We start from the raw sequence: 112,932 nt of genomic DNA, 5'->3' as shown, positions 1-112,932 counted from the left end.
CGTCCGGGCCTCGTCCTGAAGTCGAAGATGGATCAGCAAATTGTCAAACGGTACATGAACCGCGCGGGCAGTCAGGAAGAGATCGACAATATGGAGCCCGAAAATCTCGGGCCGGAGCTGTGCCGCCTCATTGCGCGTGTTCGTCCTGAATTGGACGCGTATCTTGTCACCGAACGGTCAGTGGAAGACATTGCAGGCCTTGATCTGGGGATTTGCCGCCGTGTCTTTTACAATCAGGAAGACTTTGTCGAACTGCACCTGAACATCCTGCGGGGCGTGCAGTCGCGGTACAAAACACCGTTCTTTACCGCGCTGACAGAATACTCGAAACAGCCAACCGGTGTTTTCCATGCGATGCCTATTTCGCGCGGTAAATCGATCACGCGCAGCCACTGGATACAGGACATGGGCGCGTTTTACGGCCCCAACATTTTTATGGCGGAAACGTCCGCAACTTCTGGCGGTCTGGACAGTTTGTTGGAACCACACGGGCCGATCAAACGGGCGCAAGAACTCGCTGCTCGTGCGTTTGGGGCCAAGCAGACCTTCTTTGCGACGAACGGGACATCCACCTGCAACAAGATCGTAGTGCAAGCGCTGGTGCGCCCGGGCGATATCGTTCTGGTCGACCGCGATTGTCACAAGTCACACCACTACGGGATGGTTCTGGCAGGTGCGCAGGTCTGCTATCTCGACAGTTACCCACTCAATGAATACTCGATGTACGGCGCCGTTCCGCTCAAGGAAATCAAACACCAGCTGCTGAAGTTGAAGACGGAGGGCAAGCTTGACCGCGTGCGGATGTTGTTGCTGACCAACTGCACGTTTGACGGGCTGGTGTATAATGTCGAGCGGGTCATGGAAGAGTGTTTGGCGATCAAGCCGGACCTTGTCTTTCTGTGGGATGAGGCGTGGTTCGGTTTCGCCAGATTTAACCCAACCTACCGCCAGCGCACCGGAATGGCGTCGGCAGATTCGTTGCGTAAAAAGTTCAGGACCGAAGCGCACCGCCGCGTCTATGAGGCGCAGCAGGCCTTGCTGGAAAACGCCGACGAACAGACCTTGCTCAATACGCGTCTGATTCCGCCGCCGACCGCCAGAGTTCGGGTATACGCATGCCAGTCAACGCACAAGACGCTGACATCCCTGCGGCAAGGGTCAATGATCCACGTGAACGATCAGGATTTCAAAGGCGAGGTAGAGCAGGCGTTTCACGAGGCTTACATGACCCACACGTCAACCTCGCCAAACTATCAGATCATAGCCAGTCTTGACGTGGGCCGCCGACAGGTGGAGCTCGAAGGTTATGAGTTCGTGCAGCGGCAGATCGAAGCCGCGCTTTCGATGCGCCGTGCGATCATGACCCACCCTTTGCTCAAGAAATACTTCAAAGTGCTGACGGCGGGCGACATGATCCCCGACGATCACAGACAGTCGGGGATCACAAGTTATTACGATGCCGAACAGGGTTGGACAGACATGTGGGACAGTTGGGAACAAGATGACTTTGTTCTTGACGCTACGCGCGTGACGCTCGCTGTGGGCGGTACCGGCTGGGACGGTGACACGTTCAAGACCGATATCCTCATGGACAAATACGGCATCCAGATCAACAAGACCTCGCGCAATACTGTCTTGTTCATGACCAATATCGGAACGACCCGTTCAAGTGTCGCATATCTTATCGAAGTGCTTGTTGAGATTGCAAAATCACTGGATGAGCGATTGGACGATGCAAGCCGAATGGAGCGTCTCGCCTTTGACAAACGGGTCAAGGCACTGATGGAAGAACTGCCGCCCTTGCCGGACTTCAGCCGCTTTCATGATGCATTTCGCCAATGCGAAGTCACAGGCGAAGGCGACATTCGTTCTGCCTTCTTCCTCGCTTACGACGAAGAGAAATGTAACTATCACGACATCAACGGTTCGCTTGGCGCTGCACTGGACGCCGGAGAAGAAATCGTTTCGGCCAGCTTTATCATCCCGTATCCTCCCGGATTCCCCATTCTTGTGCCGGGTCAGGTGATCAGCCGGGAAATTCTTGCCTTTATGCTGGCGCTCGATGTCAGCGAAATACACGGCTACAGGCCCGATCTTGGATTGCGGGTCTTTACCAATGAAGCCTTGCAAGAACTGGTGGATGCCAAGCCGGTGACTAAAAAAATCGCGCATGTCGCGGAATAAGACAATCAGAGAGGACAGACTAAAATGGCCACAACGGTTCTGAAGAATATCTCGGAAATCCGCCGGTACTTTCACCGCAATGAGGATCCGGTCTATTTCGTCTCGGCAACAAACTTTAACCTTCTCGGCATCGACGAGTGGGTCAAGAATTTCAAGTATATCTGCTATATCGACTGTTATGACGGGCGTCATCCGAACGTCTTTTGTCCGTCCGAGCAACCGCACGCTGAATTCCAGTCGATAGAAGACATCAACAATTACCTGCTGCAGCACAAAGAGGTGATTGATTACATCAAAAGACGCGGTGGCAAGCCAAAGTTTGTCTTCCTGATGTTTGATGAAGAGACCGAGCGTCTGGCCAAAGAACTCGGCGGGACGGTCTGGTTTCCCAAGGCAAAGCTGCGCACCAACATGGACAACAAAATCGAAACGGTTCGCATCGGAAATAAAGCGGGCGTGCCATCGGTGCCAAATGTTCTGGCCGAGGTAATGGACTACGACGATCTCAAAAAAACCTGCGAAAAAGCAGGGATTGGAAATGATCTTGTCCTGCAATCAGCTTTTGGCGATTCCGGTCACACAACGTTTTTTATCAAGTCCGAAGAGGATTTCCGCCGTCATGAACACGAGATCGTAGGGGAGGGCGAGATCAAGATCATGAAACGGATCGATTGCCGAGGTTCTGCAATCGAAGCCTGTGCCACATCTGAGGGCACGATTGTCGGCCCGCTGATGACTGAACTGGTTGGCTTTAAGGAGCTTACACCTTACCGCGGCGGCTGGTGCGGTAACGAGATCCTCTCGACAGCGTTCCCTCCGAAAGTTCGCGAGCGTGCACGCGATCTGACGTTCAAGTTCGGTGAACAGCTGCGCAAGGAAGGTTACAGAGGATATTTCGAACTCGACTTTTTGATCGACAAAAAGACCGGTGATTTGTGGTTGGGCGAGCTTAACCCGCGGATCACGGGGGCGTCTTCAATGACCAACCACGCCGCTTTCGCTCACGCGGATGCGCCTTTGTTCCTGTTCCACCTGCTGGAGTTCTCAAGAAAGAAGTTCAATCTTGATGTGGATGAGCTGAATGCGCGGTGGGCGGATAGCGCTAATATCGATAGCTGGTCTCAGATGGTCATCAAACATACCGAAGACAGTGTCGACATTTGTACCGCGGCACCAGAAACGGGCATCTACCGGATGCTTGAAGACGGGCGCGTTGTCTATGACCGTTTCGACTATCACCGCCGCGCGGTGGAAAGTGAAAACGAAGCATTCTTTTTGCGCATTCTTGGCCCCGGCGACTACCGCTATGAAGGGGCCGATATCGGTATTCTGGTTACTCGCGGGCGTTCAATGACCAAAGGGTTTGAACTCAACGACCGGGCCAAACGGTGGATTCACGGTATCAAACAGGCCGTTGCAGCCAAACCTTTGCCGACCGCAGAGGCCGGTCCGGCGTTGGCGGATCCTGCCTTCAAGATACTCTGACCGGGAAAGGACCGCGCAGACATGCAGTGGCGCGCGCTAAAAGAGGACACGCCCGGCCCGAAATGGGCCGGGCTGTTCAAAGAATACTGGCCTGATTACAAGCGTTGGTGGCTTAAAGAGGGTGAAAACGCCCGCCCGACCTATGGCGAGAGCAGGCGGGCCCTGCAAGAACACATGCCGGAGATGATGCCGCTTTACGAAGAGTTGTGTGATCTGGCCGGCGGCGGCGATCTGGCCGCGCGGTTTTTGTCTTTTTACTGCCCGCCGCCTTATCTCGCAGGATGCAGTCAGGCAATCTGGACCGGAGCAGAGCCGGTGCTGGTGCGCAATTACGATTACAACCCTTATGCCTTTGACAGCCTTGTGTTGCGCACATCTTGGCAGGGGCGCGACGTGGTCGGCACCTCTGATGGCCTTTGGGGCATGGTTGACGGTATGAATGACGCGGGCCTCGCGATTTCACTTACCTTCGGCGGTCGGCGCATCGTCGGAGAGGGGTTCGGCGTGCCTTTGATCCTTCGATACGTGCTGCAAACCTGCGAGACGCTAGAGGATGCGCGCAAGGTGCTTGCACGCGTCCCCACGCATATGAGCTACAATGTAACCGTGCTGGACAGCGAAAGACGGTATTTGACAGCGATGATGGCCCCGGATCGTTCAACGCTGATCACCCACGCGGCGGTGGCGACCAATCACCAGGAAAATGTTGAGTGGGTCAGCCACGCGCGCTTCACCGCCACAGTAGAGCGCGAGCGGTATTTGCTGCACCGTTTGACACTGCATCGTGATCCCGAAGAAAAGTTTATCGGTGCCTTTCTGAAACCGCCGCTCTATTCGACCGCGTTTCAAGCAGGGTTCGGCACGCTTTATACGGCCGTTTACAGACCCCGGTTGCAGCAGATGGAGCTGCGCTGGCCTGGTACTGTCTGGCCCTTGGGCTTGGCCGATTTTCAGGAAGGCGGCAGACGCGTTCAAATACCCGATCCGTCGCTGGCAAGCCGTGCATAAATCAGGGGCAACGGCGATCACTTTCGCGGAAGAGTTGCGTTATGGGTCTTGCCAAACGTGCCTCTGTGCCAAAGACTGAGTGCATAAAAAATAATCTACCGGGGAGATACCGATGAAATTTATGACAACTGCCGCCATGGCAGCGATCCTGCTATCGTCGACAACACTTGCCTCTGCAGACACCCTGCGTTGGGCACGCGCCGGTGACGCTCTCACCCTTGATCCACACGCGCAAAACGAAGGACCGACTTCGACGCTGGCGCATCAGATCATGGAGACGCTGGTCATGCGTGACCATTCCGGCGCGCTGGTCCCTTCACTTGCCACGGAATGGAACCCGTCAGAGAGTGATCCGAACGTCTGGACCTTTAAGCTGCGGGAAGGTGTAACCTATCACGATGGCTCCGCATTTGACTCGTCTGATGTAAAGTTCAGCCTCGAACGGGCGATGACGCCGGATTCCGACTACAAAGAGCTGCTTGCTTCTGTAGTCGAAGTGCGGGCTCCTGATGCGTATACCATCGAGATCGTAACCAACGGTCCAAACCCGATCATGCCCAATAACCTGACGAACATGTTCATCATGGACAAAGAGTGGGCAGAAGCGAACAACGCCGTGAAGGTGCAGGACTACGAAGGGGGCGAAGATACTTTCGCTGCCAAAAACGCGAATGGCACCGGCCCCTATAAGCTCGTAAGCCGCGAACCCGATGTAAAGACTGTTCTGACCCTGAACGAGAACTACTGGGGTAAAAGTGAGTTTCCCCTCGACGTAACCGAAATCGTCTACACACCGATCCAGAATGCGGCGACCCGTGTTGCTGCTTTGCTGTCGGGCGAGGTCGATTTCATTCAGGACGTGCCGGTGCAAGACCTTGAACGGGTCGCGGCGACAGACGGGCTGGATGTACGGACAGCACCGCAGAACCGCGTTATCTTCTTCGGGATGAACTCGGGCGACGCGGACCTCAAGAACGACAATGTCGATGGCAAGAACCCGCTGGCTGACGTACGCGTACGCGAGGCCATGAACCTCGCAATCAACCGTGATGCGATCAAACAGGTCGTCATGCGTGGCCAGTCTGCGCCAGCAGGCATGATCGCGCCACCTTTCGTAAACGGTTGGGATGCCGAGATGGATGCATCCTCCAGCACTGATCTGGACCGGGCAAAAGAACTGATGGCAGAAGCGGGATATGGTGACGGGTTCTCAATCCAACTGGATTGTCCGAACGACCGCTATATCAACGACGAGGCGATCTGTCAGGCGTCTGTCGGTATGTTGGCGCAGATCGGAATTACCGTGAACCTCGATGCCAAGCCAAAGGCCCAGCACTTCCCCCTGATCAACACGCTTGAGACAGATTTCTACATGCTCGGCTGGGGTGTACCTACATACGATTCAGAGTACATTTTTAACTTCCTCGTGCATGGGCGCGACGAAAAGTACGGTTCATGGAACGGAACGCGCTACAACAACGATGCACTGAACGAAAAAATTCAGAGCCTTGCTTCAAACACGGACCTTGAAGCGCGCGACGCTGACATCAAGGCAATTTGGGAAGTTGTGCAGGAAGAAAAACTCTACATCCCGCTGCACCACCAGGTTTTGAACTGGGGCCTGAAATCAAATGTAGATACAGTGGTAGAAGCGGAAGACTCTCCTAAAATCAAATACTTCCAGCTTAACTAAGCAATAGCCGCGCAGCGTGAAAATGCTGCGCGGTTCCTTCAGGCCGCGGGCATAAGACCGGCATCGCCGGTCTTCTCAGAATAGTATGCGTTCCGACAGGAACGCGCCGCTGGATCATTCCCAGCGTCACCGAGAAAAGGTCACACCATGCAAACACTGTTCAAAGTCATTGCCGTTTCGATGGTCATGACATCCGCCGCTCATGCAGAAGAATTTACCTGGGGGTCAACCACAGACCCCCAGACGATGGACCCGCATGCGGTCAACTCGGCTCCTGTTCTTGGCTTTCTGAACAACGTTTACGAGGGGCTCGTCAGGCGTGGCAAGGACATGGCGATTGAACCTGCACTGGCTACATCGTGGGAACCGATCGGTGACGGCGAAGGCTGGCGGTTCACGCTGCGCCAAGGCGTGTCGTTTCATGATGGCAGCAGTTTCGACGCCGAGGATGTGTTGTTTTCCTACCAGCGCGCCTCAGGTGAGGCGGCCGACACACGCAGCTGGTTTGCCCCTGTGAGTAATGTAAAAGTAGTCGACGATTTTACCGTCGACATTCTGACTTCGGCACCCAATCCGATCTTTCCCGACAGTATCGCGAACTGGATGATCATGGACAGTGGTTGGGCCGCGACAAACGACGCAATGTCACCCGACAAGGACAACGGCAACCACGCAACTCTCAACGCGAACGGCACCGGTGCCTTCAGGGTTACGACCCGAGAGCCCGGCTTGCGGACCGTGCTGGAACCTTTCGAAGGCTGGTGGGACACCCCGGAGCACAATGTTACGCGGGCTGAATTCACACCTATCCAGAACCCGGCCACGGCTGTCGCAGCGTTGCTTTCTGGGGACATCGATTTTATCAATCCGGTCCCCATTCAGGACACGGCGCGGCTTTTGGCCAACCCCGAAATTCAGGTTATCCAGGGCATTGAGGCACGCGTGATCATGCTCGGTTTCCCGCATGAGGCCGAAACCCTGAAGTATTCGGCTGAAACGACCGACGCGAACCCCTTTGCCGATGTGCGCGTGCGTCAGGCAGTAGGTCATGCAGTAAATGTCCCGGCTATCCTTCAGACCATCATGCGTGGCAATGCAGAAGGGGCCAGCCAGCTGGTCAGCCCTGCCATGCGCGGCTACAGTCAGGCGTTGGCCGCACGGCCCGCGTTTGACCCGGACAAGGCCAAGGCCCTGCTGGCCGAGGCGGGATATCCGGATGGGTTTTCTTTTGGTCTCAAGTGCCCAAACGACCGCTATCTGAATGACGAAGCTGTCTGTCAGGCCATAACGGGCATGCTGGCGCAGGTTGGTCTGCGCGCCACGCTGGATGCCATGCCCGTTCAGAACTACTGGCCGGAACTGCGCGCCGATAACTACGACATGTACCTTCTGGGCTGGTCTCCCGGCACCTTTGATGCCGAACATCCGATCCGCTTTCTGGCGTCCACACCCGACGAAGAGAAAAAACTCGGCTCATGGAACTTCGGGGCCTTCAGCAATGACCGTATCGACACATTGCTGCCGATGATCCAGTCAGAGATTGACGACACCAAGCGTCAGGCGATGCTGGATGAGAGCGCCAAGATCCTGCAGGACGAGGCGGCCTATGTGCCGCTCTACGTGCAGCCCTTGGTATGGGGTACCAAATCCAACATCTCGATGACGCAGCGGCCGGATAATTTCTTCATCCTGCGTTGGGTTACCGTGAACGAATGATTGCGTGACCTGATGCTTGCTTTTGTAGTTCAACGGGTCCTTCAGTCCGCGCTGGTCCTGCTCGTGGTGGGGCTGGTCGCGTTTTCCATGTTTCGCTTTGTCGGTGATCCGGTGGACAACATGCTTGGGCAGGAACGGACCCAGGCGGACATAGAGCGTCTGCGGACAGAACTGGGTCTCGACCAGCCGTTTCCGGTACAGTACTACAAATTTTTGCAAGGCGCGGCGCAGGGAAACTTTGGCGTGAGTTACCGGCAAGGTCGTCCGGTGTCCGACATCTTGCTGGAACGGGCTCCGGCCACGCTGGAACTCGCGGCGGTCTCAGGGTTTCTGGCGATTTCCATCGGGATTGCTTTGGGCGTGTTCACCGCGATCCGGCGTGACGGATTTGCAGCCAATGCCATCATGTCCGTCTCGTTAATCGGCGTTTCCCTTCCGACATTTCTGATCGGTATCCTGTTGATTTACCTCTTTTCCGTTGAGCTTGGGTGGTTACCGAGTTTCGGACGCGGAGAAACCACGATGATCGGCGGTTGGTCTACCGGCTTTTTGACAAAAAGCGGTCTGCTCGCTCTGATCCTGCCGTCGATCACCTTGGGCCTTTACCAGATGACCTTGATCATGCGGCTGGTGCGGTCCGAAATGCTTGAGGTGCTGCGACAGGACTACATCCGCTTTGCGCGCGCCCGCGGGTTGCGCGAGCGCGCCGTTAACTTTCGACATGCTTTGAAAAACACGCTGGTGCCCGTCATCACCGTGACCGGCTTGCAGCTGGGATCCATCATCGCTTTTGCCATTATCACCGAAACAGTATTCCAGTGGCCCGGTGTCGGGCTGCTTTTTATCAACGCTATACAGTTCGTCGATATCCCCGTTATGGCAGCATACCTGATGCTGATCTCGGTGATGTTTGTCGCGATCAACCTGATTGTTGATTTGCTCTATTTCGCTATTGATCCGCGCTTGCGCGTCGACCGGACAGAGGCGCACTGATGTCGGAATCGTCCCTGCCGCAACCCAAAGAAAAGTCTCGCCTGCGTCTGGCACTGGAAAGCGATTTCGTTTTCCAGTTCAAGAAATCGCCGGTCGCCGTTGTTTCTGCGATGGTCGTCTTGCTGATGGTGCTCTGTGCCATTTTCGCCCCGCTCATCGCCCCTTATAATCCCTTCGACCCGGCATCGTTGAACCTGATGAACGGTTTTTCCAAACCGATGGAGCCGAATGCCTTTACCGGTGACACTTTCTGGCTTGGTACGGATGATCAGGGCAGGGACGTGTTCTCGACCATTCTGTACGGGATGCGAATTTCGCTTTTTGTCGGCGTCGCCGCTGTCCTGTTTGCCATGATACTCGGTATCACCTTAGGGCTCGTCGCCGGCTACGTTGGAGGATGGACGGAAACTGTCATCATGCGGGTGGCGGATGTACAGCTGACCTTTCCTGCAATCCTTGTGGCGATGCTGATCTTTGGCATTGCGAAAGGGATCACGCCTGTAGAATACCGCGATCAGATGGCAATTTGGGTACTCATTATCGCAATTGGCCTGTCGGATTGGGTTCAGTTTGCCCGCGTGGTCCGCGGCGCGACACTGGTCGAGAAGAACAAGGAATACGTTCAGGCCGCACGGTTGATCGGGCGTGGACCCGGCGCAATTATGCTGCGCCACATCCTTCCCAACGTGCTGAGCCCCGTTCTCGTGATCGCCACCATTTCACTCGCGCTGGCCATTATCGCAGAGGCAACTCTGTCTTTCCTCGGTGTCGGAGCACCGCCAACCCAACCATCACTTGGCACGCTTATTCGCATCGGACAGGGCTTTCTGTTCTCCGGAGAATGGTGGATCCTGCTTTTTCCTGCCGTTACGCTTTTGACGCTTGCCTTGTCTGTGAACCTGCTGGGCGACTGGCTGCGCGACGCTTTGAACCCGAGGTTGCGCTGATGAGCAGCACAGCGGTCATCAACGTCAGTAATGCTCCTCACTATACTTGGGGCGGCACATGCGATGGATGGCGTTTACTTGATGAAGCCGGTCTTTCAGTCACCGAAGAGCGAATGCCCGCCGGTGGCCAGGAAGACAGACACTTTCATGCCGAGGCAACCCAACTGTTCTATGTGCTAAAAGGAAGGTTGAATATCGAAGTGGATGGACGCGTCTCGATCCTCAATTCCGGAGATGCTTTATCAGTATTTCCCAAGTCAAAACATGAAGTGCGTAACGACAGCGCCACCGACGTACAGTTCTTGGTTATTTCGGCACCCGCAACGCACAACGATAAACACCATTCATGACGAACGTGCTTTCTATAAATAATCTGACGGTCGAAATTCCTACGCGCTACGGGATTCTGCGGCCTGTAGATGGGGTGTCTTACGAAATTGGTGAGGGTGAAATTCTCGGCGTCGTCGGCGAGTCCGGTGCCGGAAAATCCATGGCAGGAAATGCGGTGATCGGCTTGCTCAGCCCTCCGGCGCATATCGCGTCTGGCGAAATCCTCCTCAATGGCACGCGCGTTGACAATGTAACTGGCGAAGCCATGCGGCGACTGCGCGGCAAGGAAATCGGCATGGTCTTTCAGGATCCGCTGACCTCGCTCAATCCCCTTTTGCGTATCGGCGATCAGCTGACAGAAACAATGCTGGCGCATCTGGACATCTCTCGCAGCGAAGCAGAACGCCGGGCTGTGGCCGCGCTGGAAGAAGTTGGTATTCCGGGGGCTGCCGAACGCGTGAGCAGCTATCCGCACGAGTTTTCCGGCGGTATGCGCCAACGGGTCGTGATTGCGTTGGCGCTGTGTGCCGAACCGTCACTGATTATTGCAGATGAACCGACCACAGCCCTCGATGTGTCCGTGCAGGCCCAGATCATCGCCCTGCTGAAAAAGTTGTGCCGGGAACGGGGCACTGCGGTGATGCTGATCACCCACGACATGGGTGTCATTGCCGAGGCTGCCGACCGCGTTGCGGTAATGTATGCCGGCAAACTGGCAGAGATTGGTCCGGTGCGGGAGGTTCTGACCGCACCCCAGCACCCCTATACCAACGGGCTAATGGGCTCGACCCCTCTGGCGTCACGCGGACAGGCACGACTGCATCAGATCCCCGGTGCCATGCCGCGACTGGACGCGTTGCCACAGGGGTGCGCTTTTCATCCTCGCTGTCCCAAAGCGCAACAGACCTGCAAGGCAAACCCCGGCCCGAGCATCGACGAAACCGGTGGCCGCGCGGCATGCTACTTTCCTCTGACCGAAGAGGCAGTAACCGCATGAGCCTTGTCGCAATCCGTAATCTGACGCGCATTTTCGACGTGTCCAAGCCTTGGTTGAACCGCGTTTTGGAAAGGCGCGAAAAAGCCTTTCTGACGGCGGTTTCAGATGTGAGCTTCGATATTGAGGCCCGCAGCGTTTATGCCTTGGTGGGTGAAAGCGGCTCTGGCAAAAGCACCATCGGCAAAATGCTCGTCGGCCTGTTGAACCCATCCAAGGGGTCGGTCGAAATTCGTGGCGTGGACCTCGCGCGCGAGAGTGACGCGGCCAAGGTGGATGCAGTGCGCCGTGACATCCAGATGATCTTTCAGGATCCGTTTGCGTCTCTCAACCCGCGATGGCGCGTGCGCGATATTATCGTAGAGCCCGTGGCAGCCCGTGGCGGTGACACCTCGGGTATGGCGGAACGTCTGCTTGAAGCGGTCGGACTGTCGGCACAGGATGCCGGCAAATTTCCACATGAATTTTCCGGAGGGCAGCGGCAGCGGATTTGCATCGCGAGGGCTCTGTCGTCCGAGCCGAAGCTGATCGTCTGCGACGAGCCCACGTCTGCGCTCGACGTGTCCGTTCAGGCGCAGGTTCTCAACCTGATGAGTGACCTGAAGGATGAGTTTGGGCTGACTTATTTGTTCATCAGTCACGATCTGACCGTCGTGCAACACATGGCAGACCGGATTGGCGTGCTCTATCTCGGTCGTCTGGTTGAAGAAGCCGATCCTGACGCACTATTCGACGACCCAAAACATCCCTATACGCAGATGCTGCTGGCCGCAGCACCCCAACTTGGCAATTTTGGTCGGGACGTGCCGCCGCCAACCGGCGAAATACCTGATCCGATCAACCCCCCTTCGGGCTGCGCCTATCATCCAAGATGCCCTTTCGCAGAACCCATTTGCAGCGCGGAACGCCCGCAGATGCGCGAGATCAGAGGTGCCCGCGTCGCCTGCCACATGGCCAAATGAGCGGGCCGCTTACATCGTTGAAAGTCGTTGAATTCACCGGGCTTGGGCCGGCACCACTTGCTGGCCAGTTACTGGCCGATCTTGGCGCCGACGTCACGGTGATTGACCGGGCGACTGCAGCGCCAGATCCTACAGATATCAACAGACGCGGCAAAAAAAGCATCGTCTTGAATTTAAAAACGCCTTTGGGACGCGCCGCGGCACAGAAAATTGTCGCCGCATCAGACGTTCTGATCGAAGGGTTCCGCCCCGGCGTGATGGAGCGGCTAGGGCTGGGGCCTGACGACTGCCCCGAACATCTGATTTACGGACGCATGACAGGCTGGGGCCAAACGGGCCCCAAGGCACAGACCGCCGGTCATGATATCAACTATCTCGCCATGACAGGTGCATTGCACGCTATCGGCCCTGCGGATCGTCCACCTGTTGTCCCGCTCAACCTTGTCGCGGACTTCGGCGGCGGCACGATGTTCCTATTGCTGGGACTCCTTTCTGCGGTGATCGAAAGAGGGGTTTCAGGCAAGGGACAAATCGTGGATGCGGCCATGGTTGATGGTGTTCCTGCCATGATGGGCCTCATTCACAGCATGATCGCGCAGGGCAACTGGCAGCGGAACCGGTCGGCAAACTGGCTTGACGGGGCTTCGCATTTTTACCGCTGTTATGAATGCGCAGACGGGAAATACATTGCGGTAGGCGCACTTGAACCACAATTCTTTGCCGAGCTTGTCGCGGTATCCGGCGTCGAAGGTATCGAACTTGACGCCCAATTTGACACCGCCCGCTGGCCCGAGCAGCAGACGATTTTTGCCAAACACTTCAAACAGCGCAGCCGCGATGACTGGGCCGCACTTTTTGAAGGAACCGATGCCTGTGTCGCGCCGGTGCTCGAGTTCGGCGAAACCGCACAGCATCCATTCAACGCGGTCAGAGAAGCCTATCATGACGTCGACGGTGTGGTGCAGGCACGCGCAGCACCTAGGTTTAGCCGCAGCCTGCCTCCGATGCCGGATCCACCCCGCGCGCCGGGCGCGGATACCGTTGAGGTATTGAAATCGCTTGGGTTTGACGACGATCAACTGGCAGCGATGCGGGCATCAGGAGCCATCACGTGACCGTGTTGATCGCAGGTGCGGGGATTGCAGGGTTAACGCTTGGCCTAACCCTGCACCAGATCGGCGTACCATTTCGCATTTTTGAAGCGGTCGATACGATCAGACCTCTGGGTGTGGGCATCAATTTACAACCCAATGCGGTCCGCGAGCTTTACGATCTTGATCTTAAGGACGCATTGGAATCGACAGGCGTCGCAACCCGCAGCCTTGGTTTTTACAGCAAGACAGGGCGGGAAATCTGGAAGGAGCCTCGGGGCCTTCATGCTGGCTACAACTGGCCGCAATATTCGATCCATCGGGGCAAATTGCAGATGCTGCTTCACGATGCCCTCATTCAACGCGCGGGTGAAAACTGTATTGTCACGGGCAATCGCGTGAAACAGGCCTCCGAAACCGGCGAGCTATACGTCGAACATATTGGCGGAACGAAAAAGGAAAAGGGTGCCATTGTGATCGGTGCCGACGGGATCCATTCGGCTATAAGGTCGCAACTTGTGCCGCAAGAGGGTGCGCCGCTTTGGGCAGGCGCTATTCTGTGGCGGGGCGTGACGCGGATGCCGCCGTTTTTATCGGGCAAGGATATGATCCTCGCAGGTCACGACACCTTACGCATTGTGGCTTATCCTATCTCCAAAGCCGACCCGGAAACTGGGCTTGTGGATGTCAACTGGATCGCAGAGCGGCGTGTAGATCCGGCACAAGGGTGGCGGCGCGAAGACTGGAACCGCCCCGCAGATCTGGCCGATTTCGCGCCCGCGTTTCGTAACTGGCGGTTTGACTGGCTTGATGTGCCAGATATGATTGGCGCCGCTGAACGGGTATACGAGTACCCGATGGTCGATCGCGAGCCGCTCGAACGATGGACCCGCGGACACATATCGCTGATGGGCGATGCTGCACATCCAACCTATCCTGTCGGGTCAAACGGCGCCTCTCAGGCTATTGTGGATGCCCGCATCCTCGGGGCCGTAATTGCCGAACACGGGCCAACACCGTTGGCGCTGGAAGCCTACGAAGCACAGGTTCGCCCACGCACTACTCAGGTGACACTGGCGAACCGTGGGTCGGGGCCGGACGCGATTTTGCAGCAGGTGGAAGATCTGTGCGCCGGCGAGTTCGACAAGATTGATGAAGTGCTGCCACATGACGTGCTGGCAGCACATGCTGAAAAGTACAAGGCACTAGCCGGTTTCGGGATAGAGGCCTTGAATGCCCAGCCCGCGCTGGTTCATCCCAACCACTGGAAGAGAGGATAAGACGATGCGGGTTGCTGTTGTAACAGGCGCTTCTGGCGGACTTGGTCAGGCCATTTCATCAAAGCTTTTGGCTGATGGCGTCTTTGTGGTCGGCCTCGATATCAATTCCAACGGCTTTGATCGTTTTGCCTGCGACAGGTTCGAGGGCATGATCTGTGATCTGACAGACGCGCAGGCGATTGCGACGACCTTCAACACGATCAGAGCCAAACACGGTGGTCTGGATATATTGGTAAACAATGCGGGCACCTGCCTGATGTCAGAGTTCCCTGACATCCCTGCAGACGAGTTTCGCAACCAGATGGAAATCAACTTCGGCAGCGCCTTTCACTGCTCGCAAGAGGCCGTCAAACTGATGGACGGCCGCGACGGGGTACGAAAGATTGTGAATATCTCGTCAAATGGGGCATATAACTTCGACGTGTTCGATCCACCTCATTACCGCGCTTCCAAAGCGGCAATGGACACTCTGACCAAAGATCTGGCCCGGCGCTACGCGCGGGCAAAGATTTGCGTCAACTCCATTGCACCTGCCATGACAGAGACACCCTTGTTTGGTGTGGTCAGCGAAGAGGTGCTTGCCGCCGCGATCGCTCAGATGCCGCACGGCAAAGCCATGCAGCCAGCCCAGATCGCCGAGTGGGTCGGATTTCTTACATCCGATGCAGGAGATGTGTGCAGCGGAAATGTCATCATATTGAATCAGGGCAGAGACGTGCGCTGATCAGGTGTACCACTCGGGCGCTTTCTTCAGCTCGGGCCACTGTTCGGGGCTATGTCCGAAGATAATCATAGCGCGATCCCTACCGGCGCGTTCCATGAGCCGCGTGGCATTTTGCGCCGCCAGCGCGACATCCCATCCGCCTGAAAAACCGGTGTCGAATTCGGCGGCACGGCTTATGGCGTCAGATGTCAAAAGAACCGGACCCGTTTGAGGCAATTGCAGCGCAAAGGCAAGCTGCCCGGGTGCGTGACCTGGCACGAGCAAAACCTCAAAGCCGGGGCCGATGAAAGTATCCTCGGAAACGAGCTGATACTCCGCCTCTGGCCACTCCATCGCCTGTTTGCCTGACCAGTATAGCGGACGGGGAAGGGCCCGTTCAGCCTCGGCCATCAGAATGGGTACACCGGGAAAGCCATCCATAAAGCCGACATGATCAATATGTGTATGGCTTTGAATCATTAAAGTGATGTCTGCAGGGCCAAACCCCAGAAGCTCAAGTTGAGCGGGCGCCAGATTTTCGGCCGTTAGTGACAGCACTTGCCCAAAAGTTCCGAGCGCGTCCTGCTGTGTAGCCGCCTCGGCATCTTCGGCGTATTTGGCCGGAAACCCGGTATCAATCAGAACGACTTCGCCCGCCGTTGTTTCGACGACGTACCCGCAAATCCCGATTACTCTGCCGTTCTCGTGGACCTTAAAAAGACCGTAGTCCAGCACAGCAAGACGTTTCGGTGTGCCTGTCAGAAGGGGTTGCATATTGGCGGATGCACCTTTCTTGTTTCACAAAGACTACACCGGACGCGCCCTATGAAAGTCAAGATACACAGACTGTTCGAATATCTGCTTGAGACAACACAGGCGGAACCCGAAGCCGTGGTCGGTTTTTCACTATCAGAATCTCCACGGCTCGGGGCATTTCTGGATGATCTCGATCCAGATCTCAGGCTTGATTGGAACAACAAGGATTTTCGCGGTTTACCGGACTTGCGCGCACATGTTCTGGCACAGGCCGGTCTGCAGGGTACCTGCAAACTTGATGATGTCCTTATTACCGCCGGCGCCGCCGAAGCGAATTATCTAGCCATAATGCAGCTGTTACAGCCCGGAGACGAGATCGTTGTCGAGCGCCCGGGTTGGCCGCAGGCCGAAGTTTTGGCCGAAGCGATAGGAGCCCGCATTGTGCCTGTGCGTCGCCGCGAAGAACAAAACTGGCTGTTGTCGCTGGACGATCTGGCCGCCGCCGTCGGGTCCGAAACAAAAATGATTTTCTTGAGCAACCCCAACAACCCGACGGGTCAGGTAATGGATGCCGCGACACTGCAGGAAGTCGTCCGGATTGCTGACCGTGTCGGCGCGTGGCTTGTCGTAGACGAAGTCTACGCAGGTTTGGAGTGGCATGTCACCCGTGCTCCATCTGTTGCGGGGCTGTACTCTCGCGGTATCACCACTGGCTCTGTCTCCAAGGCGTTGGGGTTGCAAGGATTACGGACCGGCTGGTTCATCTGTCAGGACAAAAGTGCCGTCATGGATGCTGTTATCCTGCGCGAAAACAGCTCGGAGATTATGAATATCATGGGCGAGGTAATTGCAGAAATTGCGATGCGACCTGACAGGCTGGACCCTGCGATGCGACGGGCACGTACGGACGGCAAAGCCAACCTGAAACGGCTAATCGCATGGGTGGATGCCACACAAGGAATGAGTTGGGTGCCGCCGGCTGCTGGCCTCATCGGTTTGGGGCGGCTGCCGGACGGCATCGATAGCGACGCTTTTGCGCAGCACCTGCTCGCGCCGCCGTACAAGACGTTTGTACTGCCGGGCAGTGCTTATCACCAGCCGTCTCACATTCGCCTCGGCGTCGGCGGTGGGGCGGAGGTCAATCTGGAAAAAGGGTTGAGCCGCGTGGCATCGGCCCTTCAGAATTGGGCGGGTTAGCGTAACCCTTGCCGCGCAATAAACAGCGACAAATCACGAATTAACAGCCCGCGCGCAGCGGCAATAGCCGTTGCCCCGGCGTCCAAGTCATAGGGAACCGAAAGATCGAAAAGACCCGAACGTTCCCGTCCCCCATCCGGTACGGCGACGAAATACTGGCCTTGCGCGCGATACCGTCCGTCAGCCCCGGCAAGCAGGGTTTCAAACCGAATGTCCAACCGCGCATCAGGAAATGATTCAAACGGCCACGGAGCAGACGCAACACGTGCATTGCTGAGCTGCGAAAGGTGGCGAGATATTTCAAGCGCAACTGCCCGGTCTGGCGTATCCGCCCACAAGACCTCGCCATCGCTGACCAGACGACCGTCTGTGTCCTGAACCGTTATTTCATCCGAGGCGGCGTAGGCGGGCAGCGATACCTCGCGAATTTCAACCGCGCTAAAGCCAATACGCTGCGTTTCCGCAACCGATGGTGGCGCCACGGCAAATCGGTCCGGCGCCGCAGTGCAGGCCGCAACTACGCTCAGGAACAGCAACGGGATCAGTCTGCGTGTCATCAACGACCTCGTATCAACGCGCTCGGGTTGCGCTCCAACAAGCGCGCCAGCGAAGTTATCGCAGCCGCCGCGCGGGAGATGTCCTGTAACGCCGCCTGCGCGTCGCGGCTGATGACATCTCCACGGTTGTAGCCCTCTATCGTTTCACTTGCACGATCAAAAACTTCTGTGATGCGTTCGACCAGTTCCGGTAAATCGCGGCTGGACAGGGCAACAGCATCTGCCGCTTCACGTGTTGATGCCAAAGTCGCATTCACATTCGTTACGGCGCCACCTTCACGCAGTTCTTCCAAGGCCAGTGCAAGCTCGTCCAGAGCGCGTGACAAGCTTGACGGCAAGTCCCGAGTTTCAGGGGCGCTGATCAGATCTTCGGCGGCGCTCAGAACGTCTGTCGCCTGCGCGGTCAGATCACGCAAAGGCAGCGCCGCTGCTTCTGCGGCAACAGCTGTCAGCCTTTCCAACAGTTGCGGCACCCCCTCGACGCTCTCTCCCAAAGTTGCCGCAGCCTGCGTTGTCGCCTCAAGAGCCGCCGTCAAACGGCTGACGGCCTGCGCCTCTTCGACCTGACCCAAAATCGCCTCAAGCCGTTCGAGTGCTGCATTGAGGGTGACAGGTATGTCCTGAACCGCGCCCGATGTCACAACACCGCGAATGTCAGCCAGAAGCGCGCGAACCTCTTGCGGTGTTTCTCGCAATTCTTCGCTCCCAACAAAGGTGCGCGCGCCTTCCAGAAAGCCGATTGCACTTTGCAACAATTCTTCGATTGGCAGACTGTTGATGCGGGTAAAGACACCTTCCACAGTTGCGGCCGCATCCGAAATATCGCTTTGCGTACTGGGCATGGTCGGAATGCTGCCATCGGCAACAACAATCTCGGCCCTTTCGGGGTTTTCAATCTCAACAAGCTCAACTTTGAGACCACCGGTCAGCAGATTTCCGGATGCGAGCCGCGCGCGCAAACCGCTATCGACACGGTCGCGCAAAAAAGTGAGAGCAGCCTCTGCTGAGACTTCATCGGGAAGCCCAAGCCGAGCAGGCTGAATCCCCAGCACAACGCTCAACCGGACGCGGTTATCGCCAAAAATGTCTCTGTCCACGATACCCGAGAGGTTTGTTACCGTCCCGATCCGCAATCCGCTCAGTTCAACGGGCGCACCCAACGCAAGGCCGGAAATGTTCTCGTCAAAAATGACCCTCAATTCCAAAAGGGCGACCTCGGAAGCGTTAAAGACACTGTTTCGTGCCGCCGCTTCTTCGGGAAATACCTCGAACACGGTTCCGTCAGACACACGCGTGCCACCGGATACAAAGGTATCAAATGTGATACCGCCACCTACCAACGACGCCAGCGAGGAGAAATTGATCTCGGCCCCCGTCGTTCCTATTGAGACACTAAAACCGGAAGTGTCCCAGAACCGGGTTGACGGTGTTACCAGACGCCCGTGTGGTTCATAGATAATCGCTTCGGCGATCGCATAATTACCCTCTAACGAAATGCTCGCGGGGCCTACCAGGCCCACCTCGATACCGCGGTACAAAATCGGCGTGTTATCGGTCATCACACCACCTGGCACAGTTCTCAGAGCGATCTGCAAACCTTCTTTGCCCGAACGGAACAATGGCGCTGCGGGCAGACCCTGAAACAGTGATTGCGGCGGGCCTATCTCTTCGTCCCAAGTTCCTTCGATGAAGACACCACTGAGAACCGTGTCCAATCCGCTGACGCCACGCGCCGTCAGTTCGGGTTGAACGATCCAGAAAGACGCACCAGCGTCGACATAGTCGGCAACTTCTTTTTCCAGCCTGACGTCCGCAAGAACGCTGCCAAGACCTTCGCTGAAGTGGACTTTCTCAACCATGCCCACCTTTACATCGCGAAACCTCAACTCGGTCTCGCGGGCGGCAATCCCGGAGCCTTCTGCAAATTCGATCGTGATAAGTGGGCCTTTTTCACTATAGCTTTTCCACGCAACGCTGAGCGCCACGAGCAAAGCGACAAGCGGAATCAACCAGACAAAAGACAGGCGGCTCTGAAAGACACCTTTGCTATCTTCCAGCGCAACCGATTTTGGCGCGTCAGTCATTGGCGCTCTTCCTTGTTCTGCTCAATGGCGTCCCAGATCATGCGGCTGTCAAAAGCTTGTGCCGACAGCATCGTGAAGAATACTGACAACGCAAAGAAAAGACTGGCCAGCCCCGGATAAATTGCCACCAGAACATTCAGTTGCACCAGTGAAGACAGAATCGCAACGACAAAGATGTCGATCATCGACCAGCGCCCGATATACTCCACGACTTCAAACAAGAGCTGACGTTGATGGGGGGCGACGGTAGACGGGCGCACAACCGACACCGTCAGGAACGCAATTGCAAGGAATTTCCCAATCGGAATGGCGACCGATGCAAACAGAATGATCAACGCAACGCCGAGATTGCCATATTCCATCAACTCTACCGCACCGCCGATAATGGTATCCTGCTGGACAAAAAACAGCGTCCTGGTCTGCAACATCGGATAAAGATTGGCAGGGATGTAGCACGCAAGCCCGACCAGCCAGAACGCCCATACCCTTTGCAGGCTTTTCAGGTCACGCGACTGCAACCGGTGCCCGCACCGTCCGCAATGGGCAGCTTCGTGTGGCCAGACTTCTGTGCAGCGCGTGCACATGACCAAGCCCATATCACGTGCGGTTATGGTCTGCGGGCGGGCGTCAGTGCGTTCCATACGGACCATCTGCAGATAAAGCTTTCCTGTACAACAACCAAAACCACCAGCGCCGAAAACATCCAAAAAGCGGGACCAAAGGAAACCGTGGCCAGATCGCTTATCTTTACCAGCGCAACCGCGCAACCTATGGCAAAGATTTCCGCCATGGACCAAGGGCGCAAGGCCTCAGAAAGGCGAAATGCAACAGCCGCGTTCGGGGCAGGGGGCTTGTCACGTACAAGTGGCACCAGAACATAGAGCGACAGGATCATGCGCAACAGCGGGATGAAAAAAATCAGGGCAAAGGTTGCCAGCGCCAGGGCGATAAGCGGCCCGTCAGTAAAGGCCAAAGCCGCATCCAGTATCGAGACCGAATTGGTTGCACCGCCTGCGTTAATCGTCAGAAAAGGGAAAACACTGGCTGCAACGATCAGAACCAGTGTCGCCAATGACATCGCAATGATCTGAAGGCCGGCCTTTCGGCGCGGTGTGATCAGCACAGCTTTGCAGCGGCCACAGACTGCGCGTTGACCGTGCGAAGGTCTGCGCAGCGCATAAGCGGCATCGCATTTTGGACACACGATCAGGTCTTTGCGGGGAATCATGAGGTCACCCATTTCATGACTACCTGTCTAACTGTTTTACCCACGACAGAACATGGGTCGAATACCTCTGTTCGACAGAAAATATGCTTGCGGCAGATAGGCGCTATGACAGGTTTTCCGGTCGGCTAAGCTTGTTTGACACGCAGGAATACGAGACACTGCAAACCGAGCGCGCGCAAGGACAGCAAGGACACCATCAATGAGCGGCAGCAGGCCCCAGACCCCACGGGTCGGATTTTTTGTTACCTGTATCGTCGATGCAATGCGGCCAAATATTGGCTTTGCCAGCCTCAAACTGCTTGAAGAAGCCGGTTGCGCGGTGGAGGTTCCTGCCGCGCAGACCTGTTGCGGGCAGCCCGCCTTTAATAGTGGCGATGACGAGACCACTCGCAAACTGGCAAAGCAACTTATTCGCGCGTTTGAAACGTTTGACTATATCGTTGTGCCGTCCGGATCCTGCGCCAGTATGATCCGCAGCCACTATGGCGAACTGTTTGCCGATAACCCCGAATGGCGCGAACGGCAGGCCGCTGTTTCTGCAAAGACATGGGAAATACTGAGCTTTTTGTCTGATGTCATGGGCTTTGAGCCGGCGGACGCAAGCTATGAAGGAACAGCGACCTATCATGACAGTTGCTCTGGCCTGAGAGACCTCGGCGTGCACGACCAACCCCGAAAATTACTCAACGCAGTCTCGGGCCTCGACTTGCTGCCGTTGGAGGGTAACGACGAATGCTGCGGATTTGGCGGAACCTTTTGCGTGAAATACCCCGAACTGTCGACCGCGATCGTTCAGGACAAAACCGACAAGATCAGAAAAACCGGCGCAGACACACTTTTGGGTGGCGATATGGGCTGCCTGATGAACATGGCCGGCAAACTGGGCCGTGATGGGACGGAGATGAAAGTTTTTCACACTGTCGAAGTGCTCGCAGGTATGGCGGACGGGCCCGGCATTTGTCCTCCCAGGTTGAAGCCATGAAACAGACCTCGCATCAGTTCAATCAAAACGTGACGCGGGCACTGGCCGAGCCCACGTTGAAAGTCGCACTCGACCGCACAACCACGCTGTTGCGCAGCCGTCGCGCAAAGGTCATTGACGCCTTTCCGCAATACGCGGCCGCGCGCGAAACGGCCCAGCGTATCAAGGATCATACGCTTGATAATCTCGGCCACTACCTTCGAGAATTCGAGAAAAATGCCATCGCGAATGGCGCCAATGTACACTGGGCAGAAACGCCCGAGGATGCCCGCCGGATCGTGTCGGAGATTTGCACCGACGCAGGCGCAAAGACAGCCACCCGAGTTAAATCGATGTTGGGTGAAGAGATCGGCATTGGCGAGGCGCTTGATCACGCCGGAGTGGAGCGGATCGAAACCGATCTGGCCGAACATATTATCCAGCTTGCGGGTGATCCGCCGTCGCACATCGTCATGCCCGCAATGCACAAGACCCACGAGCAGGTCGCCGATCTTTTTGCCGAAAAGCACGCATCACCGTCGGAAACCAGAGATGTGCCGTCTTTGGTGGAAAGCGCACGCCGCGAATTACGGCCCAAGTTCATCGCTGCAGACATCGCTATATCCGGCGCCAACTTTCTCATCGCTGACACCGGATCGTTTGTGACCGTCACTAACGAAGGCAACGCAGAGCTGACAACCACGCCGCCAAAAACGCATATCGTGACGGTAGGGGTGGAAAAAATGGTGCCCAGCTTGAAGCATGCCGCCGTGTTTCTGAGGCTTTTGTCGCGCGCGGCAATCGGCACAGAGATCACGCAATACACTACCTTTTTCAACGGGCCCAAACGTGATGGCGACAGGGACGGCCCCGAAAACCTGCATATTGTTCTGGTCGATAACCACCGATCAGAGATGCTGGCTGACTTTCTGCGCCCGATGTTGCGCTGTATCCGTTGCGGCGCTTGCATGAACCATTGCCCTGTCTACGCGGCAGTGGGCGGCCATGCTTATGGTGCGGTCTACCCTGGTCCGATGGGTTCTGTTCTGACCCCGGCCATGACCGGGTTGAAACAGACAAAGGACCTGCCAAACGCCTGCACGTTGAATGGACGCTGCAAGGAAGTGTGCCCGGTGAATATCCCGCTTCCCGACATGCTTCGCGCTTTACGGGCGCGCCAGCACGACGCCGGTTTGACCAGTCCAATGGCCAAGTGGGCGCTAAAGATCTGGGCCATGTTGGCCACGCGCCCCGCGCTGTACCGCATTGTCACAGGCGCGTCCAACATTGGGTTGAGAGTGTTGGCCCGCGGTCGGGGCAGATTGACTTGGGTGCCTTTGGCGCAGGGTTGGACAAATACGCGCGACTTGCCAGCACCAGAAAACGGAACCTTCATGCAGCAATATCGCAAAGGACGTCGTTGATGTCGCGCGACACTATTCTAAAGAAAATAGATGCAGCAAATACCGGACGTGGTGCATCGGATGTAGACGCCGAAGCCGCTGCCCTGATCGCCGAGCCGGGCGCATACCGCATTGCTTTTGATGACACGTCAGACCTTGACCAATTCGTACGAAAAGCAACCTCTGAGACTGTAACCGCAACCGTCGAGATGTTGGATACTCTGACGGATTTGCCGCAGGCCGTGGCGCGGTACCTGACGGAAAAAAAATTGCCAGACCGCATAGCTTTGCAACCGCGGCAGTCGCTGACCGAGCTTGATTGGGGCGCCATTTCACTGTCCCATAGCGCCGATGAAAACGAAGCGGTGGCGGTCACCTTTGCCGACGCCGGAATTGCCGAAACCGGATCTTTGGTGTTTCAAACGGCACCGGATGCGCCGGTTCTGCTCAATTTCCTGCCGCTCCACCACCTTGCGGTCCTGCGTACATCCACCATAGAGCGCCACATGGAGCAGGCCTTTGACCGGTTTGGCACGGATCGCGTTTCACAACAACGCAGCCTGAACATCATCACTGGCACAAGCGGCACCGCAGATATCGAAGCGAAAAACGTGCGCGGCGCCCACGGCCCACGGTTCATGCATATTTTCTGCGTCTGCGACTAAAACGGTACAGGATCAGCGCTTTTCTATCTTTTCGACCGGACCGCCTTTTTCAGCCCAAGTGGAAAAGCCCTCCTTGAGGTGCGCCGCGTCAAATCCCATGTCTTGCAAGGTCGCAACGGTCAGGGCCGACCGCCACCCCGATGCGCAGTGAAAGACGTATTTTTTGTCCGGCTGCGAAAAGACTTCTTTGTGATAGGGGCTTTCCGGATCAACCCAGAATTCGATCATCCCGCGCGGCGCATGGACCGAACCGGGGATCGCTCCGGTGCGCTGGCGCTCTCGAATGTCGCGGATATCCACAATGACGACGTCGGGGTCGTTTACCATCGCGATCAGATCGGCGGTCTCCACCTCTTCGATGGCTGCCCGCGCTTCTTTGACCATTTGCGATGCTGTTTTCTTGAGTTTTCTCATTTAGCGATCCTGACCTTATGCAAGGTTTCCGAGTTTCTTTTGCGCCAAACGCGGTACAGTCTTTGCCACAGCATCACACCTGACCCAAGCTGCGCAAGTGAAGAGACCGCATGTCCAAACCAACACGCCGATACTTCAGCTTTTTAAACCGCGATGCCTGCCCATTGCAAAGTGGTTAGGTGGTTGACCCTGCAAGTACAGCCAGCAGGGTCACCGAGTGGCTAAAGCATTGATGCGGGCCTTGTCCGTTTCAAGATCTGGCGTCCGCCAAACGGGGTGTCATTTGTGAAATATATCTTCCGTTCGGCATTCCTGCTGGCGGTTTTTTGTCCTAGCCTGAAGTTACGCGAATTCCTGCACTGTGCAATCGCGGTGCACTGCCAATCATAGGACAATAGACATGACAGAATCCCCCATCGCACTTGTTTCAGGCGGGGCACAGGGCATCGGGCTGGCCTGTGGCGAAGCTCTTGCCGCGGACGGCTACAAGGTGATCCTTGCAGATATCAAGGACACCGTGATCGAGGCCGCCAACGGTATTGGCGGTGTCGGCTATCTGTGTGATTTCAGCGACGCGGCGGCCATTTCCTCACTCTTTGACAAGATCGAGGCAGAACACGGGCCAGTATCCGCGCTCGTCAGCAATGCGGGCGTGGCGGCTCCGGGTGATTTCCTGAACTATGATCTGGAAACATTTGATAATGTTCTGGCACTCAACCTGCGCGGCGTGTTCGTCGCAACGCAGCGTGCTGCCCGCACCATGGTGGCAGAGGGAATCGAAGGCGCAATCGTCAATATGTCGTCGATCAACGCGCAGTTGGCGATCCCTGCGATCCCGGCGTATTGCGCCTCCAAGGGAGGCGTGATGCAGCTGACCAAAGTGGCGGCGCTGGCGCTGGCGCAAAGCAAAATCCGCGTCAACGCAGTTGGCCCGGGTTCGATTGACACCGAAATGATGGCGGGCGTGAATGCAAACCCCGACGCCTTCAAGGTTGCTATGTCCCGTACGCCGTTGGGACGGCCCGGCTCGGCCCGCGAGATTGGCGATGTGGTCGCGTTCTTATGCTCGCCAAAGGCCAGCTATGTCACCGGAGAGACGATCTATGTCGACGGCGGGCGCCTTGGGCTGAACTATGTAATGTCTTGATGCCTGTGAAGTGGAGCAACCCATGATCGAACGCATTCACACCTCTGACCGGATGAGCAAAATCGTAAAACATAATGGCGTTGCCTACCTGTGCGGGCAGGTTGGTGCAGGCGACAGCGTGGCCGAACAAACACGGGACTGCCTGTCGCGTGTGGATACACTGCTGAAAGAGGCCGGATCAGATCGCGAGAACATCTTGCAAGCGATTGTATGGCTAGCTGACATGGCGGATTTTGCTGAGATGAATGCCATTTGGGATGATTGGGTGCCCAAGGGTCACGCACCTGCCCGTGCTTGCGGTGAGGCAAAGCTTGCCCGTGACGTACTAAAGGTCGAGATCATCGTCACCGCCGCCGTCAAGTAGCAGGATCAGGCGCGCGCGCGCGCGCGTTTCGGGTCGTAAAAAGGCAAATCGCACACGGTCGCTGAAAGACGTTTCATGTGACCGTCCATCTGGCCCACTTCAAGGGCTGTGCCGGATTCCGCATATTCGACGGACAGGCGGGCCATCGCGATGCTGCACCCGAACATTGGCGAGCGGGCCGCAGACGTAATAACCCCGATCGGCCGTTCTGCCGCGAATACATGCGCGCCCTGTGCAGGCACATCGTTGGTTTCAAATTTCAGCCCCTTCAAGACGCGGCGCGGGTGTTTGGCGTTGCGCTCCAGCGCTGCTTTGCCTGAAAAGTCGCAGGATTTTTCGCTGATGGCGAAGCTCAAGCCGGATTCGTGCGCGTCTCCCCCCGAGGCGAATTCCGCGCGGGAGGCCAACCCTGCCTCTATCCGGATGATCTCCAACGCGTCCGAGCCCATGGGCGCAATCCCGAATTCTGCGCCCGCCGCCATGATCGCGTCCCACAGGGCAGGGGCGTCAGAACTGGCGCAAAACAGCTCGTACCCCAATTCGCCGGTATATCCAGAGCGCGCCAGCATGAAGGGAATACCGTCGCGGTCACGCAGCCGCGCAATGGTTACGCCAAACCACCGGAGCTCATCCAGCGACGGATGCGTCGGCTGCGAAAAGACTATTTCGCGTAGCACATCGCGCGATCGCGGGCCCTGAAGCGCGACACTTGGCATCGCGCCGCCCATGGCATGAATGCGTACCTGCATGTTTTCCCGCTTGGCAACGGTTTCCAGAACGCGCGCGCTTTCCTCTGATCCGCAGCACCAGCGGAACAGATCGGCACTTAGACGGAATAAGGTACCGTCATCCACAACATTACCGATTTCATCACAGATCAGGGCATAGGTGCCGCGCCAAACCGCGACCCGAGACACGTCCTTCGTTAGAACAAGCTGTAAGAGGCGCTCGGCATCCGGACCGATGACATCAAATTTACGCAGCGACGACATGTCCTGCAGCGTGACCTTTTCGCGGCAGGCCCAGTATTCTCCGACTGTACCAACAGAAGGAAAGCTAACGGGCGCCCACAAATCCCGCGCAGGCGCGAAATTTTGGGTCAGTTTCGATGTCGCTGGGTGAAAAGGGCTTTCCTGGCTGATCGACATCGGGGCATTTTCCTTCTCTCGAAAAGCGACGGCACGCTGGATCGGCGCGTCAGGGCGGTAGATGCGTACATGAATGTCAGTGGGGTTCCAGCCGTTGATCGGATCGATATCATCAGGGCATGCGGTACTGACGCAAACCAGTTCCTCCAACGCCTGCAAAGCCACATAATCACCCGGACGCGAATGACTTTCCTCTGTCAGGATCCTGTGCGATGTCGGGTCCAACCACGTGTTCCAGAAAAAGTTAACGGCAGGCCATGCCAGTCGTCTTGCGACCCCGAACGGCGCGTAGGCGTTTGAGATGTTATCGCTGCAATTCAGGTGCCCCGGAAACCCGCGATCTTCGTATCCGCGCGCTGTGCACGCCATGCCAAACATGTCATGCCGCCCACAAGTGTCTTGCACGGTGCGCAAAATAGGCCGCAGTTCAGGATCATAGAACTTGTCCAAAAGCCCCGGATCGGGGTAGGCCCCGTGCACCATGGTGCGGGTTGCGGTACCATCGATGCCGATTTCGCGTCCTTTTTCCAGCGCGTCCTTGCGCAACGCCATGAAATCAGAACACTGCTGGCCTTCGACATCGATGATCTGCACGATCTCTCCTGGCTGCAGTTCATAAGCCAGCGCCGTTCCACGCCGCACAGTGAACTCGTCTCGCACGTGTCCAATCGCCGGCGGCAGCGGAGCTTGCCGGCCAGCACCAGCCGCTTTTAATGCGACCCCGACCGTACCAATACCTGCCGCCGCAACAAGCTCTTCTGCAGGTTGCGGATGGATGATCCAAACCGTGCCGGTCGCACGCGCCTTTAACGCCACCAGATCCTGCAATAAGACAGTTGCCACGGCAAAATCTGCGTCGGTAGGGGCCCCATTTCCTGCAACCCAACCGGTGAATGCTGCGCAGTTGAAAGACTGCAGATCAACTTGTAACCCGACCGGCAGACCCAAGAGGCCCGGGTCACAACGGCCGTTCGGATGAAAGGCCAAAATGCTTACGGATTGTTCGGCGCAAGAAGGCAAAAGCGACAAGATATCATCGACTTTCACGTCAATTTTCACCGCGTCACGTGGCGCAAGCGTCCAATGAAAAGCATCAGATTTCACAGGAAAACCGGGAAAGGCGCGACCTTTGCCAGCAAAGCCGATGTTATTGAAACGCAAGTATTCCGTCTGATGCGACACCCGAGTCATCCTGACCTGTCTGTAACTAGTTTCACGGCAAAAGACCGATCCGTGTCAAGAGACGTTGTGCAACCTGCGCAAGTATGTTTGTCTTTGTTCAATGGCTGTGCGGCGGGAAAAGAAAAGGGTTAATCTTCGAGACGTTGCGCGGGCGGCGGATGTCTCCGTTGCGACCGTATCGCGGGTTCTCAATGCACCACAGGTCGTACAGCAGGGAACACGCGATCGCGTGCTGCAGGCAATCGACACACTCGGATTTCACCCAAGTGCCGCCGCAAGAGCAATTAACAGCGGGCGCACACGGATACTCGGCGCGCTCATTCCAACGCTCGATAATGCGATCTTTGCCTCCACCATCGAAGCGATAGAGAAACGGCTGGGCGACTTTGGCTATTCGCTTGTTGTCGCGACAACAAGCGGCGACCCCGGGCAAGAACTGCGCCGCGCGCGCGAGTTGCTGGATATCGGCGTCGAAGGTTTTTTTCTGTCCGGCATCACACACGACGATGCTCTTGTCGCGCTGCTGGAAAATCGCGACGTCCCCATTATCGCAATATCTCACTTTGATCGGTGCTATCGCTACCCCACGGTCGGATACGATAACCGGCAAGCCGCGCAAAAAGCATTGGAGCATCTGGTCGCTCAAGGACACCGCTCAATCGCGGTTTTACATGGATCACCGGACTTTGATGACCGCACACGTGCCCGGTTGGATGGTACACGAACCGATGCACCAGACGTCAGGCTTCACTATACTCAGGCGACTGAACTGTCTGCGTCAGGCGGCACGGATGCAGCAATCGAAGTATTGGATAGCGGCAGACCGATCGACGCGTTTTTGTGCCTTTCGGACATCCTTGCCATCGGTGTTCTATTCGAGCTTCAGCGCCGCGACATCAAAGTACCACATCAGGTGGCCGTGATGGGTATCCATGATCTGCCCATCGCCGCCTCGGTTGCGCCGCGGCTTTCTACCGTCCGCTTGCCTGCGCGTCAGATGGGATCACATGCTGCCGAAGCACTGGCGTTCTGGCTGGATGAAGACATCCGACCCGAACCCAAATGCTTTGAAACAACGCTCATTCAGCGCGAAACCACCTGATCACCCCTGCACGATTTTACATAATTAGTCTTATCGACCGCAGGTTTCGAGCACTCAGGTCGCGGCCAAAGCGCCGAAAATCTTTTCTGCGTGTTCGCGCAAATAAATTTTCAACCAAGGCGTAAATCGATCCGGGGTTTCAGCGACATCCCGCATCAACTGCTCAAAGCGCATCCACTCTACCGCCATCACCTCTTCCGGATTTGGCGTTATCGACAGGCTGGCGTCAGCCTGCGCCACATAGACATCCACCACTTCATGCTCAATCAGCCCGCCGCCTACGTCGGCGCGATATTCGAGGTGGTGCCGGTGCACCGGGACAAGACCCGTAACACCCAACTCTTCGTCGAGCCGCCGCACGGCACAAACCTCAGGCGGCTCGTCCCATTCAGGATGGGTGCAGCATGTGTTCGTCCAAAGACCGGGTGTGTGGTATTTGCACAGCGCGCGCTGCTGCATCAAAACGGCATCGCCATTCAGCACAAAAACCGAAACAGCCTTGTGTCGCAGACCCTTTACGTGGGCCTCCAGTTTTTCAACTGGAGTAAGTGTGCCGTTCACCCAGGTCGGGATCATGATCGTCATACGCGCGTCGGTGCCACAAGCCGGGTCAGATGTGCAAGGTTTTTCAAGCCGATTTTGAGATGTGCCATCGGCCGCGCGCGCACGAGCTTTTTGTTCATGTAAGCCTCGAATGTCAGCCGCTGCACGTCGATGTCGTGGCACAAAGATACGAAACGCTCGCGGCGTTCGTCACTCCGGTAGTAGGCATTCTGCATCGAACCCAGCACACGAAACACCATCTTGTGCTCTTTCATGAACAGCTGTCGTGCAAGCCTGAGATCTTTGGCCCGACCGGACGCCAGCGTTGCAGCGCAGGCCGTGGCGGCAACCCGCCCGCCAACCATGGCATAGTAGATGCCCTCACCCGACGACGGGGCCACGACACCGGCGGCATCACCTGCCAGCAAAACGTCCCGTCCGTTGTCCCAGCGATCCAGCGGGCGTAACGGAATCGGCGCACCTTCGCGGCGCAAGGTCTCGCAATCGGACAATCCTGAAGCCTCGCGCAGCGAGGCCGTTGCCTCTTTGAGGTTCACCGAAGAAATCTCGGTGCCCATGCCGACACTCGCACTGTTGCCATGCGGAAAAACCCAGCCGTAAAAATCTGGTGAAATCGCGCCATCATAGATCACGTCACAACGTTCAGGATCATAATGAGCAGACTTCGGCGGCGCCTTGATGATCTCGTGGTATGCAAAGACCAGCGGCACCTTGTCTGCATTCTTGACCTCGGCGAGACCCACCCGCGACTTTGCGCCATCCGCGCCGATGACCAATTTACACGGCAGTTCCCGCTCTTGTTGTGTTGCCTTGTCGCGATAGACGACGACGGGTCCTGCGGAATTGCGGTCGATCCGCACAAATGTGCCGGTATAATAGTCAGCGCCCGCGTCGGCGGCCCGCTGCCGCAAAAAAGGGTCGAAATCCTTGCGGTCCACCATTCCGACAAAGCCATTCTCGATCGGGATATCCACTTGCCTTCCTGTGGGCGAGATCATCCGCGCGGTGCGCACTTCGGCCAGCAGCTGGTCTTTGGATATGTCAAAATCCTGCATCAACCGCGGCGGTATGGCACCGCCGCAGGGCTTGATGCGCCCTTCCCTGTCCAGCAAGGCAACCTTGTGGCCTGAATTGACCAGATCATGAGCGGCAGTTGCACCACACGGCCCACCTCCGACAACGACGACATCATACATGCGTTATTCTCCTGGCATCATCGCGGTTGGGCGTACAGCCGCCGCATTTTGTGACGTGAGCCGCAGCGCCAAGAGCGCCGCGATTAGAAAAACCAGCCCTTCAAAGGCAAATACTGTTCCGTAGGCAATCTCGTCCCGCGGCGTCAGGGCGCGCATAATGTCGACCATCGCCGTCCCGATAAAGGAACCCAGACCAAAGGCGATTGCCTGTGCCGCGCCAAACAGGCCCATGCGAAGCCCTTCACTGCCGCCACCGCCTTCGCGGGCCAAGCCCATCATCGCGCCGATGGCTGCCACGGCAAAGGCACCATTGGCCAGACCAAGGACAAAGATGTTGCCCGCAAGCGGCCACGTGGCGGCATGCTGTCCGCCATAGGCAAGCCCGACAAGAGCCAGACCAGACAGGATACACCCGCCGACAACCCAAACCCGAAGCGGCACCGTGATCCACCGCGCGAGCACTGTGCCTCCCAGCAAGACTGCAAGCATGCCGACGAGCGCACCCGCATGGTGCATACCGCCAAGCTGTGTGCTCTCCCCAACCGTCAAACCAAAGACATGGCCGGCAAAGGGCTCAAGGATCAGGTCTTGCAAGTTGTAGGCCAGCATCGACGCAAAGACGAAAATTGTGAAAGCACGCACCCGCTTGTCCGTCCAAAGCTCCCAGATCACGTCGCGGAACGCCGCCTTTTCCTGTGCTTTGGGCATGGTGCTGTCACGCTCCTGCCCCCACACGCCGATCACACTTAGCGTCAGCGCGACGCAGCACACGCCAAAGGTCACTGCGACCAAGCGGGCATGCGAATACGGATCAAGCAAAATACCAGCCGTTATCCCTGTCACTGCGAGGCCGAAAATCATCATGATCCAGACAAGGCTGCCTGCCGGGGCCTGCCGCGCCGGACTGACCCGGATCGCCAAAAGCGCCAGAAGGTTGGTACCGGCCGCACCGATGCCAAGGCCGATGAGAATAAATGAGGGGACTGCAGCGGCAATGCCCGCCCAAGCCACCTGCTCCATCACGCCAACAGATAGGGCCGCACCGATGGCCCCGGCTGCGAGCAGCGCGACACCGCCGATGATCCATGGGGTTCTGCGCCCGCCCCTGTCAGCACCATGACCAAAGCGTGGTCGCAGAAACTGAGTCCCGTAATAGAGTGATACCAACAGACCCGGTAAAATCGCGGGCATCGCCAGTTCGACGACCATGACGCGGTTCATCGTGGCCGTTGTCAGTACAACAACCGACCCAAGAGCCAATTGCACCAGACCCAGCCGTGCAATTCCCAGCCACCCCAGCATCAGCCGACCCCCCGCAAGGCAAACGCGGCAACCATCATGCCGCTGATGTAAAGAAGAACACCTGTGCCGTTGTACCAAGGCGCTTTGGCCTTGGGGTCTTTGAACATCACTGTCATTGCCCAGAACTGTACAAGCAGAACACAGCCGACAGCCGCCGCATGCCAAGGTTTATCCCAGACAAACAGCAATCCCACGACCAGAACCTGTGGAACAGCCATGACAGCGCAGGCAACTTTGGCGGCACGCTCTGGGCCCAAAACCACAGGAAGCGAATTGACCCCTGTTGCCCGATCACCCTCCAACGCTTTGAAATCATTCAGCGTCATGATGCCATGCGCCCCAATCCCGTACAGTACAGCGACGATGACGACGGGCCACGCCGGGGCGCCGGCGCTCAATACAGCGGCGCCCGTGAACCACGGCAGCGTCTCGTAACTTAGACCGACAAGCCCCGGGCCCCACCAGCCAGAACGCTTGAGGCGCACAGGCTCAGCAGAATAGGCCCAAGCCGCAAGCACCCCAATCACAGTTGCGGCAAAACCCCACGGCCCCAGTTGATACCCGACGAAAAGTGACAGCACGGACATGGCCAGCGCAATCCACAGGCCCCACCGCCCGGGTATCCGCCCTGACGGGATTGGCCTGTCCGGTTCGTTGATGGCGTCGACATGACGATCACACCAGTCATTCGCTGCCTGACTCATTCCGCAAACTATTGGTCCGGCCAAAACAACGCCCAGTATCACAAGCCCCCACTGTCCCGTTGGGGCAACTCCGGAGGAGACGACACCACACAGATATGCCCACATCGGCGGGAACCACGTGATCGGCTTGATCAAACGCAGAGCGGCAGCTGGTTCTGGAAATCGGCGCGACTGTATGACTTCGCTGACAGACATGTGTCAACTATGGCTTACACTTTGAGTCGGTGCAAGTGGCCTGCTGCCTGCGTTCAGGGTTTTTTGTTGATCAAGCCGTATTTGCGCAGCTTGACATAAAGGCTTTGCCGCGAAAGCCCCAGCATATCCGCCGCCGCGACACGGTTGTTACCGGTCAATTCCACCGCGGTTTCAATGCACATCTTTTCAACCACGTCAGTGGTTTCAGCAACGATGTCCTTAAGCGATGCGGACCCGACCAAATCCATGACATTGCGCGCCGGCTCGCCCGACACCTGCGCAATGCCCGGTGTCGCCGGTGGTGTGCGCGATGCTTCAACCCGGGAAATGTCGCGCAGGATGCAGCCGATGACCGGCACATCAGAATCTGACAGTTGCGTGGCCGAAATTTCAACAGACAGGCGGGTTCCCAGATCGTTGATGATTTTGGTCCCGTAAATTCGCATCTGACCTGACCGCTGCGATTGGTCTGTAAGTACCGACAGATCAATCTGCCCGCGGCCCAGAAAATCGCCAAGACTACGCCCTACCACGTCTGATAGATGCGTCGCCCCTACCAGATCCATAAAGCTTTCGTTGACCGACAGAATATCACCTTTCGGAGACATGAAGAGCATCGCATCACTGCCGGAACGGAACAACGCAAGCGCCGTGGCCGCCGCTGCATCGGCAATAACCGGTGCATCTTTCGGTGTGCTCAGACGGCACATCAATACGCGCTGCCCCCCAGCACGGAAAACAACGGGATGAGCGATGATATCCAACTTGGTGCGTGCTGCCTTCAGGCCAACTTGCGCGCCCTCTTCGGACAGCGTGGCGTTCATCAGGCTTTCGGTCAACTCGACGACGGAGCGGTCCTTGAAGTGTTGAGAAAAACTGCTGCCGCGCAACGCGTCCGCAGTGAGCCCCAAAAGTGCGGCGGCACCATCATTGGCATCTTCGACCCGGCCGGACTGCACAGACAAAAACACCACCGGCTCGGTGATGTTAGAAAGCAGCACGCGGTAGCGCGCATCATGTTCGCGCCGCGCCTCATACCCCTGCTCCAACGCGATTTGCGCCTGAACAAGCTGCTGCTGGGTCTCTGCGATCGGTCGCAAATCGCGCCCGAGCAATAGCGCCGCATTTTCCTGACCAAAGCGGTGAAACGTGTACCGCACTGGATATTGCCAAACGGCATTGTCGCAGTGGTTCAACTCCAGCTGCTTTTTGGGCACGGTGCCCAACAGGTAGTCTTCATGCGCTTTTTCAAATTTAGGCACCGATTCACGGGTCAGAAAATCACAGATGTGACGCCCTTCCCAATGCTCTAAATTGCCAAAGCTCTCGCTATGCGTATTCAGAACAACGGAAAGGATGATGCCCTTTTCCGACACGACCAATGCAATGTCCGAGGCCGCAGCAATAATACTACTTAAAAACTCCGGCTCAATGAGCGGAACAGAGCCACTGCTCCAAAAGGTATTCTCACTGGTGGTCATGGAGTTTTCTTCAATCTCGACCGGGTTGTGCAATACGCGACAGCCTCTGCCACGTTGCTGGTCACGATATCGACGCCCTTTAGTTCTTTTGTTGCACCTGTTTCGCTCTCAAACGCCCCGCCGACTGCAACCACAGGTCCATCGGTCCGCGCGCCGTTAATACATTGCACCGTTCCGGCAACTGATTCAAGCAGTTCGGCACGCGCACAGGTAATCATGACCAGATCCGGCGCGTCTTGAATTATCCGTGTTTTGAGCGACCCGAGGTCTTCGTCAAAGGACATTGCAACATCACAGCCCAGCCGTCGTGCCTGAGCAGCGGCAACGCTTGCACCCAGAAAGTGCTGCTCTCCCTGCGGAACGACCATGAGAATGTGCATCGCGTCGCTCCGCAAATGCCCGTCAGGAGAACAAAGCCTCGAGGCACAATCCAGAACCGCCTGCAGTCGCATCGTACCGACAGTGACTTCGGCGAAATTGATTTCGTCGTTTACCCAGCGTTCGCCGAGCGTACGCGCTGCCGCAGGAACATAAAGATCGATCAGCGCGTCCGGAGATAACCGGTAGCCGCGCAGTTCATCGCAGGCAGCAGAAGCGTCAAAGCGCGAAGGAGACAGCACCGAACGGACAAGGAAATCGAGCACGAACTGTCTCAGGCCTTCGACAGATACCGTCTGACGATGACGCAAAACCGATATGACCGTCGAGGCAAGCGCACCAACCTTTTCAGGCCGGTCCCGCTGAATGCCACGCGGTGTTGGTTGATCATCCGTCGACATGGCTTTCCTCACACGACTCTCGAGCAGTGCGTACGATCGGTGGATCGCACAAGAGTCGGCTTTGATGTAAAGTCTCGCGTCAACCCAGAAATGTCAAATAAAATTGACATATGAGTCAGGCAAATTCGGTAAGCCCGCATAGCAAAACCACTAAATTAACTGTTTTTCAAAGAAATAGTCCCATTTCCGTGCGATTGTAGCTTCCGCAGCTGTCAACTCTAGTGCGACTGCAGTGTAAGTTTCAGTTGACACTTTTCCGCGCTGAACGCTATTTTCAGAGGACAGGGCGAGAAAGGTTCACTCCATCATGCACGCACCAGATGCGCGACATCAGGCCCCCCAAGGCCTCTATACCGCACAGGAACGTGCACGCCGTGACGCCACGCCTTGGACCACTGTTCAGGGCATTCTTGCACCACTGCAATTCATCGTATTTCTCATCTCACTTGTTCTGGTTTTAAGGTACCTTTGGACCGCCGAGGGATACCTGATCGCCACGTGGTCGATCGTAATAAAAACCATGGTGTTGTATGTCATCATGGTCACCGGAGCGATCTGGGAAAAAATCGTTTTCGGTCAATACCTTTTCGCACCTGCGTTCTTTTGGGAAGACGTATTTTCCTTCGCCGTTATTGCGCTGCATACCGCCTATCTCTGGGCGCTTTTCACGTCGTCGCTGACCCCGGTTTCGCTGATGCTGCTCGCCCTCGCCGCATACGCCGCATACGTGGTCAACGCCGTTCAATTCGTACTCAAACTGCGCGCTGCCCGACTGCAGGTCGCAAAGCCCGTCGAGGTGACCGCATGAATGATCTTCCACGGCTCCCTGCAGGCGGCGGATGTCGCGATGAGCCGATTCTAAAACAGCGTGGCCAACGAGAGGTTTTTTGCGGACTGACAGGCATCATCTGGTTGCACCGCAAGATACAGGACGCGTTTTTTCTTGTTGTCGGGTCGCGGACCTGTGCGCACTTGCTGCAATCCGCCGCCGGAGTCATGATCTTTGCCGAACCGCGATTTGGCACCGCCATTCTCGAAGAGACCGATCTTGCCGGCCTCGCCGATGCGCAGGAAGAGCTGGATAAGGTTGTCGACCAGCTTCTCGCCCGACGTCAGGATATCAAGCAACTGTTTCTGGTCGGCTCCTGCCCCTCTGAAGTCATCAAGCTGGACCTAGCACGTGCTGCCGAACGGCTAAGTGAACGTTACGCCCCTTCTGTTCGGGTGCTGAATTTTTCCGGTTCCGGCATCGAAACGACCTTTACACAAGGCGAAGACGCCTGCCTTGCGTCGATGGTGCCGGTTTTGCCGGAAACGGATGAACGCCAGTTGCTGCTGGTCGGTGCTCTGCCCGATGTCGTCGAGGAGCAGGCACTTTCCCTGCTGGCACAGATGGGCGTATCGCCGGTCAAGGTCTTGCCGGCCCCGCGCGCCGACAGTGAGCTGGGCATCGGGCCCGGTACTGTTTTTGCACTGACACAACCGTTTCTGGGCGACACCCACGCCGCGCTCGAACGCCGCGGAGCACGCCACTTGCCCGCCCCCTTCCCGTTTGGCGAGGAAGGCACAACGGCATGGCTGCGCACCATCGCGCAAGAATTCGGTGTCAGTGAAGAGGTTTTCGAGCGTGTCACGGCGGCGCCTCGCGCCAGGGCGCGCAAAGCCGTTGCCAAAGCGAGCGGCGTCTTACGGGACAAATCGATCTTTTTCTTCCCCGACAGCCAGTTGGAGATACCGCTGGCGCGCTTTCTGACCCGCGAATGCGGCATGCAGGCCATTGAGGTGGGTGCTCCCTTTATTCACAAGGGGATCGTCGGGCCGGATCTCGATCTGCTCAGCACAGGCCCCACATTGTCCGAAGGACAGGATGTGGACCTGCAACTCGACAGATGCCGCGCGGCACGGCCAGACCTCACAGTCTGCGGTCTGGGGCTCGCCAATCCGTTAGAATCCGAAGGGCTCGCAACCAAGTGGGCCATCGAGCTTGTGTTCACGCCAGTGCATTTCTACGAGCAAGCCGGTGATCTCGCCGGGTTGTTTTCGCGCCCCGTGCGCCGCGCGGATTTGCTCAAATTGGGCGCGGCAGAATGAAGCTGACGGTCTGGACATACGAAGGCCCGCCCCACGTTGGCGCGATGCGTGTCGTCACCGGGATGAAAGACACCCACTACGTGCTGCATGCGCCTCAGGGCGACACCTATGCCGATTTGCTGTTCACGATGATCGAGCGGCGCGACCACCGCCCGCCTGTGACCTATACAACTTTTCAGGCACGCGACCTCGGGTCGGACACCGCTGATGTGTTCAAATCCACACTGACGGATGCCTTTGAGCGTTTTGCGCCAAAAGCGCTGATTGTCGGGGCGTCGTGCACGGCGGAACTCATTCAGGATGATCCGGGCGGGATGGCCGAAACGATGGGCTTGCCCGTGCCTGTCATCCCGCTGGAGTTGCCCAGCTACCAGCGCAAAGAGAACTTTGGCGCGGACGAGACGTTTTTCCAGATTGTCCGCACCCTCGCCAAGCCGACGGCGCGGACTGCACAGATCAGTTGTAATCTGATCGGACCAACCGCCCTGGGATTTCGGCACCGCGACGATATTACCGAGATTACGGCGCTTTTGTCTGACATGGGCGTAAGTGTAAACGCGGTTGCGCCGATGACCTCCGGACCCGATGACATCGCCCGCCTTGGGGCCGCGCATTTTAATGTGTTGATGTATCCGGAAACAGGCGAAAGTGCTGCACGCTGGATGGCCCGCGAACTGGACCAGCCCTTCACAAAGACTGTGCCTATCGGCGTTGGCGCCACGCGTGATTTTGTCGAGGAGATCGCCGAAATCACCGGATTGCCCGCCTATCTTGATGACAGCCGTCTGCGTTTGCCGTGGTATTCGCGGTCGGTCGACAGCACGTACCTGACCGACAAGCGCGTGTTTATCTTTGGCGACGGCACGCATGTGATGGCCGCGGCGCGCATCGCGCGTGACGAGATGGGTTTCGACGTGGTGGGCATGGGCTGCTACAACCGCGAGATGGCGCGCGGGGTGCGTGCGCTGGCCCGCGAATTCGGTCTCGAAGCACTGATCACCGATGACTACCTCGAAGTAGAGCGGGCCATAGAGGCGGTGCAGCCGGAGATGATCCTCGGCACACAGATGGAGCGTCATATTGGCAAGCGGCTGCACATTCCTTGCGCCGTAATCTCTGCACCCGTGCATGTTCAGGACTTTCCCGCGCGGTACAGCCCGCAAATGGGCATCGAAGGCGCGAACGTGATCTTTGACACCTGGGTGCATCCGCTGGTTATGGGGCTGGAAGAGCATCTGCTTCACATGTTCCGGGAAGATTTCGAGTTTCACGATGCGGCGGGCCCGTCGCATCACGGCGGTCACGCGCCTCTTGCCGCCGCTCAGGGGGGCCAGCCCCCCGCGCCTGCGGCGCCCCCCCCGGAGTTTTCCGGCAAAGTGAAAGAGCACGCATCTCTGGATGTCATCTGGCAGGCGGACGCGGAAGCGGAGTTAAAGAAGATCCCTTTCTTTGTGCGTGGCAAGGCGCGGCGGAATACCGAAAGTTTTGCCACCGAACGCGGTGTGGCGGAAATCAGTATCGACACGCTCTACGAGGCGAAGGCGCATTATGCGAGATGATGGCGCCATAACGGGGCGTTTGCCCGGCTACCGCGTCGTGATCCTGACGCTGGACCGCCATGCCGCGGGGCCTGCGCAGCGTGCGATGGAACGGCTTGCCACGGATTATCCCGGTCTGAGCCTGTCGATCCATGCCGCAGCCGAGTGGGGAGAGACCCCAGGTGCCTTTGAGGCCGCGCGTGAAGCGGTCGACAGCGGCGACATCGTTATCGCCAACCTGCTGTTTCTCGAAGAACACATCAGCCGGATCCTGCCCGCGCTTGAAGCGCGCCGCGATCACTGCGATGCCATGATCGGTATGATTGCCGATGCCTCGGTCGTGCGCCTGACGCGCATGGGCGTGCTTGACATGAAGGCACCGCAATCCGGGGCCATGAAGCTGATGAAGAAACTGCGCGGCTCGACGAAGCCGTCGAGTTCCAACGGCGCGGACAAGATGGCACTGTTGCGCCGGTTGCCCAAGATCTTGCGGTTCATTCCCGGCAAGAGTCAGGACCTGCGGGCCTGGTTTTTGACGATGCAGTACTGGCTGGGCGGCTCTGACGACAATGTCGAGGCGATGCTGAGGTTTCTGCTGAACCGCTACGCCACAGGGACCGGCTGGGCACAGGCGCCTGAGGCAGCAGCACCCGTGGAATATCCCGATGCGGGGCTGTACCATCCGGATCTGCCGGGCCGGATCACCACGCAAGCCGCGGATTTGCCCACACCCGCCGCATCGACGTTGACAGTCGGTCTTTTGATGATGCGGTCTTATGTCCTGTCGTCTGACACTGCACATTACGACGCTGTCATCCGTGCTTTTGAGGCGCGCGGCATCGCGGTGCGCGCCGCTTTTGCCGGTGGTCTCGACGGGCGCCCGGCAATCGACGCCTACTTTCGCGACACGCACGGCAGCCGGATTGACGCTTTGGTCTCGCTGACCGGGTTCAGCCTTGTGGGGGGACCGGCCTATAACGACAATGATGCCGCAATCAAAGTGTTGGGCGACCTCGACGTTCCCTACATCGCAGCACATCCTTTGGAGTTTCAAACACTTGCGCAGTGGTCGAGTTCTGCGCAGGGACTTGGCCCGATCGAAACCACAATGCTGATCGCCCTGCCCGAACTGGATGGGGCCACCAACCCCACGGTCTTTGCCGGCCGCCATGGCGACGCCGGATGCGAGGGATGTCGCCACAAGTGCGAAGCCACCGGCACCGCCAAGGCGATGGCACCTTGTCACGAGCGTGTAGACAGCCTTGTGGAAAAAACGATCCGCCTTGCCGCATTGCGCCGCAAAGCCAATGCGGACAAGCAGCTCGCCATTGTACTCTTTGGCTTTCCACCCAACGCCGGTGCCGTCGGCACCGCCGCATATCTCAGCGTTTTTGAGAGCCTTTTCAATACGTTAAACAAACTAAAGGCGGAAGGCTACGAGGTCGACGTTCCGGAGACGGTGGACGATCTACGCAGCGCTGTGCTTAACGGGAATGCCGCGCAATACGGGCAGGAGGCCAATGTCGCCGCTCATGTCAGCGCGGATGCGATTGTGAAGGGCACCCCGCCTCTTGCCGCCATCGAGGCGGTCTGGGGCCCTGCACCGGGCCGGGTGCAGTCAGACGGGCGCGGTGTTTTCGTGCTCGGCGCTCATTTCGGGCAGGTCTTTGTGGGCGTGCAGCCCGCCTTCGGCTACGAGGGCGATCCGATGCGGCTGCTTTTTGAGAAAGGCTTTGCCCCGACGCACGCGTTTGCGACTTTTTACCTGTGGCTGAAAAATACCCTCAAGGCCGATGCAATCCTGCATTTCGGCATGCATGGCGCATTGGAGTTCATGCCGGGCAAGCAGGCAGGGCTGGGGGCTACGGACTGGCCCGACCGGCTGATCGGCGAGATGCCCAACGTCTACCTTTACGCCGCAAACAACCCGTCTGAAGCAACGCTTGCAAAGCGCCGCTCGAGTGCCGTTACGATCACCCACCTCACCCCGCCGCTGGCGACCTCCGGGCTTTACAAAGGTCTCATGGAGCTAAAGGACAGTCTGACCCGCTGGCGCGGGATGGCCCCGGACGATGGCGAGCGTGCGGCTCTTGAAACGCTGATTGCGGATCAGGCAGAGACCGTAGACCTTGGCGGTGAGGCGCCTGATGCGCTCTGGCTCAAGCTGCTGGAAACCGAAGACGCGTTGATCCCCGAGGGCTTGCATGTCGTCGGCGCTCCGATGAGCGAAGAGGCACGTGACGCGTATCTTGACCTTATGACCCATGCCGATGACGAGACGCGGGCGCGGGTCGCCGACCTTTTGCAGCAGGAAACCGAGCTTGAGGCGATCACCCGCGCACTGTCGGCACGGTTCATCGCACCCGTACCCGGTGGCGATCTGATACGATCGGCCGATATTCTGCCCACGGGGCGCAATATTCACGCCTTCGATCCGTTCCGCATGCCCACCGCCTTTGCCTGCCAGGACGGGGCAAAGCAGGCGCAGCTTTTGCTGGAAACCCATGCCACCCTGCCGCGGACCGTGGCGCTGGTGCTTTGGGGCAGCGACAACATCAAATCTGATGGCGGGCCGATTGCGCAGGCGCTGGCGCTGATGGGGTGTGTGCCCCGTTTCGACAGTTTCGGGCGGCTCGCGGGGGCCGATCTGGTACCGCTGGAGGCACTGGGGCGTCCACGCATCGATGTCATCATGACACTGTCGGGCATTTTCCGCGATCTGTTGCCCCTGCAGACCCGCATGCTGGCAGAAGCGGCGCAGAAATGCGCTTTGGCTGACGAGCCGCTGGAAATGAACTTTATCCGCGCCCACGCGCTGGCCTATGCAAAGAAAACGGGGTGCAGCATGGCAGAAGCCGCGCTGCGCGTTTTCTCAAATGCCGAGGGCGCCTATGGCTCGAACGTCGGGCAACTGGTGGACAGTTCCGCCTTTGGCGACGAGGACGATCTGGCAGACGCCTATCAGGCGCGCAAGAGTTTTGCCTATGGGACCGATGGCAAGGCAGCGGCCAATGCCGATCTGCTTCAAGCGACACTGGCAGAAGTGGACGTCGCCTATCAGAACCTTGAATCGGTCGAGCTGGGTGTCACCACCGTCGATCACTACTTTGACACGCTTGGCGGTATTGCGCGGGCGGTCAAACGGGCCAAAGGCTCGGAGGCTGCGGTGTACATCGGCGATCAGACACGGGGGGCTGCACGGGTGCGCTCCCTGCGCGATCAGGTTGCGCTCGAAACACGCGCGCGCAGTCTCAATCCGAAGTTTTTCGAAGGCCTGCTCAAACACGGCGCCGAGGGCGTCCGGCAGATTGAGGCTCAGGTGACGAACACCTTGGGCTGGTCGGCCACAACAGGGCAGGTGGAGCCTTGGGTGTACCAGCGCATTTCAGAGACCTTCATGCTGGACCCTGACATGCGGTCCCGGCTCGCTGAACTGAACCCGACGGCATCAAGCCGGATGGCCAACCGGCTTTTGGAGGCGCACGACAGAAACTACTGGTCGCCCGATGCCGACACGCTGGCCGCTTTGCAGGATGCGGCGGACGCACTGGAAGACAAGCTCGAAGGGATTGCAGCGCAATGACGATGTGGATGCGCACAACCCAACCCGGCCGGGGCCCTGCCCCGTATCTCGGGATACCTAAAGGTCAAAGTAACGGGGGAGCGCGCCCTCTGGAAAGGAACGCAACATGAGTCCATTGGACAGAAACCCGCCGCAATTGCGCGGCCTCGACGGCGAAGGTTCGGTGCAAGTGCATCAGGATGACAACGCCAAGATCGAGGGGGCCAAGGTCTTTTCGGTGTACGGCAAGGGCGGTATTGGCAAGTCCACCACCTCGTCAAATCTGTCGGCGGCCTTTTCGATGCTGGGCAAGCGGGTCTTGCAGATCGGGTGCGACCCCAAGCATGACAGCACCTTCACCCTCACGGGAACCCTTGTGCCGACCGTGATCGACATTCTCAAGGAGGTCGACTTTCACCCCGAAGAATTGCGCGCTGAGGATTTTGTTTTCGACGGCTTTAACGGTGTGAAATGTGTCGAAGCAGGTGGACCGCCGGCAGGCACCGGCTGCGGCGGATACGTGGTCGGACAGACTGTGAAACTGCTCAAACAGCACCACTTGCTGGATGATACAGACGTCGTGATCTTTGACGTTTTGGGAGATGTGGTGTGCGGCGGTTTCGCGGCACCGCTGCAGCACGCAGACCGGGCGCTGATCGTGACCGCGAATGATTTCGACAGTATCTACGCCATGAACCGCATCATTGCGGCAGTTCAGGCCAAATCAAACAACTACAAAGTGCGGCTGGCCGGGTGCGTGGCCAACCGGTCGCGTGAAACGGACGAGGTCGACCGCTATTGCAAGACAGTCGGTTTCAACCGGATCGCCCATATGCCCGATCTGGATGCGATCCGGCGGTCGCGACTGAAAAAGAAGACACTGTTCGAGATGCCGGACGATGAGGAAATCGTGCAGGTCCGCAAGGAGTACATCCGGCTGGCCGAGACCCTGTGGAACGGCACCGAGCCGCTGGCCCCTGCCCCGCTGCCCGATCGCGAAATATTCGAACTATTGGGTTTTGATTGATGCGCGATGACGTGACCTTTGACGGCGTGACACCTCCTGCCGCGGCTCCCAGCCGTGCCAGCTATGATGTCACGCGCGCACGGGTCGAGACCTATTTTGACAAAACCGCCACGCGGACGTGGGAACGGCTGACATCGGAGGCCCCGGTAAGCCGTATCCGGCAGACTGTGCGAGAGGGCCGCGACAAGATGCGTGCGCTGATGCTAAGTCGCCTTCCGGCTGATCTGAGCGGCGCGCGGGTGCTCGACGCAGGCTGCGGTGCGGGCCAGATGACGGTCGAGCTTGCGCGCCGTGGCGCTCAGGTGGTGGCGACCGATATCTCGCCTTCTTTGGTCGATATTGCCGAGTTGCGCCTGCCCGAAGAGTACCGCGCGCAGGTCAGATTTGCCGCCGGAGACATGCTGCGCCCGTCCCTTGGGAATTTCGACCATGTGGTCGCCATGGACAGCCTGATCTACTACGACGCCGATGACATCGGGCGCGCGTTGGCCGGTCTGGAAAAGCGGACCGCGCGGACAATCGTGTTTACCGTGGCGCCACGGACGCGGATGCTGATGGCCATGTGGTACACGGGAAAGCTCTTTCCGCGCAGCGACCGCAGCCCAGTCATGATCCCGCACGATTTCGAAAAGCTGGCCCGCGCCGCGCGTCAGCAAGGGGTCAGCAGTCTTGTGCGTCCGATAGACCGGGTCAGCAGCGGCTTTTACATCAGCCAAGCTCTGGAGGTGCGGTAATGGGCGCCGAGGGGCTTCGTCAACTTTCTCTCAAGGCCATGCCCTTTGCCGATGCGGCAAGCGACCAGTTGCCTATGGGGCAGCTTCTGCGCCTTTCGCTGTTTCAGGTCTCTGTCGGGATGGCATCGGTGCTGCTTTTGGGCACGCTGAACCGCGTGATGATCGTAGAGCTATCCGTCCCGGCCATGATCGTTGCGGTCATGATCGCCCTGCCCGTGCTGATCGCGCCGTTTCGGGCACTATTGGGGTTTCGGTCAGACACCCACCGCTCGGCCATCGGGTGGAAACGTATCCCCTACCTGTGGTTCGGCTCTTTGTGGCAGTTCGGCGGGCTGGCCATCATGCCCTTTGCCCTGTTGGTTCTGGGTGGCGATGTCGTGCATGATATTCCGTTCGCGGGCGAGGTTCTGGCCGCCTTGGCCTTCCTGATGACCGGGCTTGGTCTGCACATGACGCAGACTGCCGGGCTTGCCCTTGCCTCTGACCGCGCCACGGACGAAACCCGACCACGCGTTGTGGCGCTTTTGTACGTCATGTTCTTGGTGGGCATGGGCGTTTCAGCCGTCATCATGGGCGTGTTACTGACCGATTTTACCGCGTTGAAATTGATCCGCGTTGTACAGGGCGCAGCCGTTGTGGGTGTCGCCCTGACGCTATTTGCCCTTTGGAAACAAGAACATGTACGCCCTATGAGCCGCGAGGAACGTGCCCAACCACGTCCGAGGTTCGCCGACGCCTGGACGGATTTCATGAACGGCGGGCAGGCCGGGCGGCTGTTGGCATGTGTGTTTGTGGGCACCATGGCGTTCAACATGCAGGATGTCTTGCTCGAGCCTTACGGCGGCGAGATCCTCGGCCTGTCGGTATCCGCCACCACGCTGCTGACGGCACTGTGGGCGGCTGGCGCTCTGACAGGGTTTGCGCTGGCAGGCAAACGACTGGCCTCCGGATCAAATCCCTACCGTCTGGCCGGCGCAGGGCTGGTCGCGGGCATCTGGGCCTTTTCCGTGGTGATCTTTTCCGCGCCGATGAATTCACCCGTACTGTTTTACGCCGGTGCGACACTGATCGGCTTTGGCGGCGGGCTGTTTGCCGTGGCCACACTGACCGCAGCCATGACCATGCCGGCCACCGGCACCGCCGGCAGGGGCCTTGCGCTCGGTGCTTGGGGTGCAGCCCAGGCAACTGCCGCAGGTATTTCCATCGCCATTGGCGGCGGCCTGCGAGACTGGATCGGCCATGCCGCGACCACCGGACAGCTGGGCGAGGCGCTCGCCTCTCCCGCGACCGGATATTCTTTTGTCTATCACACCGAGATTGGCCTGTTGTTTGTCACTCTCGTCATTCTGGGACCGCTCGTGCGCCAAAGCGGTTTCTTAACCCCGCCGGAAACCGGAACCCAGCCGCTGGGGCTGGCCGATTTCCCAACATGACCCCGTTTCAGGAGGAAAATACATGACTGGAACATTCTTTGGCGAATTCGACCTGGCGAGCTTGTCGCTGTGGTTGTTTTATATCTTTTTCGCCGCGCTGATCATCTGGATCCAGCGCGAAAACATGCGCGAGGGCTACCCGCTGGAAGATGACAAGGGCAACCCGTCGTCAAACCCATCAATGTGGCCCCTGCCCGAGGACAAGACATTCAAACTGCCCCACGGACGCGGCGAAGTCACCGTGCCCTCCGGTCAGACACCGGAACGCGCAGATATCGCGCTGAAACGCGTGGGTCCGGGCAACGGGTACCCGCTGGAGCCGACAGGCGATCCGATGCTTGACGGTGTCGGCCCCGCCTCTTGGGCGCCACGTCGCGATGTGCCCGAGCTGGACGGCCACGGCCACCCCAAGATCGTGCCGATGTCGGGTGCCGAAGGGTTCCACGTGGCCGCAGGACGCGATCCGCGCAACCTGCCCGTAGTAGCCGCTGACGGCGAGGTTGTCGGCAAGATCGTCGATATGTGGATCGACGAGCCCGAACAGCTTGTGCGGTTTCTTGAACTGGAACTGGACAGCAAATGGGGGTCGGGCACGCGCCTGATGCCGATGACATTTGCCAACATCAAATCGGACCGGGTGAACGTGCATGCGCTTTACGGCAAGCATTTTGCAACCATCCCGACAATCGCAAGCCCGCGGCAGGTTACTCTGCTCGAAGAAGACAAGATCGCGGGCTACTACGGCGGCGGCAAGCTTTACGCTGGCAACCGCCAGGAACCAAAGCTCTGAACCGCGATGCTTGTGCGCGGGGATAAGCCATCTGTCCGGGCCACAGGCCCGGATGCTGCCGGGGCCGCTTTGGCCGCCTCGGCGGACCAGAACCGCGCACGGATCACGACTGACAGGGAACAACAAGGAGATACTCGCCATGTCTCACCATGATGCAACCGTCGCCCACGGGCATGACGATTTTGAAATAGAACCCGTCGAAGGGCTCCCCGAGGAGCCGCCCAAGGGCGAACGCATTCTCTGGCAGGGGCGTCCCGACTGGTGGCGTCTGGCCGTGGAGGCGCTGTGCCTGAAATGGGTCGCGGGATATTTCGTGCTACTGGCCCTCTGGCGCTTTGTCTCTGTTGTCGACCTGATGCCGCTGGGCCGCGCAGTCGGTGCGTCTGTGCCCTTCGTGATCCTGGGGCTGGTGACCTGCGGTTTGCTGATGCTGACCGCCTACGTGCAGGCGCGCGCCACCATGTACACGGTGACCGACGCCCGCGTGGCCATGCGGATTGGCGCGGCACTCACCCTGACGCTCAACCTGCCCTACAAGCAGGTCGCCAATGCCATGCTGGATATGCGGCGCGGCGGCACCGGTACGATCGCCCTCGAGACGATGGGAGACACCCGGCTGGGCTATCTGATCTGCTGGCCGCACGTACGCCCGTGGCACATCAAACGCCCGCAACCTGCGCTGCGCTGTATCCCGGATGCAGAAAAAGTCGCAGGCCTGCTCTCCGAAGCGGCCGAGGCACGCCTCTCCATGCCGACTGTCGCGCGGCGTATGCCCGCGTCCAACCCCGTCGCAGCGGAGTAGTATCATGGCTACACAAACCCAGCCCCGTATCCACGCCAAACCCGAAGAACTGGTCCCGCGCATTCTCGTGCGCGCGATGTTCGGGCTTGTGGCCCTGATCCTGCTGATCGTGACAATTGCCACGCTGACCGGACGCCCGCCAGAAGCGACACCGCCCGACACACCCGTCATCGCGGAGCGCGCGATCTTTTTGTCCGGCGACGCCTCTGGCGCCGCCCGGGTGCTGGACGCCACAGGAACCGTGATTGCCGATTTTCCAGCTGACAAGGGCGGCTTTGTTGCCGGTGTCGAGCGTGTGATCGCGCGGACGCGTGCGCAGGCAAACGCCGACCCCAATGCCCCGGTTTTACTGCAACTGCGTCAGGGCAACCGCCTGTCGCTTTTCGACCCCGCCACCGGATGGTCTGCCGAGCTTATGGGCTTTGGCGCCACCAACACCCGCACCTTCGCCAGGTTGCTGGACCAACCCAAACCCTGAAAGGAAGCCACCTCATGGGACTACTGACAAAGGACATCGAACGGGCCCCGTGCACCGTCGAGATCAGCCATAAATTCGAAAGCCTGCACGCGCATGTGCGGTTTAACAACGGTGCGGTCATCCACCCCGGAGACGAAGTGAAAGTACACGGCCCTGAAATCATGGCCCCTTTCGGCGAGATCGTTACCGAAGACCGCGAAGCCACGATCATCCGCGCCAGCAAGCTGGAACGCCTCTGGACCCGGCTCACGGGCGATCTGGAAGTGATGGAATTGTGCGAGTTTTCCTTTTCTGACGAGGTGACGCTATGAACGTGCAAAACACCCCCGACAAGTATGAAGGCAAGCACACAGCCGACGCGACCACGGTCGAGGAAGGCCTTGCCATTCAGGAAGAACAGGCGAAGTACGATGACGATTTCGCAACAGAAACCGCGATGGCCAATACCCTGCTCACGCCGCGCTTTTATACCACGGATTTCGACGAGCTTGACGCCATCGACGTCTCGGGCGTGCGCGAGGATTGGGACAAGCTGATCGCCCAGATGGAAGCCGACCCCAACAAGGGCCACTTCAAGAAGAACGAAGACTGGGATCACGTGGACTGGGAGGGTATGGACCCGAAACTGAAAAAGGAATTCATCGATTTCCTGATCAGCTCCTGCACCGCCGAATTCTCTGGCTGCGTACTCTACAAAGAGATGAAGCGGCGCGGCAACAACAAGGACATAACGCAGCTGTTCCAGCTTATGGCACGGGACGAGGCGCGGCACGCAGGCTTCATCAATGACGCGCTGCGCGAGGCCGGCCTGCGTGTGAACCTCGGCTTCCTCACCCAGAAAAAGAAATACACGTACTTCCGGCCCAAATTCATCTACTACGCGACCTACTTGTCGGAAAAAATCGGCTACGCGCGCTACATCACGATCTTCCGCCATCTGGAGGCACACCCGGAGCACCGGTTCCACCCGATCTTCAAGTGGTTCTGCGAGTGGTGCAATGACGAGTTCAGCCACGGCGAGGCGTTCGCGTTGCTGATGAAGACCGATCCAAAGCTGACATCCGGCATCAACGTCTACTGGATCAAGTTCTTTCTCACAGCGGTCTATGCCACCATGTACGTGCGCGACCACCAGCGCCCCGCGTTTCACGAGGCTCTGGGCGTCGATCCGGACTGGTATGCCCACGAGGTCTTTACAAAAACCAGCAAGCTCAGCGAGCAGATCTTCCCGATCACGCTCGACATCGAGCATCCGCGCTGGCAGCCACAACTGGAAAAGCTGCAAAAGGCGAATGCCGATCTGGCGCAGGCCACCGCACAGGGCCGCGTGTTTGCCAAACTGGGCGCACAGGCGCGGGCCGCCGCCGCGTTTCTCGCGCTGATCACGATTCCGGCCAAGTCCAATAAAGTGCCGGAAAACGTCCGTCTGGAACCGGTGTATTGATCTGGCACGTGGCACATAAGCCATCCGGGTCTGACCCGCGCGGCCGCTCAGGCCATCGAGGCCCTGCGCGCCCGTGCCGGACGATCGCCTACGATCGTCCAGCTGGCCCGGGCACCGCCGGAGTACGGAGGTGATGAGCGCATGGTCTGCAGGTCTGATTGCTTTGTTCGTCTGGTGGTTCTCCACCGGCGCGATCCTGTGGCTGGTCAAAACCGCAGACCGCAAAAGCCCCGCTGCTGGCCTGCGCATCACCCTGTGGGCCCTGCCGCTGCTGGCACTGGGGGCCGTTGGCTTCTGGCTCACCCTGTCCGATACCAGCGCCACCGGGGCCCTGCTTGCCTTCCTGTCAGCGCTGTGCATCTGGGGCTGGATCGAGCTTGCCTTTCTCACCGGGGTTATCACCGGCCCCAACACCTACCCCCTGCCCGCCGATACCCCCGAATGGGGGCGGTTTATCCGCGCCTGGGGCACCCTCGCCTATCACGAGATGCTCCTTGTGGCCGCGCTGATTATCATGGTGCTCGTCGGCCACGACGCGCCCAACATCTTTGGCGTCTGGACGTTCGTCGTGCTGTTCTTCGCGCGCCTGTCCGCCAAGCTGAACCTTTTCTGGGGCGTGCCACGAATAAATGTCGATTTCCTGCCACGCGCCCTGACCCACCTTGCCACCTATTTCCGCATCCGCCCGCTGAACTGGCTGTTTCCGGTATCGGTCTCGGCCCTCAGCTTTGCCACCGCCTGCTGGCTGGAGCGGATCTATGCGGCACAAACTCAAGGACAGGTCGTCGGATTTGCGCTGCTTACAGCCATTACCGCACTGGCCCTGTTGGAGCACTGGGTCATGGTGCTGCCGATCCCGGACGAAAAACTCTGGCGCTGGATGCTTCCAGCACCCACGCAACCCGAACACAAAACAACTCCGTTAAACCACCAAGGGGGACATCATGGACTTTGATGCACTGTTCCAGTCACAGCTGAACAATTTGAAAGAAGACGGCAACTACCGCATCTTCGCCGAACTCGAACGCAAGGTGGGCGCCTTTCCCCGCGCCCGATGCCACGATGCCGAGGCCCCCGATCAGGTAACCGTCTGGTGCTCGAACGACTACCTCGGCATGGGCCAGAACGCGAAAGTTATCGAGTCCATGAAAGACGCCATCGATGCCTGCGGCGCCGGTGCAGGCGGCACGCGCAACATCTCGGGCACCAACCACGCCCACAAGTTGCTGGAAGCCGAACTGGCCGACCTGCACGCCAAGGAAGACGCGCTGCTCTTTACGTCCGGCTATGTCTCGAACTGGGCTGCCCTCTCGACCCTCGGTGCGCGTATCCCAGACGCGGTCATCCTGTCAGACGAGCTCAACCACGCCTCGATGATCGAGGGCATCCGGCACTCGCGCGCGGCAAAGGTGCTGTGGAAACACAACGACCCCGAAGACCTTGACCGCAAGCTCTCGGCCTTGCCAGCCAATGCGCCCAAGATTGTCGCCTTTGAAAGCGTCTACTCCATGGACGGCGATATCTGCCCGATGCAGGAGATCGTCGAAGTGGCCGAAAAGCATGGCGCGATGACCTACCTAGACGAAGTCCACGCAGTAGGTCTTTACGGCCCGCGCGGCGGCGGCATTTCCGAGCGTGAAGGCCTCGCCGACCGTATCACCCTGATCGAAGGCACCCTCGGCAAGGCCTACGGTGTTGTAGGCGGCTATATCACGGGCTCTGCGGCGCTGTGCGACTTCATCCGCTCCTTTGCCTCAGGCTTCATCTTTACGACCGCCCTGCCCCCCGCGGTGGCCACGGCCGCACGCACGTCGATCCGTCACCTCAAAGAAAGTGATACCGAGCGCAAACTGCAACGCCAACGCGTCGCCTACCTGCGTAAACGGCTTGATCAGGAAGGCATCCCGCATCTGGACAATCCCAGCCACATCATCCCGGTGATGATCAAGGATCCGGTCAAATGCCGCATGATCGCGGATTACCTCATGCAGCAGTACGGCATCTACGTGCAGCCCATCAATTACCCCACAGTGCCCAAGGGAACAGAGCGGCTGCGCTTCACCCCCGGCCCTCTGCACTCGATCGACGACATTGAACACCTCGTTCTGGCGCTCAAAGAGCTGTGGAAGCAGTGCGCGATTTCGCACGCGGTGGCCTGAGCAGATTAAATCCACAACCTTTGGATCAGCATGCAGACATTTTCCTGCACGCTGATCCGAAACGCCCCGCGTTCCAACTTCCCTGAAGTCGGGGCAGTGTTTCCTCTGAGGATACCGGTCATAAAATTTTCTGGTAAAAACGCTTATTTTTCGGTATTATGTTGAATGTGGCTGCCTGTTTTCCGGAGCCGCATGGGGGTCAGGAACAATTCACAGCATCATGTATTTGAATGCGCCAAGGCCTCTGATGATTGTATCGGGAGGCTCCTGCCTTTTTGAAAACGGAATTTGATTAAGTGTTTGTGAGCAGCGACATTTAGAAACCCGCGCGAGCGAGCACAGAAATGGAAAGGTATTGTTGTGCGTAAGGTATTATCCGGCACAGTGCTTCTCATGCTCACTTGCGCCGCGGCGAACGCCTCGACAATCGGCGGATTCGACGGCACCCTGTCTTCCAATTATGTCGCCATCATTTTGGATGACGCGGAGGCCGGGCAACGTGATTTCGGATCCGGCAGCGGCAGCAGTGGCGAGGGAACGGTCGAACAGTCCTCTTGGGGACGCGTCCACAGGGAACAGTCCGACTCCGATTCAAACGTTTCACCATCGGCGACGGATAAAGCCGATCCGCTCGTCCCCGCGCAGGAACTGCCGCAAACCGACGATCCTTCCATTTCGACCTTCGGTGGCAACATTGCCGTACTGGACGACAACGTCGACGTGAATTTCAACGACGTCGACGTATATGCGCCAGATGGCGGCGGGATCGATTGTGTCCATGAATGCTTTGATGCTTCGGGCACGAACGACTCGAGCCTGTTCAACCCAGACACGCCTGACGGGACTGACGCTTACGGGCAGGAATTTGAGACCGGGGACGGCGGCACCGACCAGTCTGCGCTCGATACTGGCATCGGAATTTCGCAAGGAGGGATCGCCGTCGGCAACGGTGTCAACGAAAATACTGATTTATCCGCGCTGCAAACCGAAGTTGATGCAAATTTCGACTATCTGAAACAGCTTCGGTCCGATCCTTTGAGTTGGACACACGAGTGGGACATCAGCGGCGGCGAATACGCAAACTACAACGCCGACGATCTCGGCTATGATCTTGTCCTATCCGACCTGCTGGGTAACGATTTGCAGGGCGTCAACGGCACCGGCAACGTATTTACCAGCCTTAACATCGTGTACATTGACACCAACGGATCGGATCTGAAATTCAACAACACCAACTTCATTCTCGACGGAATGCAGGACCAAGATTTTATATTCCTGTTGAACGAAGGCGCCAACTTCCTTGTGACCAACTCAAAACTACTGACGGGTCCGCACATGGACCTGTTCAGCACACTCTGGTTTGTTGGCGGTAATGAAAAGCGGACGATCGATTTCAGCCAGTCGGAATCGAATAAGATGTCGTTCTGGAACCACTCGCCAGAGGGTACGATCCAAGCCAACAATTATCGGGCTTGCGGCCAGTGGGTTGCGTCAAACATTCAGGATTGGAACGATTTTAGTGTTGATCGGTGCGCCTTTGGCGAGGAAACACCGAAGGTTCCGGTCCCCGCAACGCTTCCGCTTTTGCTAGGCGGGATCGGATTGTTTGGCTTTGCTGTGCGGCGACGCCGTACCTGATTGGGAAACATAAAGGTCCCCGCTTCCCGAATGGACGCTCAAACACCCCATTTAAAGCAGTGGTTCGTTTCTCCACTGACAAACGCAGCATTAGCTGTTGAAGGTAACGCCATGCAATCCCGGTCGTCACAAGGTGGCTTGTTGTAAACAGCCACGATTGCTAGTTTGTGCCCAAACGAAAATGACATGATCGAGCGGTCAGCATGATGGAACGGATAAAAGGCACAGCTCAGCGCTTTTTTGCGTGCCTTTTGTGCGCGGCGCTTTTGATCTGGTGTGTTACACCCTCTTTCACCCATGCGCCGAAAGTCTTTGAGACCATTCAGGATCATCTGGAAATGGTCGCGGATCACGGACATTCACATGGCTTGGAGGAGGACCTTTACTGGGCCATGCACGGCCATAGCCATGATGTGGCGGATCACGATCACAGCCTCGCCTTTCTGCTGAGCGGATATAAGGCATTGGACGATCCGCTAGCAGAGGATAGCTGGCGCATCACACTATCGACACACGGTCCCTCCCGACAATTTCGCATCGATAGACCTCCGCGCGTTTGATCTTCTTTGCGCAATGCACGCGCATTTCTGATCAAACCAAAAACAAGCGGAGATTTACGATGAAATCCCTTTTCAAGGGCGAAATAGGCGTTCCAATACGTCTCGCGCTTTTTGTTCTGTCGATTGGTGTGCTGGTCCCCGGCACTGCCTTCGCCCATGACGTAACACCGGGTGACGCAGGGTACATCCAGGAAATCTGGGGGGTGCATATCATCCCCTTCATCTACCTCGGCGCAAAGCACATGATCACAGGATACGACCACATCCTGTTCCTGCTGGGTGTCGTGTTTTTTCTCTACCACATGAAAGACGTGGCAATTTACGTGAGCCTCTTCGCGCTCGGCCACTCGGTAACGATGCTTCTGGGCGTATGGTTCGGCTGGGGCATCAACGCCTATATCATCGACGCGATCATCGGCCTGTCGGTGGTCTACAAGGCGCTGGACAATCTCGGCGCCTTCCAGAGGTGGCTGGGCTTTCAGCCCAACACCAAGTGGGCAACCCTGATATTCGGCCTGTTCCACGGCACCGGGCTTGCCACCAAAATCCTCGAATACGAAATTGCAGAAGACGGCCTCTTGGCCAATCTTCTCGCGTTCAATGTGGGCGTCGAAGTTGGCCAGCTTCTGGCGCTCTTCGTCATCCTTATCATCATGGGATACTGGCGTCGCCGCCCGAATTTCGTGCACCAAGCCACCTATGCCAACTGGATCATGGTCGCCCTCGGTATCATGCTGACCTATGTTCAGGTTACCGGGTACTTGGCCAGCACGTAAAGGAACAAGAACATGTACAATGCACCAAAACCAAAGCCCGAAGACCTGCCAACCAAGGCCCAGTTGCGCCGCTCATCCATTATTGCTGGCATCGGGGCCGTTGCCATCGGTGTGATGGTCTACATGCCCGCAGAACTGGGTAAAGACCCCACAGGGATCGGCACCATCCTTGGCCTGACCGAAATGGGTGAAATCAAACAACAGCTGAAGGCAGAAGCCGAAGCTGACGCACTTCTGCACAGCGACGAACAATCCTCATTGATGAATGACCTCCTTGGGCTTTTTGTCTCCACGGCCCATGCTCAGGAAGCATGGCGGGACACGATCACCTTCACCCTCGCGCCCGGCGAGTTTACCGAGATCAAGGCCACAATGGCGGAAGGTGCTACGCTCTTTTACGCATGGAATTCTGAAGGGGGCCGTATCAACTTCGACCTGCATGCCCACGCAGGGGGCGAAAACGTCACCTACGAGAAGGGCCGCGGCAAAACCGAAGGCGAAGGCAGCTTCGAGACGCCCTTTGCCGGAGACCACGGCTGGTTCTGGCGCAACCGTGACGACGAGGCGGTTACAGTAACCCTTCAACTTCGCGGCGATTACAGCGCCATTGTTCGAAGCGAGTAATCACAAGAACACGGCCACCAGCACACCTTCGTGCCCTTCACCTGCCGCGAGCGGCAACAAAGCCCTGCAGACCTGCCAATGCGCGCCGCATCGCAGGTCTGCGGGGTCAACGGAACGTGCATAACTTCAACAGCTTGCAGGGGCCGCGTCACACGGAAACCAGCCCTGTGACATTACTGGATGATTTTAACGTCCTCGCTGCTTCGTGACTGTTGACTCTGGGCACGATGCTCTACGTTATGGGCCGAGCAATATAGGAGATTACGATGACCCGTACATTCGCTACGCTGATCGCCATGGGCTTTGCCGCAGCCCCCGCTTTTGCAGATGGCCACCTGATCGGTGACCCCGCAGAGGGCGAGAAAGCCTTCAACAAGTGCAAGTCATGCCACATGATCGTCTCTGACGCCGGTGACGAGATCCAGAAGGGTGGCAAGGTTGGTCCGAACCTTTATGGCATCGTTGGCCGTCAGGCCGGCATCCAGGACGGGTTCAAATACGGTGATGACCTCGTCGCCGCAGGCGAAGCTGGCCTCATCTGGGATCAAGAGCAACTGGCCACTTACGTCGCTGACCCGCGCGCTTTCCTGCGCGAATACCTCGACGACAGCAAAGCCAAATCCAAAATGGCCTACAAGCTGCGCAAAGGTGGCGAAGACGTTGCTGCCTACCTTGCAACCGTCAGCCCCGAAGCCGGCGACAGCTAAACTTCAAAGCGTACAGAATTGCGCCGCGGTCCTTCACGGGCCGCGGCGTTTTTTTTGCGCGTTAAAAACCGGCCCGACGGCTAGGTTTTTCGCTTCCGAAAGGTCGCATTGAACGCGATGGTCACGCGGTCTTCTTCGGCCTCGTTCGGATGCACCCAATGCATCAGGTAGGACGGAAATACGATCAGTTCACCGGCGTTCGGCCGCAGGGAAAACTTGTTGCGAAAGGTGGAGGCCTCCAACAGCTTCCAGTGTGGAAGATCGCTGCGCGGGTCGAGAAATTCGATCTTGCCGCCCGATCCGTCAGAGACGTCCGGCTGCGAGACGTAGTAAACACCCGACCAATGCGCACCGGGATGGGTGTGCGGCGCGTTGTACCCCCCCAGCGGATTGGCATTCATCCACGCAAAGAGTTTCAGGTGAAACCGCTCCGGATCGAATGCGCTGTTCACCTTCTTTGTGACCTGCTCCACCGCGTCCTGCGCCGCGTCCCGCACCTGCCGAAACGCCGGGGCGCGGTCGTCAAAAAGATTGCCCTGCGAATGCCACCCGCCCCGGTTTGACTTGGTGGCACTGGCGCCACCTTGCCGCAAACGCTCCCCCTCCATCAGCAGCGCGGCATTCAAGACCGCACTGTCCGGCACCGCAAAGCGGATCAGCGGCGTGGAAAAGAGTTTCTGATACTTTGTTTGCTCAATCATATGTGTCCTCTCGCGGTCTTGCCTGATCCTCTGCAGGCTCGGTCAGCGGCGCGCCAAACGGAATGCTCCTTTGGATCGTTTTGCCCCATTTCATCCAAAGTTATATTCCTAAACCCATGCTCGGGCTGTCACCATGCAGGCAGTTTCCATTCATAAAAGGGTACCCCCATGCAGTTTAAGACCGTCGCGCTCACCACGACGTTTTCGCTTATGGCGACAACGGCGCTGGCGCAGAACACAAAGCAGGATATCATCGACATGCTGGGCAAAGAAGGCTTCGAGAGGATCGAGATTAGCCGCACGCTCTTTGGCAACCTTCGCTTTGAAGCCGAAGGACCCGGCATCGAACGCGAAATTGTCCTTGGCAAGGATGGCACCGTCGTACGCGACCGAACTGAGTATGACGACGAGGACGACGACGATGAGGATGACGAGGACGACCTCGACGAAGCCGATGAAGAGGACGACGCGGACGAGTCTGATGAAGACGACTCAGACGAAGATGACAGCGACGAGGGTGACGAAAGCGATGAAAGTGACTCCGATGAATCCGACAGCGATGGAGAGAGCGACAGCGACGGGGAAAGCGATAGCGATGGAGAAAGCGACAGTGACAGCGATGGAGAAAGCGACAGCGGCGATAGCGATAGCGAAGGCGATGACTAATCGTTTCGGCCCGTCGGGGCGCTCGTCGTGACGTATCGCCCCCGCGACCCCGGCTTTCTGGCCGGGGCCATTCTCTACGGCCTCTCAGCCCTGACCTTTCTGACCGAACTGGCGGGCGAGATAACCGGCTACTACCTGTTCAGCGCCAGCTGGATCGTGCACGAGATCATCGCCCTTGTGACACTCTTCGGCTTTGTTGTGGGGGGTTTACTGATCTGGCGCAGCTACCGTCACGTCCGCAAACGGCACGACGACGACAAGCGCCTTTTGCGCTCGGCACAGGGCGAATTTTTTGAAATGCTGTCCTTGCAATTCGACGCATGGCACCTCAGCGACGCAGAACGCGAGGTTGCCCTGCTGACCGTCAAAGGGATGAGCGTCTCGGAAATTGCCGAGATCAGGCAAACCACACCCGGCACGGTAAAATCGCAAAATAACGCGATTTATCGCAAGGCCGGCGTCAACAGCAGAACGCAACTGCTGGGTTCAGTCATCGACGGCCTGTTGGTCGACCCGTCGGACATTACGCCGCCCCCTGCTCTTAAAATCAGCGGATCCATGTAACGTCGTCACTCTGGATCACTTCCTTGATATCCTCCGGCACCGACAACCCCGCGTCGACTTCGGCATCCAGCGCGTGCTCCAGCGCCGCCACCTCGGCAATCCGCGCGCTTACGGCCGCGACCTGCGCGAAAGGCACCACAACCACCCCGTCCGCATCTGCCACGATCATGTCACCGGTTTCGACCCGCTGGCCCGCGATGTTGACGGGCAGGCCAACCTTGCCCGGACCGGTGCCAAAAGGCGAGTTCGGGTTCAGCCCCGTGCACCACGACGGCAGGCCCACCGCCATGATCCCTGACAGGTCACGCATCGGGCCGTCGGTGACAAAGCCTGCCGCGCCGCAGTTCTTCATCATGCCGCTCACCCGGTCGCCTGCCGCTGCACACCCCTGAAAACCGGCAAAGGCATTGACCACCACATCCCCTTTGCGGATGAACTCAAGCGCCGCGAGCAGTGCCAGTATATCGCTGGGCCGGTTGTCGACGGTCAGCGCCGGTCCAGCCACATGCGGCGCAGCCCCCTGCCCTGCCCCGACCCACGACACTTCGGGTGCAAGCGCGCCGGTTCCATACATCGCATCCACGACAAACCCTGTCGGCACCCCCTGAAACGCGGCGATTTGGGCGTCAGTGGGCCGACGGTCCGGGCGCTTTATTGTCAGCTTTTTTGGTTCTTCGATCATTTCGCATCCCTTTCACGTCGTTCGGGCCGATCCTAGGCAGGTCGCGCGCAACCGGCAATCACTTGTGCTTATACCGTGCACAGCAATGCAGACCGCATGTGGATCACAGCCGCCAGCCAACTGACAAGCACCATCGCAATGGGCAGTTTGGCACCACCCACGCGCGCAAGCCGCGCACGGGCAAAAAGCGCAACACCGGACAAAGCAACAGCCTCCAGCGCGAACAGGCCTGCATTGACAAACATCCCCAAGCTGCCCGACAGGCAGGCAAAACGCCCGATGCGGTTCTGCTCGGTCAGTCCCAGCGTTACAAGGGCCAGACCCAGTTGCACCAAGACGAGTATCGTCATCGCACTGACCAGCGCCGGAACCGGACGCAGATCGCGGGCGATGTTCAGCACCCAGAACGCAAGCCAGGCCGCCGCAATGGCGAAAAGGAACGCCGGCGCCGTGGCGATGGCGAACATCACGGCGCAACAATCCGGATTTCTGCCACCTGCGCGTCGATCTCCTGCACCGCCGACAGCACCCGCCGCGCCAGATGCGACTGGACATAAGCGGCATGAAACCGCGACGGTGCGCGCAGCGTCAGGCAACTTCCTGCGCGGGCCTCGCGATGCAACGCCGCGATCCACGAAGCATAGCTGCCCGCATCTTCTGCGTGCAAAAGGGCCTGCGCCAGCACCCATTCGCTGCCACTGCTCAGATCGGGCGCCGGAACCGCATCGCCGCGCACTGGCAGGGCAACCACCTTGGGCGCGTCTTCGGTCCCCATGCGCAACTCAAAGTCAGAGCCCACCGCAGGCCAGTACGGTTGCGTATGTTTTAAGATCTCTGACACATTCAGGCTGTATTCGGTCACGCGCCCGCGTGCCCCTTGTCGGGTAACCACCAGCCACGCGCGCGCGCGCAGCAGCGCCATCTCGCGTTTCACGGTACGTTCGTCAACCGACCAGAGCCGCGCAATCTCGCGCTGGCCCACGGCGAGTTCGTCGCGCGCCCAGTTATATCTTGCCGTGATCAGGGTCATCAGTCTCAGCACGCGGCGCTGATCGTGTTTGTCTTGCGCCAGCGCATAAGCGCCCAGTGCGGTCAAAAGATCATACTTGCGCGCAGCGGCTGCCCGACCCACCAGTTTCGTGGAGTGCATATCCTGCCCTAATTTTATGATGCACGTGACCCAACAGGGCCAATGCCGCCTCGGTTGGGCTGGTTTTCCAGCCTCTCGTCCGGCCTGCGCCGTGAACTCAGCGCTTTTTCGGCCTGTGGGGTGATTTGCGTCCAATTCGACGATTCTGTCAAGTCCGGGCTGTGCGGCGGCGTCAAAACCAGACTCATTCCGCCCCAATCCTGATTTGAAAAACAGGTATATCTGGTATTGGGGGACGTACAGTGTGTCCCCTAATAAGCGGCTTTTGTCCCCCAATCGGCAGCAGGCGCACGCAAAGTGTCCCCCAATATCTGGTGGTGTGCCATAGGTCTGTCCCCGCGGGGACACGGGCCGCTGGCAGAATCACCGCTGTGCGTCATTCCCTTGGGTTTCAACGTGGTTCCTGTCTTGGCTGGACGTCTCATTCGAATGATATTCTCTTTTGCGTTTTTTGCAAAATCAGCGTAAATCTTGAAAAAGGCAGAATTTGCGTCCCCGCGGGGACAGAAAAGCAACAGGCCTCGGACAAGTGGCCAGAAAGAGAGCAGTGTATGAACGATCTTAGCCCGGATCGGCCCGACCGGTTCACTCACAAGGACCTCGCGCAGTTGCAGGCGCAATCGCTCAAGATGCAGGGGTTCATCCGTCAGCAGACCTACAGTCCGCAGAATGAAAAGACGCTGCGCCGGTTCTCCAGCTGGGAAGTGGCCGAGCTGATCTTCAAAGTGAACCAGTCGACGATGCGCGGGCGTCTCGCGGCTGATCCTACCCTGCCCCAAGGCCAGGTCGAGGAAGATGGCCGCCAGCGCTGGTACTCGCTGGACGAGATCAACGAGTTGCGCCGCCGCCTGAAGGTCAACCGCCGGTCGCTGATGCCTTATCGCCCTGCGGGGAAACGCGCGATGCGCGCCGCGATCGCCAATTTCAAAGGGGGTGCCGGGAAATCCACCGTCGCGCTGCATTTTGCCCATGCCGCAGCACTTGACGGATACCGCGTGCTCTGTGTCGATTTCGACCCGCAGGCGACGCTCAGCCATTCCATGGGGCTGTCGGACGTGGCCGAAGAATATACCGTCTGGGGCATCATGGCGCGTGACCTCGCAGCCGAAACGGAGCGGATGAACACCGCCGCGCAAGGTGCCGAAAGCGGTACCACCCTGCCCCAGCGCCGCTTGCCCGCGTCGATCACCGATATGGGGCTTGCCGATCTGCGCGCGGCCGATTTCATCAAGCCGACCAACTGGCCCACCATCGACATCGTCCCGTCCTGCGCAAACGCGGCCTTTGTCGAGTTCGCTTCGGCACAGTACCGCCATATGAACCCCGAGTGGTCATTCTTTGCCGCCGTGTCGCGGTTTCTCGACCAGTTACCGGCGGATGCCTACGATCTGGTGCTGTTCGACTGCCCGCCCGCCATCGGCTACCAGTCGATGAACGCGGTCTTTGCCGCCGACATGCTGTATATCCCCTCCGGCCCCGGATACTGGGAATACGACAGCACGACCTCGTTTATCGGGCAGTTGTCCGAGGCGCTGGAAGATCTCAGCCGTTTTTCCGGGCTTGTCCCCGCGGGGACAATGAACCTGCCAAAGTCGTTTCTCGACCTGCGGTTCCTGCTCACCCGCTTTGAACCCAACAACGATCTGCACCGTGCGATGCAATCAGCCTTCGTCAAGGTCTGGGGTGATAGGGTCGCCGAACACCCCATTGAGATGACGCGCGCGGTAGAGCAATCAGGCCGGTTCCTGTCGTCCATCTACGAGATCGACTACCGCGACATGACCCGCGAGACATGGCGGCGCGCGCGCGCGAGTTTCGATCAGGCCTATGAAGAATTCCGCACCCATCTGGGCGCGGCCTGGGACAAGCTGGAGGCTGAGGCATGAGCAAGCGTCGCGTATTCGATATCGATTTTGATGACACGTCTGTCCCCGCGGGGACAGATCCGGCCCCTGCCCCAGAAACCCGCCGCGGCCCCATGGCGGCAGCCATCGCCGAGAACGCGGACGCCTTGGGAGAACGGCAGCAGGCCGAAGCCGCGATCCGTGCGGAAAACGACCGGCTTGCCCACGAGTATGTCGCGCTGAAAAAGAATGGCCAGATCGTCGACCGTGTCGCGCTGGACAGGGTGCGTGCGGGCAAGCTGATCCGCGACCGTGCGGCAGAACGCGACCCGGATCTGGATGAGCTAAAGGCGTCGATCCGCGCTGTGGGTCTCAGCAACCCAATCCATGTGGAAGAGGTCGAAGACGGCTACGAACTTATTCAGGGGTTCCGCCGTCTGAGCGCTTACCGCGAACTGCTGGCTGAAACGGGTGATCCGATTTATGCCCGCATCCCCGCCACGTTGCAGGCCCGCGGCGCGCAGCTGGAGCAGCTTTACCGTCGCATGGTGGATGAAAACCTCGTGCGCCGCGACATTTCCTTTGCCGAGATGGCACAGCTTGCGATGTCCTATGCCGACCAGATCGGCACGACGATCGGCCACGGCGGTGATCCGGTGGATGTGCTCTATGCGTCGGCGGGCCGTCAAAAGCGCAGCTACATCCGGCATTTTTCCTACCTGCTCAAGGCGCTGGGGCCGGTGCTGAAGCACCCCGAGGCGATCCCGCGCGCCACCGGCCTCAGTCTGGTCAAACTTATGGACACGCAGCCCCGGTTTGCCGGGCAGTTGCGCGCGCTTCTCGAAGGGCATCCCGACCGGGATGCAGCGACAGAGTTGCAGCTGTTGCGGCGGGCAATCAGCACCGGTGCCACGACGCCAAAGCCGGCGAAACCCGCGCCCGCCAGAACCTCGGCGCGCACGACGATCAAGCTGAACCGCCCCGAGGGGACAGCGCGTTGCACCGCCTCGAACGGCAAGTTCGAGGTGCAGATGGCGCAGGACTTTGGCGCAGTCGATCCGCGGCGGCTGGAAGTGGCCGCGCGGGCGTTTCTCGATGCGCTGAAAGACTGATTATTCGGACAGGAATTCCAGAATGCGCCCGACCACCACGTCGGGCGCTTCTTCGTGCGCGAGGTGGCCCAGTCCGGGCAAGTGGATCACGCGCGCATCCGGCATCTTTGCCGCGGCCTTGTCGGCTACTTTGGGCGGCACCGTGCCGTCGTTGTCCCCGACGATAAAAAGTGTCCCCGCGGGGACAGATGCCAGATCGGCCAACAGCTTTTCCAGATCCCAGTGGGCCATCATCAGCAAGGTCGCGTCAGCATGGTTCCGGTCGCTGACCAGTCGCTGGTAGAGGGTGATGCCGTCATAGTCTAATTCAGAGCCTGTACTATTGATCAGAGCCTGAACCCGATCCCTGCTTTTTGACACTCTGGAGAACACCTGAGCCGTGAACGGCACAGCCGCCAGCAGCTTGGCCAAGGCCGGGAAAAGCACGCCGGCAATGCCTTCGAAGTGGTCGAGCGCGGGGTTGATACCCACCACTTTGGGCACCTGTCCCCGCGGGGACAAAAGCCGTTGCGACAGCCGCAACGCCAGAGCGCCCCCGGCGGAATGGCCGATGATTGCGTTTGGCTTCCAGCCTTGGTGGGCGCAAAGCTTTTCCACATCTTCTGTCATGGCCTGAAGCCCGCAGCGGTGCCGTGCGCCCAGTTGGGTAAAACCCTGTCCGGGCAGGTCGATGGCGACGACGTGAAACCGTGCTGCCAGCAGCGGGATCACACCGCGAAAGGAATGGGTGCTGCCCCCGGCGCCGTGCAGCAACAGCACAGTGTCGCCCGAGCCGGTTTCCTGCACGTGCCAGCGGTGCGGCGGGCACAGGATCTGCCGGGACAACTCGGCGTTCGGCCAGTCTGCAGGGGGTGGCCAGCGCATCGGCTAGGCGCTGAGAGCCGCAGAGACGGCCCCTGAGAGCCTTTGCGCGTCTGCGCGGGGCATGGCGAGGTACGGCGCGTCAAGGCGCGCTGCAAGCGCTCTGAGCGGCTCTTGTGGGCGATTGGACATATCGATGACAAGCGCTGCGATGCCGTCGGCCCGCAGGACATCTGCCATTGCGTCGGCGTCGCGTCCGGCATCGGCGCGGTTCGGCTGGCCGTCGAGGGCTATATTGGCCCGCCCGTCGGTCAGCAGGACCACCGTGGGGGTCAGCCCCTTGGCGCGGCTTTGCAGCGCGAGCAGGGCCGCATCCCGCAGCCCTGCGGCCAGAGGCGTGCCACCGCCGCCCGGCAGGGACGCCAGCCGCCGCTTGGTCTGGACAAGGCTGCGCGTGGGCGGCAGCAGCACCTCGGCGCCGGTGCCGCGAAATGCGATCAGCGCAACATGGTCGCGGGCGGCGTAGGCTTCGCCCAGCAGCATCTCAACGGCCCCCTTGGCCTCGTTCAGGCGTGCCATCGCCGCAGAGCCGGAGGCGTCCACCGCGAAGATCAGCAACCGGTCGGATTGTTCCTGATACCGCTTGAGCCGGATGTCCGAGGGTCTGATCAAAAGGCCTGTCCCCACGGGTGTCCCCGCGGGGACAGATTTTCTTCGAATGGGCTGCCACGGGGCAGCCGCGCGCAGCGTCGCCACCAGATCGAGACGCGCGGTGCCGTCGAGCTTGCCGGGGCGCGAGGGCAGGGGGCGGCCGCGCCGGTTGCCTTTGCGCTTTTGTCCCGCGCCATTGCCGCCTGTCCCCCGGTTTGTCCCCGCGGGGACAAGGCCGCTGAGCAGGTTGTCGGGCAGGAGCGCCCGCACCGCCTCGACGATCATATCGCCTTCGGGCAATTCCTGTGTGCCGGCGTCTTGCGCGTTGTCCTCCGGTGCGTCCTCCGGCGGGGCAGGGGGCTCTTCCGCCTCTTCTGGCGGGGCTTCGGGCAGGTGTGTTGCGCGGTGCGGATAAACCAGCCCGGCGGCCATTTGCAGATCTTCAGGTGTCAGGCCGGTGCGGCCTGCGAGTGCCGCGTGTGTTCGCGCCGCCGCCAGCGCCAACAGCGGCGCGCGCAGGCTGTCGATGCCAAACGCCGCGGCAAGCGAAACAAGCGTGTCGATGTCCCGCGCCGCGACGGCGACTGTCCGGAGGTCTGTCCCCGCGGGGACAGGGGCGATTTCAGGCCAGTCTGCGGGCATCCGCCCCTCGGGGGCGATGTGAAAGGCGAGACGTTCGGCAAGCGGGGCGGGCACCGCCTCGTCCGGCTCCGCGCCTTCGTCCAGCGCGATGACCGCATGACCCGCCTGGGTATCAAGCTGTTGTGACAGCTTGGCGGCAAGCTCTGGCCCGCAGCGTTCCGCCATGGTAAGAAGGATCGTGCATTTGCTATGAAAAAATGATTTATTTTCAATGACTTGACCGCTCTCCAATGTGGCAGCGAGATCAAGGCCGCCGAAGAGTTGATCGTCGGATATTGTCGGGTGCACCTTGCGGGGGGCCAGCGGAGAGAGAGCTGCAACCGCGCGGTCGCGTGCCGGGCCGGCGCGCATACGGATCACCGCGCCGCCAAGAGCGTCGGGGGCGCAGAGCAGCAGCCGGAGCGCGCTTGCGGCGCGGTCCCAGCCGCTGGGATCGGCGCTCACCCCAGAACCTCGGTGCAGATTCGTGCCACGCGGGCGCCAGAACCTGCTTCGTCCAGCGGATCGCGGCGCAGCCGGTGCGACAGGGCAGAGGGTGCTATGGCGCGCAGGTGGTCCCGCGTCACGGAACGCGCGCCATCATATGCGGCCAGTGCGCGGGCGGTGCGCAACAGGGTCAACTCGCCGCGCAGCCCGTCCGAACCAAGTGCGATGCAGAGTGCTGCGCAATCTTCCAGAACGCTGTCGGGCGTCTTTATCTTGGGCAGCCGCTTGCGGGCCTTCAGAATCTGGTCGCGAATCTGCGCATCATCGGCCTGATGGCGGGCCATGAAGGCGTCGAAATCGGACTCGAACGCGTCGCGGCGTTTGATCACTTCTACCCGTTCGGCCACATCCTGCGGCGAGCGCACCTCGACCGACAGGCCGAATCGGTCGAGCAGTTGGGGGCGCAGCTCGCCTTCCTCCGGATTTCCGGAACCGACCAGTACAAAACGGGCAGGGTGCCGGATCGACAGTCCTTCACGCTCGACCACGTTTTCGCCGGATTGGGCCACGTCGAGCAACAGATCGACAATGTGGTCTTCGAGCAGGTTAACCTCGTCGATATAAAGATAGCCGCGGTTGGCACGGGCCAGCAAACCCGGTTCGAACGCCTTTTCACCGCGGGTCAGCGCGCGTTCGATGTCCAGCGCGCCGACAACTCTGTCTTCGGTCGCGCCGAGCGGCAGATCAATGACAGGGGTGGCGCGTTTTACCCGCTTTTTCGACCCTAACTCAACCCATTCCGGGCTTTCTGCGGAGGTTGCGCTGTTGACGGGGCAGCTTTCCACCACGGTAATCTGCGGCAGCAACGCGGCCAGTGCCCGCACGGCGGTGGACTTGCCGGTGCCGCGGTCGCCGAACACCAGAACGCCGCCGATGCCGGGGTCAACAGCCGTCAGGACCATGGCCTGTTTCATCTCGTGCTGGCCGACGATGGCGGAGAAGGGAAATGGCGTCTTCATGCAGGGACTTTCAACGTATCAAGGGGGCTTGCGCCCTCCCAGGTGCCGTGTTCGTCGAGGATGGCGAAGCGGGCATAGAGTTCTTCGGAAAACCAGTTGCCGTCGCGCACGGCCTTGATGGCGGCGGCATGGGGGCCGTTCTGGCGCGCAAAGCGGGCCATGGCGGCGGTGTCGGGCCAGATCGAGAAGGTAACCTGATGCAAAAGCGGTACCTCGCCGATCCCGATTTTGAAGGCGACGTTGGGATCGGCGCCGATCATGCGGCTGATGTCCGGCACACGGCCCCAGAATTTTGCAGCGACACCCGGTTTGACAGTGGCGCGGGTGAGTGCGGCGAGTGGGCCGGAGAGCGTGCGTCCGGTGGGAAAAAACGCTTGTCCCGACCATGCGCCGCGCGCGGAAGCAGTTTCGAGAATGACTGTCCAATCCTCGTCGGCATGTGCACGGTAGCGTTTGAAAATATCGGCCTGAAGGGTCTGTTTTCGTGCGGTTTCCGCGTCTGGCCATGCCGCCAGCACGGCGTAGACGGCGGTATTGGGCAGCGGCGTGAATCCTTCGCCTGTGCCGGAGCCGCAGAGCTTCCAGAACCCGATACCGGGCACGCGGGGCAGGGCGAGTCGCGCCGCGCCCATCATGGCCAGCGCCCAGACACGGGCAGGCCACCGCGCAAAGCGGAAAAAGCTGATGGTAATAATCGGTGTCGGGGTCATGCGCGCACAAGAATTTCCCAAAGTGTCAACTTAGTCTGACACTAATTGTGCCAAAATGAAAGATCGTAATTGTCAAGTTAACTAGACACAATTACTGTAAGGGAATGATGACCCGTGTTGATCCGATCTCTTTGGGCGGTGCAGACCGTCCGCATGCCATTGTCATTGGCGCGGGGCTAGGCGGTCTTGCGGCGGCCATGAGGCTGGGCGCCAAGGGCTACCGTGTCACGGTAATTGACAAGCTGGACACACCTGGCGGCCGCGGATCGGCGATCTGGCAAGACGGGCACCGGTTTGATCTGGGCCCCACGATCGTGACGGTCCCGCAGCTTTACCGCGATCTCTGGGCGGCCTGCGGGCGCGACTTTGATCAGGATATCACTCTCAAGTCGCTGGATCCGTTCTACGAGATTCGCTGGCCGGACGGCACACGGTTCGTTGCCCAGCAGGACACGGAGAAGCTGCGCGCCGAGGTGGCACGGCTGAGCCCCGGTGACGTGAAGGGCTTTGACAAGTTTCTCGACGACAGTGCAAAGCGCTACTGGTTCGGCTTCGAAGACCTCGGGCGCCGGTCGATGCACCAGCTGTGGGAGCTGATCAAAGTGTTGCCGACGTTTGTGCGCTTGCGGGCCGACCGGTCGGTCTATGCCCACGCTGCGTCACGGGTCAAAGACGAGCGGCTGCGCATGGCGCTGTCGTTCCACCCGTTGTTTATCGGCGGCGATCCTTTGCACGTGACCTCGATGTACATTCTGGTTGCCTATCTGGAAAAGGAATTCGGCGTGCATTACGCCATGGGCGGCGTGGCCGGAATGGCCGCGGCCATGACCGCTGTTATCGAGGATCAGGGTGGCGCGGTGATGATGAACACCGAGGTCGATGAGGTGCTGATCAAAGATGGCGCCGCGGCGGGGGTACGTCTGGCCAGCGGGCTGGTGATGGGGGCGGATGTCGTCGTCTCGAACGCCGACGCCGGGCACACCTACACCCGGCTGTTGCGCAACCATACCAAACGGCGCTGGACGCCGGCGCGGCTTTCGCGGACGCGCTATTCCATGAGCTTGTTTGTCTGGTACTTCGGGACCAAGGGCACGTCGGACATGTGGCGCGATGTCGGCCACCATACGATACTGAATGGTCCGCGCTACAAGGGGCTGTTGAAGGATATCTTTATCAAGGGCCGTCTGTCCGATGACATGAGCCTGTACGTGCATCGCCCGTCGGTGACTGACCCGTCGGTCGCCCCCGACGGCGACGATACCTTTTATGTGCTCAGCCCGGTACCGCATCTGGGCCATGACAATGGCGTGGACTGGCAACACGAAGAGTCGGTTTACAAGGCCAAGATGCTCAAGGTGCTCGAAGAGCAGCTTTTGCCCGGTGTGACAGAGAAGATCGGCACCGAGGTCGTCTTTACACCGGAGACTTTTCGGGACCGATACCTCAGCCCGATGGGGGCGGGGTTTTCCATCGAGCCGCGCATTTTGCAAAGCGCGTGGTTCCGCCCGCATAACGTCTCTGAAGAGGCCAAGGGGCTTTATCTGGTTGGGGCGGGCACGCATCCCGGAGCGGGTGTGCCGGGCGTGATATCTACGGCAGAAGTACTTGCAACACTGGTAGCCGACGCACAGCCCGCCGCGGCGGATACGGTGCGCGAGGCGGCGGAATGATCGCGCCGGGCGATCTGGAGCATTGCCGCGAGGCGATCCGGCACGGCTCTTTGTCGTTTCATGCGGCGTCAAAACTGTTGCCGGCAGAGGTGCGCGACCCGGCCCTTGCGCTTTATGCCTTTTGCCGGCTCGCGGATGACGAGGTCGATCTGAAGCAGGACAAGGTGTCGTCGGTGCTGATGCTGCGCGACCGACTTGATCTGGTGTATGAGGGGCGGCCCCGCAATGCGCCGACGGACCGCGCCTTTGCCGCGATCGTCGAAGGGTTCGAGATGCCACGCGCCCTGCCGGATGCGTTGCTGGAGGGACTGGCGTGGGACGCCGAGGCGCGGCGCTATCGCACGCTGTCGCAGGTCAAGGAATACTCGGCCCGTGTTGCCTCTGCCGTGGGGGCGATGATGTGCGTCCTGATGCGGGTGCGCGATGCTGATGCGCTGGCGCGCGCCTGCGATCTGGGTGTCGCGATGCAGTTGACGAACATTGCCCGCGATGTCGGCGAGGATGCGCTCGAGCAGCGGATCTACCTGCCGCTGGACTGGCTGGAAGAGGCGGGTCTGAGTGAGGCGGCGTTTCTGGCTGATCCGCGCCCGACCAAGGCCGTGCGCGCGATGGTGCGGCGGCTGGTGATGGAGGCAAATCGGCTCTACATCCGGTCTGAAGCGGGTGTGGGCGCGCTACCGCGCGGATGCCGTCCGGGCATTTACGCGGCACGCTACATCTATGCGGGGATCGGCGGCCAGCTGACGGCAATGGGCTACGATTCGATTTCGGCGCGTGCGCGGACCAGCAAGCTGCAAAAGCTCGGATGGCTTAGCCAGTCGATGGTTCTGGCGGGGGCCAGCATGGTCATGCCGCGCTCTGCCGTTTTGTATGCGCGGCCCTTGCCGGAAGTCCAGTTTCTGGTCTCGGCCACTGCCGATAGTCCGCCGCATGCGGCGCGAAGTGATACCCTGCTGGCGGTGCTTGCGGGGCTTGAAGCGCGGCGCGGCCGCTTGACCGGGTAGCGCCGCACCCCTAAGTGGTGAGATATGTTCTGGTTATTGTTCTGCATCTTTTTCGCGGCCTGCCTCGGGGCGGGTGTCACCGGTGGGTTGTTCCCGCCGGGCCCGTGGTATCGGGGCCTCGCCAAGCCGTGGTTCACGCCACCCGACTGGGTGTTTCCTGTCACGTGGATGGTGCTGTACCTTTGCATTGCGGTGGCGGGCGCGCGGGTTGCAATGCTGGAAGGGGCCGGCATCGCGCTGGCCTTCTGGGCCTTGCAGATTGCCTTTAACGGGCTGTGGACGCCTGTTTTCTTTGGGTTGCAGAATATTCGACTGGGCATGGCCGTGGTCAGTTTTTTGTGGCTCGCGGTGCTGAGCACGATGGTCGCGCTTTGGCAGGTGGACACGCTGGCGGGTGTATTATTCGTGCCTTACCTGATCTGGGTCAGTATCGCGGCGGCGCTGAATGCAGGTGTTTGGCGGCTGAACCCTGAAGCTGCGCGCAACCCGCCGGAGCAACGTTCCTGACTTTGGGAGCGACGTGGTCCGGCAGGCCTGCCCGGAGGGCTATCCAAACAGCAGGTTCGGCAGCGTCAGCGAAATCGCCGGTACGAATGTAATCAGCAGCAGGGCAATCAGGATGGCGATGTAGAAGGGCCATATGGTGCGCACGGCCTTTTCCATCGGCAGTTTGCCGACCGCGCAGCCGACGAAGAGGCACGACCCCACGGGCGGCGTGCACAGCCCCAGCCCGAGGTTCACCAGCAGGATCATACCGAACTGCACAGGATCGATGCCCAGAGTGTTGGCCACGGGCAGAAAGATCGGGGTGCAAATCAGGATGAGCGCGGCCATATCCATGATCATGCCAAGCACCAGAAGTACGAGGTTGATCATTAGTAGGATCAGGATCGGGTTTTCCGTCATCCCGGTCAGCAGATCGACCATTTTTATCGGCACTTGGTAGAAGGTCAGCATGTAGGCGAAAGCGCCCGCGCAGGCGATCAGGATCATGACCATCGCCGTCGTGCGAACGGACTGCAGTACCGCTGTGCGGAATTTGTCGAAGGTGATGGATCGGTAGACCAGCAAAGTCACCACAAAGGCGTAAATCGCGCCAAACGCACCGGATTCTGTCACGGTGAACACGCCGGACAGCACGCCGCCCACGATGATCACTGCTGTCATCAGGCCCGGAATGGCGCCGAAAAAGGCCATGGCGAGCGCGGTCCAGCCGGGGAATTTTTCGGCGCTGTAGCCGCGCTTGACGGCAACGATATAGGCTGCGGCGGCGAGGCACATGCACATCAGGATGCCCGGCACGACGCCGGCCAGAAAGAGCTTGGAAATGGAAATGCCGCCTCCTGCGGCAATGGCAAAGATGATCATGTTGTGGCTTGGCGGGATGATAATGCCTGCGATGGAGGAGGTCACCGTGACGTTGACGGCGTAATCCGCGTCGTAACCTTTCTCTTTCATCACCGGCACGAGGATCGACCCAAGTGCCGAGATATCGGCAATGGCAGAGCCGGAAATGCCGCCAAACAGCATGGACGAAAACACGTTCACGATGCCCAGCCCGCCGCGCACGGCGCCGACAGCGGCCTGCGCGAACCGCACCAGCCGCATCGCAATGCCGCCGTGGAACATCAACTCGCCCGCAAAGATGAAAAACGGGATCGCCATAAGCGCAAAGACGTTGATGCCGGAGATGATCCGCTGGAACCCGATCATCAGGGGCAGACCTTCGTACCAGAAGGCCACGATGGCCGAGATGCCCAGTGCAAAGGCGACCGGAGTGCCGATCACCACGCAGAGGGCAAACATGCCGAGAAGTAACGCTATGCCCATGATCGGGTCCTATTCAATGCTGTCTTTACGGTCATCCACACCCGCGAAAAGGCGGATGAGGTGGCCTATCGAAAAAAGCAGGATCAGCCCGCCGCCGATCGTCAGTGGCAACGACCGCAAGCCCTCGGGCAGTTGGATGAGCGGGATAAGAGAGCCCCACTTGAACATCGTGAGTTGCGCGCCATACCACAGCATGAGCGCGCCAAACCCCGCCATGATCACATCCGAAAGCACAACGAACACGCGCCGGATGCGGGGTGGCACCGCTGTGCGCAGGATCGAAACCGACAGGTGCGTGTTGTCGTGTACACCGACCGCCGCCCCGAGAAAGGCGATCAGCATCACCAGCAGCAGCGCGGCCTGTTCAACCCATGTCGGCGTGGCGTTGAGCACATAGCGGCCGAAGACAAGCCAGCCAAAGATCACGGTCAGTACCACGAGTGCCACGCCGGTGAGCAGGCGGCAGATGCGTGCAATGCCGTCAAGCAGGGAGGACATGCGTTTTATCGCGGGCGAGGGGCGGCGGTCGGGGTCCTTCATGGGCGTCTCCTGTGCGAAAATGTCCGGCTTCGGTCGTCCCGAAACCGGACACTCACAGTCGTTTAGACCAGCTTTGGGTCAGTCTGTCGCCTGGATCATTTCCACCAGTGGACGCAGGCTTGGGTTCGTCTCGAAGTATGCCTCGTAGACGGGGCCCATTGCGGCCTGGAACGGTGCCTTGTCGGCGACCTCGTTCACTACGACGCCGGCCTTTTCGACCGCATCGCGGCTTGCGGCTTCGCGGGCGGCCCAAAGCTCTCTTTGCAGGGCTGCCGATTCCTGCGCGGCCTCGGTGACGGCGGCCTGCATTTCAGGCGACAGCGCATTGAAGGCTTCGGTGTTGACGCAGATACATTCAGGAATGATCAGGTGTTGCGACAACGAGTAGTAGCCCGCGACCTCGAAGTGGCCCGTGGATTCGTAAGAAGGCCAGTTGTTTTCAGCACCGTCTACCACGCCGGTCTTGAGCGCCTGGTAGACTTCGGCAAAGGCCATGGGTGACGGGTTTCCGCCCAGTTCAGCGATCATACCGGTGAACAGGTCGTTGTTCATCACGCGGACTTTCATACCTTCAACATCCGCAGGCGTATTGATTGCCTTTTCGCCATTGTAGAAGGACCGGGCGCCGGCATCGTACCACGCCAGCGGTGTCAGGCCTTTGGCGGCCATACCCTCGGCAATCGCGGCACCGCCATCGCTGTCGAGGACGCGGAACATGTGCGGCACATCTTTGAAGATAAACGGCAGGGAGACCACGTTGGCTTCGGCGACAATCGGGCCAATCGGACCGAGGTTGAAGTTACCGATTTCAAGCGCGCCTGCGCGCACCTGTTCAACGGCGTCAGGCTGGCTGCCCAGTGTCCCGCCGTGGAACATCTGTAGCGTGACTTCGCCACCTGTCTTTGCTTCGATCAGTTCGGCGAATTTATCCATGGCGACAGTGTTGGGGTATCCGTCGGCGTGGATGTTCCAGCCGCGCCAGTTTTCGGCGGTGGCCGTGCTTGCCAGCATGGTCGTAGCGACCGCTGCGGCGATGAGCGATTTTTGTAGAGTTATGTTCATTTCTTCCTCCCTGAAATGATGGACAATGTCCGGTTTTGGTGGCGACATCGCTTACGAGAAAATCAGTCCTCCGTTGATGTCGATGTTTGCGCCCGTAATGAAAGCGGCCTCGTCTGACGCCAGATAGGCGACGAGATTTGCCACGTCTTCGGATGTGCCTTCGCGTTTGAGCGGCGTGGCCTGTGCCACGTTGCTGCGCACTTCGTTCTTGGTGAAGACGTTATGGAAGTCGGTATCGATCATGCCGGGGCAGACCGAGTTGACGCGAATATCGGGGCCGAGTTCTTTTGCCAGCCCGCGGGTCATGGTCATGACGGCACCCTTTGAGGCGGCATAGGCGACAGCCCCGGGGCCGCCGCCGTCACGTCCGGCCTGACTGGCGATTCCGACGATGGCGCCGCCCCGCGTCATGTGCGGGAGCGCGCTCTTGATGGCGTGGACAAAGGACGTTGTGTTCAACGCCATCACATGATCCCAGTGGGCGATGTCCATTTCTGCGATGGTTTTGCGGGCGACCAGACCGCCCGTGACATGCACGAGGATGTCGATGGTAGAGCCAAAGGCCTGCGTGGTCTTGGCGACAAGCGCGCCGACGTCTGCGGCTGATGTCATGTCGCCCTGTACGGCAATCGCCCGCCCGCCTGCTGCCGTGATTTCAGCAACCGCCGTTTCCGCGCCCTCGGACGAGCTGTGATAGTTGATGGCCACCGCGGCGCCGGCTTTGGCAAGGCGCATCACGCAAGCACGCCCGATGTCGCGTCCGCCGCCTGTTACGATAGCGACCCTGCCAGAAAGCGGTTTGTCTGAGTGTCCAGCGGTATCGGTCATGGATTTCTGTATTCCCCCGTGCATCCCGTATTGCCGGTGTGCGCATTTTTTGTTGATATTGCAGACTAGACAACTAGTATACCAGTTATGTCAACGGTTATTTTTGGGACTGGAGCTGACAATCCCTCGCACCGCTGCTGGCCATTGGCAGAAAGCGCGCGGCAGGATAGAAACTCACCCGGCGTTCATGCAGGTTCGAGCGGACGCCTGCTGCTAGAGAAGACGAGATAAAGGCAAGCCATGCAAAACATTGCGGAAACCCTTGAACGGCGCACGACCACCGATCTGGTATTTGAAGAGCTGTTCAATGCCATTGTGTCGTTGCAGATGCTGCCGGGGACGAAGTTGTCAGAAGCAGAGATCGCAAAGCGGTTTGGCGTATCACGCCAGCCGGTGCGCGACGCCTTCAACAAGCTGGAGGCGCAGGACCTGCTGCTGATTCGTCCGCAGAAGGCGACCAAGGTGCGCGGTTTTTCGATGGAGCGGATTGCCCATGCGCGGTTTGTCCGGTTGGCGGTAGAGATCGAGGTGGTGCGCAGTGCCTGTGCGTCATGGAAGCGTTCGGATGGTGCGCAGCTTGCGGTGAACATCGCGGCCCAGAGAGAGGCGATTGCGGATCATGACACCGAAGAGTTTCACCGGCTGGATTACGAGTTTCACAAGTTGATCTGCACTTTGGCCGGTCACAAGATGGTGTTTGAAACGATTCAGCAGTGCAAGCGCAAGGTCGACCGGTTGTGTGTGCTCAGTCTGGGCCGCGCAAGCGAGGCAGAGACGCTCTTGGCAGATCACGAGACGCTTGCGGCGGCAATCGGGGAGGGCGACGCGAACCGCGCGGCGGATGTCGTCCGGCAACACCTCGGACGGCTTGATGACACAGTCGATGCCATCCATCGCGCGCATTCTGAATATTTCGAATAGAGCCGGGCCGCGCGGCTTTGCGGCTCAGGTCCAGTTCCAGTTGCGGCGGCGCGGGACCCGTACTGCAAGCATCGGCTTGAGCAACGGCGACCTGAAGCGGCGCAAATCAAGCGCCTCGTGTACGCCTGTGGTGACCTCGCCATCCAGTTGCGTTGTTACGGCGGACCGCGTGTAGAAGGGCGCATCGAGCATTGCGAGGCTTTGGCGCGCGGTGGCACCGGGATCTGCGCGTGTTTCGCGTTTGACGGCCCAGAGGCTGCGGCGCAGGGGCGCTTTGGGTGGCAGGCTGATGGTTTGAGCCGATCCGTCCGAGCCGAAGCGGAAGCCTGCAGCCAGTTCCGATCCGTCCCGACGGGTCGCATCATAAAAGCATGTGGCGCCGGCCGCGGTGGGGTAACGGCCCCACGTCCAGTAGCTGAAGTCTTCTTCGAGCGCGCGCGTGCCGAAATTGGCATCAAAGTAGCCGTCGCCTTGCCACTTCCAACCGGGCCGGTCGATGTCGACCTCGATCCGCGCCACCGGGGCGAAGGGGCGCCAGATGTGTGCGCCGTCCGGGGTGAGGGGCAGCTCGACCTCTGTCAGCGCTTCGGGTACGAGCCGGATTTGACCCTGCATCCTGCTGACGAGAGGCGGGCTGGAGATTTCGTCGAAGTCGATGACCAGTGCGCCGTCGGTCCAGCGCATCATCGAGGGGCCGACCTGAAGCCGCGCGGCGGTCTGGCGCAAGGCGGCCTGGCCCCGGTCGGTCATGGTAAACCGCCCTCCCGGCCCGTAGGTGGCGACATTGATGCAGACGTTGTCCTGCGGGCACCGACGACCGGACCAGCGGTACCACGGCGAGAACACCGACCCGATAAACCCGATCACGGAGACCGCGCGTGTGCCGCAGTCGCTTAGCCCGTCGACGTACCACCATGCGTAGCCATCGGGCGAGACATCGATGTTGAAGTTAGGTCGTGCAAGATCGCCTCTGCCGCGTGCCGGGCGGAGAGCGTCGCCATCGGGACCCCCGCTCCCGGATGCGTTCCGCCGCCGGCGAGGTACAGGCCCGGTATCTGTGTGCGGGCCGTCGGGCGTTTCAATGCGGCGGTCATGCCGTGCGGTGTCTGGCCGTAAAGCGCGCCCAGACTTTGCGGAAACAGGCGTGCGAACTGTTGTGGTGTGGTGAGGTTCTGAAGTTGCGGTGTCGGCGTGAAGGTCACGCCCGAATCCGCCATCCTCTGCATGATCTGATGATGCCATTGAGAAAGCTCCTGCGGGGGGATGTCTGTGTCGTCGGCGGGCGCGTTTGCGATAATCTCGAAACGTTCCACGCGTGGCGAAGAAGAGGTCTGGCCGCGATCTTCGGCGCAGAGATACAAGGTCGGGTCGCGTGGGATGCGGCCCTCTGCGAGGTCGGTGAATTCGCCGGCCGGGTCGGCGGCAAAGAAAACGTTGTGATGGCACAGTTCCGGCCCCGAAACCTCGGCAGCAAAGCTGTAGACCCGTGCCGAGAGAGACCGTGGCAGGCTGCGGGTTTGCGCCGCCACCTCGCTGAGGTCTGGTCCGAGGTCGCCCGTTGCAAGTGCGCGCGGGTCGCCCGCGTAAACAATGGCGTCGGCCTCGATAATGTCGCCTGCGGTGGTGCGTACGCCCGAGGCGTGACCGTGCCGCGACAGAATTTCCTCGACGTGGCAGTCGGTGTGAAGTGCCACGCCCTTTTGCTGTGCCAGATCAGCGACGGCCGTTGCCAGCCTGTGCATACCGCCCTGTACGACCCAGACGCCCGAGGCTTCGGCGCGCCAGATCAGCGATAGCAGGGCCGGGCTGAACTGCGGGTTGCCACCCACGTAGGTGGCGTACCGGCCAAAGAGTTGTGCCAGACGCGGGTCGCTGAACTGGCGTGCGAGGCTTTGGCTGAGGCTGCGGGTCGGGTCCATCGCAGGGATCAGGCGGGGCTGGCGCAGCACGTGCATCACCAATTCGGCAAGGCGCGGTTTGGCGGCCTGCATCATCGGTTTGTCAAAAGCGGAAAACAGGTTGCGCGTGCGGGCGTTGAAGCTGGCAAATTCCTGAGCGGCCTTCGGCCCGGCAAAACCAGCAATGGCGCGAAGGGAGCGACGCATGTCGGCATAAAGGTCGAGGCTGCTGCCATCGGGCCAGAAATGGCGGGCGAGGATGTCCTGCGGAATTAGTGTGACATGGTCTTCGAGGGTTGTGCCGGCGGCGGCGAAGAGATCGTCAAACACATGGCGCATGGTCAGCACGGTAGGGCCTGCATCGACCGGCCCTGCATCACTTGGCACCGTGCGGATCTTGCCGCCTGCGTGGGCGTGACGCTCCAGTAATGACACCTGCATTCCGGCACACGCGAGCCTGAGGCTTGTGCTCAGCCCTGCGATGCCCGCGCCGATAACGATTGCGCGGGCGCGGTCCGGAACGATGGGAGCCGTCGAAACATGCATATGCAATTATTGACTCATGCGTGGTTAGTGTCCAGTATAGTTTACACATTGATGTCCTGAAAAATGGACATATTGGGCGAAAAGGATCACTGCATGGGCTTGAGTACGCGAATCGAAGCAGCCGTTTCACAGGCGATTGCAGTGGGGCAGGGGCGCGGCGCTGTGCCTCCCAAACTGGCAGATGCCCTGTCTTATGCGACAACGCCGGGCGGCGCGCGGATCCGGCCAACCATATGCATGTCTGTGGCACTGGCCTGTGGCGATGACCGTCCTGCGCTTTCAGACGCTGCGGCCTCTGCGCTGGAACTGATCCACTGTGCCAGCCTAGTACACGACGATCTGCCCTGCTTTGATGATGCCGACATCCGGCGCGGCAAGCCGTCTGTTCACCGTGCCTATTCGGAGCCTTTGGCGGTTCTGGCAGGTGACAGCCTCATTGTGCTGGCCTTTGAAATTCTTGCGCGGCAGTCGTGCGCTGCACCCGAGCGCGTGGCGCAACTGATCATGACGCTGGCGCAGCGCACCGGTATGCCCGGCGGTATCTGTGCCGGTCAGGGTTGGGAGAGCGAGCCGGAAATTGACCTTTCCGCATACCATCAGGCCAAAACTGGTGCGCTGTTCATTGCGGCCACCCAGATGGGCGCGATCGCGGCGGGGCAGGACGCCGAGCCATGGTTCGAGTTGGGCGCGCGCATCGGTGAGGCCTTTCAGGTCGCTGACGATCTGCGCGACGCGCTTTATGACGCTGACACATTGGGCAAGCCCGGAGGGCAGGATGACCTGCACGGCCGGCCCAACGCGGTGAACGAATTGGGCGTGCAGGGTGCGATCCTGAGGCTCAAGGATATTCTGGGCGGCGCAATCGCGTCGATCCCCTCTTGCCCGGGCGAGGCACAACTGGCCGAGATGGTGCGCGCCTATGCCGAGCGCCTGACGCCGGTTGCGCCCAACGTCACGGCGGCTGAATAATGTCAGATGTGACCAGCGGTCCTGCGCCCGCATGGCGCGGGGGCTGGATGAACCGCCTTGTGGCCCGACCGGGCTTTCAAAGCTGGGCGAGCCGTTTCCCGCTCACCCGTGGGCAGGCGCGGCGCGATGGCGCGGCCCTTTTTGATGTGGTGCAGGGATTCGTCCAGAGCCAGGTATTGATGGCGGTAGTCGAGCTTGATCTCTTGCGGCGCTTGCGCGGCGGGGCGCAGGATGCGCAGAGCCTTGGCCGTGCCACCGGCATAGCGCCCGAAAAGATGCTTGTCCTTCTTCAGGGTGCGGCGGCCCTCGGCCTGATCCGCCGCCGCCGCCGTGGTGATTTTGCACTGGCGCGCAAGGGTGCGGCGCTGATGGGTGTGCCCGGGCTTGAGGCGGTGATCCGGCACCACAAAGCCTTTTATGCTGATCTGGCTGATCCGGTGAGATTGCTCCGCGGGCCAGAGCGCACCGAGCTGTCGGAATTCTGGCCTTATGTTTTTGGAGCACGCGGCGATATCGATCCTGACGTCGCGGCGACCTATTCCGATCTGATGGCGCAAAGCCAGCGGCTTGTGGCCGAAGACACGTTGCGCGCGGTGTCACTGAAAGGCGTGCAGCGCCTGATGGATGTGGGGGGCGGTACTGGTGCATTTCTCGAGGCCGTCGGCAACGCCTACCCGGACATGGAGATGGTTCTGTTTGACCTGCCACAAGTCACCCCGGGGGCGACTGCGCGTTTTGCTGCCGCCGGCATGGGCGGTCGGGTCACGCTGAGTGCGGGTTCGTTTCGGGACGGTGCCCTGCCGCAGGGCGCTGACGCGATTTCACTGATCCGCGTTCTCTACGATCACAGCGATGAGACGGTCGCAGCACTGCTGGCGTCGGTCTATGCCGCTCTGCCCTCTGGCGGACGGCTGATCATTTCCGAGCCAATGGGCGGCGGCGCGGTACCGGACCGGGCAGGGGATGTCTATTTCGCTTTCTATACGTTGGCGATGCAAACCGGGCGCGCGCGCTCGGCTGCCGAGATCGAAGCGTTATGCGCCGACGCCGGGTTTACCGACATCCGCAGCCGGCGTCCGCAGCGGTCGTTCGTGACGCGCAGTTTGACAGCGCGCAAGCCCTGAGACTCCGCCGCAGGTGTCAATTAAGGTTGACACAAAAAGTTGTCAGATTAAACTGACATTAGACATAGAGATGTGTCCTGAGTCTTTGACATGAACCAAGACAGGACGCATCAACCCGAGGAGCAAGATCTTGCAAACCGCTGCTGTTCTCCTGAAAGGTCCCAAGGATCTGGACGTTGACACCCTGACGCTGAACGCGCCGGGGGAGGGTGATCTGGTGGTGGACATCGATCACTCCGGTATCTCCACGGGTACAGAAAAACTCTTTTGGAGTGGGCAGATGCCCCCCTTTCCGGGCATGGGGTATCCGTTGGTCCCCGGCTATGAAGCTGTCGGCGAGATCGTCGAGGCGGCGCCTGCAACCGGGTTCAAGGTGGGCGAGCGTGTCTTTGTACCGGGCGCAAATTGTTACGATGGTGCGTTCGGACTTTTTGGCGGCGCGGCTGCACGTGTGGTGACTGCCGCAGATCGGGTGACCCGAATCGACGCGGGCCATGGTGCAAGCGGCGCACTGCTGGCGCTGGCAGCAACTGCGCGGCATGCGATGGCGGGCCTGAACAAATCCGTGCCTGATCTCATTGTCGGCCATGGCGTCCTTGGTCGCTTGTTGGCGCGGTTGACGATTGCAGCAGGTGCACCAGCGCCTGTGGTCTGGGAAGTCGACCCCAGCCGGCGTAGTGGCGCCACCGGCTATGACGTGATCGCCCCAGAGGATGATCAGCGCCGCAACTACCGGTCGGTATACGATGCCTCCGGTTCGGTCGATGTGCTCAACGATCTGGTGGGGCGTCTGGCCAAGGGCGGCGAGATCGTTCTCGCCGGGTTTTATTCTACAGAAATCAGTTTTGCCTTCCCGCCGGCCTTTATGAAGGAAGCCCGCTTTCGCGTGGCTGCCGAGTGGACCCATGACGATCTCGCCGCGACCCGCGCGCTGGTCGAGGGTGGGCTGCTGAGCCTTCAAGGACTGATCACTCACGAAGCAGGTCACCGGGATGCACGTGCCGCCTACGCTCAGGCGTTTACTGACCCTGACTGCCTGAAAATGATTTTGAACTGGAAGGACGCCGCGTGAAAGATGAAGTCCCTAATCTGAAAGACTTTGACAAACGCCTGAAGGATGAGGCGGCGCAAGAGCCGTCGCTTGAGGTGCCGCAGAGCGCGCCAACCTCCAAGACGCAGATCATTGCGATCTATGGCAAGGGCGGGATCGGCAAATCTTTCACCCTCGCCAACCTCAGCCACATGATGGCAGAGCAGGGCAAGCGTGTACTGCTGATTGGCTGTGATCCGAAGTCGGACACCACATCGCTGCTGTTCGGCGGCAAGGCGTGCCCCACAATCATCGAGACCTCGACCCGCAAGAAGCTGGCGGGCGAGGAGGTCAAGATCGGGGATGTCTGCTTTAAACGCGGCGGCGTCTTTGCCATGGAGCTTGGTGGTCCCGAAGTGGGCCGCGGCTGTGGCGGACGTGGCATCATCCATGGATTTGAGTTGCTCGAAAAGCTTGGTTTCCACGACTGGGACTTTGACTATGTGCTGCTCGATTTCCTCGGTGATGTGGTCTGCGGCGGCTTTGGGCTGCCGATTGCGCGCGACATGGCGCAAAAAGTGATCCTTGTCGCGTCGAACGATCTGCAGTCACTTTATGTCGCCAACAATGTCTGCTCGGCGGTGGAGTACTTCCGCAAGCTCGGCGGCAATGTCGGTGTCGCGGGGTTGGTCATTAACAAGGATGACGGCACCGGCGAGGCCGCGGCTTTTGCCGAAGCGGTCGACATCCCCATTCTCGCCGCTATTCCGCAGGATGACGACCTGCGTAAAAAATCTGCCAATTACCAGATTGTAGGCACTGCGAAGTCGCAGTGGGGTGATCTGTTTGCCGAGCTGGGTGACAACGTTGCTGAGGCGCCGCCGATGCGCCCGTCACCTTTGGACCAGGATGGGCTTTTGGGTCTTTTTGATGCGTCGGAGACCGGCGGTGATGTCGTGCTGGAGCCTGCCACGGATACCGATATGCGCGGAAAGAACGCCGCGCCCAAACCGTCGCTTGAAGTGGTTTATGACGATGCTTGATCGCTTTCGTAAAAGCTGGTTGGCCGTCGAGCGCAGTCGGGGGCTGGGCAAGCAATCTGTGCAGATCGTCGAACAGAGCGAAGAGGCCGTGGAGCAGGCCCGGCAGTTGCTGCGCGACATTCGTGATCTGACTGAACGCACGCCGGAGAATTCTGCATGAAGTCTGAGGTCACATACGACGACGCATCGCAGGTAGAGGTGATCAAAGGCCATCCGAACGGAGACGTGACGCGTGTGGCGGACGCTCCGGTTGACGGGATGGGGTGCCATTCCGGGACGGATATGGAGACCGCAGCACGGGCGGCGGGGCAGTCCGAGATACTGGACAAATACCGCGCGGATTATCCAATGGGGCCGCACGACAAGCCGCAGTCCATGTGCCCGGCATTCGGGTCTTTGCGTGTCGGGTTGCGGATGAAGCGCGTCGCCACGGTGCTGTCCGGATCGGCCTGCTGCGTCTACGGGCTGACCTTTGTCAGTCATTTCTACGGTGCGCGTCGGTCTGTGGGCTACGTGCCGTTCAATTCTGAAACGCTGGTAACCGGCAAGCTTTTTGAGGACATCCGAGAAAGCGTACACGAGTTGGCGGATCCTGACCGGTTCGATGCCATCGTGGTGACCAACCTGTGCGTGCCCACGGCAAGTGGTGTGCCATTGCGTCTGTTGCCGAAAGAGATCAACGGCGTGCGCATTGTCGGGATCGATGTTCCGGGCTTTGGGGTGCCGACCCATGCCGAGGCCAAGGATGTGCTTGCCGGAGCGATGCTCAGTTATGCGCGGGCCGAGGTCGAGGCGGGGCCGGTCGCGGCACCGGTTGGCGGCAAGTCCAGCCGGCCTACCGTCGCGCTATTGGGAGAGATGTTCCCGGCGGATCCGATGATGATCGGACAGATGCTGGCCCCGATGGGCATGGCCGCCGGGCCTGTGTTGCCGTGCCGTGAGTGGCGCGAGCTATACGCCGCGCTTGACAGTTCGGTCGTGGCGGCCATTCACCCGTTTTACACGGATACCATTCGCGAGTTTCAGGCGGCCGGACGACCGGTTGTCGGATCAGCACCGGTGGGTGTAGACGGAACGGCTGCGTGGTTGCAGGCAATCGGCGAGGCGCACGGGGTCAGCCCTGCACAAATCGCGGATGCGCAGAATGCGGCTTTGCCCGCGATCAAGGGTGCGCTGGCTGCGACACCGATCAAGGGACGTATCACGCTTTCAGGGTATGAAGGGTCCGAACTGCTGGTCGCCCGACTGCTGATCGAAAGCGGTGCGGACGTGCCTTATGTGGGCACGGCCTGTGCAAAATCGCCATGGTCGGCGGCGGATGCGGAGTGGCTTGCTGCGCGCGGCGTGAAGGTGACTTTCCGTGCGTCACTGGAAGACGACTGCGCGGCAATGGAGGCGTTGAAACCTGATCTTGCCATTGGCACGACGCCCGTTGTGCAAAAGGCCAAGGAGCTGGGTATTCCCGGGCTTTACTTTACCAACCTGATTTCGGCGCGCCCGTTGATGGGGGTTGCCGGGGCCGGGTCGCTGGCAACGGTGATCAATGCGGCGATTGCCAACAAGGGCCGGATGGACCGGATGAAAGCGTTTTTTGAAGGCGTGGGCCACGCGGACACGGCTGGTGTCTGGGAGGGCGAACCGAACCTGCGCCCGGATTTCCGCGCGCAGCATCAGAAAAAGCTCGATAAACAGAAAAGGGCGGCGGATGCCGCACGCATGATCTAGTGGCGGTGTGCTTGGCATATCGCGATAAGGGCTCTGCCCTCGCGCTGCGCGCTCACCCGGAGTTTTTCGGGCAAGATGACAAGGGAGCGTGTTTATGTTGGTGACAGATCATGATCGCGCTGGCGGTTACTGGGGCGCGGTTTACGCGTTTTGTGCCGCGAAGGGCCTGCAGGTGGTGATTGACGGCCCTGTGGGCTGCGAGAACCTGCCAGTGACAAGTGTTTTGCACTATACCGATGCGTTGCCGCCGCACGAGTTGCCGATCGTGGTTACGGGTCTGGGCGAGGGCGAGATGGGCGCGGGCACCGAGGACAGCATGAAGCGGGCCTGGGATACGCTGGACCCCGCATTGCCCGCCGTGGTGGTTACCGGGTCGATCGCAGAGATGATCGGCGGTGGTGTAACGCCACAGGGCACGAATATTCAGCGCTTTCTGCCGCGCACCATTGACGAGGATCAATGGGAAGCCGCGGATCGGGCGATGACCTGGCTCTTTACAGAGTTCGGGATGACCAAAGGGCGCATGCCGCCCGAAAAGAAACGCGAGGCAGGTGCGCGGCCTCGCGTGAATATCCTTGGTCCGATGTATGGCACGTTCAACATGCCATCCGATCTGGCCGAGATCCGGCGGCTGGTCGAAGGGATCGGTTGCGAGGTTAACATGGTGCTGCCTTTGGGCGCGCATGTGGCCGAAATGAGAGATCTGGTAAATGCGGATGTAAACATCTGCATGTACCGCGAGTTCGGGCGCGGGTTGTGCGAGCTTCTTGCCAAGCCGTATCTGCAAGCCCCGATAGGGGTCGAGAGTACTACGAAGTTCCTGCGCGCACTGGGGAACCTCGTGGGCCTCGACCCCGAACCTTTTATCACCCGTGAGAAGCATTCCACCATCAAGCCGGTCTGGGATTTGTGGCGGTCGGTCACGCAGGATTTCTTTGCCACGGCGAGTTTCGCGATCGTGGCAAATGAGACCTATGCCCGGGGCATCCGACTGTTTCTCGAGGACGACATGGGCCTGCCATGCGCCTTTGCCGTGGCGCGCGTGGCGGGGCAAAAGACCAATAACGAGGAAGTGCGCGCGATGATGTCGCAAAAGCGGCCTCTCGTTGTTTTCGGGTCCATCAACGAAAAAATGTACATGGCCGAGATGAAGGGTGGGCACGGTCCGCAACCGGCGTTTATTCCGGCGAGTTTTCCCGGTGCGGCGATCCGGCGGCACACAGGCACGCCGTTCATGGGCTATGCCGGGGCCACCTATCTTATTCAGGAAATCTGCAACGGGTTGTTCGATGCGCTGTTCCACATTCTGCCTCTGGGAACGGAGATGGATGCCGCGGACGCGACCTTGACACCGCTGCGGCGGGATTTCCCTTGGGATGCAGACGCGCAGGCGCTGCTCGACAAGATTGTCGAGACCCATCCCATTCTTACGCGAATTTCGGCTGCCAAATCCCTGCGGGATGCGGCGGAAAAGGCGGCACTTGCCGCGGGCGACGCGCGTGTGGTGCTGGACACCGTGCGCGGCCTTGATCCGGCAGCGGCCGGTATTGATCTGGAGGATCTGCAATGAGCGATATGACGTCTGACATGATGGAAACCGGGACAGCCCCGGCACCACGCGAACCGGTACGGCGAAAAACCAATATCGAGTTCTCTGTCTACTTTGCGATCATTTTTGTGGCCACGCTGCCACTGGCCACGCTCACTTGGGCGATGCAGGCCATCCGGAGCCGTAGTTTCACCGACAAAGGCCCGATGGCCCGCGCATGGACCCAAGCCCGGATCATCACACCGATGATCTTTTCGGCCGGCCTGTGATCAACTTTTTGCACATGACAGCCTCGGCGGCTGCGGTGTGTAACCCAAATACTCGACTATGTGCGCCTGTCGAGTTGCGAGACTGGTTTCCTGGCAACAGGCACCAGAGCCCGGAAAGGGGAGACCCTGGAAGGACCCGGCCGCGGGGTGCGCGGCGTCAGCTTCACGTTCCGGAGGAATAAGTATGGCTGATAATACCGACCTGTCCTTTACAGGTCTCACAGACGAACAGGCGCAGGAATTGCACTCTGTCTACATGAGCGGCCTTTGGCTGTTTTCGGCAGTTGCAATCGTCGCACACCTCGCGACGTACATCTGGCGCCCTTGGTTCGCATAAGGAGTAGGGAATGGATATGTCAAAGTTCTACAAGATCTGGCTCATCTTCGACCCACGCCGCGTTTTCGTGGCTCAGGGTGTATTCCTGTTCCTTCTTGCAGCGATGATCCACCTGGTGGTTCTGAGCAGCGGACTGAACTGGTTCGAGTTGGCAGCCGCCAACGGCGGTCAGTAATCCGGTGGCGCGCGGGAACGCGCGCGACTGGGCGACTGTCGCCAGAAATACTGCTGCGGGCGGTCTTAAGTGTGCGCCCCCGCCCGCGGCGAATACGCAATGAAATAATTCGACGGCCTCCGCCTTGGATGCCTGTAGCCCCGACTTGCTTGATGACGCAACGGGGTGGCAGCTGGGTCCCAATCAGGCGCGCCGCACAAACGCGGAGAAAAGAAGATGGCTTTGCTCAGCTTCGAAAGAAAATATCGCGTCCGCGGAGGGACGCTGATCGGGGGCGATCTGTTCGACTTCTGGGTGGGGCCGTTTTACGTGGGCTTCTTCGGGGTCACGACTGCCTTTTTTGCCTTGCTCGGCACCATTCTGATTTTCTGGGGCGCATCCCAGCAAGGCACATTTAACCCGTGGCTGATCAACATCGCCCCGCCGGACCTCAGTTATGGTCTGGGAATGGCGCCGCTGCTTGAAGGCGGGTTGTGGCAGATCATCACGATTTGCGCCACGGGCGCGTTTCTGAGCTGGGCCTTGCGGGAAGTAGAGATCTGCCGGAAGCTCGGCATGGGGTACCACGTGCCTTTCGGATTTATGGCGGCGGTAACTGCCTACATGACGCTGGTCATTTTCCGCCCTCTGCTGATGGGCGCGTGGGGGCACGGCTTTCCCTATGGCATATTCAGCCACCTCGACTGGGTCAGCAACACGGGCTACGCCTATTTGCACTTCCACTATAACCCGGCGCACATGCTGGCGGTTACGTTGTTCTTTACGACCACGCTCGCGCTTGCGCTGCACGGTGGTCTGATCCTGTCTGCCTGTAACCCTGAAAAGGGCGAAGAGGCCAAGACACCGGACCACGAGGACACGTTCTTTCGTGATTTCATCGGCTATTCGGTCGGTACATTGGGCATCCACCGGCTTGGATACCTTTTGGCAATCAACGCAGGTCTTTGGTCGGCGGTGTGCATCATCATTTCCGGCCCCGTCTGGACAGCAGGCTGGCCCGAATGGTGGAACTGGTGGCTTGATATGCCGATCTGGGGCGAACCCATTGCCGCGGGAGGTATGTGATCGTGATGTATCCTGAATATCAAAACATCTTTACGCAGGTTCAGGTCCAGGGAAAGCCCGAGATGGGTATGGACGACGCCGGCAACAACATGATGGAAGAGCGTGTCGGAAAACCGTTCTTCAACACGCTGGCAGGGTTGTTCGGCAACGGGCAGATCGGCCCCTACTACTGGGGATGGACTTCGTCCGTAGCTTTTGCAACGGGTCTGATCTGGCTGTTTATTGTGGGTTTCAACATGCTGGCTCAGGTTGGCTGGTCGATCCCGCAATTCCTCAGACAGCTATTCTGGCTGGCGCTGGAGCCACCGTCGCCCGAGTACGGGTTGACGATGCCACCGCTCAATGATGGCGGCTGGTACATCATCGCGAGTTTCTTCTTGCTGATCTCGGTGATGACATGGCTGCTCAGAGCATACCTTCTGGCGGAACAGCACAAGATGGGCAAACACATCTTCTGGGGCTTTGCCGCTGCGGTGTGGCTGTTCCTCGTGCTGGGTCTGTTCCGTCCGATCCTGATGGGATCGTGGAGCGAAGCGGTGCCATACGGGATCTTCCCGCACCTTGACTGGACGACGGCGTTCTCGATCCGCTACGGCAACCTTTACTATAACCCGTTCCACTGTCTTTCGATCGTGTTCCTTTACGGTTCTGTCCTGCTGTTCTGTATGCATGGCGGCACCATTCTGGCGGTCACCCGCTATGGCGGTGATCGCGAGTTGGAGCAGATCTATGACCGCGGTACTGCAACCGAACGGGCAGCCCTGTTCTGGCGCTGGACCATGGGTTTCAACGCTACGATGGAAGGTATCCACCGCTGGGCATGGTGGTTTGCGGTACTGACCCCGATTACTGGCGGGATTGGTATCCTGCTGACCGGAACTGTTGTCGATAACTGGTTCATCTGGGCGCAAGAGCACAATTTCGCACCCATGTATGACGGCTCGTATGGCTACGAAGACTACGGCACTTACGAAGCCTTTATCGGGAAGGAGAACTGATCATGCTGCCCAAGTGGTTTGACGACTGGAACAAGGAAAACCCGACCAACATCTTTGGTCCGGCGATCCTGATCGGGGCGCTTGGTGGCGCGATATTCGTGGCGGTCTTGCTGGTGACGTGGGGAAACCCCGCGCAGACCGCAAGCCTGCAGACCGGGCCGCGCGGCACGGGCATGTCGGTACCGGAGTACAACTTTGCAAGGTTGGCACCGGACCCCACGATCGACAACTACTACACCGAAGAGCCCTACGTGCCTGAAGGTGGCGAGGATCTTGCCAAAGACATCTACCAGAACGTCCAAGTTCTGGGTGACCTTACTGAAGACAACTTCAACCGCGTGATGACCGCCATCACGCAGTGGGTGGCGCCTGAAGAGGGTTGTGTCTATTGCCACGGGGATGTCGACATCGAGGAATACGGCAACGACGATCTTTACACCAAGGTTGTTTCGCGCCGGATGATCGAGATGACGCAAAACATTAATGAGAACTGGGACGGGCACGTCAATGCCAATCAGGAAGTGGGTGTAAACTGCTACACTTGCCACCGTGGTGAAAACGTGCCTAGCGAGATCTGGTTCAATATCACGCCGGTGAACGAGAATATGGCCGGCTGGTCTGCAGTGCAGAACAAAGCCACGGCGCTCAGCCAGTCAACGTCTCTGCCGTCCAATGCTCTGGAGGACTATCTGACCGACTATGACGGTGTGAATGTTCACGATCTGGAAAGCCGTGTGGCAGGATCGCCTTCTGACGGGGAATACTACTCCATTCAGGACGCCGAGAAGACGTACTCGCTGATGAACTACTTTGCGAACAGTCTCGGCGTAAACTGCGTGTTCTGTCACAACAGCCGTGCGTTCTACGACGCCGGGCAGGTCACGCCGCAGTGGGGCACCGCGTTGCTCGGCCGCCAAATGGTGATCGAGATGAATCAGGAATACCTGATACCGCTTGAAGACACCTACCCCGAGCACCGTCTTGGACCGGTCTATGCAGATGCGCCCAAGGCGGCCTGCAAAACCTGCCACAAGGGGTATCAGCAACCACTGCAAGGCATGAATGTCATTGCAGACTGGCCCGAACTCGCGACCACCGAGGCGCCAGTCTACGAATAGGGCGTGGGGGCGGCCTTGCAGTCGCCCCGCCCTAGCCATGCGCGGACCACTGGCTTCCTTGGTCCGGGCGCGGGGGTAACACCCCGGTTCCCTTCCTGTTGGCTACAGGAACCTGGGGTCGCAGCGGTTCTTCCGATGCGACCCCTTTTCGACTTACCGGCGGCGGGTCACGCGAGTGTGGCAAGCATTCGACCTTCGCCAGAAATCAGGAGATGTGCGCCATGACTTCACCAGAGACACCAACACTTGACCGTGTGGCAGGGCCTGCCGATTTGCGCGGGATGACGGACAGCGAACTTTCGACCGTCGCGGATGAGTTGCGTTCAGAGGTCGTGCGCGCGGTCAGCGAAACCGGCGGGCATTTGGGGTCATCACTTGGGGTGGTGGAACTATCCGTTGCAATCCATGCGGTGTTTGACACGCCGCGGGACAAGCTGGTCTGGGATGTAGGGCACCAGTGTTATCCGCACAAGATTCTGACAGGGCGGCGCAGTCGCATGCATTCGCTGCGGCAGGGCGGGGGGATCAGCGGTTTTACCAAGCGGAGCGAATCCGACTATGACCCGTTTGGCGCGGCGCATTCGAGCACATCAATCTCTGCTGCTCTTGGCTTTACCGTCGGGCGCGACATGGGGCAGCCCACCGGCGATGCCATCGCTGTTATCGGTGACGGGTCTATCAGTGCTGGCATGGCCTATGAAGCGCTGAACAATGCCGGTCATGAGGGGCGACGTCTGTTTGTCGTATTGAATGACAACGAGATGAGCATTGCACCGCCCGTGGGCGCCATGTCTTCTTATCTGTCCAGCCTGTCTGATCTTAGCCGCCGGGGTCCGTTTGGCGGATTTGTCGCCATGGCCGAGGGCATGGAGCAGCTTGCCCCCAAACCTGTGCGCGAGGGCGCTCGGCGGGCCCGCGAGTTGGTGACCGGGTTGGAAAGTCGCGGCACTTTTTTTGAAGAGCTTGGATTTGATTACATCGGCCCCATCGACGGGCATGATATGGACCAGTTGCTATCCGTTTTGCGGGGGGCCAAGGCGCGGGCCACCGGACCGGTTCTGATCCACTGCTGCACGGTCAAGGGCAAGGGCTATGCGCCGGCAGAGGGATCGGCGGACAAGTATCACGGTGTCAGCAAGTTCGACGTCGGTACAGGCGTTCAGGCGAAGTCAAAAGCCAATGCGCCGAGTTACACCGCGGTCTTTGGTGATGCGCTGACACAAGCAGCGGCGGATGACCCGTCCATTGTGGCGATCACCGCCGCAATGCCATCCGGTACCGGGGTCGACCGCATGGCCAAGAGGTTTGCGAACCGCGTGTTCGATGTCGGTATTGCAGAGCAGCATGGGGTAACATTTGCCGCCGGAATGGCCGCTGCAGGACTGAAACCGTTCTGCGCGATTTACTCGACCTTTTTGCAGCGCGGTTACGATCAGGTTGTGCACGATGTGGCGTTGCAGGGCCTGCCGGTGCGGTTTGCCATCGACCGGGCCGGACTGGTCGGTGCGGATGGTGCCACGCACGCGGGCGCGTTTGACATCGGGTATCTGGGCGCTCTGCCGGGCATGGTGGTTATGGCGGCGGCGGACGAGGCAGAACTTGTGCATATGGTCGCTACGGCGGCGGCGCATGATACCGGACCCATTGCATTTCGCTATCCGCGGGGCAACGGCACAGGTGTTGAATTACCTGAGCGGGGCGATGTCCTGACCATTGGCAAGGGGCGCGTGATCCGAGAAGGTACCGGCGATGTGGCTCTTTTGTCTCTGGGGACCGTGTTGAGCGATTGCGAGGCAGTGGCGACCATGCTTGAGGCCGAGGGGATCAGCGTCACGGTTGCCGATGCCCGTTTTGCCAAACCGCTGGATATGGCGCTGATTGCGCGACTGGCGCAAACGCATGGTGCCCTGATCACGGTCGAGCAGGGGGCCAAGGGTGGCTTTGGCGCGATGGTCTTGCAAGAGATGGCCGGAGAAGGCCTGTTGGATTTAGGGTGCCGTCTGCGCACCTTGTGCCTGCCAGACCGATTTATCGATCAGGCCTCTCCGGATGAGATGTATCGTGATGCCGGGCTGGACGTCAGCGGTATTGCCGAGGCTGTTTATCGTGTGTTGGGACGCGACCCGAAGGTTGTGTCTATTGCAGGCGGCGCTCCATAGGATTTCACGCCTCCGGCGGGAGTTTATCTGGCAAAGTGAAAGAGCTATTGCGCGGTGTTGCTCCAGCTTGGCAGAACATCACCCTTTGATGGCGTGGCGGCAAAGACCGCGCGCGCGATTGCCCGGCTGAGACAAAGCGCGGCGGCGTGACCAATGAGGCTGACATCGGTCAAACTGTCGTTCAATGCAGCCGAGCCGGTGGCTGCGGCGAAAACCAGATCGCCATCAGCGGGCGTATGTGCGGGGACCACCGCGCGGGCGATACCATCATGCGCTGCGACCGCGACCCTGTGGCACTGTGCCTTGTCGAGTGCCGCGTCGGTCGCCACCACGGCAATTGTTGTATTCGCCTTGGCTGCCATGGTTTGCATCTTGCGGTTTTCCCAGACACGACCCAGCCCGCTAGCCGGGTCAGGGCCCAGCCCGCCAAATTCGTCGTCGATTTCAAACGGTGCGGCGTAAAAGTGGCGCTCTCCGGGGGTTGTTACGCAGCCTAACGGGTTAGCGGCCACCAATGCGCCGACGGTGAAGCCGTTGTCGAGGATCAGTGACGCTGACCCAAGACCGCCTTTCAGAGTTGCTGTTGTTGCCCCGGTTCCTGCGCCGACACTGCCAAGGGCAAAGTCTGTTGCCGCGGCCTCGAGCGCTTTTTGGCCGAGATCAGCGTAGGGATTTGTCACCCAGTTTTTATCGCCGCCGTTCAGGAGATCAAAAAGGATGGCACCGGGGACAATGGGTACCCGTGCCGCGCCGACGGCATACCCGACCCCGCGCGCGCGCAAGGCGTTAGCGACACCGCTGCAGGCATCGAGACCAAAGGCCGACCCGCCGGACAGCACCAGCGCGTTCACCTGTGTCACGGTTCTGTCCGGGGCGAGCAAATCTGTTTCCCGCGTGCCCGGCGCACCGCCCATCACGTGCACTGATGCAGTGAAGGGTCGATCTGCCGTGACAACTGTTGTGCCGGATTTCAGCACAGTGTCTTGCGCATTGCCGACAGCGAGACCGCTGACGTCGGTGATCAGGTTGCGAGGCCCCGCGCGCATCGATGCTTTCTCCTTTTGTCCGGATCAGTCAGATGCGCGGTTTGGGCGCTGCGGTGTCGGGATCGCCTGTGTTTGGCTCCCCCTTGGGTTCGATCAACAGAACATGGCACTCTTGCTCTGCGCGGGGCCGGTGCGTCACCCCCCTTGGTACCACAAAAAGTTCGCCCGCGCCGACGCGGTGGCTTTCACCGTCAAGGTCCATGACCATCTCGCCTTTGAGCACGAGAAAGAAGTCATCGGTCTCTTCGTGCATATGAAATGGGAACGCGCCCTGAAACCGGACGACCATCACATCGTTTTCGTTGTAGTCGGCTACGACGTGTGGATCCCAGTGACCAGTGAACTGTTCCAGCTTTTCCGCCAGATTGACCGTCTTCATATACAGCGTCCCCCATCGACTTCGAGCGCGGCACCTGTGATCATGCTGGCTTCGTCAGAGCAAAGGAAGCACGCCGCATTTCCCATGTCCATGGGCGTGGAGAACCGCCCGATCGGAATAGTTGAAAGAAATTTGGCTCGCATCTCTGGAGTATCCTCGCCCATGAAAGACTTGAGCAGCGGTGTTTCGCCAGCAACCGGATTGAGCGCGTTGACACGGATGCCCGCAGGCGCAAGCTCTACCGCCATGGCCTTGGTGGCTGTAATCAACCAACCCTTTGAGGCGTTGTACCAGTTGAGCCGTGGGCGCGGCGACACACCGGCCGTTGACGCGATGTTCAGGATGACGCCTGAACCATGAGATTTCATGCGCGGCACAAAGGCGCGCGCGGTCAGGTAGACGGCCTTTACGTTTACCGCAAGCACGCGGTCGAAATCTTCTTCGCTGATGTCCTCCAGCGCACCGGGCAGGTGGGTGACGCCCGCGTTATTCACCAGAATGTCGGTGCCGCCCCATAGCGCGTCTGTCTTTGCTGCCATTTGCATAACAGAAGCGCTGTTCGCCACATCAACCTTCATTGCCTGCGCGGCAGTTCCGAGTTCCAGCGCCAGAGTATCTGCGGCCTCTATATTCAGATCGGCGATGAGGACTTGCGCGCCTTCATCAACGAATTTGCGGACGATCCCCTCGCCAAAGCCGGATGCGCCGCCTGTCACGATGGCTCTTTTGCCTTTCAGTCTCATGCGCGGGTTGCCTCCTCAAAGTTGGCATTTCAGCACCACCCGGTCATGACCGTCGCTGCCCGGCAGGGCAGGGGCGTCGCGATGAAACGTGAACCCTTCGCGATTCCAAAAGCGCAGCGCGCGCGGGTTGGCGCGCAAAACCGCGAGCTTTAGCATGTTGACCTCTGCGCGACGGGCGCGGTCTTTGACCAGTGACACAACCTTATGGCCTATTTGCTGGCCGCGAAAGGCCGGATCAATCAGCATAAGCCCGATCCACCAATCGTCGGGAAACTCGTAGCCGCGCGCGATGCAAATCATTCCAACCATTGCCGGGCCTTCCATGACGCCGAAATGCAAAAGGCAGTCGGAATCCAGCCCCGGAGGATGGGCGCGGAAGAAGTCGTCGATGTAGGCTTTGTCGGGCACGCGGCCGATTTCCAGCACTGCGTAGTCTGCGGCGCGGGTGGCAAGATCGAGAGCATCCTCGGCGTGCTCTGCAGCGTTAAGCGCATGTAGACATATGTCGCGCGCCATATGGGTATCCTTTCGGCACAGGGGGCTTTCACCCCCGGCGGCCCTGCGAAAGCGTGGTGTTGTGTTATGCAATATTCCGGTTTCAGTTTCGTAAACGAGATTGGTGGGGTCGGGCCGGGTTGCAGTGGTTCGCGATCGCACTAGGCTCACCCGGGCCATGGACCAACCTCTTTTGATCGGTGCGGAAATTTTCCGCCATTCCAGCTATGGCCGCTGGCATCCGCTGCGCGTTCCGCGGGTGACGACGGTCATGGACCTGTCGCGCGCAATGGGTTGGCTGCCCGCCGCGCAATTCGTCACCGCTCCGCGCGCGAAACCCAAAGCGCTGCATGTTTGGCATTCCCCGGAGTACGTTGCGGCCTTGCAAAGGGTCGAGGAGACACAAACGGCCCGTGCCGATGACACGACACGGCACGGGTTGGGGACCGTCACCAACCCGGTATTTCCCGAAATCTTCAGGCGGCCTGCGACGGCAGCGGGGGGATCATTGCTGGCAGGAGAATTACTTAAGGATGGTGGTGTGATCTATAACCCTCCCGGCGGGACACACCATGGGATGCCTGACCGTGCCAATGGTTTTTGCTATCTGAACGATCCGGTGCTTGCGATGCTGTCTCTGCGCCGAAACGGGGTGCGCCGTATCGCCTATGTCGACATCGACGCGCATCATTGCGACGGCGTCGCGGTGGGGTTTCACGGCGACCAGGAGTGTCTGATGATTTCAGTGCATGAAGAACGGCTATGGCCCCGAACGGGGCTGATTGAAGACAACGCAGGCGGCGCGGCGATTAATTTGCCCGTGCCGCGCGGACTGAATGACAGCGAGATGGCGTTTATCCGCGACACGCTCATTGTGCCCAAGGTCAGTGCATTTGAACCGGAGGCCATTGTTTTCCTGTGCGGTGCAGATGGCGTGGAGGAGGATCCACTGGCGCATCTCAACCTCAGCAACAACGCGCATTGGGATGTGACCAAAGCTTTGATGGGTGTTGCGCCGCGGTTGCTGGTGCTGGGCGGGGGCGGTTACAACCCATGGTCGGTGGGGCGGCTTTGGACAGGTGTCTGGGCAACGTTGAACGGGCACGACATTCCAGATCGGCTGCCCGCGACAGCTGAGCAAGTGCTCCGCGGGTTGCGGTTTGACGGAAACCGCCGTGGTAAGAACCCGCCCGAGCATTGGTTTAGCACCCTGCGCGATCGCCCACGGCCCGGCCCGGTCCGGTCTGAAGTCCGGCATCGGGTTGCTTATCTTTTGCAGGCAAACGCGCGGTGAGCTCTGGTTGATCGAGGCGATGTGCGTGGTTAGGCTTTGGTATGACCACGGACCTGAGCCCAGAAGAATGCCGCACCCGTTACGCGCAGCGTCTCATCGACGAGTTTGACGCGTTAATGCAAGCCGGAAGTGACACCAAGGACGACCGCAAACCAGTTGTGCTGGATCAGCAAAGTGTCGGCCGCCTGTCGCGCATGGACGCGTTGCAGGGACAGGCAATGGCACAAGCACTAGAAGGCAGGCGGCAGGGCCGCGGGCGGGCAATTGCGGCTGCTTTGGAGCGCCTGCAAGGTGAAGACTTTGGGTGGTGCGACGATTGTGGCGAATTCATCGGCGCGCGCAGGCTCGATTTGGACCCGACGGTGCAGAAATGCGTGCACTGCGCGCGCTGATGTGAGGTGTCAGACAGGCAGATTGTCGAACATATCCTCGATGGCTTCCTCTTTCAGAGTTGTGTTGAGGTTACGCAGGCGCGTTGGAACGTCGTATCCACGCGCTGCGAGACGGGACAGAACAAGCTCAAATTGAGGTTGCAGCGAAAGTCTGGTTTTGGCGCATCCGTTTTGCGCCGCTGCCTCTAATTCGAACGCACGTTTCGTCAGCTCTTCCACATCTCTCTCCCTGATGCTGGCATTGCGACCGGCTAAGTCGCGACACACGGTGGCGATGTCTCTCTATATCACGTTTTTCAAAAGTCTAATTTCATAATATGGCAACTAACAGCGATATTCACGTAAAAGTTGTGTGACATTGCATAAAAAGACGGCACCTCTCGATGCGCCCTACTTGGCCGTATGGACCTGTTACTTGGAAACGAATGCCCGCTAAAAGTGGAATTCGTCAAATGATTGAAGCGCTTCGATTACACAGCGGGCCAAAGCCTGACGGTTTGACGAGAGAAACCGCGCAGGTGCAGCATTGGGTAATATACAGAGTTCAAACGCGCGCAATCTGACCATCGTCTCGGTAAAACCTTGGGGATTCCCGACAGCGGCGGTTTTGTCATTCGAATTTGATTCTCTTTCAAACCCCCGTGCCGTTCCGTCACGGTCCGGCGCTTTGCGATGGATTTCGCTGCGCCGGCTTGTTAATCAAGGATCGATTTCTGCGGGAGACTAAACGGATGAGTGCGACGGCCAAAAAGAGAGCGCCTATGCCGGTGGACATCAAGGCCCGCAAAGGCGGGACCCCTTTGGTGAGCCTGACTGCTTACACGACACCGATGGCGCAGATGATGGATGCTCATTGCGACTTTGTTCTGGTCGGCGACAGTGTCGGTATGGTCTTGCATGGTTTGCCTTCGACCTTGGGTGTGACCATGGAGATGATGATCATGCACGGGCAGGCGGTCGCGCGCGGTCTTGATCAGGCAATGATGGTCATCGATATGCCGTTTGGCAGCTATGAACAGAGCCCGGAGCAAGCCTTTGATAGCGCGGCACGGCTCATGCGCGAAACCGGCGCAGGGGCGGTCAAGCTGGAAGGTGGCCAGCACATGGCCCCAACAATCGATTTTCTGGTCAAACGCGGAATACCTGTCATGGCGCACATTGGCCTGACACCGCAGTCGATCAATACACTGGGCGGTTACACCGTGCAGGGGCGCGGTGCGGCAGCCGACGAGATGATGCAGGATGCCCGCGCCGTGGCTGGGGCGGGGGCCTTTTCGGTCGTGTTGGAAAAAGTGCCGGCGTCTCTGGCGGACAAGATCACCGAAGAGATCGACATTCCGACGATTGGTATTGGTGCATCGCCCGGGTGCGATGGTCAGATCCTCGTCGTAGACGACATGCTGGGGCTGTTCACCGCTTTCAAGGCGAAGTTCGTGAAACGGTATGCCGAACTGGGGCAAAAAGGGGATGCCGCCATATCAGCTTATGCCGAAGATGTGCGCGCGCGTCGTTTTCCGGGCCCTGAGCATGTATTTGCAGACGCAGCCCCTGCAACGGGCAGCAAAAAATGACACCGCCGATCATTCGAACTTTGAAAGATCTGCGCGCGATGACGCATGGCTGGCACATGGCGGGCGAGACCATAGGGGTAGTTCCTACCATGGGGGCCTTGCATGAGGGCCATCTCAGTCTTGTGGCTGCTGCCAAAGCGGGTTGTGATCGCGTGATCGTCACGATTTTCGTCAATCCAAAGCAGTTCAATCAGGCGTCGGATTTGGATAATTACCCTCGGAGCGAGGCGGAAGATGCGCGCAAGCTGCAAAGATTTGAAATCGACGCGATCTACGCGCCCGAAGTCGATCAGATCTATCCCGAAGGCTTTTCGACCAATGTATCGGTTACGGGCATGACGGACGTGCTTTGCGGTGCGCACCGTCCCGGCCACTTTGACGGTGTTGCGACAGTTGTGACAAAGCTTTTCACGCAGACATCAGCCGACAGGGCCTACTTTGGGGAAAAAGACTTTCAGCAACTCATGGTGGTCCGGCGGTTGTCGAAGGATCTGGATCTGGGTGTCGACGTGGTCGGATGCCCGACGATCCGAGAGGAAGACGGGCTGGCGATGTCTTCTCGAAACCTGTTGCTGTCGGATCGGGCGCGCGTCAAGGCGCCCCGCCTGAACGACATCATGGAAGAAGTTGCCGCCGAACTGGCAGGTGGCGCCTCTTTTTCTGCGATCAAGGATACCGCGGTCGCGCGCATTCTGGCGGCAGGGTTTACCGAGGTTGATTACTTTGAATTGCGTTCGTGTGCGCGGCTTGATCTGCTGGATAAGCCAACCGAACCGGCGCGGTTGCTAGCGGCGGCATGGCTGGCTGGCGTTCGGTTGATCGACAACATAGACGTGCCTGCCTGACCCCGCCTTGCGATCTAAAACCGATGGGCCGGTTCTACCGGTCGTCGCGGAAGTGATCCTTGAAAGCCTGCTGCTCTCGTATCTGGCGGGTATAGTCCCTGTCCATCCTCATGACCTTGGCAACAAAGAGAGCTGTGGCCAGCATGAGATTGACTATTATCAGCGTTGGTATCAGCGCTTCCATCGGTCTTACTCCGGTTATCGCGTCATGAACCGATACATAGAGCAGGTTGACAGATTGTCGCACCAAAATCGATATGTGTCTGTTTTAGATAGCTATTTTATTGTGGCTGGAGCAGTAAGTGCTGCAAGGACATGCCCATGACCTTCGCGCTGTCAATCATATCCTGCACCCCGACGTATTCATCCGGTTTGTGCGCGAGTTCGAGAATACCGGGACCGTAAGCGATGCAGTTTTTCAGCTTGCCAATTCGGTCGATGTGCTTTTGGTCGTAGGTCCCCGGCGAGGCGACATACTCGGGTGCTTTACCGATCACGCTTTCGATTGCCTGCGCAACGGTGCGAACAATCGGTGCATCCCGGTCAGTCATCGACGGTAGCACGCTATTAATCTCGGTCAGCGTGTAGCGGAAATCAGGCCGCGACGCTTTCAATGCATCGAGCAATTCGGTGACTTCTTCGCGGACCCGCTCCAGCGACTCTTCCATCAGAAAGCGCCTGTCTATGACAATCCGGCAACTGTCGGGGACACAGTGTGCAGGCAGGCTCGTATCATCCGGTGCCTGGTCTGGTTGCCCGCCGTGTATCGAGTTTATGTTCATCGTGGACTGGCGCGCACCATCAGGCACCACAGGCATCTCGGTGTGACGGGCTGCCATTGCCGGAAAAAGCTTGTCCTCGAAAGCCTGTAGTACAGCGCCCATATGGCGCACGGCACAATCGCCGAGAAATGGCATGGCCCCGTGCGCGATCTCGCCCTTGGTTTCGATTTCTGCCCACCAACCGCCGCGATGCCCCAGACAGATGCGATCCTTGTTCAGCGGTTCGGGTATTATGACATGTTGGACCCGCGCGGGATCGAAAAACCCTTGCTCCGCCAGAAAGGCGACACCTCCGTAGCCTCCAGACTCTTCGTCAGCCGTACCAGAGATTTCAATCGCACCGGCATATGTCGGATGCGTCGCGACGAAAGCCTCTGCCGCGATAATGGAGGCGGCAAGCCCGCCTTTCATGTCGCAGGCACCGCGCCCATAGATTTTGCCATCTTCCAGCGTGCCGCCGAAAGGGTCTCTGGTCCAACCGTGCCCGACTTCGACAACATCCGTATGACTGTTGAAATGAACGCATTCTCCGGTGCTGTTACCTTCTCGGCGCGCGATGATATTCCACCGGGGGAACCTGTCGCTGTCGCCGGGCGTGCCGACGGCGCGGATCAGTTGCGTCTCAAAACCGCTGGTGGTGAGGCGATGATCAAGAAATTCGCAAATGCGGCGGTAATCTTGACCAGGCGGGTTTAGTGTCGGAATGCGGATGAGGTCTTGGGTCAGCGCAATGAGATCATCGCGTCGTGCGTCGATAGCTGTATCCAGAGCAGAAGTCATAAACGCAGTGTTGGCCTTTGTGCTGCGATTGGCAAGCGGAGGCGTGGGGGCACCCGCCTAAGACGCGGATGATATTTCCGCCATCGCCGCCAGCAATGCTTTGACCTCATCCAGTGTGTTGTAGTGACAAGTCGACACGCGTACCGCGCCCCTGAGGGACAAAGGCGTGAGAATGTTACCCGAGTAATGGTCGTCTTTGCGGATGTGCGTGCGTATGCCGCGTTCATTCAACGCTGCAACAATCTTTGACGCGGGCAGGGTGTCCAGTGCAAAGCAGACCAATCCTTCGCGGGCAGCGTTTTGGCGTCCTGCCAAAATGGTGACACCCGGTAACTCGGCCAGTCCGGCGAGGTTATCGATACCATTCAGCATGGCATCGGTGAGTGCTGCCTCATGTTCACCGATGGCTGCGCCGGCTGCCTCTATCTGGGCGCGTGGCGCGTCCGCGTCGCTGACCTGAGTTCCCAACCACTGCATGTATGCAACGACATCTGAAAATGTTGCATAGGCGCCGGCGTCTCGGGTGCCCATCTCCCAGTTTTGCGCAGGCCCGTCTTTGAGTTGCTCGGGTATGAGCGCAGTCATACGGTCAGACACCCACGCCACGCCGTAACCGTGGCGGGAGAAAACCTTGTACGGTGATACCACGTAGCCATCGATGTCGTAGCTGGCGATGTCGATATGCCCGTGGCTGGCATGCTGAATACCGTCGACAATAATAAAGGCGTCGGGTGCTACGGCACGAATTGCCGCGGCGATGCCAGCCACATCATTGGCGATGCCGGTTACGGGTGAAGTGTGCAGTATTGTTGCGACCCGCACCTCAGGCGTTAGGTGCGCGGCATAGTCTTGCGGGCTGACCGAACCAGTCGCATCATCATGAGCGACCAAGATATATGGTGTCCCGGTTTTTTCCGCCCAATGGGCGGTCGCAGAGCGGGACGCAGGATGCTCGACTGTTGATCCTATGATCGCACCTCCCTTGCCACCGGTGATTGCCGTGCGCACAAGGCGAAAGATCAGTTCGGTGCCGCTCTCACCGACGAAAAACTGACCGCCGTCTGCGTTGAAGAAAACGCGCATGTCGTCTTTCGCTTTGGCTATGATCTCTCCCATCGCCTTGGCGGCGGGGTTGTCGCGGCCCTGGTTATCCGGAATGGCAGCATATGTGGCAGAGGTCTCGACCACTGATTTCAGGGTTAATGCGCCGCCAGCGTTTTCAAAGAAAATGCGATCGCCTTGGAAGGGGCAGTGATCCACATGAGCAAACCGGTTTCGGATTTGCGCCATTAATGCGGGCGGAAAGGCAGACATAGAACAATCCCTGAAAAACAGTTTGTGGGAACTGATTGGGCTGCTTTGGGGTTCTCGTCAAGAACCGTCGCCATCCCGGCGCAGTATTTGGAGAAAACCGTGAACGCACACACCTCGGTAAAAAATAAAGAAAAGAAGGTCGTCGAAGACGCGTCGGCTTTGGCGCCCAAGGAAATCTACGAAGTGATCCGCCTTGAAGGGATCGAAGAAATGGAGCGCCCGCTGCGGTCTTTGATATGGTCAGGCATTGCTGCGGGTTTCATGATCAGTCTGAGCGTGCTGGGAGAAGCGATTTTTCGTACGCATTTGCCGGATACCCCGTCGCGTTACATCATTGAAAATATTGGGTATTCCTTTGGTTTTCTTGCGGTGATCTTGGGCCGTATGCAGCTCTTTACCGAAAACACGATCACGACCGTTCTGCCGGTGATGAACCAGCGTTCGCTGCGCTGTTTGGTGTCCATGCTTCGGCTCTGGTTCGTGGTGTTGAGTGCAAATGTTGTGGGCGCTTTTGCAATTGCGGGGATCTATGTATTCACCCCGGCGATACCTGCTGAAATTTTCAATTCGGTGGTTGAATTGTCCTATCATGCCACCGGCATGGGCGCGTCAGACAGCTTTTGGCGCGGCATTCCTGCGGGCGTTATCGTCGCGCTGATAGTATGGATGCTGCCACAGGCAGAAGCGGCCAAGTTCTTTATTATCATGGCGTTTACATGGTTGATTGCCGCAGGCGATTTTACGCACATTGTGGCTGGATCGGTTGAAATGGCGGTCCTGATGCTGATGGGCGAGCTGGATTTTGTCGCCGCTTCGACAGGCTTCTTCCTGCCCGTACTGGCGGGCAACATCATTGGCGGTACGGCAATCTTCACGCTGATGGCATGGGGACAGGTTCGCGACGAACTGGACCTCTGAGACCCCGCGTGACGGTTGGCAACTCTTGCGATCTACCGATCCCTCTTTATGCTCAAATCGGACACTGGTTTGTCGGTTTGAGCGAAGGATTTGCGGGTGATGATTGGGGCACGGGGTAAAGCTGGCATTTATAAAGACTCTATTATTGCGGCCGCCCGCCAGATTGGACGGAACAAGCTTGGCCTGATTTCTGCCGGCGTCGCCTTTTTTGCTATGCTGTCCGTTTTTCCGGGGCTGGCGGCACTGATTGCCATTCTCAGTCTGATCGCAGACCCTGCCGTCGTCGTTGCACAACTCGAAGAACTGCGCGGCCTGATGCCGGAAGACGTCTATAATATTCTGAACGCTCAAATCGTAGGGTTGGTCAGTACAAGTTCGGACACTTTAGGGTGGGCCGGACTTGTGTCTGTCGCCGTTGCCTTGTGGTCGGCACGGGCCGGAGTAGCGGCGCTGATGCAGGGCATGAACGAGGTGTATGGCACCCAAGCCCGAGCAACGTGGAGACATTACGCGCGCGCGCTGCTTCTTACTGTCAGCCTCGTCGGTGTGACCGTCGTCGCGCTCCTGGCGCTGGTGGTGGCTCCGGTCGTGCTGGCCTTGTTTCCGTTGGGAAGTACAGCTTCTATCATTGCAGAAGTGCTGCGTTGGGTCATCGCCATTTCCGTTGTCTTTGCGGGGATCGGGATGCTTTACCGATTTGGACCAAACCGTCGCCCCACGCGCACGCAATTCCTGACGCTCGGCGCGATTTTTGCCGCATTTTCCTGGGCGTGTGTTTCCATCGCATTTTCATACTATGTCGCCCGCTTCGGCAACTACAACGAAGTTTACGGCTCTATCGGCGCGGTGATTGCGATGTTGATCTGGTTATGGATAACGTCGTTCCTGGTACTTCTTGGTGCCGCTTTGAATGCCGAGCTTGAAGCGCGTTTGCCAGAGCTTGGCGGGCCGCGCCACGCGGCATTGCAGCCGACAGATGGCGGTCGCGATGTCACCAATTTGGAACAGGTTGACGACCAGAACATCGTGGACGCGCAAACGTCACCAAGTTCACACTAGCTCGACTAAACTTCTTTCACTTGGGCCGGAACCATAAGCCGGTGTTGTTCGTTTAGTCAGCAACAAGTGATTAAAGGAGTGATAAAATGAGTAGTGCATTAAATGTCGTACCCTCGAAAGACGAGATCAAGACGGGCGTCCGTGATACAGATGCTATGGCGCAGGGGCTGGAGCATATGCTGGCCGACACCTACCGTCTTATTTTCAAGACGCACGCGATCCATTGGAACGTTGAAGGTCCGATGTTTTTCTCGGTGCACAATTTGACCGAAGAGCATTACAAAAACATGTTTGATGCCGCCGATGAGATCGCAGAGCGCATCCGTGCGTTGGGCCAGTTGGCTCCGTCGACACTGAGCAGCATCGTGTCGAATTCGATTGTCGAAGATAGCGAAGACCCAAAGACAGCGGGAGAAATGTGCGAAGCACTGGCGGAGGATCACGCACGAGTGGCCCACCGGATGCACGCCGTAATCAAGGTCGCTGACGAGTCGCATGACCCGGTGACTGAGGATTTGGCCACTGAACGGGCTGCGTTCCACGAGAAGGCGTCGTGGATGCTGCGGTCGATCGCCAAATCGTAACAGAGTTAAATAGTGTTTCGTTGCAGAGTGCTGCCCCTATGCCAACGCATAGGGGCATTTTTCTGTGCGTCAGGTGCGTAGTGTTTCTGTCGACGAGAAGAACATCGCCTGGCTGACCGCAGAGACGACCTGATCTTCTGCGTAGGGTTTGGAAATCAAAAACGCTGGTTCATGCTTTTCGCCGGTCAGAAGACGTTCGGGGAAAGCAGTAATAAAGATCACTGGCCGATCACCCATATCCGAAAGGATGTCGTTGACCGCATCAATACCGGACGAGTTGTCTGCCAGTTGAATATCCGCGAGTACGAGATCCGGAGCGTCGGCCTTTGCCAAGGCAACCGCCTCGTCTCGGGTTCGGGCAATCCCCGTCACGCGATGCCCCATGTCAGACACGATGGTTTCGAGATCCATTGCAATGATCGCTTCGTCTTCGATGATCATTACTGAACCGGAAACTGCGTCCGCCAGCTCCTGACGCGCAATGCTGACCAGCGCTTGCGCTTCGTCCTGATCGATGCCGATGATCTGCGCCACTTTGTCAAAGCTGAAACCCTCAAGCGTATGAAGCAACAGCGCCTCACGGCTGTTGTCGGTCAGGCGCGCCATGTGCTTTTGTGCGCGCGCCTTCAATCCGCTTTCGCCTTCGTCCACAGGAGCGCCGGCGCTTGACCAAATCCTGAACAGGACCCGGAACACACCGGTTTTGACATCTACGCCATCAAGTACCGAACGGTCGATCAAAATGGCCTCTAGAGCGGCGGCCGCAAAACTGTCACCGCTTTGCTGGCTACCGGTCATCGCACGGGCAAATCGCCGAACATACGGCAAGTGCTCTGCGAGGCTGGCGCTGATATCATTGTCTGCTGAAACTGAGCTCATCGCGGATGGCTCCCTCTTTTCTTGTGCTTTTCGGGAACCATATAGTCTTTAAGAACGTTCTTGTCAGACGAAAGTCGGGAATTTTTAACATTTCACTAGGAAATTTACTCCTTATGACGAACCAAGGCGCGCAGAAAAGACAACAAGACAAGATCATCGATGAGAACCTGAAACGGGTTTACGATGAGACTGTAGAGGAGGGCGTACCCGACCGGTTTCGGGAACTGTTGGATGCCCTCAAGAAACAGGACGGTGAGGTGAAGAATAAATGAGCACCTCTGATCCCAGGGATGAAATCGTTGACCATTTGCCGGCGATGCGCGCCTTTGCCATCAGCCTCACGAGAAATCCCTCCGTGGCTGACGATATGGTGCAGGACACCCTCGTAAAGGCTTGGACCAACATCGAAAAATTCGATGCCGGAACGAACATGCGCGCGTGGTTGTTCACCATCCTGCGTAACACCTATTACTCTTCGCGCCGCAAGATGAAACGTGAAGTGGCCGATGTGGACGGTATCCATACGGAAAGCCTTGCAGAAAAACCGGCACATGATGGCCGCTTGCAACTGAAGGACTTTTCCGTGGCTTTTGCTCAGCTTAACGACGAACAGCGTGAAGCTTTGCTGTTGGTTGGGGCGTCCGGGTTTTCTTACGAAGAAGCCGCTGATATGTGTGGTGTTGCAGTCGGTACGATCAAGAGCCGCATCGGCAGGGCCCGTCAGAAGCTGACGGAGTTGATGGACTTGGACGAAGATGAAAAGTTGGAGCTTACGGATGAAGCCACGGTGTCAGTGCTGTCGGCTTCGAATGCTGCCAGCTTTTAAGCTATGACCGGCGGTTTTTTGGATGCGGACGTCTTCCGCGGTCTCGCGTTCAGGATTCTGATATTTTTGACCCTGGCCTTGCTGCCATTCGGTCTGATCTCAATTTTCCAGACAAGGGAAATCGGGCGTCAGGCTAATTTTAACTCCGAACTCTCGTTGCTGGCGCTGACCGGACAGGCCAGCGCCACAGAGCGGCAAATCTATCAAGAGGCGTTCGGGGCGGCGCAGGCGTTGAGCGCCGTTACGCAAATCTACAAACGTGACCCGCAGGCATGTGACAGTTTTCTGGCGGCCTACAAAGACGCGTCTCAACTGTATTCTTTCGTCGGGTATCAGGCGCCGGACGGGGCGGTGCGGTGCGCCTCGCGACCGGTCGAGCAAGCAAGCTTTTTCGCCAGCGCGGATGAAAACGCTGACAGAAAGCCTCTTCGCGCTTTGTCGTCGCTGGAGAATGATCCCTTTGGGGCGGGGCCAAAGGTGCTGATCCGGCAACCTTTCTTTCTTGATGGTGCGTTCGCTGGTGATCTTTTGGTGACCATTCCGCAAAGCAGTATCCCGGTAGAATTCTTTGACGCCATGACGGCCCGGCCGGTCGATATTGTCACGTTCAATGCGGATGGAGATGTGGTGCGTGCGTCGCTTACCTCAGAAGAAATTGACGCTAATCTGCCGCAAGACAGGGCGCTCAAAGCGCTGGTGGGCCAGCAATCTTTCGTCTTTGCCGCCGACAACGCCGCGGGTCAAAATCGCGTGTATGCCGTGGTCCCGCTGGTGCCGGGTGTCGCTTACGCGATGAGCATCTGGCGATCCGAAGATTTGAGCCATAGTGCCACAAGTGCTGTGGGGCTCAGCATGTTTCTGCCGGTTATCATGTGGCTTGCCAGTCTTATCGTGGCCTTTTGGTCTTTGAACCGGCTCGCCGTGCGCCATATTCGCAAACTCGGGCGGCAGATGCGCCACTTTGCCTACAACAGACGTGTGCCACGGACCAAGTTGGGGCCGGGTGTGCCGAAAGAATTGGTGGAAATTCAACAGTCCTTTGTCCGCATGGCTGAATCCATTGTGCGGGACGAAGCCGCGCTGGAAGACAACTTGCGAGACAAGAATATCCTGCTCAAAGAAGTGCACCACAGGGTCAAGAACAACCTTCAGCTCATTTCTTCGATCATGAATATGCAAATCCGGCGCGCAGAAACACCTGACGCCAGACAAGTACTACAGCGGTTGCAGGATCGCATTCTGGGCCTCGCGACGGTGCACAAAAACCTTTATCAGTCCGAAGCGCTCGACCGGGTCGAAGCAAACATCATGGTTGAAGAAATCGTTGGCCAGCTGTTGCGCGTCGGGCTGCCGGCCGGTCGCGCAGTGGATATCAAGCAGCACTATGATTCCTTTGAAATGGACGCAGATGATGCTGCACCTCTGACACTGTTGGTATCTGAGGCGGTGACGAACGCTTTGAAATATCTTGGTGTGCCACCGGGGCGCGACAGGGCATATCTGAATATCGCAATGGGGCGTGTTTCGGAAAACGAAGTAACTTTTCGACTGGCCAACAGCACTTCCGGTGCAGCAGGTACCGACGGAACCGGCTTGGGGACGCAACTTATCTCTGCTTTTGCCCGCCAGTTGAACGGGCATGTCGAGGTTGAGTTTGAGAACAACGAGCACGTAATGACGCTGCGCTTTCCCCTACAGGAGCGCGTTAAGGATCGTTACGATTTCTGAACCTTTTTATGTGCAATGTGACGACTGAGGTTCTGTTAGTCGAGGTGACGCGTGTCGATCGAATTGTTTGCACTGGGCTCGAGCGGGCTTGCGCTTGTGGCAGTTGCCTTGATGGTGTTGTCGCAAACCGAAGACCCAGACAAAGACGACCGCAAACGTTAGGTGCTAAAAGCTGGGCGGTGTGCAGGCACTGATGATCTCACACTCCTCGGAGCCAGTGTTGCGGAACCGGTGGGGCAGGCGGCTATTGAAAAGATAGCCCTCTCCGGCAACCAATGTGCTTGTTTCGTCCTCTACGGTGATCTCGATCTGACCTCGAATTACGATGCCCGCTTCTTCGGCCTCGTGGCTGATCAGCTCGGGACCGGTATCAGCACCCGGTGCGTATACCTCGTGCAGAACCTGCAAGGCGCTGCCTTGTCCTGCCCCAAGCTGGCGCAAGGATAGTTTTGGTGCGCTTCCCGGGCCGTCGCCAGACGGCGCAAGCTCGACAAACTCTTCCGCCTTAAAGAAATACTTGGAAGCGTTTTCGTCTTCGAGCGTTGCAAAGAAATCCGCCAAAGAAATGGGAATCGCATCCAGCAAACTCTTTAAGGAGGCCACCGATGGGCTCGTTTTATTCTGTTCGATCAGCGAAATCGTGCCATTTGTCAGTCCTGCTTTGCTGGCGAGCTCTCGTTGTGACAATCCGCGTTGTTTACGAATGGCGCGCAATCTGTGGCCGATATCCAAGAGCAAATTCCTGTAACTGAGCGTGAGCCGTTGGTTTTTCAGCATTATCTAGAGGCTGCGTACAAAGCTGTCACATATTTTTTCTCGATAATACGTCAGGCGCGCCTCAGGCCTTGTCAGAGTGCCCTTATCTCGTGCTTGACAATTAAATTAAACGGCGTATCGATTTTTTAAACAACGCTCTGACCTCAGCATAGGATGATCTCGATGGCCAGCACCGTAAAGACCCCAGCCGCGAAAAAACCACGTAAGTCGCGGGTCGCGAAAAAACCAAAGATTTCCGTGATCGCGACGAGCCCGGATGCGCCGACCAATGCCGCACTTTTGACACGGCGCGACGCGGCTGTGCCGCGCGGCGTGGCGTCAGCGGCTCCGATCTTTGCCGAGCGCGCGGAGAACGCCGAGCTTTGGGACGTCGAAGGCAACCGGTACATCGATTTTGCCGGTGGTATTGCTGTTCTCAACACTGGGCACCGGCACCCGGATGTGGTTGCTGCGGCAAAAGCGCAGGAAGACAAATACACTCATACTTCTTTTCAGGTCGTTCCTTACGAGCCCTATGTGGCGCTCGCTGAGAAACTGAATGCTTTGGCACCCGGCGATTTTGCCAAGAAATCACTGTTGGTCACAACAGGGGCCGAAGCGGTAGAGAATGCGGTGAAAATTGCTCGCGCGGCCACAGGGCGCCCTGGCGTGATTGCCTTTACCGGCGGCTACCACGGACGGACCCTGCTAACGCTTGGCATGACCGGCAAGATCAGCCCATACAAAAAGAACGTGGGCCCGTTCCCCGCGGATGTTTACCGGGCACCGTTCCCGTCGGTGCGTGACGGCATCACGGTCGAGGATGCCTTGATCGGTCTGCAAAACCTCTTCCTGACGGATGCGCAACCTGATCGTGTCGCCGCAATCATTATTGAGCCTGTGTTGGGTGAGGGTGGTTATACGCCGGTGCCCTTCGAGATGCTGCGCGCCTTGCGCACGATTTGCGACGCGCATGGTATCTTGCTCATTGCGGATGAGATTCAGGCTGGCTTTGGCCGTACAGGCGCCATGTTTGCCATCGAACACTCAGGCGTTGTGCCTGACCTTATTACCGTCGCCAAATCGATGGCGGGTGGATATCCGATTGCCGGTGTCATTGGCCGTGCGGATGTTATGGATGCGATGGATCCGGGTGGATTGGGGGGGACCTATGGCGGAAACCCTGTTGCTTGTGCCGCGGCCCTCGCCGCCATTGAAGCAATCGAAAGCGAAAAGCTGTGTGAGCGATCAACCGAATTGGGCGCGCATTTCCGGGACCGTTTTGCAGAGATCGGTGCCCGCGTCGCGCCCTACCGGATGTGGGACATCCGCGGTCTCGGTGCCATGCTGGCGGTCGAGTTCGTATCTGATTTCGATACAGCGACCCCAGATGCCGCACTGACGAAAGCTGTATGCGCCCACGCACTGAAACGCGGCTTGATCCTTCTGGCTTGCGGCATGCATGGCAATGCCCTGCGCATCATGGTCCCGCTTACCGCTTCTGACGCGATCATTGAAGAAGGGCTCGCCATTTTCGAAGCGGCTCTGGCGGACGCAGTGGCAGAGTTGGCCGCCTGATTAAGAACCCGCAGACAGTACGAGGGGCCATCCGCTGTGCGGGTGGCCTTTTCAGTGTAGTGTTTCGGGTGGTGCAAAGCTGGCTGCGCTGGCGCGCGCCCATCGTTTTCTGAAATCCGGCGCCACTTCTGTATCATTTGAAAAGAGGAAACCTTCAGGCAACTGCGGGTATGCGTCCACCGCTTCGACCATCTCTCTGTCACCTTGCCGGACCATCATGTGCGCGGGCATGAATTCGCCCGGATGACTCAACCCGGCGGCACCGGTCATTTCGGCCAATGCCTTTAACGTATTCTGGTGAAACCGTGCTACGCGTTCCGACTTTGACGGAACATCGAGGGCGCGGGCGCGCAGGGGATCTTGGGTGGCGACCCCGACCGGACAGTGGTTCGTGTGGCAGGCCTGCGCCTGAATGCAGCCGATCGCAAACATAAATCCGCGCGCCGCGTTGCACCAATCCGCGCCCAAGGCCAAAGCGCGGGCAACGTCGAAGGCCGAGACGATCTTGCCCGCGGCGCCAATCTTGATGTCACCACGCAGCCCCGCACCGCGCAGCGTATTGTGCACAAAAGTCAGCCCCTCGACCAGTGGCATCCCCACGTGGTTTGAGAACTCGACCGGTGCCGCACCGGTGCCGCCTTCGGTCCCATCGACGACAATAAAATCTGGTTTGATCCCGGTTTCCAGCATCGCTTTGACCATGCACATGAACTCACGGCGGTGACCGATGCATAATTTGAACCCGACGGGTTTGCCCCCGGACAACTCGCGCAACTGTCCGATAAACTGCATCATCTCCAAGGGAGTAGAAAACGCCGAGTGGGCCGGGGGCGATACGCAGTCTACACCCATGGGAATCCCCCGCGCTTCGGCGATTTCAGGGGTAATTTTTGACGCAGGAAGCATGCCGCCATGTCCCGGTTTGGCGCCTTGGCTCAGCTTGATTTCGATCATCTTGATCTGATCCAGCGTCGCAGTTTCACGGAATTTTTCTGGGTCGAAACCCCCGTCAGCCGCACGGCATCCGAAATACCCTGACGCGACCTGATAGATCAAATCGCCACCACCCGCCTTGTGATATCGGCTGACCGATCCCTCGCCAGTATCATGGGCAAAGCCCCCCATCTTTGCGCCGGTGTTCAAAGCTTCAATCGCATTCCCCGACAGCGAGCCAAAACTCATGGCAGAAATATTGTAGATGGATGCCGAATAAGGTTGCGCGCAATCGGGTCCGCCGACCGTCACGCGAAAATCTGAATCCTTAATGTGTTTCGGTGTGACGGAATGAGTGATCCATGAATATCCGGCGTCATAGACTCGGATGCGCGTTCCGAAGGGCCGTTTGTCCTCCTGACCTTTGGCGCGCTGGTAGACGAGAGACCGCGCGTCGCGGGAAAAGGGCTCTTCGTCCTGATCCGATTCAATGAGGTATTGCCTGATCTCCGGGCGAATACCCTCAAAGAGGAACCTCATATGACCAAGGATGGGATAATTGCGCAGAATAGAGTGTCCGGGCTGCCGGATATCGTGAAGCCCAAGCCATGTGAGACCAGCAAAGATCGCGAAAGGGATAAGCATCCATCCCGTCCAGAGCAGCGCGGCCAGCGCAGAAAAAATTGTCAGGCCAAAGACAACCGCCATTGTCGTGTACCGTCTGAAAGGTTCAAAAATATCCATAAATCGGCTTTCCTTTGCAGCCGGCTGTAATCGGCGCACATTGATCGAAATTTTAATCTTTTGTGTATGGTGTTGCATCCAAGCGATCAGATCAAGAATTAGGGTAGCCTCGTCGAGAAATTGTGTATTTGGCAACGTGCTTGAAAGGTAGGCCAATCCCCCGTACGCTTTGATGCAAAAGGGGATTGCAGGTGAAAGAGAGTCGGCCGGCACCAAACCAATGGATGCGGACTACAGTGCAGCCTGACTTGCGGCGCGGCGAATATTCGAGTTCGATTTGGTCTTTGCGCAGAATTCTGCGCGGCGCGATGTTTATTTTAATTAACACCCCTGCGCCCGACGCGCCGCGTGATTACCATGCGTAAAAAGCAGCCGATCTGTCAGAAAAATTGGCAAAATGTGCTGGGTTGCGGTTTCCAACCGGTACCGAGAGGCGTATTCACTGACCAGCGCGCAGCCAATTTCGGCGCCGAACGGCGCCTGCTGTCGCGGTGGAGATTTCAGACATGACCCCTTTCGCAATCGCTGGTGTCCAGATGTATGTGAATGCCCTGCATTCAAACGTCGAAGGAATGATTCAGCGGCTTGATGTCCTGATGGCACGGTTTCCGTGGACACAGATGGTGCTTTTTTCAGAGCTCGCGCCTTACGGCCCGCTCGACCGTTTTGCTCAGGCACCACAGAACGAGGCGCTCGACACGTTCTGCAAGGCCGCACGCAAACACAGGGTCTGGCTGATACCGGGGTCAATGTTCCTGCGCGATCCGGAAACCGGCCTGATTTTCAACACGTCGGTTGTCATCAATCCCGAAGGCGAGATTATTCGCCGCTATTCAAAAATGTTCCCATTCCGGCCTTACGAAGCCGGCATCGCTGCGGGCACAGATTTTTGTGTGTTTGATGTTCCCGAGGTAGGACGGTTCGGACTATCCATTTGCTATGACATCTGGTTCCCGGAAACGACGCGGCAACTGACCGCTCAGGGTGTTGAAGTCTTGTTGCACCCGGTCCTGACCGGCACCACGGATCGTGACGCAGAACTGTCTATCGCGCGTGCCACGGCGGCACAGTTTCAGTGCTATGTCTTTGATGTGAACGGCCTTGGCGCCGGTGGCGTGGGGAAATCCTGCGTTATCGACCCATCAGCACATGTGTTGCACCAGTCTGCGGGGCAAGAGGATATGTTCCCGATTGAAATCGACTTGTCGATGGTGCGTCGTCAGCGCGAGACGGGGATGAAGGGCTTGGGCCAGGTTCTCAAGAGCTTCCGCGACCGCTCGGTTGATTTTTCAGTATACGATCGAGACAGCGGAACTGATGCGTATCTCAAAACGTTGGGTCCTTTGGAGATCCCTCAACAGGGTACTCGCGCGGGGCTTCACGTCGATGTTCCACCGGCTGACGAACGCGACCCGGTGGCTTTCAAAGGACAAGCGTCGCAGACTGAAAGCAACGAATCCTTGCCTCAGAGCAGGGAAGCAGAGCCAGATACAACTGGCCTGAACAAACAATCCAGCGGTTGATCGCGGACGAGAGTATCGAATGCATGCTTTTGTCCTGACCGCGAATTAGGGGAGACAGACGGATGCATGCGATAAACGACTATGCTTCGGCGATCCAACTACGTTCTGACAGGTGGAGCTCACTTCGCGAGGCAACAGGTGCCCTTGCGCGCGCGCCTAATGGCAAGCAGGCAAGCGGGCTTCGTGAAAAGGTCAATGCACTTTTTGACTCTTTGGCTATTCTGGAACCGTATTGGGCCTTTCCGGGCATGGCCGCTTTTGACCACATGCGCCGGCAGCTGGAGCATGATGCTTTCGATGAGTTGGCGTTTTCCGTCGGAAGGGTCACACGCGCCCTGACCACAGGCGCGTACAGACGGCGTCACATTCCGCTGGAGCATGACAGCATCGAAGCTGAGGAGTTGGATGATGAAGCGCTCTTGTCGCCCGAGGCAAGAGCCCTGACCAAACCGTATTTCGAAGTGCTTATCGTGGACAGCGTGAACGAGTACCAAGAGCGGTGGCTGCGCCAGAACGTCAACCGCATGCGGCGTCCTGAAGACCCCTTCGTCTACGAAGCGCTGGTTGTTCCAAGTCTCGAAGACGCTTTGGTCGCCGTGCTGTTCAACCACAATATTCAGGCCATTGTCGTGCGTCCGGGCCTCGTCCTGAAGTCGAAGATGGATCAGCAAATTGTCAAACGGTACATGAACCGCGCGGGCAGTCAGGAAGAGATCGACAATATGGAGCCCGAAAATCTCGGGCCGGAGCTGTGCCG

Annotated in this window: 111 protein-coding genes and 1 pseudogene; 74 read left to right on the top strand and 38 right to left on the bottom strand. The window is 58.8% G+C overall.

Going from position 1 to position 112,932, the window contains the following annotated elements; genetic code table 11:
• From AC2D8V_RS19600 to AC2D8V_RS19540, 13 genes are all read left to right on the top strand, one after another.
• A partial coding sequence (locus AC2D8V_RS19600) for an aminotransferase class I/II-fold pyridoxal phosphate-dependent enzyme (protein ID WP_484735294.1) occupies positions 1-2,184 on the top strand: 2,184 nt, incomplete at its 5' end.
• A gap of 24 nt (positions 2,185-2,208) precedes the next feature.
• Positions 2,209-3,669, top strand: a complete 1,461-nt coding sequence (locus AC2D8V_RS19595; RefSeq protein WP_484735293.1) for a biotin carboxylase — start codon at positions 2,209-2,211, stop codon at positions 3,667-3,669.
• 21 nt (positions 3,670-3,690) lie between these two features.
• Positions 3,691-4,677 (top strand): C45 family autoproteolytic acyltransferase/hydrolase, encoded by a 987-nt coding sequence (locus AC2D8V_RS19590; protein ID WP_484735292.1) that lies wholly within the window; start codon positions 3,691-3,693, stop codon positions 4,675-4,677.
• Between the two features lie 112 nt (positions 4,678-4,789).
• The gene (locus AC2D8V_RS19585) at positions 4,790-6,370 is read left to right on the top strand and encodes an ABC transporter substrate-binding protein (protein WP_484735291.1); all 1,581 of its coding nucleotides are present in this window, start codon (positions 4,790-4,792) and stop codon (positions 6,368-6,370) included.
• A gap of 147 nt (positions 6,371-6,517) precedes the next feature.
• Positions 6,518-8,086: an ABC transporter substrate-binding protein gene (locus tag AC2D8V_RS19580; RefSeq protein WP_484735290.1), complete on the top strand. Its 1,569-nt coding sequence runs from the start codon at positions 6,518-6,520 to the stop codon at positions 8,084-8,086.
• A 12-nt stretch (positions 8,087-8,098) separates the two neighbouring features.
• Positions 8,099-9,079, top strand: coding sequence for an ABC transporter permease (locus AC2D8V_RS19575; protein ID WP_484735289.1), 981 nt, complete (start codon positions 8,099-8,101; stop codon positions 9,077-9,079).
• The gene (locus AC2D8V_RS19570) at positions 9,079-10,026 is read left to right on the top strand and encodes an ABC transporter permease (RefSeq protein ID WP_484735288.1); all 948 of its coding nucleotides are present in this window, start codon (positions 9,079-9,081) and stop codon (positions 10,024-10,026) included. The genes AC2D8V_RS19575 and AC2D8V_RS19570 overlap by 1 nt, the downstream gene beginning before the upstream one ends.
• Positions 10,026-10,376 (top strand): cupin domain-containing protein, encoded by a 351-nt coding sequence (locus tag AC2D8V_RS19565; RefSeq protein ID WP_484735287.1) that lies wholly within the window; start codon positions 10,026-10,028, stop codon positions 10,374-10,376. The genes AC2D8V_RS19570 and AC2D8V_RS19565 overlap by 1 nt, the downstream gene beginning before the upstream one ends.
• Complete coding sequence (locus AC2D8V_RS19560) at positions 10,373-11,353, top strand: ABC transporter ATP-binding protein (RefSeq protein ID WP_484735286.1); 981 nt, start codon at positions 10,373-10,375, stop codon at positions 11,351-11,353. The genes AC2D8V_RS19565 and AC2D8V_RS19560 overlap by 4 nt, the downstream gene beginning before the upstream one ends.
• Complete coding sequence (locus AC2D8V_RS19555; protein WP_484735285.1) at positions 11,350-12,312, top strand: ABC transporter ATP-binding protein; 963 nt, start codon at positions 11,350-11,352, stop codon at positions 12,310-12,312. The genes AC2D8V_RS19560 and AC2D8V_RS19555 overlap by 4 nt, the downstream gene beginning before the upstream one ends.
• Entirely contained in the window at positions 12,309-13,427 is a 1,119-nt protein-coding gene (locus AC2D8V_RS19550) for a CaiB/BaiF CoA transferase family protein (RefSeq protein WP_484735284.1), read from the top strand. Before AC2D8V_RS19555 ends, AC2D8V_RS19550 begins: the two co-directional genes overlap by 4 nt.
• Positions 13,424-14,683, top strand: a complete 1,260-nt coding sequence (locus AC2D8V_RS19545) for a flavin-dependent oxidoreductase (protein ID WP_484735283.1) — start codon at positions 13,424-13,426, stop codon at positions 14,681-14,683. Before AC2D8V_RS19550 ends, AC2D8V_RS19545 begins: the two co-directional genes overlap by 4 nt.
• A 4-nt stretch (positions 14,684-14,687) precedes the next feature.
• The gene (locus AC2D8V_RS19540; RefSeq protein WP_484735282.1) at positions 14,688-15,407 is read left to right on the top strand and encodes an SDR family NAD(P)-dependent oxidoreductase; all 720 of its coding nucleotides are present in this window, start codon (positions 14,688-14,690) and stop codon (positions 15,405-15,407) included.
• Here the strand turns inward: AC2D8V_RS19540 and AC2D8V_RS19535 are convergent, their stop codons facing one another.
• Positions 15,408-16,160 carry an MBL fold metallo-hydrolase gene (locus tag AC2D8V_RS19535; RefSeq protein ID WP_484735281.1) on the bottom strand — a complete coding sequence of 251 codons (753 nt, stop codon included), beginning with the start codon at positions 16,158-16,160 and terminating at the stop codon, positions 15,408-15,410.
• Positions 16,161-16,211: 51 nt separating this feature from the next.
• On the opposite strand from AC2D8V_RS19535, the gene AC2D8V_RS19530 reads away from it, so the two are divergent.
• On the top strand, positions 16,212-17,339 hold the full coding sequence (locus AC2D8V_RS19530) for a pyridoxal phosphate-dependent aminotransferase (protein ID WP_484735280.1): 1,128 nt from the start codon (positions 16,212-16,214) through the stop codon (positions 17,337-17,339).
• Here AC2D8V_RS19530 and AC2D8V_RS19525 read toward each other — a convergent pair.
• Genes AC2D8V_RS19525 through AC2D8V_RS19510 form a run of 4 tightly spaced genes read right to left on the bottom strand, consistent with a single transcriptional unit; the run spans position 17,336 to position 21,220 of the window.
• Positions 17,336-17,896, bottom strand: coding sequence for a PqiC family protein (locus AC2D8V_RS19525; RefSeq protein ID WP_484735279.1), 561 nt, complete (start codon positions 17,894-17,896; stop codon positions 17,336-17,338). The genes AC2D8V_RS19530 and AC2D8V_RS19525 overlap by 4 nt on opposite strands.
• Positions 17,896-19,980 carry a PqiB family protein gene (locus tag AC2D8V_RS19520; protein WP_484735278.1) on the bottom strand — a complete coding sequence of 695 codons (2,085 nt, stop codon included), beginning with the start codon at positions 19,978-19,980 and terminating at the stop codon, positions 17,896-17,898. The genes AC2D8V_RS19525 and AC2D8V_RS19520 overlap by 1 nt, the downstream gene beginning before the upstream one ends.
• Positions 19,977-20,630, bottom strand: coding sequence for a paraquat-inducible protein A (locus AC2D8V_RS19515; RefSeq protein ID WP_484735277.1), 654 nt, complete (start codon positions 20,628-20,630; stop codon positions 19,977-19,979). Before AC2D8V_RS19515 ends, AC2D8V_RS19520 begins: the two co-directional genes overlap by 4 nt.
• Complete coding sequence (locus AC2D8V_RS19510) at positions 20,588-21,220, bottom strand: paraquat-inducible protein A (RefSeq protein WP_484735276.1); 633 nt, start codon at positions 21,218-21,220, stop codon at positions 20,588-20,590. Before AC2D8V_RS19510 ends, AC2D8V_RS19515 begins: the two co-directional genes overlap by 43 nt.
• Positions 21,221-21,407: 187 nt before the next feature.
• Between AC2D8V_RS19510 and AC2D8V_RS19505 the strand changes: the two genes are divergently transcribed.
• The 3 genes from AC2D8V_RS19505 to AC2D8V_RS19495 are packed head-to-tail and all read left to right on the top strand — an operon-like array spanning position 21,408 to position 24,237.
• Complete coding sequence (locus AC2D8V_RS19505; protein ID WP_484735275.1) at positions 21,408-22,190, top strand: (Fe-S)-binding protein; 783 nt, start codon at positions 21,408-21,410, stop codon at positions 22,188-22,190.
• Entirely contained in the window at positions 22,187-23,593 is a 1,407-nt protein-coding gene (locus AC2D8V_RS19500; protein WP_484735274.1) for a LutB/LldF family L-lactate oxidation iron-sulfur protein, read from the top strand. The genes AC2D8V_RS19505 and AC2D8V_RS19500 overlap by 4 nt, the downstream gene beginning before the upstream one ends.
• Positions 23,593-24,237 (top strand): LutC/YkgG family protein, encoded by a 645-nt coding sequence (locus AC2D8V_RS19495; RefSeq protein ID WP_484735273.1) that lies wholly within the window; start codon positions 23,593-23,595, stop codon positions 24,235-24,237. The genes AC2D8V_RS19500 and AC2D8V_RS19495 overlap by 1 nt, the downstream gene beginning before the upstream one ends.
• Positions 24,238-24,249: 12 nt before the next feature.
• Here AC2D8V_RS19495 and AC2D8V_RS19490 read toward each other — a convergent pair whose 3' ends face one another.
• Complete coding sequence (locus AC2D8V_RS19490) at positions 24,250-24,651, bottom strand: rhodanese-like domain-containing protein (protein ID WP_484735272.1); 402 nt, start codon at positions 24,649-24,651, stop codon at positions 24,250-24,252.
• Between the two features lie 400 nt (positions 24,652-25,051).
• Here AC2D8V_RS19490 and AC2D8V_RS19485 point away from each other — a divergent pair, with 400 nt between their 5' ends.
• Both AC2D8V_RS19485 and AC2D8V_RS19480 read left to right on the top strand, forming a co-directional pair.
• Positions 25,052-25,798 (top strand): SDR family NAD(P)-dependent oxidoreductase, encoded by a 747-nt coding sequence (locus tag AC2D8V_RS19485; protein WP_484735271.1) that lies wholly within the window; start codon positions 25,052-25,054, stop codon positions 25,796-25,798.
• Between the two features lie 22 nt (positions 25,799-25,820).
• A complete protein-coding gene (locus AC2D8V_RS19480) occupies positions 25,821-26,162 on the top strand; it encodes a RidA family protein (protein WP_484735270.1) in 342 nt (113 codons plus the stop codon).
• Positions 26,163-26,167: 5 nt separating this feature from the next.
• Here the strand turns inward: AC2D8V_RS19480 and AC2D8V_RS19475 are convergent, their stop codons facing one another.
• Complete coding sequence (locus AC2D8V_RS19475) at positions 26,168-28,492, bottom strand: DUF1989 domain-containing protein (RefSeq protein ID WP_484735269.1); 2,325 nt, start codon at positions 28,490-28,492, stop codon at positions 26,168-26,170.
• Positions 28,493-28,592: 100 nt separating this feature from the next.
• On the opposite strand from AC2D8V_RS19475, the gene AC2D8V_RS19470 reads away from it, so the two are divergent.
• A complete protein-coding gene (locus AC2D8V_RS19470) occupies positions 28,593-29,594 on the top strand; it encodes a LacI family DNA-binding transcriptional regulator (protein ID WP_484735268.1) in 1,002 nt (333 codons plus the stop codon).
• 54 nt (positions 29,595-29,648) lie between these two features.
• Here the strand turns inward: AC2D8V_RS19470 and idi are convergent, their stop codons facing one another.
• Genes idi through AC2D8V_RS19440 form a run of 6 tightly spaced genes read right to left on the bottom strand, consistent with a single transcriptional unit; the run spans position 29,649 to position 35,815 of the window.
• Entirely contained in the window at positions 29,649-30,179 is a 531-nt protein-coding gene (gene idi / locus AC2D8V_RS19465) for an isopentenyl-diphosphate Delta-isomerase (RefSeq protein WP_484735267.1), read from the bottom strand.
• Positions 30,176-31,354, bottom strand: coding sequence for a geranylgeranyl diphosphate reductase (locus tag AC2D8V_RS19460; protein ID WP_484735266.1), 1,179 nt, complete (start codon positions 31,352-31,354; stop codon positions 30,176-30,178). The genes idi and AC2D8V_RS19460 overlap by 4 nt, the downstream gene beginning before the upstream one ends.
• A 3-nt stretch (positions 31,355-31,357) precedes the next feature.
• Entirely contained in the window at positions 31,358-32,656 is a 1,299-nt protein-coding gene (locus AC2D8V_RS19455; RefSeq protein ID WP_484735265.1) for a BCD family MFS transporter, read from the bottom strand.
• Positions 32,656-33,555, bottom strand: a complete 900-nt coding sequence (gene chlG, locus AC2D8V_RS19450; RefSeq protein ID WP_484735264.1) for a chlorophyll synthase ChlG — start codon at positions 33,553-33,555, stop codon at positions 32,656-32,658. Before chlG ends, AC2D8V_RS19455 begins: the two co-directional genes overlap by 1 nt.
• A gap of 53 nt (positions 33,556-33,608) precedes the next feature.
• Entirely contained in the window at positions 33,609-35,036 is a 1,428-nt protein-coding gene (ppsR, locus tag AC2D8V_RS19445) for a transcriptional regulator PpsR (protein ID WP_484735263.1), read from the bottom strand.
• Positions 35,033-35,815, bottom strand: coding sequence for a cobalamin B12-binding domain-containing protein (locus AC2D8V_RS19440; protein WP_484735262.1), 783 nt, complete (start codon positions 35,813-35,815; stop codon positions 35,033-35,035). Before AC2D8V_RS19440 ends, ppsR begins: the two co-directional genes overlap by 4 nt.
• A gap of 307 nt (positions 35,816-36,122) precedes the next feature.
• Here AC2D8V_RS19440 and bchF point away from each other — a divergent pair, with 307 nt between their 5' ends.
• From bchF to AC2D8V_RS19345, 19 genes are all read left to right on the top strand, one after another.
• On the top strand, positions 36,123-36,623 hold the full coding sequence (gene bchF, locus AC2D8V_RS19435; protein ID WP_484735261.1) for a 2-vinyl bacteriochlorophyllide hydratase: 501 nt from the start codon (positions 36,123-36,125) through the stop codon (positions 36,621-36,623).
• Positions 36,620-37,906, top strand: a complete 1,287-nt coding sequence (locus AC2D8V_RS19430; protein ID WP_484735260.1) for a ferredoxin:protochlorophyllide reductase (ATP-dependent) subunit N — start codon at positions 36,620-36,622, stop codon at positions 37,904-37,906. The genes bchF and AC2D8V_RS19430 overlap by 4 nt, the downstream gene beginning before the upstream one ends.
• On the top strand, positions 37,903-39,465 hold the full coding sequence (gene bchB / locus AC2D8V_RS19425; RefSeq protein ID WP_484735259.1) for a ferredoxin:protochlorophyllide reductase (ATP-dependent) subunit B: 1,563 nt from the start codon (positions 37,903-37,905) through the stop codon (positions 39,463-39,465). The genes AC2D8V_RS19430 and bchB overlap by 4 nt, the downstream gene beginning before the upstream one ends.
• Positions 39,455-43,027: a magnesium chelatase subunit H gene (locus AC2D8V_RS19420; RefSeq protein WP_484735258.1), complete on the top strand. Its 3,573-nt coding sequence runs from the start codon at positions 39,455-39,457 to the stop codon at positions 43,025-43,027. The genes bchB and AC2D8V_RS19420 overlap by 11 nt, the downstream gene beginning before the upstream one ends.
• Before the next feature lie 106 nt (positions 43,028-43,133).
• The gene (bchL, locus tag AC2D8V_RS19415) at positions 43,134-44,033 is read left to right on the top strand and encodes a ferredoxin:protochlorophyllide reductase (ATP-dependent) iron-sulfur ATP-binding protein (RefSeq protein WP_484735257.1); all 900 of its coding nucleotides are present in this window, start codon (positions 43,134-43,136) and stop codon (positions 44,031-44,033) included.
• On the top strand, positions 44,033-44,767 hold the full coding sequence (gene bchM, locus AC2D8V_RS19410) for a magnesium protoporphyrin IX methyltransferase (protein WP_484735256.1): 735 nt from the start codon (positions 44,033-44,035) through the stop codon (positions 44,765-44,767). Before bchL ends, bchM begins: the two co-directional genes overlap by 1 nt.
• Positions 44,767-46,200: a PucC family protein gene (locus AC2D8V_RS19405; protein WP_484735255.1), complete on the top strand. Its 1,434-nt coding sequence runs from the start codon at positions 44,767-44,769 to the stop codon at positions 46,198-46,200. The genes bchM and AC2D8V_RS19405 overlap by 1 nt, the downstream gene beginning before the upstream one ends.
• 22 nt (positions 46,201-46,222) lie before the next feature.
• Complete coding sequence (gene puhA, locus AC2D8V_RS19400; RefSeq protein WP_484735254.1) at positions 46,223-46,990, top strand: photosynthetic reaction center subunit H; 768 nt, start codon at positions 46,223-46,225, stop codon at positions 46,988-46,990.
• Between the two features lie 139 nt (positions 46,991-47,129).
• The gene (gene puhB / locus AC2D8V_RS19395) at positions 47,130-47,792 is read left to right on the top strand and encodes a photosynthetic complex putative assembly protein PuhB (RefSeq protein WP_484735253.1); all 663 of its coding nucleotides are present in this window, start codon (positions 47,130-47,132) and stop codon (positions 47,790-47,792) included.
• Positions 47,793-47,796: 4 nt separating this feature from the next.
• The gene (gene puhC / locus AC2D8V_RS19390; protein WP_484735252.1) at positions 47,797-48,270 is read left to right on the top strand and encodes a photosynthetic complex assembly protein PuhC; all 474 of its coding nucleotides are present in this window, start codon (positions 47,797-47,799) and stop codon (positions 48,268-48,270) included.
• A gap of 14 nt (positions 48,271-48,284) precedes the next feature.
• Entirely contained in the window at positions 48,285-48,581 is a 297-nt protein-coding gene (locus tag AC2D8V_RS19385) for a hypothetical protein (protein ID WP_484735251.1), read from the top strand.
• On the top strand, positions 48,578-49,714 hold the full coding sequence (gene acsF, locus AC2D8V_RS19380; protein WP_484735250.1) for a magnesium-protoporphyrin IX monomethyl ester (oxidative) cyclase: 1,137 nt from the start codon (positions 48,578-48,580) through the stop codon (positions 49,712-49,714). Before AC2D8V_RS19385 ends, acsF begins: the two co-directional genes overlap by 4 nt.
• 133 nt (positions 49,715-49,847) lie before the next feature.
• Positions 49,848-50,669, top strand: a complete 822-nt coding sequence (gene puhE, locus AC2D8V_RS19375) for a putative photosynthetic complex assembly protein PuhE (RefSeq protein WP_484735249.1) — start codon at positions 49,848-49,850, stop codon at positions 50,667-50,669.
• Entirely contained in the window at positions 50,659-51,873 is a 1,215-nt protein-coding gene (gene hemA, locus AC2D8V_RS19370; protein WP_484735248.1) for a 5-aminolevulinate synthase, read from the top strand. The genes puhE and hemA overlap by 11 nt, the downstream gene beginning before the upstream one ends.
• Before the next feature lie 360 nt (positions 51,874-52,233).
• A complete protein-coding gene (locus AC2D8V_RS19365) occupies positions 52,234-53,511 on the top strand; it encodes a PEP-CTERM sorting domain-containing protein (protein ID WP_484735247.1) in 1,278 nt (425 codons plus the stop codon).
• A gap of 203 nt (positions 53,512-53,714) precedes the next feature.
• On the top strand, positions 53,715-54,071 hold the full coding sequence (locus tag AC2D8V_RS19360; protein WP_484735246.1) for a hypothetical protein: 357 nt from the start codon (positions 53,715-53,717) through the stop codon (positions 54,069-54,071).
• A 59-nt stretch (positions 54,072-54,130) separates the two neighbouring features.
• On the top strand, positions 54,131-54,847 hold the full coding sequence (locus tag AC2D8V_RS19355; protein WP_484735245.1) for a HupE/UreJ family protein: 717 nt from the start codon (positions 54,131-54,133) through the stop codon (positions 54,845-54,847).
• 12 nt (positions 54,848-54,859) lie between these two features.
• Positions 54,860-55,471, top strand: coding sequence for a transmembrane anchor protein (locus AC2D8V_RS19350; protein WP_484735244.1), 612 nt, complete (start codon positions 54,860-54,862; stop codon positions 55,469-55,471).
• A 266-nt stretch (positions 55,472-55,737) separates the two neighbouring features.
• Positions 55,738-56,178 (top strand): c-type cytochrome, encoded by a 441-nt coding sequence (locus AC2D8V_RS19345; RefSeq protein WP_484735243.1) that lies wholly within the window; start codon positions 55,738-55,740, stop codon positions 56,176-56,178.
• A gap of 80 nt (positions 56,179-56,258) precedes the next feature.
• Here the strand turns inward: AC2D8V_RS19345 and AC2D8V_RS19340 are convergent, their stop codons facing one another.
• Entirely contained in the window at positions 56,259-56,879 is a 621-nt protein-coding gene (locus AC2D8V_RS19340; protein ID WP_484735242.1) for a 2OG-Fe(II) oxygenase family protein, read from the bottom strand.
• A 168-nt stretch (positions 56,880-57,047) separates the two neighbouring features.
• Here AC2D8V_RS19340 and AC2D8V_RS19335 point away from each other — a divergent pair, with 168 nt between their 5' ends.
• Both AC2D8V_RS19335 and AC2D8V_RS19330 read left to right on the top strand, forming a co-directional pair.
• Positions 57,048-57,545, top strand: coding sequence for a hypothetical protein (locus AC2D8V_RS19335; RefSeq protein ID WP_484735241.1), 498 nt, complete (start codon positions 57,048-57,050; stop codon positions 57,543-57,545).
• A gap of 27 nt (positions 57,546-57,572) precedes the next feature.
• The gene (locus AC2D8V_RS19330) at positions 57,573-58,109 is read left to right on the top strand and encodes a helix-turn-helix transcriptional regulator (protein ID WP_484735240.1); all 537 of its coding nucleotides are present in this window, start codon (positions 57,573-57,575) and stop codon (positions 58,107-58,109) included.
• Here AC2D8V_RS19330 and AC2D8V_RS19325 read toward each other — a convergent pair.
• The 3 genes from AC2D8V_RS19325 to AC2D8V_RS19315 all read right to left on the bottom strand — a co-directional run bounded on the left by AC2D8V_RS19325 (position 58,093) and on the right by AC2D8V_RS19315 (position 59,941).
• Entirely contained in the window at positions 58,093-58,791 is a 699-nt protein-coding gene (locus AC2D8V_RS19325) for an RraA family protein (protein ID WP_484735239.1), read from the bottom strand. The genes AC2D8V_RS19330 and AC2D8V_RS19325 overlap by 17 nt on opposite strands.
• A 68-nt stretch (positions 58,792-58,859) precedes the next feature.
• Positions 58,860-59,258, bottom strand: coding sequence for a hypothetical protein (locus AC2D8V_RS19320; protein WP_484735238.1), 399 nt, complete (start codon positions 59,256-59,258; stop codon positions 58,860-58,862).
• Positions 59,258-59,941, bottom strand: coding sequence for a hypothetical protein (locus AC2D8V_RS19315; protein ID WP_484735237.1), 684 nt, complete (start codon positions 59,939-59,941; stop codon positions 59,258-59,260). The genes AC2D8V_RS19320 and AC2D8V_RS19315 overlap by 1 nt, the downstream gene beginning before the upstream one ends.
• A 551-nt stretch (positions 59,942-60,492) precedes the next feature.
• Here AC2D8V_RS19315 and AC2D8V_RS19310 point away from each other — a divergent pair.
• Both AC2D8V_RS19310 and AC2D8V_RS19305 read left to right on the top strand, forming a co-directional pair.
• Positions 60,493-61,827, top strand: coding sequence for an AAA family ATPase (locus tag AC2D8V_RS19310; RefSeq protein WP_484735236.1), 1,335 nt, complete (start codon positions 60,493-60,495; stop codon positions 61,825-61,827).
• On the top strand, positions 61,824-62,897 hold the full coding sequence (locus AC2D8V_RS19305) for a ParB/RepB/Spo0J family partition protein (protein ID WP_484735235.1): 1,074 nt from the start codon (positions 61,824-61,826) through the stop codon (positions 62,895-62,897). The genes AC2D8V_RS19310 and AC2D8V_RS19305 overlap by 4 nt, the downstream gene beginning before the upstream one ends.
• On the opposite strand, the gene bchO is transcribed toward AC2D8V_RS19305, so the two are convergent.
• From bchO to crtA, 4 genes are read right to left on the bottom strand one after another with little or no spacing between them, the layout of a single operon-like run.
• A complete protein-coding gene (bchO, locus tag AC2D8V_RS19300) occupies positions 62,898-63,761 on the bottom strand; it encodes an alpha/beta fold hydrolase BchO (RefSeq protein WP_484735234.1) in 864 nt (287 codons plus the stop codon).
• A gap of 3 nt (positions 63,762-63,764) precedes the next feature.
• Positions 63,765-65,435, bottom strand: a complete 1,671-nt coding sequence (locus AC2D8V_RS19295) for a magnesium chelatase subunit D (RefSeq protein ID WP_484735233.1) — start codon at positions 65,433-65,435, stop codon at positions 63,765-63,767.
• Positions 65,432-66,436: a magnesium chelatase ATPase subunit I gene (bchI, locus tag AC2D8V_RS19290; RefSeq protein WP_484735232.1), complete on the bottom strand. Its 1,005-nt coding sequence runs from the start codon at positions 66,434-66,436 to the stop codon at positions 65,432-65,434. Before bchI ends, AC2D8V_RS19295 begins: the two co-directional genes overlap by 4 nt.
• Positions 66,433-67,146, bottom strand: a complete 714-nt coding sequence (gene crtA, locus AC2D8V_RS19285) for a spheroidene monooxygenase (RefSeq protein WP_484735231.1) — start codon at positions 67,144-67,146, stop codon at positions 66,433-66,435. The genes bchI and crtA overlap by 4 nt, the downstream gene beginning before the upstream one ends.
• 104 nt (positions 67,147-67,250) lie before the next feature.
• On the opposite strand from crtA, the gene AC2D8V_RS19280 reads away from it, so the two are divergent.
• From AC2D8V_RS19280 to tspO, 3 genes are read left to right on the top strand one after another with little or no spacing between them, the layout of a single operon-like run.
• Complete coding sequence (locus AC2D8V_RS19280) at positions 67,251-68,816, top strand: phytoene desaturase (RefSeq protein ID WP_484735230.1); 1,566 nt, start codon at positions 67,251-67,253, stop codon at positions 68,814-68,816.
• Positions 68,813-69,820: a 15-cis-phytoene synthase gene (gene crtB / locus AC2D8V_RS19275; protein ID WP_484735229.1), complete on the top strand. Its 1,008-nt coding sequence runs from the start codon at positions 68,813-68,815 to the stop codon at positions 69,818-69,820. Before AC2D8V_RS19280 ends, crtB begins: the two co-directional genes overlap by 4 nt.
• A 24-nt stretch (positions 69,821-69,844) precedes the next feature.
• Complete coding sequence (tspO, locus tag AC2D8V_RS19270) at positions 69,845-70,327, top strand: tryptophan-rich sensory protein TspO (protein ID WP_484735228.1); 483 nt, start codon at positions 69,845-69,847, stop codon at positions 70,325-70,327.
• A gap of 39 nt (positions 70,328-70,366) precedes the next feature.
• On the opposite strand, the gene AC2D8V_RS19265 is transcribed toward tspO, so the two are convergent.
• The 4 genes from AC2D8V_RS19265 to AC2D8V_RS19250 form a co-directional block, all read right to left on the bottom strand.
• Positions 70,367-71,650 (bottom strand): TRAP transporter large permease, encoded by a 1,284-nt coding sequence (locus AC2D8V_RS19265; protein ID WP_484735227.1) that lies wholly within the window; start codon positions 71,648-71,650, stop codon positions 70,367-70,369.
• A gap of 9 nt (positions 71,651-71,659) precedes the next feature.
• Complete coding sequence (locus AC2D8V_RS19260; protein ID WP_484735226.1) at positions 71,660-72,190, bottom strand: TRAP transporter small permease; 531 nt, start codon at positions 72,188-72,190, stop codon at positions 71,660-71,662.
• Positions 72,191-72,268: 78 nt separating this feature from the next.
• Entirely contained in the window at positions 72,269-73,252 is a 984-nt protein-coding gene (locus AC2D8V_RS19255; RefSeq protein ID WP_484735225.1) for a TRAP transporter substrate-binding protein, read from the bottom strand.
• 51 nt (positions 73,253-73,303) lie between these two features.
• Positions 73,304-74,080, bottom strand: a complete 777-nt coding sequence (locus AC2D8V_RS19250) for an SDR family NAD(P)-dependent oxidoreductase (RefSeq protein ID WP_484735224.1) — start codon at positions 74,078-74,080, stop codon at positions 73,304-73,306.
• A gap of 240 nt (positions 74,081-74,320) precedes the next feature.
• Here AC2D8V_RS19250 and AC2D8V_RS19245 point away from each other — a divergent pair, with 240 nt between their 5' ends.
• Positions 74,321-75,001, top strand: coding sequence for a GntR family transcriptional regulator (locus tag AC2D8V_RS19245; protein ID WP_484735223.1), 681 nt, complete (start codon positions 74,321-74,323; stop codon positions 74,999-75,001).
• 24 nt (positions 75,002-75,025) lie between these two features.
• Here the strand turns inward: AC2D8V_RS19245 and crtC are convergent, their stop codons facing one another.
• Positions 75,026-75,868: a carotenoid 1,2-hydratase gene (gene crtC, locus AC2D8V_RS19240; protein WP_484735222.1), complete on the bottom strand. Its 843-nt coding sequence runs from the start codon at positions 75,866-75,868 to the stop codon at positions 75,026-75,028.
• 26 nt (positions 75,869-75,894) lie between these two features.
• Positions 75,895-77,445, bottom strand: coding sequence for a 1-hydroxycarotenoid 3,4-desaturase CrtD (gene crtD, locus AC2D8V_RS19235; RefSeq protein ID WP_484735221.1), 1,551 nt, complete (start codon positions 77,443-77,445; stop codon positions 75,895-75,897).
• Positions 77,446-77,538: 93 nt separating this feature from the next.
• Between crtD and AC2D8V_RS19230 the strand changes: the two genes are divergently transcribed.
• From AC2D8V_RS19230 to dxs, 14 genes are all read left to right on the top strand, one after another.
• Complete coding sequence (locus tag AC2D8V_RS19230; RefSeq protein ID WP_484735220.1) at positions 77,539-78,414, top strand: polyprenyl synthetase family protein; 876 nt, start codon at positions 77,539-77,541, stop codon at positions 78,412-78,414.
• A complete protein-coding gene (locus AC2D8V_RS19225; protein WP_484735219.1) occupies positions 78,414-79,538 on the top strand; it encodes a methyltransferase in 1,125 nt (374 codons plus the stop codon). Before AC2D8V_RS19230 ends, AC2D8V_RS19225 begins: the two co-directional genes overlap by 1 nt.
• 130 nt (positions 79,539-79,668) lie before the next feature.
• The gene (bchC, locus tag AC2D8V_RS19220) at positions 79,669-80,610 is read left to right on the top strand and encodes a chlorophyll synthesis pathway protein BchC (RefSeq protein ID WP_484735218.1); all 942 of its coding nucleotides are present in this window, start codon (positions 79,669-79,671) and stop codon (positions 80,608-80,610) included.
• Positions 80,607-81,611: a chlorophyllide a reductase iron protein subunit X gene (locus AC2D8V_RS19215; protein WP_484735217.1), complete on the top strand. Its 1,005-nt coding sequence runs from the start codon at positions 80,607-80,609 to the stop codon at positions 81,609-81,611. The genes bchC and AC2D8V_RS19215 overlap by 4 nt, the downstream gene beginning before the upstream one ends.
• On the top strand, positions 81,604-81,771 hold the full coding sequence (locus AC2D8V_RS19210; RefSeq protein ID WP_484735216.1) for a hypothetical protein: 168 nt from the start codon (positions 81,604-81,606) through the stop codon (positions 81,769-81,771). Before AC2D8V_RS19215 ends, AC2D8V_RS19210 begins: the two co-directional genes overlap by 8 nt.
• Positions 81,768-83,336, top strand: a complete 1,569-nt coding sequence (bchY, locus tag AC2D8V_RS19205) for a chlorophyllide a reductase subunit Y (RefSeq protein WP_484735215.1) — start codon at positions 81,768-81,770, stop codon at positions 83,334-83,336. The genes AC2D8V_RS19210 and bchY overlap by 4 nt, the downstream gene beginning before the upstream one ends.
• Positions 83,337-83,430: 94 nt before the next feature.
• Complete coding sequence (bchZ, locus tag AC2D8V_RS19200) at positions 83,431-84,906, top strand: chlorophyllide a reductase subunit Z (RefSeq protein WP_484735214.1); 1,476 nt, start codon at positions 83,431-83,433, stop codon at positions 84,904-84,906.
• Complete coding sequence (pufQ, locus tag AC2D8V_RS19195; RefSeq protein WP_484735213.1) at positions 84,903-85,154, top strand: cytochrome PufQ; 252 nt, start codon at positions 84,903-84,905, stop codon at positions 85,152-85,154. The genes bchZ and pufQ overlap by 4 nt, the downstream gene beginning before the upstream one ends.
• Positions 85,155-85,338: 184 nt before the next feature.
• Positions 85,339-85,491: a light-harvesting antenna LH1, beta subunit gene (gene pufB / locus AC2D8V_RS19190; protein ID WP_484735212.1), complete on the top strand. Its 153-nt coding sequence runs from the start codon at positions 85,339-85,341 to the stop codon at positions 85,489-85,491.
• A 16-nt stretch (positions 85,492-85,507) separates the two neighbouring features.
• A complete protein-coding gene (gene pufA / locus AC2D8V_RS19185; RefSeq protein ID WP_484735296.1) occupies positions 85,508-85,666 on the top strand; it encodes a light-harvesting antenna LH1, alpha subunit in 159 nt (52 codons plus the stop codon).
• Positions 85,667-85,882: 216 nt separating this feature from the next.
• A complete protein-coding gene (gene pufL, locus AC2D8V_RS19180) occupies positions 85,883-86,731 on the top strand; it encodes a photosynthetic reaction center subunit L (RefSeq protein ID WP_484735211.1) in 849 nt (282 codons plus the stop codon).
• 5 nt (positions 86,732-86,736) lie between these two features.
• On the top strand, positions 86,737-87,729 hold the full coding sequence (pufM, locus tag AC2D8V_RS19175) for a photosynthetic reaction center subunit M (RefSeq protein WP_484735295.1): 993 nt from the start codon (positions 86,737-86,739) through the stop codon (positions 87,727-87,729).
• 2 nt (positions 87,730-87,731) lie between these two features.
• On the top strand, positions 87,732-88,847 hold the full coding sequence (gene pufC / locus AC2D8V_RS19170) for a photosynthetic reaction center cytochrome PufC (protein ID WP_484735210.1): 1,116 nt from the start codon (positions 87,732-87,734) through the stop codon (positions 88,845-88,847).
• Between the two features lie 221 nt (positions 88,848-89,068).
• Complete coding sequence (gene dxs, locus AC2D8V_RS19165; protein WP_484735209.1) at positions 89,069-91,006, top strand: 1-deoxy-D-xylulose-5-phosphate synthase; 1,938 nt, start codon at positions 89,069-89,071, stop codon at positions 91,004-91,006.
• A gap of 44 nt (positions 91,007-91,050) precedes the next feature.
• Here dxs and AC2D8V_RS19160 read toward each other — a convergent pair whose 3' ends face one another.
• Genes AC2D8V_RS19160 through AC2D8V_RS19145 form a run of 4 tightly spaced genes read right to left on the bottom strand, consistent with a single transcriptional unit; the run spans position 91,051 to position 93,690 of the window.
• Complete coding sequence (locus AC2D8V_RS19160) at positions 91,051-92,052, bottom strand: P1 family peptidase (RefSeq protein ID WP_484735208.1); 1,002 nt, start codon at positions 92,050-92,052, stop codon at positions 91,051-91,053.
• A gap of 28 nt (positions 92,053-92,080) precedes the next feature.
• The gene (locus AC2D8V_RS19155) at positions 92,081-92,431 is read right to left on the bottom strand and encodes a cupin domain-containing protein (protein ID WP_484735207.1); all 351 of its coding nucleotides are present in this window, start codon (positions 92,429-92,431) and stop codon (positions 92,081-92,083) included.
• Positions 92,428-93,174 carry an SDR family oxidoreductase gene (locus AC2D8V_RS19150; protein WP_484735206.1) on the bottom strand — a complete coding sequence of 249 codons (747 nt, stop codon included), beginning with the start codon at positions 93,172-93,174 and terminating at the stop codon, positions 92,428-92,430. Before AC2D8V_RS19150 ends, AC2D8V_RS19155 begins: the two co-directional genes overlap by 4 nt.
• Positions 93,175-93,189: 15 nt before the next feature.
• Positions 93,190-93,690, bottom strand: a complete 501-nt coding sequence (locus tag AC2D8V_RS19145; protein WP_484735205.1) for a GNAT family N-acetyltransferase — start codon at positions 93,688-93,690, stop codon at positions 93,190-93,192.
• 157 nt (positions 93,691-93,847) lie between these two features.
• Between AC2D8V_RS19145 and AC2D8V_RS19140 the strand changes: the two genes are divergently transcribed.
• Both AC2D8V_RS19140 and AC2D8V_RS19135 read left to right on the top strand, forming a co-directional pair.
• Positions 93,848-94,963, top strand: coding sequence for an acetoin utilization protein AcuC (locus tag AC2D8V_RS19140; RefSeq protein ID WP_484735204.1), 1,116 nt, complete (start codon positions 93,848-93,850; stop codon positions 94,961-94,963).
• Between the two features lie 41 nt (positions 94,964-95,004).
• A complete protein-coding gene (locus AC2D8V_RS19135; RefSeq protein WP_484735203.1) occupies positions 95,005-95,355 on the top strand; it encodes a TraR/DksA family transcriptional regulator in 351 nt (116 codons plus the stop codon).
• A gap of 9 nt (positions 95,356-95,364) precedes the next feature.
• On the opposite strand, the gene AC2D8V_RS19130 is transcribed toward AC2D8V_RS19135, so the two are convergent.
• Positions 95,365-95,574 (bottom strand): hypothetical protein, encoded by a 210-nt coding sequence (locus AC2D8V_RS19130; protein WP_484735202.1) that lies wholly within the window; start codon positions 95,572-95,574, stop codon positions 95,365-95,367.
• A 512-nt stretch (positions 95,575-96,086) separates the two neighbouring features.
• On the opposite strand from AC2D8V_RS19130, the gene panB reads away from it, so the two are divergent.
• A complete protein-coding gene (gene panB, locus AC2D8V_RS19125) occupies positions 96,087-96,926 on the top strand; it encodes a 3-methyl-2-oxobutanoate hydroxymethyltransferase (RefSeq protein WP_484735201.1) in 840 nt (279 codons plus the stop codon).
• On the top strand, positions 96,923-97,771 hold the full coding sequence (panC, locus tag AC2D8V_RS19120; protein ID WP_484735200.1) for a pantoate--beta-alanine ligase: 849 nt from the start codon (positions 96,923-96,925) through the stop codon (positions 97,769-97,771). Before panB ends, panC begins: the two co-directional genes overlap by 4 nt.
• Positions 97,772-97,805: 34 nt before the next feature.
• Here panC and AC2D8V_RS19115 read toward each other — a convergent pair whose 3' ends face one another.
• The 3 genes from AC2D8V_RS19115 to AC2D8V_RS19105 form a co-directional block, all read right to left on the bottom strand.
• Positions 97,806-97,955, bottom strand: coding sequence for a hypothetical protein (locus AC2D8V_RS19115; RefSeq protein ID WP_484735199.1), 150 nt, complete (start codon positions 97,953-97,955; stop codon positions 97,806-97,808).
• A 97-nt stretch (positions 97,956-98,052) separates the two neighbouring features.
• Positions 98,053-99,333 (bottom strand): acetylornithine deacetylase/succinyl-diaminopimelate desuccinylase family protein, encoded by a 1,281-nt coding sequence (locus AC2D8V_RS19110; protein WP_484735198.1) that lies wholly within the window; start codon positions 99,331-99,333, stop codon positions 98,053-98,055.
• Between the two features lie 57 nt (positions 99,334-99,390).
• Positions 99,391-100,647, bottom strand: coding sequence for an aminotransferase class V-fold PLP-dependent enzyme (locus tag AC2D8V_RS19105; RefSeq protein ID WP_484735197.1), 1,257 nt, complete (start codon positions 100,645-100,647; stop codon positions 99,391-99,393).
• A gap of 99 nt (positions 100,648-100,746) precedes the next feature.
• Here AC2D8V_RS19105 and AC2D8V_RS19100 point away from each other — a divergent pair, with 99 nt between their 5' ends.
• The 3 genes from AC2D8V_RS19100 to AC2D8V_RS19090 all read left to right on the top strand — a co-directional run bounded on the left by AC2D8V_RS19100 (position 100,747) and on the right by AC2D8V_RS19090 (position 103,208).
• On the top strand, positions 100,747-101,565 hold the full coding sequence (locus AC2D8V_RS19100; RefSeq protein WP_484735196.1) for a formate/nitrite transporter family protein: 819 nt from the start codon (positions 100,747-100,749) through the stop codon (positions 101,563-101,565).
• A gap of 99 nt (positions 101,566-101,664) precedes the next feature.
• Positions 101,665-102,624 carry a YihY/virulence factor BrkB family protein gene (locus AC2D8V_RS19095; RefSeq protein WP_484735195.1) on the top strand — a complete coding sequence of 320 codons (960 nt, stop codon included), beginning with the start codon at positions 101,665-101,667 and terminating at the stop codon, positions 102,622-102,624.
• A gap of 86 nt (positions 102,625-102,710) precedes the next feature.
• The gene (locus tag AC2D8V_RS19090) at positions 102,711-103,208 is read left to right on the top strand and encodes a Dps family protein (protein ID WP_484735194.1); all 498 of its coding nucleotides are present in this window, start codon (positions 102,711-102,713) and stop codon (positions 103,206-103,208) included.
• 69 nt (positions 103,209-103,277) lie between these two features.
• On the opposite strand, the gene AC2D8V_RS19085 is transcribed toward AC2D8V_RS19090, so the two are convergent.
• A complete protein-coding gene (locus AC2D8V_RS19085) occupies positions 103,278-104,087 on the bottom strand; it encodes a response regulator (RefSeq protein ID WP_484735193.1) in 810 nt (269 codons plus the stop codon).
• Positions 104,088-104,200: 113 nt separating this feature from the next.
• On the opposite strand from AC2D8V_RS19085, the gene AC2D8V_RS19080 reads away from it, so the two are divergent.
• Genes AC2D8V_RS19080 through AC2D8V_RS19070 form a run of 3 tightly spaced genes read left to right on the top strand, consistent with a single transcriptional unit; the run spans position 104,201 to position 106,641 of the window.
• On the top strand, positions 104,201-104,359 hold the full coding sequence (locus AC2D8V_RS19080; RefSeq protein ID WP_484735192.1) for a NepR family anti-sigma factor: 159 nt from the start codon (positions 104,201-104,203) through the stop codon (positions 104,357-104,359).
• Positions 104,356-104,913: an RNA polymerase sigma factor gene (locus tag AC2D8V_RS19075; RefSeq protein ID WP_484735191.1), complete on the top strand. Its 558-nt coding sequence runs from the start codon at positions 104,356-104,358 to the stop codon at positions 104,911-104,913. The genes AC2D8V_RS19080 and AC2D8V_RS19075 overlap by 4 nt, the downstream gene beginning before the upstream one ends.
• 3 nt (positions 104,914-104,916) lie before the next feature.
• Positions 104,917-106,641, top strand: a complete 1,725-nt coding sequence (locus AC2D8V_RS19070) for a sensor histidine kinase (protein ID WP_484735190.1) — start codon at positions 104,917-104,919, stop codon at positions 106,639-106,641.
• A gap of 165 nt (positions 106,642-106,806) precedes the next feature.
• Here the strand turns inward: AC2D8V_RS19070 and AC2D8V_RS19065 are convergent, their stop codons facing one another.
• The gene (locus tag AC2D8V_RS19065; RefSeq protein WP_484735189.1) at positions 106,807-107,373 is read right to left on the bottom strand and encodes a cupin domain-containing protein; all 567 of its coding nucleotides are present in this window, start codon (positions 107,371-107,373) and stop codon (positions 106,807-106,809) included.
• 207 nt (positions 107,374-107,580) lie between these two features.
• On the opposite strand from AC2D8V_RS19065, the gene gabT reads away from it, so the two are divergent.
• Positions 107,581-108,975, top strand: coding sequence for a 4-aminobutyrate--2-oxoglutarate transaminase (gene gabT, locus AC2D8V_RS19060; RefSeq protein WP_484735188.1), 1,395 nt, complete (start codon positions 107,581-107,583; stop codon positions 108,973-108,975).
• Positions 108,976-109,026: 51 nt separating this feature from the next.
• Here the strand turns inward: gabT and AC2D8V_RS19055 are convergent, their stop codons facing one another.
• Positions 109,027-110,652: an FMN-binding glutamate synthase family protein gene (locus tag AC2D8V_RS19055; protein WP_484735187.1), complete on the bottom strand. Its 1,626-nt coding sequence runs from the start codon at positions 110,650-110,652 to the stop codon at positions 109,027-109,029.
• A gap of 506 nt (positions 110,653-111,158) precedes the next feature.
• Between AC2D8V_RS19055 and AC2D8V_RS19050 the strand changes: the two genes are divergently transcribed.
• Together AC2D8V_RS19050 and AC2D8V_RS19045 are read left to right on the top strand one after the other, a co-directional pair.
• Positions 111,159-112,175, top strand: coding sequence for a carbon-nitrogen hydrolase family protein (locus AC2D8V_RS19050; protein WP_484735186.1), 1,017 nt, complete (start codon positions 111,159-111,161; stop codon positions 112,173-112,175).
• Between the two features lie 62 nt (positions 112,176-112,237).
• A pseudogene (locus tag AC2D8V_RS19045) lies at positions 112,238-112,932 on the top strand (ornithine decarboxylase); the annotation flags it as partial.

The organism is Roseobacter sp. YIN89, assembly GCF_057219365.1.
This window is presented reverse-complemented; position numbering and strand designations above follow the sequence as displayed.

Bases quoted from the DNA above. Each gene is read 5' to 3' on its own strand.
- puhE (WP_484735249.1), top strand. From the start codon at position 49,848: ATGAGCGCATGGTCTGCAGGTCTGATTGCTTTGTTCGTCTGGTGGTTC.
- crtD (WP_484735221.1), bottom strand. From the start codon at position 77,445: ATGCATGTTTCGACGGCTCCCATCGTTCCGGACCGCGCCCGCGCAATC.
- AC2D8V_RS19440 (WP_484735262.1), bottom strand. From the start codon at position 35,815: ATGTCGACGGATGATCAACCAACACCGCGTGGCATTCAGCGGGACCGG.
- puhB (WP_484735253.1), top strand. From the start codon at position 47,130: ATGTCTCACCATGATGCAACCGTCGCCCACGGGCATGACGATTTTGAA.
- acsF (WP_484735250.1), top strand. From the start codon at position 48,578: ATGAACGTGCAAAACACCCCCGACAAGTATGAAGGCAAGCACACAGCC.
- AC2D8V_RS19335 (WP_484735241.1), top strand. From the start codon at position 57,048: ATGCAGTTTAAGACCGTCGCGCTCACCACGACGTTTTCGCTTATGGCG.
- AC2D8V_RS19250 (WP_484735224.1), bottom strand. From the start codon at position 74,080: ATGACCGATACCGCTGGACACTCAGACAAACCGCTTTCTGGCAGGGTC.
- AC2D8V_RS19355 (WP_484735245.1), top strand. From the start codon at position 54,131: ATGAAATCCCTTTTCAAGGGCGAAATAGGCGTTCCAATACGTCTCGCG.
- bchF (WP_484735261.1), top strand. From the start codon at position 36,123: ATGCACGCACCAGATGCGCGACATCAGGCCCCCCAAGGCCTCTATACC.
- bchI (WP_484735232.1), bottom strand. From the start codon at position 66,436: ATGAAGACGCCATTTCCCTTCTCCGCCATCGTCGGCCAGCACGAGATG.
- AC2D8V_RS19540 (WP_484735282.1), top strand. From the start codon at position 14,688: ATGCGGGTTGCTGTTGTAACAGGCGCTTCTGGCGGACTTGGTCAGGCC.
- AC2D8V_RS19150 (WP_484735206.1), bottom strand. From the start codon at position 93,174: ATGAGACTGAAAGGCAAAAGAGCCATCGTGACAGGCGGCGCATCCGGC.
- dxs (WP_484735209.1), top strand. From the start codon at position 89,069: ATGACTTCACCAGAGACACCAACACTTGACCGTGTGGCAGGGCCTGCC.
- gabT (WP_484735188.1), top strand. From the start codon at position 107,581: ATGGCCAGCACCGTAAAGACCCCAGCCGCGAAAAAACCACGTAAGTCG.
- pufM (WP_484735295.1), top strand. From the start codon at position 86,737: ATGTATCCTGAATATCAAAACATCTTTACGCAGGTTCAGGTCCAGGGA.
- pufB (WP_484735212.1), top strand. From the start codon at position 85,339: ATGGCTGATAATACCGACCTGTCCTTTACAGGTCTCACAGACGAACAG.
- AC2D8V_RS19575 (WP_484735289.1), top strand. From the start codon at position 8,099: ATGCTTGCTTTTGTAGTTCAACGGGTCCTTCAGTCCGCGCTGGTCCTG.
- AC2D8V_RS19345 (WP_484735243.1), top strand. From the start codon at position 55,738: ATGACCCGTACATTCGCTACGCTGATCGCCATGGGCTTTGCCGCAGCC.
- AC2D8V_RS19570 (WP_484735288.1), top strand. From the start codon at position 9,079: ATGTCGGAATCGTCCCTGCCGCAACCCAAAGAAAAGTCTCGCCTGCGT.
- AC2D8V_RS19210 (WP_484735216.1), top strand. From the start codon at position 81,604: ATGCTTGATCGCTTTCGTAAAAGCTGGTTGGCCGTCGAGCGCAGTCGG.
- bchM (WP_484735256.1), top strand. From the start codon at position 44,033: ATGCGCGATGACGTGACCTTTGACGGCGTGACACCTCCTGCCGCGGCT.
- AC2D8V_RS19110 (WP_484735198.1), bottom strand. From the start codon at position 99,333: ATGACTTCTGCTCTGGATACAGCTATCGACGCACGACGCGATGATCTC.
- AC2D8V_RS19050 (WP_484735186.1), top strand. From the start codon at position 111,159: ATGACCCCTTTCGCAATCGCTGGTGTCCAGATGTATGTGAATGCCCTG.
- AC2D8V_RS19550 (WP_484735284.1), top strand. From the start codon at position 12,309: ATGAGCGGGCCGCTTACATCGTTGAAAGTCGTTGAATTCACCGGGCTT.
- AC2D8V_RS19470 (WP_484735268.1), top strand. From the start codon at position 28,593: ATGGCTGTGCGGCGGGAAAAGAAAAGGGTTAATCTTCGAGACGTTGCG.
- AC2D8V_RS19560 (WP_484735286.1), top strand. From the start codon at position 10,373: ATGACGAACGTGCTTTCTATAAATAATCTGACGGTCGAAATTCCTACG.
- AC2D8V_RS19055 (WP_484735187.1), bottom strand. From the start codon at position 110,652: ATGGATATTTTTGAACCTTTCAGACGGTACACGACAATGGCGGTTGTC.
- AC2D8V_RS19225 (WP_484735219.1), top strand. From the start codon at position 78,414: ATGTCAGATGTGACCAGCGGTCCTGCGCCCGCATGGCGCGGGGGCTGG.
- AC2D8V_RS19405 (WP_484735255.1), top strand. From the start codon at position 44,767: ATGGGCGCCGAGGGGCTTCGTCAACTTTCTCTCAAGGCCATGCCCTTT.
- crtA (WP_484735231.1), bottom strand. From the start codon at position 67,146: ATGACCCCGACACCGATTATTACCATCAGCTTTTTCCGCTTTGCGCGG.
- AC2D8V_RS19245 (WP_484735223.1), top strand. From the start codon at position 74,321: ATGCAAAACATTGCGGAAACCCTTGAACGGCGCACGACCACCGATCTG.
- AC2D8V_RS19085 (WP_484735193.1), bottom strand. From the start codon at position 104,087: ATGAGCTCAGTTTCAGCAGACAATGATATCAGCGCCAGCCTCGCAGAG.
- AC2D8V_RS19590 (WP_484735292.1), top strand. From the start codon at position 3,691: ATGCAGTGGCGCGCGCTAAAAGAGGACACGCCCGGCCCGAAATGGGCC.
- AC2D8V_RS19145 (WP_484735205.1), bottom strand. From the start codon at position 93,690: ATGGCGCGCGACATATGTCTACATGCGCTTAACGCTGCAGAGCACGCC.
- AC2D8V_RS19070 (WP_484735190.1), top strand. From the start codon at position 104,917: ATGACCGGCGGTTTTTTGGATGCGGACGTCTTCCGCGGTCTCGCGTTC.
- AC2D8V_RS19080 (WP_484735192.1), top strand. From the start codon at position 104,201: ATGACGAACCAAGGCGCGCAGAAAAGACAACAAGACAAGATCATCGAT.
- AC2D8V_RS19585 (WP_484735291.1), top strand. From the start codon at position 4,790: ATGAAATTTATGACAACTGCCGCCATGGCAGCGATCCTGCTATCGTCG.
- AC2D8V_RS19485 (WP_484735271.1), top strand. From the start codon at position 25,052: ATGACAGAATCCCCCATCGCACTTGTTTCAGGCGGGGCACAGGGCATC.
- AC2D8V_RS19095 (WP_484735195.1), top strand. From the start codon at position 101,665: ATGATTGGGGCACGGGGTAAAGCTGGCATTTATAAAGACTCTATTATT.
- AC2D8V_RS19340 (WP_484735242.1), bottom strand. From the start codon at position 56,879: ATGATTGAGCAAACAAAGTATCAGAAACTCTTTTCCACGCCGCTGATC.
- AC2D8V_RS19265 (WP_484735227.1), bottom strand. From the start codon at position 71,650: ATGGGCATAGCGTTACTTCTCGGCATGTTTGCCCTCTGCGTGGTGATC.
- AC2D8V_RS19515 (WP_484735277.1), bottom strand. From the start codon at position 20,630: ATGGTCCGTATGGAACGCACTGACGCCCGCCCGCAGACCATAACCGCA.
- panB (WP_484735201.1), top strand. From the start codon at position 96,087: ATGAGTGCGACGGCCAAAAAGAGAGCGCCTATGCCGGTGGACATCAAG.
- pufQ (WP_484735213.1), top strand. From the start codon at position 84,903: ATGAGCGATATGACGTCTGACATGATGGAAACCGGGACAGCCCCGGCA.
- AC2D8V_RS19420 (WP_484735258.1), top strand. From the start codon at position 39,455: ATGCGAGATGATGGCGCCATAACGGGGCGTTTGCCCGGCTACCGCGTC.
- AC2D8V_RS19500 (WP_484735274.1), top strand. From the start codon at position 22,187: ATGAAACAGACCTCGCATCAGTTCAATCAAAACGTGACGCGGGCACTG.
- AC2D8V_RS19075 (WP_484735191.1), top strand. From the start codon at position 104,356: ATGAGCACCTCTGATCCCAGGGATGAAATCGTTGACCATTTGCCGGCG.
- AC2D8V_RS19525 (WP_484735279.1), bottom strand. From the start codon at position 17,896: ATGACACGCAGACTGATCCCGTTGCTGTTCCTGAGCGTAGTTGCGGCC.
- bchO (WP_484735234.1), bottom strand. From the start codon at position 63,761: ATGCGCTGGCCACCCCCTGCAGACTGGCCGAACGCCGAGTTGTCCCGG.
- bchZ (WP_484735214.1), top strand. From the start codon at position 83,431: ATGTTGGTGACAGATCATGATCGCGCTGGCGGTTACTGGGGCGCGGTT.
- AC2D8V_RS19505 (WP_484735275.1), top strand. From the start codon at position 21,408: ATGAGCGGCAGCAGGCCCCAGACCCCACGGGTCGGATTTTTTGTTACC.
- AC2D8V_RS19360 (WP_484735246.1), top strand. From the start codon at position 53,715: ATGATGGAACGGATAAAAGGCACAGCTCAGCGCTTTTTTGCGTGCCTT.
- AC2D8V_RS19455 (WP_484735265.1), bottom strand. From the start codon at position 32,656: ATGCTGGGGTGGCTGGGAATTGCACGGCTGGGTCTGGTGCAATTGGCT.
- AC2D8V_RS19140 (WP_484735204.1), top strand. From the start codon at position 93,848: ATGGACCAACCTCTTTTGATCGGTGCGGAAATTTTCCGCCATTCCAGC.
- AC2D8V_RS19520 (WP_484735278.1), bottom strand. From the start codon at position 19,980: ATGACTGACGCGCCAAAATCGGTTGCGCTGGAAGATAGCAAAGGTGTC.
- chlG (WP_484735264.1), bottom strand. From the start codon at position 33,555: ATGTCTGTCAGCGAAGTCATACAGTCGCGCCGATTTCCAGAACCAGCT.
- hemA (WP_484735248.1), top strand. From the start codon at position 50,659: ATGGACTTTGATGCACTGTTCCAGTCACAGCTGAACAATTTGAAAGAA.
- AC2D8V_RS19155 (WP_484735207.1), bottom strand. From the start codon at position 92,431: ATGAAGACGGTCAATCTGGCGGAAAAGCTGGAACAGTTCACTGGTCAC.
- pufL (WP_484735211.1), top strand. From the start codon at position 85,883: ATGGCTTTGCTCAGCTTCGAAAGAAAATATCGCGTCCGCGGAGGGACG.
- bchB (WP_484735259.1), top strand. From the start codon at position 37,903: ATGAAGCTGACGGTCTGGACATACGAAGGCCCGCCCCACGTTGGCGCG.
- panC (WP_484735200.1), top strand. From the start codon at position 96,923: ATGACACCGCCGATCATTCGAACTTTGAAAGATCTGCGCGCGATGACG.
- puhC (WP_484735252.1), top strand. From the start codon at position 47,797: ATGGCTACACAAACCCAGCCCCGTATCCACGCCAAACCCGAAGAACTG.
- AC2D8V_RS19305 (WP_484735235.1), top strand. From the start codon at position 61,824: ATGAGCAAGCGTCGCGTATTCGATATCGATTTTGATGACACGTCTGTC.
- pufA (WP_484735296.1), top strand. From the start codon at position 85,508: ATGTCAAAGTTCTACAAGATCTGGCTCATCTTCGACCCACGCCGCGTT.
- AC2D8V_RS19160 (WP_484735208.1), bottom strand. From the start codon at position 92,052: ATGCGCGCGGGGCCTCGCAACCTGATCACCGACGTCAGCGGTCTCGCT.
- AC2D8V_RS19280 (WP_484735230.1), top strand. From the start codon at position 67,251: ATGATGACCCGTGTTGATCCGATCTCTTTGGGCGGTGCAGACCGTCCG.
- AC2D8V_RS19595 (WP_484735293.1), top strand. From the start codon at position 2,209: ATGGCCACAACGGTTCTGAAGAATATCTCGGAAATCCGCCGGTACTTT.
- bchL (WP_484735257.1), top strand. From the start codon at position 43,134: ATGAGTCCATTGGACAGAAACCCGCCGCAATTGCGCGGCCTCGACGGC.
- AC2D8V_RS19495 (WP_484735273.1), top strand. From the start codon at position 23,593: ATGTCGCGCGACACTATTCTAAAGAAAATAGATGCAGCAAATACCGGA.
- AC2D8V_RS19350 (WP_484735244.1), top strand. From the start codon at position 54,860: ATGTACAATGCACCAAAACCAAAGCCCGAAGACCTGCCAACCAAGGCC.
- AC2D8V_RS19115 (WP_484735199.1), bottom strand. From the start codon at position 97,955: ATGGAAGCGCTGATACCAACGCTGATAATAGTCAATCTCATGCTGGCC.
- AC2D8V_RS19510 (WP_484735276.1), bottom strand. From the start codon at position 21,220: ATGGGTGACCTCATGATTCCCCGCAAAGACCTGATCGTGTGTCCAAAA.
- tspO (WP_484735228.1), top strand. From the start codon at position 69,845: ATGTTCTGGTTATTGTTCTGCATCTTTTTCGCGGCCTGCCTCGGGGCG.
- AC2D8V_RS19430 (WP_484735260.1), top strand. From the start codon at position 36,620: ATGAATGATCTTCCACGGCTCCCTGCAGGCGGCGGATGTCGCGATGAG.
- AC2D8V_RS19580 (WP_484735290.1), top strand. From the start codon at position 6,518: ATGCAAACACTGTTCAAAGTCATTGCCGTTTCGATGGTCATGACATCC.
- AC2D8V_RS19310 (WP_484735236.1), top strand. From the start codon at position 60,493: ATGAACGATCTTAGCCCGGATCGGCCCGACCGGTTCACTCACAAGGAC.
- AC2D8V_RS19535 (WP_484735281.1), bottom strand. From the start codon at position 16,160: ATGCAACCCCTTCTGACAGGCACACCGAAACGTCTTGCTGTGCTGGAC.
- crtB (WP_484735229.1), top strand. From the start codon at position 68,813: ATGATCGCGCCGGGCGATCTGGAGCATTGCCGCGAGGCGATCCGGCAC.
- AC2D8V_RS19135 (WP_484735203.1), top strand. From the start codon at position 95,005: ATGACCACGGACCTGAGCCCAGAAGAATGCCGCACCCGTTACGCGCAG.
- AC2D8V_RS19255 (WP_484735225.1), bottom strand. From the start codon at position 73,252: ATGAACATAACTCTACAAAAATCGCTCATCGCCGCAGCGGTCGCTACG.
- puhA (WP_484735254.1), top strand. From the start codon at position 46,223: ATGACTGGAACATTCTTTGGCGAATTCGACCTGGCGAGCTTGTCGCTG.
- AC2D8V_RS19555 (WP_484735285.1), top strand. From the start codon at position 11,350: ATGAGCCTTGTCGCAATCCGTAATCTGACGCGCATTTTCGACGTGTCC.
- AC2D8V_RS19105 (WP_484735197.1), bottom strand. From the start codon at position 100,647: ATGTCTGCCTTTCCGCCCGCATTAATGGCGCAAATCCGAAACCGGTTT.
- AC2D8V_RS19320 (WP_484735238.1), bottom strand. From the start codon at position 59,258: ATGTTCGCCATCGCCACGGCGCCGGCGTTCCTTTTCGCCATTGCGGCG.
- AC2D8V_RS19260 (WP_484735226.1), bottom strand. From the start codon at position 72,190: ATGAAGGACCCCGACCGCCGCCCCTCGCCCGCGATAAAACGCATGTCC.
- AC2D8V_RS19325 (WP_484735239.1), bottom strand. From the start codon at position 58,791: ATGATCGAAGAACCAAAAAAGCTGACAATAAAGCGCCCGGACCGTCGG.
- ppsR (WP_484735263.1), bottom strand. From the start codon at position 35,036: ATGACCACCAGTGAGAATACCTTTTGGAGCAGTGGCTCTGTTCCGCTC.
- pufC (WP_484735210.1), top strand. From the start codon at position 87,732: ATGCTGCCCAAGTGGTTTGACGACTGGAACAAGGAAAACCCGACCAAC.
- AC2D8V_RS19460 (WP_484735266.1), bottom strand. From the start codon at position 31,354: ATGTATGATGTCGTCGTTGTCGGAGGTGGGCCGTGTGGTGCAACTGCC.
- AC2D8V_RS19490 (WP_484735272.1), bottom strand. From the start codon at position 24,651: ATGAGAAAACTCAAGAAAACAGCATCGCAAATGGTCAAAGAAGCGCGG.
- idi (WP_484735267.1), bottom strand. From the start codon at position 30,179: ATGACGATCATGATCCCGACCTGGGTGAACGGCACACTTACTCCAGTT.
- AC2D8V_RS19530 (WP_484735280.1), top strand. From the start codon at position 16,212: ATGAAAGTCAAGATACACAGACTGTTCGAATATCTGCTTGAGACAACA.
- AC2D8V_RS19385 (WP_484735251.1), top strand. From the start codon at position 48,285: ATGGGACTACTGACAAAGGACATCGAACGGGCCCCGTGCACCGTCGAG.
- AC2D8V_RS19480 (WP_484735270.1), top strand. From the start codon at position 25,821: ATGATCGAACGCATTCACACCTCTGACCGGATGAGCAAAATCGTAAAA.
- AC2D8V_RS19315 (WP_484735237.1), bottom strand. From the start codon at position 59,941: ATGCACTCCACGAAACTGGTGGGTCGGGCAGCCGCTGCGCGCAAGTAT.
- AC2D8V_RS19090 (WP_484735194.1), top strand. From the start codon at position 102,711: ATGAGTAGTGCATTAAATGTCGTACCCTCGAAAGACGAGATCAAGACG.
- AC2D8V_RS19565 (WP_484735287.1), top strand. From the start codon at position 10,026: ATGAGCAGCACAGCGGTCATCAACGTCAGTAATGCTCCTCACTATACT.
- AC2D8V_RS19230 (WP_484735220.1), top strand. From the start codon at position 77,539: ATGGGCTTGAGTACGCGAATCGAAGCAGCCGTTTCACAGGCGATTGCA.
- bchY (WP_484735215.1), top strand. From the start codon at position 81,768: ATGAAGTCTGAGGTCACATACGACGACGCATCGCAGGTAGAGGTGATC.